Annotated in this window: 97 protein-coding genes and 1 pseudogene (2 of these 98 only partly in view); 43 read left to right on the forward strand and 55 right to left on the reverse strand. The window is 69.9% G+C overall.

The features are described 5' to 3' along the window. Together D3869_RS30530 and D3869_RS30535 are read left to right on the forward strand one after the other, a co-directional pair. Window positions 1-456 carry the 3' end of an AAA family ATPase gene (locus D3869_RS30530; protein WP_247896111.1) on the forward strand. The gene continues 576 nt to the left of window position 1, outside the view, so 456 of the gene's 1,032 nt are visible here — the last part of the coding sequence; its start codon lies off the left edge, out of view; the stop codon is at window positions 454-456. Beyond that, window positions 443-1,399, forward strand: coding sequence for a ParB/RepB/Spo0J family partition protein (locus tag D3869_RS30535; RefSeq protein WP_137143373.1), 957 nt, complete (start codon window positions 443-445; stop codon window positions 1,397-1,399). The genes D3869_RS30530 and D3869_RS30535 overlap by 14 nt, the downstream gene beginning before the upstream one ends. Before the next feature lie 148 nt (window positions 1,400-1,547). Here the strand turns inward: D3869_RS30535 and D3869_RS30540 are convergent, their stop codons facing one another. Together D3869_RS30540 and D3869_RS30545 are read right to left on the reverse strand one after the other, a co-directional pair. Then, window positions 1,548-2,228, reverse strand: coding sequence for a DUF6064 family protein (locus tag D3869_RS30540; RefSeq protein ID WP_137143374.1), 681 nt, complete (start codon window positions 2,226-2,228; stop codon window positions 1,548-1,550). After that, window positions 2,228-3,142: an aldo/keto reductase gene (locus tag D3869_RS30545; RefSeq protein ID WP_137143375.1), complete on the reverse strand. Its 915-nt coding sequence runs from the start codon at window positions 3,140-3,142 to the stop codon at window positions 2,228-2,230. The genes D3869_RS30540 and D3869_RS30545 overlap by 1 nt, the downstream gene beginning before the upstream one ends. 409 nt (window positions 3,143-3,551) lie before the next feature. On the opposite strand from D3869_RS30545, the pseudogene D3869_RS34825 reads away from it, so the two are divergent. Next, window positions 3,552-3,917, forward strand: a pseudogene (locus tag D3869_RS34825) (transposase); the annotation flags it as partial. Window positions 3,918-4,056: 139 nt separating this feature from the next. On the opposite strand, the gene D3869_RS30555 reads toward D3869_RS34825, so the two are convergent. From D3869_RS30555 to D3869_RS30580, 6 genes are all read right to left on the reverse strand, one after another. Continuing rightward, window positions 4,057-5,595, reverse strand: a complete 1,539-nt coding sequence (locus D3869_RS30555) for an AMP-binding protein (RefSeq protein ID WP_137143377.1) — start codon at window positions 5,593-5,595, stop codon at window positions 4,057-4,059. 60 nt (window positions 5,596-5,655) lie between these two features. Beyond that, the gene (locus D3869_RS30560; protein WP_175426688.1) at window positions 5,656-6,636 is read right to left on the reverse strand and encodes a quinone oxidoreductase family protein; all 981 of its coding nucleotides are present in this window, start codon (window positions 6,634-6,636) and stop codon (window positions 5,656-5,658) included. A gap of 14 nt (window positions 6,637-6,650) precedes the next feature. After that, window positions 6,651-7,562, reverse strand: a complete 912-nt coding sequence (mmsB, locus tag D3869_RS30565) for a 3-hydroxyisobutyrate dehydrogenase (protein WP_137143378.1) — start codon at window positions 7,560-7,562, stop codon at window positions 6,651-6,653. A 30-nt stretch (window positions 7,563-7,592) separates the two neighbouring features. Continuing rightward, complete coding sequence (locus D3869_RS30570) at window positions 7,593-8,792, reverse strand: ABC transporter substrate-binding protein (protein ID WP_137143379.1); 1,200 nt, start codon at window positions 8,790-8,792, stop codon at window positions 7,593-7,595. A 32-nt stretch (window positions 8,793-8,824) separates the two neighbouring features. Then, a complete protein-coding gene (locus D3869_RS30575) occupies window positions 8,825-10,324 on the reverse strand; it encodes an aldehyde dehydrogenase family protein (RefSeq protein WP_137143380.1) in 1,500 nt (499 codons plus the stop codon). 64 nt (window positions 10,325-10,388) lie between these two features. Beyond that, a complete protein-coding gene (locus D3869_RS30580) occupies window positions 10,389-11,183 on the reverse strand; it encodes an enoyl-CoA hydratase/isomerase family protein (RefSeq protein WP_137143381.1) in 795 nt (264 codons plus the stop codon). A 370-nt stretch (window positions 11,184-11,553) separates the two neighbouring features. Between D3869_RS30580 and D3869_RS30585 the strand changes: the two genes are divergently transcribed. The 4 genes from D3869_RS30585 (at window position 11,554) to D3869_RS30600 (ending at window position 18,491) form a co-directional block, all read left to right on the forward strand. After that, window positions 11,554-12,225, forward strand: a complete 672-nt coding sequence (locus D3869_RS30585) for a GntR family transcriptional regulator (protein WP_137143382.1) — start codon at window positions 11,554-11,556, stop codon at window positions 12,223-12,225. A 457-nt stretch (window positions 12,226-12,682) separates the two neighbouring features. Then, window positions 12,683-14,329 (forward strand): ABC transporter substrate-binding protein, encoded by a 1,647-nt coding sequence (locus tag D3869_RS30590; RefSeq protein ID WP_247896112.1) that lies wholly within the window; start codon window positions 12,683-12,685, stop codon window positions 14,327-14,329. Window positions 14,330-14,345: 16 nt separating this feature from the next. After that, entirely contained in the window at window positions 14,346-18,041 is a 3,696-nt protein-coding gene (locus D3869_RS30595) for a hybrid sensor histidine kinase/response regulator (RefSeq protein ID WP_137143383.1), read from the forward strand. 30 nt (window positions 18,042-18,071) lie between these two features. Further along, window positions 18,072-18,491 carry a response regulator gene (locus D3869_RS30600; protein ID WP_137143384.1) on the forward strand — a complete coding sequence of 140 codons (420 nt, stop codon included), beginning with the start codon at window positions 18,072-18,074 and terminating at the stop codon, window positions 18,489-18,491. Between the two features lie 65 nt (window positions 18,492-18,556). Here the strand turns inward: D3869_RS30600 and D3869_RS30605 are convergent, their stop codons facing one another. The 13 genes from D3869_RS30605 to dapA form a co-directional block, all read right to left on the reverse strand. Further along, window positions 18,557-18,964 carry a type II toxin-antitoxin system VapC family toxin gene (locus D3869_RS30605; protein ID WP_137143385.1) on the reverse strand — a complete coding sequence of 136 codons (408 nt, stop codon included), beginning with the start codon at window positions 18,962-18,964 and terminating at the stop codon, window positions 18,557-18,559. A gap of 6 nt (window positions 18,965-18,970) precedes the next feature. Beyond that, a complete protein-coding gene (locus D3869_RS30610; protein WP_109068956.1) occupies window positions 18,971-19,207 on the reverse strand; it encodes an AbrB/MazE/SpoVT family DNA-binding domain-containing protein in 237 nt (78 codons plus the stop codon). A 34-nt stretch (window positions 19,208-19,241) separates the two neighbouring features. Then, entirely contained in the window at window positions 19,242-20,798 is a 1,557-nt protein-coding gene (locus D3869_RS30615) for a PepSY-associated TM helix domain-containing protein (protein ID WP_247896113.1), read from the reverse strand. After that, on the reverse strand, window positions 20,795-21,085 hold the full coding sequence (locus D3869_RS30620) for a hypothetical protein (RefSeq protein ID WP_137143386.1): 291 nt from the start codon (window positions 21,083-21,085) through the stop codon (window positions 20,795-20,797). The genes D3869_RS30615 and D3869_RS30620 overlap by 4 nt, the downstream gene beginning before the upstream one ends. Then, complete coding sequence (locus tag D3869_RS30625) at window positions 21,082-23,529, reverse strand: TonB-dependent siderophore receptor (protein WP_247896114.1); 2,448 nt, start codon at window positions 23,527-23,529, stop codon at window positions 21,082-21,084. Before D3869_RS30625 ends, D3869_RS30620 begins: the two co-directional genes overlap by 4 nt. A gap of 217 nt (window positions 23,530-23,746) precedes the next feature. Next, window positions 23,747-24,775 (reverse strand): FecR family protein, encoded by a 1,029-nt coding sequence (locus tag D3869_RS30630; RefSeq protein ID WP_247896115.1) that lies wholly within the window; start codon window positions 24,773-24,775, stop codon window positions 23,747-23,749. Window positions 24,776-24,795: 20 nt separating this feature from the next. Continuing rightward, complete coding sequence (locus D3869_RS30635) at window positions 24,796-25,371, reverse strand: RNA polymerase sigma factor (RefSeq protein ID WP_137143388.1); 576 nt, start codon at window positions 25,369-25,371, stop codon at window positions 24,796-24,798. Window positions 25,372-25,590: 219 nt separating this feature from the next. After that, window positions 25,591-26,007 carry a DUF3830 family protein gene (locus D3869_RS30640; protein WP_040137713.1) on the reverse strand — a complete coding sequence of 139 codons (417 nt, stop codon included), beginning with the start codon at window positions 26,005-26,007 and terminating at the stop codon, window positions 25,591-25,593. Between the two features lie 144 nt (window positions 26,008-26,151). Continuing rightward, the gene (gene hydA / locus D3869_RS30645) at window positions 26,152-27,576 is read right to left on the reverse strand and encodes a dihydropyrimidinase (RefSeq protein WP_137143389.1); all 1,425 of its coding nucleotides are present in this window, start codon (window positions 27,574-27,576) and stop codon (window positions 26,152-26,154) included. 61 nt (window positions 27,577-27,637) lie between these two features. Beyond that, window positions 27,638-28,321, reverse strand: coding sequence for a GntR family transcriptional regulator (locus tag D3869_RS30650; RefSeq protein WP_137143390.1), 684 nt, complete (start codon window positions 28,319-28,321; stop codon window positions 27,638-27,640). A gap of 10 nt (window positions 28,322-28,331) precedes the next feature. Then, window positions 28,332-29,027, reverse strand: a complete 696-nt coding sequence (locus D3869_RS30655) for an amino acid ABC transporter permease (RefSeq protein ID WP_094305872.1) — start codon at window positions 29,025-29,027, stop codon at window positions 28,332-28,334. Between the two features lie 72 nt (window positions 29,028-29,099). Then, a complete protein-coding gene (locus D3869_RS30660) occupies window positions 29,100-29,930 on the reverse strand; it encodes an ABC transporter substrate-binding protein (RefSeq protein ID WP_094305871.1) in 831 nt (276 codons plus the stop codon). A 47-nt stretch (window positions 29,931-29,977) separates the two neighbouring features. Further along, window positions 29,978-30,898: a 4-hydroxy-tetrahydrodipicolinate synthase gene (gene dapA, locus D3869_RS30665; protein WP_137143391.1), complete on the reverse strand. Its 921-nt coding sequence runs from the start codon at window positions 30,896-30,898 to the stop codon at window positions 29,978-29,980. Window positions 30,899-31,037: 139 nt separating this feature from the next. Here dapA and D3869_RS30670 point away from each other — a divergent pair, with 139 nt between their 5' ends. From D3869_RS30670 to D3869_RS30680, 3 genes are all read left to right on the forward strand, one after another. Then, window positions 31,038-33,992, forward strand: coding sequence for an FAD-dependent oxidoreductase (locus tag D3869_RS30670; RefSeq protein ID WP_137143392.1), 2,955 nt, complete (start codon window positions 31,038-31,040; stop codon window positions 33,990-33,992). 74 nt (window positions 33,993-34,066) lie between these two features. After that, the gene (locus D3869_RS30675; protein WP_137118344.1) at window positions 34,067-34,795 is read left to right on the forward strand and encodes an amino acid ABC transporter ATP-binding protein; all 729 of its coding nucleotides are present in this window, start codon (window positions 34,067-34,069) and stop codon (window positions 34,793-34,795) included. A 148-nt stretch (window positions 34,796-34,943) separates the two neighbouring features. Continuing rightward, window positions 34,944-35,621 carry a GntR family transcriptional regulator gene (locus tag D3869_RS30680; RefSeq protein ID WP_094305867.1) on the forward strand — a complete coding sequence of 226 codons (678 nt, stop codon included), beginning with the start codon at window positions 34,944-34,946 and terminating at the stop codon, window positions 35,619-35,621. A 6-nt stretch (window positions 35,622-35,627) separates the two neighbouring features. Here the strand turns inward: D3869_RS30680 and xylB are convergent, their stop codons facing one another. From xylB to D3869_RS30715, 7 genes are all read right to left on the reverse strand, one after another. Continuing rightward, a complete protein-coding gene (gene xylB / locus D3869_RS30685; RefSeq protein ID WP_137143393.1) occupies window positions 35,628-37,103 on the reverse strand; it encodes a xylulokinase in 1,476 nt (491 codons plus the stop codon). Window positions 37,104-37,131: 28 nt separating this feature from the next. Then, window positions 37,132-38,439 carry a xylose isomerase gene (gene xylA, locus D3869_RS30690; RefSeq protein ID WP_137143394.1) on the reverse strand — a complete coding sequence of 436 codons (1,308 nt, stop codon included), beginning with the start codon at window positions 38,437-38,439 and terminating at the stop codon, window positions 37,132-37,134. Window positions 38,440-38,450: 11 nt separating this feature from the next. Continuing rightward, window positions 38,451-39,626: a Gfo/Idh/MocA family protein gene (locus D3869_RS30695; protein WP_137143395.1), complete on the reverse strand. Its 1,176-nt coding sequence runs from the start codon at window positions 39,624-39,626 to the stop codon at window positions 38,451-38,453. 13 nt (window positions 39,627-39,639) lie between these two features. Beyond that, on the reverse strand, window positions 39,640-40,695 hold the full coding sequence (locus D3869_RS30700) for a sugar phosphate isomerase/epimerase family protein (RefSeq protein ID WP_137143396.1): 1,056 nt from the start codon (window positions 40,693-40,695) through the stop codon (window positions 39,640-39,642). Between the two features lie 78 nt (window positions 40,696-40,773). Further along, entirely contained in the window at window positions 40,774-41,727 is a 954-nt protein-coding gene (locus D3869_RS30705) for a substrate-binding domain-containing protein (RefSeq protein ID WP_137143397.1), read from the reverse strand. A 27-nt stretch (window positions 41,728-41,754) separates the two neighbouring features. Then, window positions 41,755-42,759 carry an ABC transporter permease gene (locus tag D3869_RS30710; protein ID WP_175426689.1) on the reverse strand — a complete coding sequence of 335 codons (1,005 nt, stop codon included), beginning with the start codon at window positions 42,757-42,759 and terminating at the stop codon, window positions 41,755-41,757. Next, on the reverse strand, window positions 42,737-44,320 hold the full coding sequence (locus tag D3869_RS30715) for a sugar ABC transporter ATP-binding protein (protein ID WP_137143398.1): 1,584 nt from the start codon (window positions 44,318-44,320) through the stop codon (window positions 42,737-42,739). Before D3869_RS30715 ends, D3869_RS30710 begins: the two co-directional genes overlap by 23 nt. Before the next feature lie 189 nt (window positions 44,321-44,509). Here D3869_RS30715 and D3869_RS30720 point away from each other — a divergent pair, with 189 nt between their 5' ends. Further along, complete coding sequence (locus D3869_RS30720; protein ID WP_137143399.1) at window positions 44,510-45,688, forward strand: ROK family transcriptional regulator; 1,179 nt, start codon at window positions 44,510-44,512, stop codon at window positions 45,686-45,688. Window positions 45,689-45,764: 76 nt separating this feature from the next. On the opposite strand, the gene D3869_RS30725 is transcribed toward D3869_RS30720, so the two are convergent. Next, window positions 45,765-46,163 carry a RidA family protein gene (locus D3869_RS30725; protein WP_137143400.1) on the reverse strand — a complete coding sequence of 133 codons (399 nt, stop codon included), beginning with the start codon at window positions 46,161-46,163 and terminating at the stop codon, window positions 45,765-45,767. A gap of 102 nt (window positions 46,164-46,265) precedes the next feature. Between D3869_RS30725 and D3869_RS30730 the strand changes: the two genes are divergently transcribed. The 4 genes from D3869_RS30730 (at window position 46,266) to D3869_RS30745 (ending at window position 50,948) form a co-directional block, all read left to right on the forward strand. Next, window positions 46,266-47,180, forward strand: a complete 915-nt coding sequence (locus D3869_RS30730; RefSeq protein ID WP_137143401.1) for a LysR family transcriptional regulator — start codon at window positions 46,266-46,268, stop codon at window positions 47,178-47,180. Between the two features lie 207 nt (window positions 47,181-47,387). After that, a complete protein-coding gene (locus tag D3869_RS30735; RefSeq protein ID WP_137143402.1) occupies window positions 47,388-48,992 on the forward strand; it encodes a rhodanese-like domain-containing protein in 1,605 nt (534 codons plus the stop codon). A gap of 23 nt (window positions 48,993-49,015) precedes the next feature. Beyond that, the gene (locus tag D3869_RS30740) at window positions 49,016-50,059 is read left to right on the forward strand and encodes an ABC transporter substrate-binding protein (RefSeq protein ID WP_137143403.1); all 1,044 of its coding nucleotides are present in this window, start codon (window positions 49,016-49,018) and stop codon (window positions 50,057-50,059) included. Window positions 50,060-50,069: 10 nt separating this feature from the next. Continuing rightward, on the forward strand, window positions 50,070-50,948 hold the full coding sequence (locus tag D3869_RS30745; protein ID WP_137143404.1) for a TauD/TfdA dioxygenase family protein: 879 nt from the start codon (window positions 50,070-50,072) through the stop codon (window positions 50,946-50,948). A gap of 23 nt (window positions 50,949-50,971) precedes the next feature. Here D3869_RS30745 and D3869_RS30750 read toward each other — a convergent pair whose 3' ends face one another. Next, a complete protein-coding gene (locus tag D3869_RS30750; RefSeq protein ID WP_137143405.1) occupies window positions 50,972-51,889 on the reverse strand; it encodes a LysR family transcriptional regulator in 918 nt (305 codons plus the stop codon). Between the two features lie 165 nt (window positions 51,890-52,054). Here D3869_RS30750 and D3869_RS30755 point away from each other — a divergent pair, with 165 nt between their 5' ends. Genes D3869_RS30755 through D3869_RS30785 form a run of 7 tightly spaced genes read left to right on the forward strand, consistent with a single transcriptional unit; the run spans window position 52,055 to window position 59,164 of the window. Further along, the gene (locus D3869_RS30755; RefSeq protein WP_137143406.1) at window positions 52,055-53,095 is read left to right on the forward strand and encodes an ABC transporter substrate-binding protein; all 1,041 of its coding nucleotides are present in this window, start codon (window positions 52,055-52,057) and stop codon (window positions 53,093-53,095) included. 34 nt (window positions 53,096-53,129) lie between these two features. Next, a complete protein-coding gene (locus tag D3869_RS30760; RefSeq protein ID WP_137143407.1) occupies window positions 53,130-53,921 on the forward strand; it encodes an SDR family NAD(P)-dependent oxidoreductase in 792 nt (263 codons plus the stop codon). Window positions 53,922-53,959: 38 nt separating this feature from the next. After that, window positions 53,960-54,841 carry an ABC transporter ATP-binding protein gene (locus tag D3869_RS30765; protein ID WP_137143408.1) on the forward strand — a complete coding sequence of 294 codons (882 nt, stop codon included), beginning with the start codon at window positions 53,960-53,962 and terminating at the stop codon, window positions 54,839-54,841. Next, a complete protein-coding gene (locus D3869_RS30770) occupies window positions 54,838-55,611 on the forward strand; it encodes an ABC transporter permease (protein ID WP_094302818.1) in 774 nt (257 codons plus the stop codon). Before D3869_RS30765 ends, D3869_RS30770 begins: the two co-directional genes overlap by 4 nt. Before the next feature lie 55 nt (window positions 55,612-55,666). Then, a complete protein-coding gene (locus D3869_RS30775; RefSeq protein WP_137143409.1) occupies window positions 55,667-56,713 on the forward strand; it encodes an ABC transporter substrate-binding protein in 1,047 nt (348 codons plus the stop codon). 7 nt (window positions 56,714-56,720) lie between these two features. After that, a complete protein-coding gene (locus tag D3869_RS30780; RefSeq protein ID WP_137143410.1) occupies window positions 56,721-58,187 on the forward strand; it encodes an amidohydrolase family protein in 1,467 nt (488 codons plus the stop codon). A gap of 29 nt (window positions 58,188-58,216) precedes the next feature. Further along, complete coding sequence (locus D3869_RS30785) at window positions 58,217-59,164, forward strand: acetamidase/formamidase family protein (RefSeq protein WP_137143411.1); 948 nt, start codon at window positions 58,217-58,219, stop codon at window positions 59,162-59,164. Window positions 59,165-59,212: 48 nt separating this feature from the next. Here the strand turns inward: D3869_RS30785 and D3869_RS30790 are convergent, their stop codons facing one another. The 3 genes from D3869_RS30790 to D3869_RS30800 form a co-directional block, all read right to left on the reverse strand. Then, window positions 59,213-59,626: a DUF3830 family protein gene (locus D3869_RS30790; protein ID WP_094302861.1), complete on the reverse strand. Its 414-nt coding sequence runs from the start codon at window positions 59,624-59,626 to the stop codon at window positions 59,213-59,215. A gap of 14 nt (window positions 59,627-59,640) precedes the next feature. Next, window positions 59,641-61,080: a dihydroorotase gene (locus D3869_RS30795; protein ID WP_247896070.1), complete on the reverse strand. Its 1,440-nt coding sequence runs from the start codon at window positions 61,078-61,080 to the stop codon at window positions 59,641-59,643. Between the two features lie 192 nt (window positions 61,081-61,272). Further along, complete coding sequence (locus D3869_RS30800; protein WP_137143412.1) at window positions 61,273-61,776, reverse strand: hypothetical protein; 504 nt, start codon at window positions 61,774-61,776, stop codon at window positions 61,273-61,275. Between the two features lie 398 nt (window positions 61,777-62,174). Here D3869_RS30800 and D3869_RS30805 point away from each other — a divergent pair, with 398 nt between their 5' ends. From D3869_RS30805 to D3869_RS30825, 5 genes are all read left to right on the forward strand, one after another. Next, window positions 62,175-63,332 (forward strand): efflux RND transporter periplasmic adaptor subunit, encoded by a 1,158-nt coding sequence (locus D3869_RS30805; protein ID WP_247896071.1) that lies wholly within the window; start codon window positions 62,175-62,177, stop codon window positions 63,330-63,332. Between the two features lie 14 nt (window positions 63,333-63,346). After that, window positions 63,347-66,598, forward strand: a complete 3,252-nt coding sequence (locus tag D3869_RS30810; protein WP_137143414.1) for an efflux RND transporter permease subunit — start codon at window positions 63,347-63,349, stop codon at window positions 66,596-66,598. A gap of 128 nt (window positions 66,599-66,726) precedes the next feature. After that, a complete protein-coding gene (locus D3869_RS30815; protein WP_137143415.1) occupies window positions 66,727-67,797 on the forward strand; it encodes an HlyD family secretion protein in 1,071 nt (356 codons plus the stop codon). Beyond that, complete coding sequence (gene rbbA, locus D3869_RS30820; RefSeq protein WP_137143416.1) at window positions 67,794-70,547, forward strand: ribosome-associated ATPase/putative transporter RbbA; 2,754 nt, start codon at window positions 67,794-67,796, stop codon at window positions 70,545-70,547. The genes D3869_RS30815 and rbbA overlap by 4 nt, the downstream gene beginning before the upstream one ends. Window positions 70,548-70,550: 3 nt before the next feature. Beyond that, window positions 70,551-71,672: an ABC transporter permease gene (locus tag D3869_RS30825; RefSeq protein WP_137143417.1), complete on the forward strand. Its 1,122-nt coding sequence runs from the start codon at window positions 70,551-70,553 to the stop codon at window positions 71,670-71,672. A gap of 48 nt (window positions 71,673-71,720) precedes the next feature. On the opposite strand, the gene D3869_RS30830 is transcribed toward D3869_RS30825, so the two are convergent. The 13 genes from D3869_RS30830 to D3869_RS30890 form a co-directional block, all read right to left on the reverse strand. After that, complete coding sequence (locus D3869_RS30830) at window positions 71,721-74,051, reverse strand: TonB-dependent hemoglobin/transferrin/lactoferrin family receptor (protein ID WP_137143418.1); 2,331 nt, start codon at window positions 74,049-74,051, stop codon at window positions 71,721-71,723. Between the two features lie 108 nt (window positions 74,052-74,159). Continuing rightward, complete coding sequence (hutX, locus tag D3869_RS30835) at window positions 74,160-74,708, reverse strand: heme utilization cystosolic carrier protein HutX (protein WP_175426691.1); 549 nt, start codon at window positions 74,706-74,708, stop codon at window positions 74,160-74,162. Window positions 74,709-74,795: 87 nt separating this feature from the next. After that, window positions 74,796-76,262 carry a sensor histidine kinase gene (locus D3869_RS30840; RefSeq protein ID WP_137143419.1) on the reverse strand — a complete coding sequence of 489 codons (1,467 nt, stop codon included), beginning with the start codon at window positions 76,260-76,262 and terminating at the stop codon, window positions 74,796-74,798. After that, on the reverse strand, window positions 76,249-76,917 hold the full coding sequence (locus D3869_RS30845) for a response regulator transcription factor (protein WP_137106813.1): 669 nt from the start codon (window positions 76,915-76,917) through the stop codon (window positions 76,249-76,251). The genes D3869_RS30840 and D3869_RS30845 overlap by 14 nt, the downstream gene beginning before the upstream one ends. A gap of 62 nt (window positions 76,918-76,979) precedes the next feature. Continuing rightward, window positions 76,980-77,801: an ATP-binding cassette domain-containing protein gene (locus tag D3869_RS30850; RefSeq protein ID WP_137143420.1), complete on the reverse strand. Its 822-nt coding sequence runs from the start codon at window positions 77,799-77,801 to the stop codon at window positions 76,980-76,982. A gap of 2 nt (window positions 77,802-77,803) precedes the next feature. Then, window positions 77,804-78,913 carry a FecCD family ABC transporter permease gene (locus tag D3869_RS30855; RefSeq protein WP_137143421.1) on the reverse strand — a complete coding sequence of 370 codons (1,110 nt, stop codon included), beginning with the start codon at window positions 78,911-78,913 and terminating at the stop codon, window positions 77,804-77,806. Continuing rightward, the gene (locus D3869_RS30860) at window positions 78,910-79,797 is read right to left on the reverse strand and encodes a heme/hemin ABC transporter substrate-binding protein (RefSeq protein ID WP_137143422.1); all 888 of its coding nucleotides are present in this window, start codon (window positions 79,795-79,797) and stop codon (window positions 78,910-78,912) included. The genes D3869_RS30855 and D3869_RS30860 overlap by 4 nt, the downstream gene beginning before the upstream one ends. 17 nt (window positions 79,798-79,814) lie before the next feature. Further along, on the reverse strand, window positions 79,815-80,789 hold the full coding sequence (locus D3869_RS30865; protein WP_137143423.1) for a ChuX/HutX family heme-like substrate-binding protein: 975 nt from the start codon (window positions 80,787-80,789) through the stop codon (window positions 79,815-79,817). Window positions 80,790-81,035: 246 nt separating this feature from the next. After that, window positions 81,036-82,007 (reverse strand): carbon-nitrogen hydrolase family protein, encoded by a 972-nt coding sequence (locus D3869_RS30870; RefSeq protein WP_137143424.1) that lies wholly within the window; start codon window positions 82,005-82,007, stop codon window positions 81,036-81,038. Further along, on the reverse strand, window positions 82,004-82,765 hold the full coding sequence (locus D3869_RS30875; RefSeq protein WP_432613447.1) for a flavin reductase family protein: 762 nt from the start codon (window positions 82,763-82,765) through the stop codon (window positions 82,004-82,006). Before D3869_RS30875 ends, D3869_RS30870 begins: the two co-directional genes overlap by 4 nt. Window positions 82,766-82,836: 71 nt before the next feature. Continuing rightward, on the reverse strand, window positions 82,837-83,895 hold the full coding sequence (locus tag D3869_RS30880) for an ABC transporter substrate-binding protein (RefSeq protein WP_247889034.1): 1,059 nt from the start codon (window positions 83,893-83,895) through the stop codon (window positions 82,837-82,839). Further along, a complete protein-coding gene (locus tag D3869_RS30885) occupies window positions 83,892-84,734 on the reverse strand; it encodes an ABC transporter ATP-binding protein (RefSeq protein ID WP_137143426.1) in 843 nt (280 codons plus the stop codon). Before D3869_RS30885 ends, D3869_RS30880 begins: the two co-directional genes overlap by 4 nt. A gap of 17 nt (window positions 84,735-84,751) precedes the next feature. Then, complete coding sequence (locus tag D3869_RS30890) at window positions 84,752-85,591, reverse strand: ABC transporter permease (protein WP_137143427.1); 840 nt, start codon at window positions 85,589-85,591, stop codon at window positions 84,752-84,754. Window positions 85,592-85,886: 295 nt separating this feature from the next. Between D3869_RS30890 and D3869_RS30895 the strand changes: the two genes are divergently transcribed. Then, the gene (locus D3869_RS30895; protein ID WP_199230067.1) at window positions 85,887-86,636 is read left to right on the forward strand and encodes a TrmB family transcriptional regulator; all 750 of its coding nucleotides are present in this window, start codon (window positions 85,887-85,889) and stop codon (window positions 86,634-86,636) included. A gap of 6 nt (window positions 86,637-86,642) precedes the next feature. Here D3869_RS30895 and D3869_RS30900 read toward each other — a convergent pair whose 3' ends face one another. The 4 genes from D3869_RS30900 to D3869_RS30915 all read right to left on the reverse strand — a co-directional run bounded on the left by D3869_RS30900 (window position 86,643) and on the right by D3869_RS30915 (window position 90,931). Then, complete coding sequence (locus D3869_RS30900) at window positions 86,643-87,533, reverse strand: LysR substrate-binding domain-containing protein (RefSeq protein WP_137143428.1); 891 nt, start codon at window positions 87,531-87,533, stop codon at window positions 86,643-86,645. Between the two features lie 113 nt (window positions 87,534-87,646). Further along, window positions 87,647-88,111: a DUF1348 family protein gene (locus D3869_RS30905; RefSeq protein ID WP_137143429.1), complete on the reverse strand. Its 465-nt coding sequence runs from the start codon at window positions 88,109-88,111 to the stop codon at window positions 87,647-87,649. Between the two features lie 54 nt (window positions 88,112-88,165). Continuing rightward, window positions 88,166-90,244, reverse strand: a complete 2,079-nt coding sequence (locus D3869_RS30910; protein WP_137143430.1) for a pyridoxamine 5'-phosphate oxidase family protein — start codon at window positions 90,242-90,244, stop codon at window positions 88,166-88,168. A gap of 72 nt (window positions 90,245-90,316) precedes the next feature. Beyond that, the gene (locus D3869_RS30915; RefSeq protein ID WP_137143431.1) at window positions 90,317-90,931 is read right to left on the reverse strand and encodes a glutathione S-transferase family protein; all 615 of its coding nucleotides are present in this window, start codon (window positions 90,929-90,931) and stop codon (window positions 90,317-90,319) included. A 418-nt stretch (window positions 90,932-91,349) separates the two neighbouring features. Here D3869_RS30915 and D3869_RS30920 point away from each other — a divergent pair, with 418 nt between their 5' ends. The 3 genes from D3869_RS30920 (at window position 91,350) to D3869_RS30930 (ending at window position 94,500) form a co-directional block, all read left to right on the forward strand. Then, window positions 91,350-92,033 carry a GntR family transcriptional regulator gene (locus D3869_RS30920; RefSeq protein WP_175426692.1) on the forward strand — a complete coding sequence of 228 codons (684 nt, stop codon included), beginning with the start codon at window positions 91,350-91,352 and terminating at the stop codon, window positions 92,031-92,033. 94 nt (window positions 92,034-92,127) lie between these two features. Further along, on the forward strand, window positions 92,128-93,177 hold the full coding sequence (locus tag D3869_RS30925) for a phosphotransferase (protein ID WP_137143432.1): 1,050 nt from the start codon (window positions 92,128-92,130) through the stop codon (window positions 93,175-93,177). 6 nt (window positions 93,178-93,183) lie between these two features. Further along, the gene (locus D3869_RS30930) at window positions 93,184-94,500 is read left to right on the forward strand and encodes an aspartate aminotransferase family protein (RefSeq protein WP_137143433.1); all 1,317 of its coding nucleotides are present in this window, start codon (window positions 93,184-93,186) and stop codon (window positions 94,498-94,500) included. Between the two features lie 134 nt (window positions 94,501-94,634). On the opposite strand, the gene D3869_RS30935 is transcribed toward D3869_RS30930, so the two are convergent. Both D3869_RS30935 and D3869_RS30940 read right to left on the reverse strand, forming a co-directional pair. Beyond that, the gene (locus D3869_RS30935) at window positions 94,635-95,255 is read right to left on the reverse strand and encodes a pentapeptide repeat-containing protein (protein WP_137143434.1); all 621 of its coding nucleotides are present in this window, start codon (window positions 95,253-95,255) and stop codon (window positions 94,635-94,637) included. 99 nt (window positions 95,256-95,354) lie between these two features. Beyond that, window positions 95,355-97,265, reverse strand: coding sequence for a methanol/ethanol family PQQ-dependent dehydrogenase (locus D3869_RS30940; RefSeq protein ID WP_137143435.1), 1,911 nt, complete (start codon window positions 97,263-97,265; stop codon window positions 95,355-95,357). Window positions 97,266-97,579: 314 nt separating this feature from the next. On the opposite strand from D3869_RS30940, the gene D3869_RS30945 reads away from it, so the two are divergent. Continuing rightward, window positions 97,580-98,956 carry an ATP-binding protein gene (locus tag D3869_RS30945; protein WP_247896072.1) on the forward strand — a complete coding sequence of 459 codons (1,377 nt, stop codon included), beginning with the start codon at window positions 97,580-97,582 and terminating at the stop codon, window positions 98,954-98,956. Next, on the forward strand, window positions 98,953-99,600 hold the full coding sequence (locus D3869_RS30950) for a response regulator (RefSeq protein ID WP_137143436.1): 648 nt from the start codon (window positions 98,953-98,955) through the stop codon (window positions 99,598-99,600). Before D3869_RS30945 ends, D3869_RS30950 begins: the two co-directional genes overlap by 4 nt. A gap of 61 nt (window positions 99,601-99,661) precedes the next feature. Here D3869_RS30950 and D3869_RS30955 read toward each other — a convergent pair whose 3' ends face one another. Both D3869_RS30955 and D3869_RS30960 read right to left on the reverse strand, forming a co-directional pair. Beyond that, window positions 99,662-101,725, reverse strand: a complete 2,064-nt coding sequence (locus D3869_RS30955) for a methyl-accepting chemotaxis protein (RefSeq protein ID WP_137143437.1) — start codon at window positions 101,723-101,725, stop codon at window positions 99,662-99,664. A 185-nt stretch (window positions 101,726-101,910) separates the two neighbouring features. Continuing rightward, on the reverse strand, window positions 101,911-102,918 hold the full coding sequence (locus tag D3869_RS30960; protein WP_137143650.1) for a GlxA family transcriptional regulator: 1,008 nt from the start codon (window positions 102,916-102,918) through the stop codon (window positions 101,911-101,913). Window positions 102,919-103,058: 140 nt separating this feature from the next. Here D3869_RS30960 and D3869_RS30965 point away from each other — a divergent pair, with 140 nt between their 5' ends. From D3869_RS30965 to D3869_RS30985, 5 genes are all read left to right on the forward strand, one after another. Further along, window positions 103,059-104,129 carry an ABC transporter substrate-binding protein gene (locus D3869_RS30965; RefSeq protein WP_137143438.1) on the forward strand — a complete coding sequence of 357 codons (1,071 nt, stop codon included), beginning with the start codon at window positions 103,059-103,061 and terminating at the stop codon, window positions 104,127-104,129. Window positions 104,130-104,155: 26 nt separating this feature from the next. Beyond that, the gene (locus tag D3869_RS30970; RefSeq protein ID WP_137143439.1) at window positions 104,156-105,253 is read left to right on the forward strand and encodes an ABC transporter ATP-binding protein; all 1,098 of its coding nucleotides are present in this window, start codon (window positions 104,156-104,158) and stop codon (window positions 105,251-105,253) included. Between the two features lie 8 nt (window positions 105,254-105,261). Then, window positions 105,262-106,113 (forward strand): ABC transporter permease, encoded by an 852-nt coding sequence (locus D3869_RS30975; protein WP_174449641.1) that lies wholly within the window; start codon window positions 105,262-105,264, stop codon window positions 106,111-106,113. Further along, entirely contained in the window at window positions 106,110-106,898 is a 789-nt protein-coding gene (locus D3869_RS30980) for an ABC transporter permease (protein ID WP_035681830.1), read from the forward strand. Before D3869_RS30975 ends, D3869_RS30980 begins: the two co-directional genes overlap by 4 nt. Before the next feature lie 68 nt (window positions 106,899-106,966). Beyond that, entirely contained in the window at window positions 106,967-107,980 is a 1,014-nt protein-coding gene (locus D3869_RS30985) for a proline racemase family protein (RefSeq protein ID WP_035681829.1), read from the forward strand. A gap of 128 nt (window positions 107,981-108,108) precedes the next feature. On the opposite strand, the gene D3869_RS30990 is transcribed toward D3869_RS30985, so the two are convergent. Continuing rightward, a complete protein-coding gene (locus D3869_RS30990) occupies window positions 108,109-108,810 on the reverse strand; it encodes a GntR family transcriptional regulator (protein WP_137143440.1) in 702 nt (233 codons plus the stop codon). Between the two features lie 159 nt (window positions 108,811-108,969). On the opposite strand from D3869_RS30990, the gene D3869_RS30995 reads away from it, so the two are divergent. The 5 genes in view from D3869_RS30995 to D3869_RS31015 are tightly spaced (at most 57 nt apart) and all read left to right on the forward strand, a layout consistent with a single transcriptional unit that may run on beyond the window. Beyond that, window positions 108,970-109,842 (forward strand): isocitrate lyase/PEP mutase family protein, encoded by an 873-nt coding sequence (locus tag D3869_RS30995; protein ID WP_137143441.1) that lies wholly within the window; start codon window positions 108,970-108,972, stop codon window positions 109,840-109,842. Between the two features lie 26 nt (window positions 109,843-109,868). Further along, window positions 109,869-111,284, forward strand: a complete 1,416-nt coding sequence (gene leuC, locus D3869_RS31000; RefSeq protein WP_137143442.1) for a 3-isopropylmalate dehydratase large subunit — start codon at window positions 109,869-109,871, stop codon at window positions 111,282-111,284. A 1-nt stretch (window position 111,285) separates the two neighbouring features. Next, window positions 111,286-111,912 (forward strand): 3-isopropylmalate dehydratase small subunit, encoded by a 627-nt coding sequence (gene leuD / locus D3869_RS31005; RefSeq protein WP_137143443.1) that lies wholly within the window; start codon window positions 111,286-111,288, stop codon window positions 111,910-111,912. A gap of 57 nt (window positions 111,913-111,969) precedes the next feature. Continuing rightward, window positions 111,970-112,929, forward strand: a complete 960-nt coding sequence (locus D3869_RS31010; RefSeq protein ID WP_137143444.1) for an ABC transporter substrate-binding protein — start codon at window positions 111,970-111,972, stop codon at window positions 112,927-112,929. Between the two features lie 54 nt (window positions 112,930-112,983). Beyond that, a protein-coding gene (locus tag D3869_RS31015; protein ID WP_137143445.1) for an ABC transporter ATP-binding protein crosses the window boundary here: on the forward strand, window positions 112,984-113,478 show its 5' portion. The gene runs 366 nt beyond the window's last position; only the first 495 of its 861 coding nucleotides appear in the window; the start codon lies at window positions 112,984-112,986; its stop codon lies off the right edge, out of view.

Here is a 113,478-nt window from a genome sequence, read left to right on the forward strand (position 1 = left end):
ATCAGTGCGCGCTACGATTTCATCGTCATCGACTGCCCCCCAAATCGGGGCCCGTTGACGATCGCGGCCCTTACGGCCGCCCAATATGTCATCATCCCCTGCCAGACCGAGATGCTGGCGCTGGTGGGCGTGCCGCAGCTGCTCACCACCATCACCCAAGTGCGTCGCAGCGTGAACCCGCATCTGACCGTTTTCGGTGTCTTGCCCACCATGCATTCACAAACACTGCAGGATTCAGAGAGCCTGCGCCTGCTGCGCGAGCAGTTCGGCGAGCACACCCGGATCTTCTCGCCGATTTCGCGCTCCACGGTCTTCGCCCGAGCGGTGTTCGAAGGCAGGTCGGCCTTCGAGCATGAGCCCAAGATGGTCGGCGGCGACGGATACCGTGAGATCGCCGCCAGCCTGATGGACCTTCGTCAACCGCCGGCCGCCGGAGGTGCCCATGCCGCCGCGTAAGAAGTTCGGCGCGCCGAACGCCGCGCTTTTCCGGAGCGCTGCCGGAGCGGTCCCAAACGTCGCGGCCCTGTTCGGCCAACCGTCGGAATTTCCCGAGGTTCGGGAACTGCCTCTGGAGCAGGTGCATCCGAACCCTGACCAGCCGCGCAAGCAGTTCGACGAAGAAGGTCTTCGGCTGCTTGCGGACAGCATCGGCGCCAAGGGTCAGCTGCAGCCCATACTGGTCCGGGAAGGAGAGGGGGCGGAACAATACATCATCGTGGCGGGTGAGCGCCGTTGGCGGGCCTGCCTGCTCGCCGGACGGGCGTCGGTCTATGCGGTGATCACGAAGGGCGATCCGGATGAGATCGCGCTGATCGAGAACACCCAACGTCAGGATCTCAATCCCTTCGAACTGGCGGACGGAATAGCGAAACTGCTGGACAAGGATGGCGCCACGCAAACCGATGTCGCAAGGCTGATCGGCCGCTCGAAGGCCGAGATCAGCCGTCTGATGGCGGTGCACGCCTTGCCGACGGAGGTCCGCAGCGGCTTCATGCAAGGCGGTCGTGCCGTGTCGCGGTCGGTCCTGTTTGAAATCGCGGACGCTCCGACGGAGCAGCAGATGGCGTTGTGGCAGCTTGCCCAGGAGGGAGCCACTGTACGCGAACTGCGGGCAGCCAAGCTGGAACTCGAGGTTGCCACGACGCCTCATCACAAACAAGGCGGCGCGGGGAAACCCCCCGCTGATGCACAGGCCGGTGGAAACGACCGATCGAAGCCCGCTTCACCGGCCGTCACGCGCGACGCCGATGCCGGGGGATCATCCGTACGGCGCTTCTCGCAGATGGTCGGCCGGTTCGAGCAGCAGGTCGAGCGTTTCCGAGAGGTGCCCTTGGAAAAGGAGCAGATGGAACGCCTGCGGCGCCTTCACCGCCTGATTGGCGAGGTTTTGGAACGCTGACCGGAAAGGCTGAGTTGCGACGTCGCAACGTGCCACGCCCTTCATGATGTTTGGTCGTGGCACGTTGTTGGAAGGGGGCTGCCAGGCTGGTGGGGGCTATGGCCTCCGCCGTCGGGCGCAAGCCGGAGTTTTCGCTCGACGGCGTCCGTCATGGATGCTCCTCCGACGCCGGTTGGGCTTTTCGCCGACGTGCGACCGGAATCAGGGCCAGCAGTGTCGCCCCGAGAAGCACCCATTGTTCCGGCGAGCCCATGCTGTTCAATGTCGCCCAACTGGCGAGGCACCATGCCGTCGGCACGACGAGCAGCAACCACGACCATCGCCCGTCGGCCATCATGACAAGGCCGATGGTGGCGATCGCGGTCGGGTCCGGTGTCATGCCGAAGACCTCGGCTCCGCCCAGGGTCCGTCCGGCGAGGAGCGCTGCCAGTGGATGCAGGACAAGCGCATAGAGGAACAGGGCAAACCCTATGGGTGCCCGCCCGGCTCGGGAGAGCGACCAGCGGAGCCGGCCACCGACCACGGCCAGCAGGACAGCCTGAAGCGCGAAAAGCGGGGCCACGTAGGATGCTGCCCAGTTGATGGTGGCGTAACGCTCCCATAGGAAGCTCCAGGCCAACCAGGACCACAGGACTGTCAGGATTCCTGCGATCACAGGATCCGACCATGGGCGGGGCCGGATGAGCCACAGCAAAATGGCGGCGCCGAGCAGCAGCATCAGGACATGCGCGGGCCAGAGCGCCTCGTTGTGCCGTTCGATCAGCCGCCAGTAGGTGCGGGGGCTGAAGAGCAAAAAGTCTTCGGTCGAATAGGTCCACCAGTCCGCCATCAGAGGTCCCTTACATGATCAGCCATGCGCCGCCGCATCGCGGCATCAGGCATCGGCCCCGCCATCGCAGCCATGTTTTCGCGCACATGGGCGACTTGGCTGGTTGCGGGGATGGCCACGGTGACGGCGGGATGAGAGATGATGAACTTCAGGACGAACTGCGCCCAGTTGGACACGCCGATGTCGGCGGCCCAGGAGGGCAGGGGATGGCCCGACAGCCGGCGGAGCAGCACGCCCTGCTGAAACGGGCGGTTGACGATGACGCCCATCCCGCGGTCCGCCGCCAGCGGCAGGATGCGTTGCTCCACGTCGCGGTCGACGATGTTGTAGGTAAGCTGCACGAAATCGAGAGGCTGCCGGCGCATGATGTCTTCGAACAGGTCGTGGCGCCGCCCTTCCGACGTCGTGATGCCGACGTAGCGGAGTTGACCCGCCGTCTTCATGGCGAACAGCGTCTTGAGATGCTCGTCCCAGGACAGCAGGTTGTGCACCTGAAGCAGGTCGAAGCGCGGCACGCCCCACAGGCGGCGCGACTCTTCGATCTGCGACGGCCCGCGTGTGCCCGAAGAAATCCAGACCTTGTCCGCCGCGAACAGGGCAGGGGAGTGCCCCAGCTTGCGCAGCCCATCTCCGACCACCGCCTGGGAGGAGCCGTACATGGGGGAGGAGTCGATCATCCGTCCCCCCATCTCGAAGAAGGCCTGCATGACCGCCGCGCATTCTCCGCGCAGTTCGGGGTCATCACCGACATTGAAGGTGATCCAGGTTCCCAAGCCAACGGGCGGGATGACCTCTCCCGAGGATGGAATGCGTCGAACCGGCACCTCACCGGCCTTTGCCTGGACGCGCAGCGGCATCATCAGGGCGGCCCCGGCCAGAACACCGTGTAGAACGGCGCGTCGTGTCGCACTCATGCTGTCACCCTTTCGTCTCTGTGTCGCGGCGTCCCTCGACGGCTTCGGCTTCGGCTCCGGTGTTCGGCGAGGTCGTACCCCATTGCGTGGTGTTGGAGCTGTGGGCAACCGGCCCGCCGCAGGGCTCCCGACGCTGGCGTAGGGGGCGGGTTGTTTACAGCGGGACGGTCATCGTCGTTCTTCCTCGCCCGAGGGTGACCGCGAAGACCGACAAAATGATGGCGCCTCGCGCGCCGCTGGAGAAGAGCCCTGACGGCGATGTGCCGTGCGAGATGATCGGTTTCACGGCCGAGCGGCTGATGGAACCGGAGGGGCAGGCCTGAGGACCGGTGACGGCCTTGGCGAACGCTCCGCCGGGCGAAGGGTCCAGCGCAACGGCTGTCGGGATCGCGACTGGGAGACCCGCACGTCATGGCGCCGTTGCCGGGTGCGCTTCATGCGCAAGGCCCCGGCGCGTGATGTCGGCCTTCATCGCCACCGCCGTCGCCCACACCGCCGTCGCCCAGGACGCTGCCGACGCCGCCAAGGCGCAGTGGCGCAGGGACTCCGAACAGGTCCGCCCTGCTCAACGAGGCCGAGGGAGACACGCTGGCCTTCCGGGCTTTCCCAAGGAACACCGGGCCAAGATCCACAGCACGCTCCCGCTGGAGCGGCTGAACGGCAAGATCAAGCGGCGCGCCGAAGGTGGTCGGCATCCTCCCCAACGAGGCGGCGATCACCCCGCCTGATCGGCGCCATCCTGCTCGAACAGAACGATGAGTGGGCGGTCCGGCGGCCGCATGATGATCCCGGCGAGATCCGCTGGAGACCAGAAGAGCGCCTCGGTTCTTACACCACCCGTTGGGACTGATCTTGCGGTTGCTTCAGTTCAACCCGGCGAGCCCGACAGCCTTTTGCCTTCGTGCACCGACGCCTCAGCCGGTTGCGTTCCGCGTCTTGAACACATCCTTGTGCAGCGAGCTGAGTTCGTTCTTTAATATCTTTCCCATGGCATTCCGGGGCAGCGCATCCAGGACGATCACGGCCTTGGGCAGCTTGTAGCCGGCGAGTTCGCGTGCCGCCCGTGCGAGAATGGCGGCCGGATCGAGCGACTCGCAGCCTGGCTGGCGTTCGACGGCGGCGACCACGCCCTCACCGAAATCGGGGTGGGGAACGCCGAAGACCGCGGTCTCGCCCACCCCCTCGATGCGGTTGAGCACGATCTCGACCTCGCGCGGATAAACATTGTAGCCGCCGGAAATGATGATGTCCTTCGCGCGGCTGACCAGTGTGAGACGGCCATCCGGGGCGGCGCGCGCCAGATCCCCCGTCATGAAGAAGCCGTCCGGCCGGAATTCCGCCGCCGTTTTCTCCGGCATCCGCCAATAGCCTTTGAAGACATTCGGACCACGCAGTTCGAGACCGCCGACCGTGCCCGCGGGCTGCGGCTGTCCGGCGGCGTCCACAACCCGGACCTCCAGCCCTGGCAGCGGGTAGCCGACCGTGCCGGGCAGACGCTCGCCGTCGAGGGGATTGGAGGCGATGATCGTGGTTTCCGTCATGCCGTAGCGTTCGAGAATCCGATGCCCCGTGCGGGCCTCGAACGCCTCGAAGAGGTCCGGTGACAGGGGAGCCGAGCCGCAGGTGAACAGGCGCATGCTCCCGCACCGCTCCCGGTCGAGCCGCGGGTCGGCAAGGAGGCGCGTGTAGAGCGTCGGGACGCCCATGAACAGGGTGCTGTGCGGCAGATGCCCGATCACGGCGTCCGCCGTGAATTTGGGAAGGAAAACAGAGGACGCGCCCGCATACAGCATCGAGTTCAGGGCGATGAACAGGCCGTGTGCGTGGAAGATGGGCAGGGCGTGCAACAGCACATCGGCGTCGGAGATGCCCCAGAGCGCGTTCAGCGTGCGGGTGCCAAAGGCCAGATTGCCGTGTGAGATCATGGCGCCCTTGGGGCGGCCCGTCGTACCGGAGGTGTAGAGGATCGCCGCCACGTCGTCCGGCCCCACCTCGGCGACGTGTTCCCGTGGTGGCCGTCCGCGGCACGCCGCCGTCACGCTTCCTTCGCCGTCCGGGTCGAGCGTGAAGGTTCGGCACCCGGCCGGCGGCACCAGATCGCCGACGACCGCGGTCTGCCCGACGAACACCGTAGGTTCCGCGTCGTCGAGGAAGTAGCGCAGTTCGGCCAGCGTGTAGGCCGTGTTGAGTGGCAGGTAGATCGCCCCGAGCTGCAGGACGGCGAGGTAAAGACACACCGCCTCGGGCGACTTCGCCACCTGCACGGCGACCCGGTTTCCCGGACCGACGCCGGCCTCGTGAAGGACGTGCGCCATGCGTCCGGCGGTCCGCCGCAGGTCCGCGTAGGTCCATGTCCGTTCCGTGTCGGTTCGCCCCGTGTCGGTTCGCAGGGCCACCCGCGCATCGGACGAAGCGCCGGGCTTCAGAAGCAGGCTGTAAAGATTGTGCGTCATTCCGGTGTTCCTGTCGCCGCGATGCGGGTCATGTCATTCCGAAGCGAAGGCCGGTTCGCTTCAGGGAATGAGCACGATCGGTCCCGTCGTGCGACGGGCTTCCAGGTCGCGGTGCACCGATGCGGCCTCGGTGAGCGGCGCCCGATGGGCGATGCCGACCTGGACCCGGCCCGAGGCCAGGGCTTCGAACAACCCGCCGGCCAGGGTCTCGATGTCGTCGCGGCTGCGGGTGACCGTGGCCAGCGTCGGCTTGGCGAGGAAGATCGAGCCCTTCTGCGCCAGCACGCTGATATCCACGGGTGCCACCGGGCCGCTCGCCTGTCCAAAGCTGACCATCAGGCCGAAGGGCTTCAGACAGTCCAGCGACGCCATGAAGGTGTCCTGCCCGACGGAATCATAGACCACGTCGACACCGCGGCCGCCGGTGATGTCGCGGACGCGCGCGGCGAAATCCTCCTCGCGGTAGAGGATGACGTGATCGCAGCCGGCGCCCTGGGCGACGGCCGCCTTTTCCGGCGAGCCGACCGTGCCGATCACCGTCGCCCCCAGAGCGTGCGCCCACTGGCACAGCATCTGGCCGACACCGCCCGCCGCGGCATGAACGAGAAGGTTTTCCCCCGCCTTAACCGGATGGACGCGGTGCAGCAGATACTGCGCCGTCGTTCCCTTGACCATCGCGGCGGCGGCCACCTCGTCCGACACCGTGTCCGGCAGCTTCACCAGGCGGTGCGTGGGAACGATGCGCCGCTCGGCGTAGGCGCCGAGCAGCATCCAGTAGGCGACACGGTCGCCGGGCGCCACATCGGTGACGCCGGGGCCGACCGCCTCGACGACGCCGGCGCCCTCCACGCCCAGCACGGCCGGGCGTGGGATCGCGTACTGCCCGGAGAGGGCCGAGCGGTGATAGGTGTCGATGAGGTTGACGCCGATCGCCGTGTGGCGGACCAGGGCCTCCCCCGGGCCGGGCGGCGGCACGGCCACCTCCTCCCAGACCAGGGCTTCGGGACCGCCGGGCTGGTGGACGCGGATCGCATGAACCATGATCGGTTTCCCTTTCACGCCGATGTCAGCCGTCCGGTGATCAGGGCGAAGACGGCGCTGAAATCCTTGTTCCCGTGACCGTGCTCCACGAGCATCTGGTAGAGCGCGGCGGCGCTGCCGGCGAGCGGCGTGGCGGCGCCGCTGGTGGCGGCCGCGTTCTGCGACAGGCGCATGTCCTTCAGCATCATCGCCGCCGCGAAGCCCGGCTGGTAGTCGCGGTTGGCCGGCGATGCCGGGACCGGCCCGGGAACCGGGCAATAGCTCTGCAAGGCCCAGCAATTGCCCGAGGACACGGTCATGACGTCGTAGACCGTCTGGTGGTCGAGCCCGAGCTTCTCGGCCAGGGCGAACACCTCGCTGATGGCGACCATGCTCATGCCCGCCATCATGTTGTTGCAGATCTTCAGGGCCACGCCGTTCCCGGATGCGCCGACATGGAAGATTTTGGGACCCATGGCGGCCAGCACCGGGCGGGCGCGCTCGAAGCCCTCGGCGGTGCCGCCGACCATGAAGGTCAGGGTCCCGGCCTGGGCCGCCGGGACCGCGCCGGACACCGGGGCGTCCACCATGACGAAACCGGCCTCGGCCGCCGCCTTGCTGACCGCCCGCGCGCTCTCCACGTCGATGGTGGAGCAGTCGATCAGCATCGCGCCCGGACGGGCGTGCGCCAGCACGCCGCCCTCGTCCTCGCTTCCACCTTCGTAGGCGGCCCGAACATGCTTTCCCGTCGGGATCATGCTGATGACGGTGTCGGCATCGGCCAGCGCGTCGGCCAATGTGGCCGCCACGCGGCCACCGGCGGCGGCGTAGGCGTCGCGCGCCGCGGCCACCACGTCGTACCCGACGACGTCATGCCCGGCCTTGGTCAGGTTGTCGCACATGGGACGGCCCATGTTGCCGAGTCCGATGAAAGCAATCCGCGCCATGATGTTCCTCCGGAAGGGTCTCTCAGTGGGTCACTTCTTGACCAGGGAGCACTTGCTTTCGCTCAAGGGGATCGCCGCCTGGTCGCCGGGGATGGTGCGTTGAACCTTGTAGTAATCCCAGGGGCCCTTGGACTCGGCCGGTGTCTTGACCTCGATCAGGTACATGTCGCGGATGACCCGGCCGTCCTCGCGGACCTTGCCGCCCTTGGTGATGAGATCGTCGACCGGAAGTTCCCGCATCTTTTCGGCGACCACGGTGCCGTCGTCGGTGCCGGCCGCCTGCATCGCCTTGAGATAGTGCGTCACCGCCGAGTACACGCCGGCCTGGACCATGTTGGGCTTGCGCTTCATGCGCGCCTCGAAGCGCTCGCCCAGCTTGCGGCTGCCCTCGTCGCGATCCCAGTAGTAGGCCGTGGTCGCGATGAGGCCCTTGGCGTTTTCCAGGCCGAGCGCGTGCACGTCGCTGATCAGGACGGCCAGCCCGACCAGCTTCTGGCCGCCGCTGGTGATGCCGAACTCCGCCGCTTGCTTGACCGCGTTGGTGGTGTCCGTCCCGCCGTTGGCGAGCCCGATGATCGCGGCCTTGGACGCCTGCGCCTGGAGAAGGAAGGAGGAGAAATCGGCGTTGCCGAGCGGGTGCCTGACCTGCCCCAGCACCTTGCCGCCGTTCTCCTTGACCGTCTTGTCGATGTCGGCGGCCATCTGATGACCGAAGGCATAGTCGGCGGTCAGCATGAACCAGTCCTTGCCGCCGTCCTGGACGACGGCACGGGCGGTTCCGACCGCCTGGGAATAGGTGTCCCACATCCAGTGGAAGCCGTTGGGCGAGCAGTCTTCGTTGGTAAGGCGCGTCGTCCCCGGACCGGTGGCCAGGGTGATCTTCCCGCGTTCGCGGGCGAGGTTCTGGACCCCGATGGCGATGGCCGAATTGGTCAGGTCGGCGATGGCATGGACGCCCTGGGTGTCGAACCACTCGCGGGCCTTCGCCAGCCCGATGTCGGGCTTGTTCTGGTGGTCCGCCGACAGGATCTCGATCTTCTTGCCCAGAACCTGGCCGCCGAAATCCTCGACGGCCAGCCGCGCCGCCTCGACCGAACCGGCGCCGCCGAATTCGCTGTACAGGCCCGACTGGTCGTTCAGAACGCCGATCCGGATAACGTCGGCGGCCTGGGCCGTTCCGGCCGCCAAAGTCGTCGTGGCCAGAAGCGCGGCGATGAAGGACGTACGCATTCTTGTTTCCTCCCTTTTTTGTGAACTCTTGATCAGTCCATGTTGATGATGACCGTCTTCTTGTGCGTGAAGTGATCGAGCATCGCTTCGAGGGATGCTTCTTTTCCAAGGCCGGACTGCTTGAAGCCGCCGTAGGACAAGCCCGGCTGAACCACGAGATTCTGGTTGACCTGCACGAAGCCGGCCTGGAGCCGCCGGGTCGCGTCGAGGGCGGTGCGCAGGTCGCGCGTCCAGATGGTCGCGGCGAGGCCGAAATCGCTGTCGTTGGCCATGGCCAATGCGTCCTCGTAGTCGCGGAAGGCGATCACGCAGGTGACCGGTCCGAAGATTTCCTCGCGGGCCAGCCGGTGATCGTTGGGCAGGCCGGTGAAGAGGACGGGCTGCACGAACAGGCCGCGCGCCAGCCGCTCGTCAGTCGGCAGGGCCGAGCACCGGTGCGCCACCGCGCCCGCCGTCGCCTCGCCGAGCGCGATGTAGGACCGCACCCGGTCGAACTGCTGCGGCGAGATGATGGTGCCGATGTCCGTCGCCTCGTCCAGCGGGTCGCCCATGGTCATGGCGTCGACCTTCGCCTTCAGCTTGTCGATGAAGGCGTCGTGAAGGCTCTCATGGACGAAGATGCGCGAGGAGGCGGTGCAGCTCTGGCCTTGCCGCGTGAAGCGCATGCCCGCCACGGCGCCGTCGATGGCCTTGTCGAGATCGGCGTCGCCCATCACGATCATCGGGCTTTTGCCGCCCAGCTCGAGGGTGACGGGGATCAGCTTGTCGGCCGCCAGATGCGAAATGATCTTGCCCGTCTCCACCGAGCCGGTGAAGGTCACCTTGCCGACCCCCGGATGGCTGACCAGGGGCGCGCCGCATCCGGGGCCGTCACCCGACAGGATGTTGAGGACGCCCGCCGGCAGAAGCTGGTTCATGACCTGGATGACACGCAGGGCCGCCAGCGGCGCCTCCTCGGCGGATTTGACGATGACGGCGTTTCCGGCGACCAGCGCCGGCGCGATCTTGAGCGCCATCAGGTACAGCGGCACGTTCCAAGGAATGATGGCGCCGACGACGCCGATCGGTTCGCGCTGGGTGAAGGTCAGCATCTTCGGGTGGAACGGGACGGTTTCGCCCTTCAGCTCGGACGCGAGCCCGCCATAGAAGGTCAGGGTGTCCGCCACCAGCGACGCCTCGACCCGGCTTTCGGTCCGAATGGCCTTGCCCGTCTCCAAGGCGAGGAGGCGCCCGATCTCCTCGGCATGGCCGACCAGACGGCGCCCGCATTCGACCAGCAGCCGGCCCCGCTCGCGCGCCGAAAGGCGAGCCCAGGCGCCTTGCGCCGCGCCCGCCGCGCGGACGGCGTCGTCTACGTCGCGCTCGCCGCCGTCCGCGGCCGTGGCGATCACGTCGCCCGTCGCGGGGTTCACGACATCGAAGGTCTTTCCCGTGGCCGCCGGCCGGAGTTCGCCGCCGATCAGCAGCAAACCCGACAGCTCGCGCGCGAGGGCATGGGGGGTCGTGTTCAGAACCAGGTTCTGGTCGGTCATGGACGGTCTCTGTTCAAGATGGGGACTGGTGTGCCGATCCGGCGCGCGCCGGGGGCGGAGGCGGTCAGGATGCCCGGCGCTGCGACCAGACCTTCAGGGCGTCGGCGAACTCGTCCGACCGCAGGCTCGCGGCAAAGGCCGCCTCCGCCGCCCGATCGTCCAGTTCGCCGCGGGCGATGTCGTTGAGCGCGCGTTTCATGCCGGCGATGGCTTGCGGCGCGCAGGCCGTGATGCGTCCGGCCAACTCGTCCACGGTGGCCTGGAGATCGCCGGGAGCGACGATACGGTCCAGGAAGCCGATGCTCAGCAGGTCGTCGCCGGCGATCGTTTCCGCCGTGAGGAACAGGCGCTTGGCCGCGTTGAGGCCAAGCCGCGACACGTAGCGGCGAAGGCCGCCGGGGTAGAAATGTATGCCGAGCTGTCCGGCCGGCATGCGCATGCGCATCCCGGTCACGCCGATGCGGAAGTCGCAGGCGAGCGCCAGATCGGTGGAGCCGCCATAGACGCTGCCGTTGAGGGCGCAGATCGTCGGGACACGGACGGCTTCGATGCGATCGCACAAGCGCGCGAAGGCGTTCTCCCCGTCCTGGCCGCCCGCCGCGCCGCGCTGGGATGACTGGGCCGCGCTCAGGTCGTAGCCGGAGGAGAAGCTCGGCCCCGTCGCGGTCAGCACCAGCACGCGAACGGACGGGTTCGCTTCGGCGGCCGCGATTTTCTCCTGCAAAATGGCGATGTCCGCCACGTCGATCCGATTGTGCTGAAGCGGGCGGTTGAGCCGGATGGTGCCCACCGCGTCCTTCACGGTCAGTTGGGGGGCTGTCGCCGGCCCGTCCGATTGACCCCGTGGCGTCCCGTTCATTGCTTCCTCCCAGGCGCCGTCATTGGCAACGGCACGGCTCTATGGATACCGTCTTTGTTTTCTTAAAGAACCATGAGCGACGTTATGCATACCAGAGAGCGATAATGGAATGCAACGTGGAAAGTTTGGCACGCTTATGGTTTGGGTGTTCCGCAATGAATGGCAGCGGCTTTCTGGTATGCCGTTGTGCGTTGGAGGCTGCTGGTAATCCTTGCCGCGCGAGCGTGCGCCGCGGTCTGTCAGAGCTTGGCTTCTCCACCGCCTGCAGCGGTTCGGTCGACCAAAATCGGGTTTTGGCATACCAAAACATTGACGCCGACCGGTGGGCGCGATAGTGTCGGCCGATCCCGATTTGCCAACGGATCATGCCATGCAGGCGGAAAAGCCAAGCCGCGTAACGGAAATGCGGCAGGTGCTCGAACAGGAAATCCTGGGCGGGATCATCGCACCCGGCGAGCGCCTGGACGAGCGCGCTCTGGCCGAACGGTTCGGCGTGTCGCGGACGCCGGTGCGCGAGGTGCTGTCCCAGCTTGGTTCGAGCGGCCTGGTCACGATAAAGCCGGGAGCCGGCGCCTCCGTGTTGCGGATGTCCGCCAAGCAACTCGTCGGCATGATGGAGGTTCTGGTCGAGCTGGAATCGCTGGCCGCCAGCCTGGCCGCCCGCCGCATGGGACTCGCCGGGCGCAAGCGTCTCGTGGAGGTGCACGAGGCGAGCCGCGCCGCCGCCGAGGCCAGCGACATCGAGGCCTACGACAATCTCAATCGCGAACTGCATGAGCTGATTTACGCCGGAAGCCGGAACGAGCATCTGGAGCACCAGGCGAAACTCATTCGCAGTCGCCTGCGCATCTACCGCCAGTATCCGTTCCAGCACACCGCGCGCCCTTTGAAGTCCTACACGGAGCACGACCTTTTCGTGAAAGCGATCCTGGAAGGGGATGGCGAGGCCGCGCGCCGGCACATGCACGACCACATGACCACGGGTGGAAGCATTTGGGTCGATATGGTGGTTTCCATGCCGCCGGTCGGTGACCACGAGTAGCGGCTGTTTTTTGAACATGCGTGCTGCGCGGATTGGCGGGGCGGCGGCGTCCACCGCGCGGCAGCGGTGATCTAGTCCAACGGCATTGTTGAGATGCTTGACGTGCCGTGGCTTGGCACAGCGCCAAAACACGCCGTCCCTCTTCATCACCTTGGCCGCGCTCGGGCAGGCGGCGTTCTTATCCCCCGTGTGGGTGCACGGGTGTGAGCGGAGGCGCGCGGCCTTGGCAACCTCCCGCGCCGACGCGTGTCCGACCGCCCGGGAAAGCACCTTTCCACCCTCTCATCGCGTTTGGGTTGTTACAGAAGATTTCGTCCGGGAAGTATTATTTCCCAGAAGAAACTTAAAGATTGTCTTATGAAAGATAACGTCAATTGCAAGTAGGCGCCTCTTGGCTTTAATCTCCGCAAACCAATTGGGGGCTCGGACAGGTGACCGGTTGAAGGAGTGCGGTGCAGTGAAGGCAGGTTTGTTGAAGAATGGGCTGGCCCGGCTGGGCGGGGCGTTCCCGATCGCGGCCCTGATCGCGGTGGCGGCTCTGGCGGGCGCCGGAGCGCTGCAGAAGGCCGAGGCGGCGTCGACGCTGGTCTTCTGTTCGGAAGGCAACCCGGACAATCTGGCCCCGGCGTTGGCCCGCACCAACACCAGCTTCGACGCGATCCTGCACGTCTACGACACGCTCGTGCGCTTCGATGCGGAGTCGAAGAGCATCGTGCCCGCGCTTGCGGAATCCTGGACCATCTCGCCGGACGGCACCGTCTACACCTTCAAGCTGCGGCCCGCTGTGCGCTTCCACGACACGCCGGGCTACACGCCGACGCGCACGCTGACCTCCGCCGACGTGCTGTTCAGCTTCTTCCGGCAATGGCACAAGGACCACCCGTACCATTCGGTCGGAAACGGGGCCTACAACTACTTCAACGACCTCTCCATGGGGGCGATCCTCAGGTCGATCGAGGCGGTGGACGACCTGACGGTGCGCTTCACCCTCAACCGGCCGCAGGCGCCCTTCCTGGCCAACCTGTCGATGGTCTTCGCCGCCATCACCTCGGCGGAATACGCCGACACCATGGCCAGGCGCGGCACGCCGGAGCTGTTCGACCTGGAGCCGGTGGGGACCGGCGCCTTCCAGCTCCTCTCCTATCAGAAGGACAACCTGCTTCAGTACAAGGCGTTCGAGGGGCACTGGGCCGGGCGCCCGCCGCTCGACAATCTGGTCTTCGCCATCACCCCCAACGCCACGGTCCGGCTGAACCGGCTGCAGGCCGGCGAATGCCACGTCATGCCCTATCCCAACCTGACCGACCTGCCGAAGATCCGGAACAGCCCGTCGCTGACCCTGCTGCGGCAGGAGGGCTACAACGTCGCCTTCCTCACCTTCAACGTGGAACGGAAGCCGCTGGACGACGTGCGGGTGCGCCGGGCGATCAGCATGGCCATCGACAAGGAAACGCTGGTGGACGCCCTCTACGGCGACACCGGGCGCACGGCGAAGAATCCCTTGCCGCCGACGAGCTGGGGCTACAACGACGCCATCACCGACATCCCCTACGACCCCAAGGGCGCGAGCCAGCTCCTGGCCGAGGCGGGCTACGCCAACGGCTTCGAGATCGAGCTGTGGCACATGCCGGTGGCCCGGCCCTACATGCCCGCCGGCAAGCGGGCGGCGGAGATGATGGCGAACGATCTGGCCCAGGTCGGCGTCAAGGCCACGCTGGTGACCGACGACTGGTCGGTCTACATGAAGCGGCTGATGAACGGCGACCACCAGCTGGGCATGATCGGCTGGACCGGCGACAACAGCGACCCTGACAATTTCCTCTACACGCTGCTGAGCTGCGAGGGAGCGCGCAAGGGCGGCGGCAACATGGGCAAATGGTGCGACCGCAGCTTCGACGACGTCATCATCGAGGCCAAGCAGACCACCGACGTCGCCAAGCGCACCGCCCTCTACCATCGGGCGCAGGAAATCTTCAAGGATCAGGCGCCGTGGCTGCCGCTGGCCCATTCCATGGTGTTCATGGTGCTGCGCGAGGAGGTGACGGGCTATCGGATGAATCCCTTCGGCCTGCACCTGTTCCACCACGTCGATCTCGCCCAGTGAGCGGCGGCGCGCGGTGATGATCCGCACCAACATCGCCCAGCGGATCGCCGCGGTCGGCGGCATGCCCGTGCTGGTGGCGGCGGCCATCGCCATCGTCGCGTGGTTCCTGCTGCAGCAGTCCGACCGCGCCAACGGTTCGGTGGTCATCGCCGGCACGATCTACCGCGAACTGCTGGGGGCGGAGGCGGCGCGCTCCGACTATCTGAACACCGCGGCCAGCCGGCGGGCGGCCCAGGCCGTCCGTTTCGACGCCCACACCGGCGAGGCGCGCCGTCAGCTGGACGCCCTGGCCGACGCCACCGAGGACGATGCGCTGGAAAGCGCCGTCAGCGAGACGCGGCGGGTTCTGGACCGCTACGCCACGCAGATGGAGGAGCTGAAGGCGGTCACCGAGCGGAACGACGCCCTGATCGGCGCCATGGCCCAGCAGGCGGCCCGGCTGATCGACATCACCGACGCCGCCCGCCAGCGCCAGAACCTCGCCAACCTCGGCTATGCCGAGACGGTGGCGGACTCCGACCGGCGCCTGAGCCTGCACCGCGACGTGCTGGACAACGCCCGCAGCATCTACGCCGCGCTGGCCGGTCTGTGGCGGCACGAGGCGGCCCGGCTGTCCCGCGAACACGGTCAGGCTCAAGGCGGTGCCACGCCCGGCAACTCCGGCGCGCACGACACCGGGGTGCTGATGCTGCGCCTGAGCAACAGCGCGGAAGCGCTCGAGGAGGCGCTGGAGCGGGCCGCCGCCGCGGAAGGGCGCAGCGGGCGGGGGCAAAAGCGCATCGTCGCGGCGGTCTCGCAGGTGTCCAGCGCGCTGATGGACGGCGGCGACATCCGGGACAGCGCGCAGGAACTGGAAAAGCGCATCGACCAGATCCTGAACGTCTACGGCACGGCCTACGCCGCCACGCTGAACGAGGTCACCGAACTCACCGCCCACGCCGTGTCGGCCAACGAGACCGAGCAGCAGGCGCAGGGCGTGACCATCGCCGTGCTGAAGCTGGCGCACGCCACCGCCGACGCGGTGAGCCACCGGGACATCGGCGCGACCATCGCGCTGATCGCGGACGGCGCGGCGGTGGAGGAGCAGATCGAGCGGATCGCGCTGCCCCCGCTGGTGCGCGGCGGCATGATGTCCGCCGTGGCCGGCTGGCGGGACAGCCTGGACAAGGTGCGCGAGGGGCTGAGCGTCCAGGACCTGATGATCGCCCAGATGGACGCGGACGCGAAGGAGATGGCGTCGGGCGCCAGCGCGCTGAACGACACCTTCCGCAGCAACGCCGAAACCATCGGGGCCTTCCTGCGCTCCGCCCTCGTGCTCGGGGCCACCGCCGGCCTGCTGCTGGCCATCGCCGGGGCCTTCTACGCCGCCCGCTCGATCACCCGCCCGCTGGACCGCCTGCAAAGGCAGATGGTCCATCTGGCCGGAAACCCGCTGACCGGCGCCATCGTGGACACCGGACGCCGGGACGAGGTCGGGGCCATGGCCCGCTCGGTGCAGCATTTCGTCACCGAGATCGCCCAGCGGGAGACCGCCCTGCACGAGGCCAAGAACCAGGCGGAGGAGGCGACGCGGGCGAAGTCCTCCTTCCTGGCGGTGATGAGCCACGAGATCCGCACGCCGATGAACGGCGTGACGGCGATGGCCGAGATGCTGGACCAGACCGACCTGACCGAGGAGCAGCACGGCATGCTGGGGGTCATCCGGTCGTCGGCCCAGGCGCTTCTCATCATCATCAACGACATCCTCGACTTCTCCAAGATCGAGGCGGGGAAGATGGAGATCGAATCCGTCCCCTTCTCCCCCCTGGAGGTGGTCGAGGAGTCGGCGGAGCTGGTGGCCGGGCGCATCGAGGAAAAGGGGCTTCAGCTGTCCGTCGACGTCGGGCCGGGTGTTCCCGACCGGCTGACCGGCGATCCGACGCGCGTGCGCCAGATCCTGATCAATCTGATGGGCAACGCCGTCAAGTTCACCGAGAAGGGCAGCGTCGCCGTGACGGTCAGCGCCGAACCGCGTTCCGGCGCGGATGGCGCCGCGGATGGCGGCGTGATGCTGCGCTTCGCCGTGACCGACAGCGGGATCGGCCTGACCGAGGAGCAGCGGGCCAAGCTGTTCCAGCCTTTCCAGCAGGCCGACAGCTCCACCTCGCGCCGCTTCGGCGGCACCGGGCTGGGGCTGACGATCTGCCACAAGCTGTGCAGCATGATGGGGGGCGGCATCGGGGTGGACTCGGTGTTCGGCGAGGGCTCCACCTTCTGGTTCGAGCTGCCCTTCGCGGTGGCCGCCCCGACCGCCGACTGCCCGCAGCCCCGAACGCCGGCGGCCCCGGCGGTGGCGGTGGACGACGCCCGCGTGGTGGCTGTCGGCTTCGAGGGCGCCGGCCGCCGGGCGCTCCAGGGCATCCTGGCCGCCGCCGGCATCGTTCCGCTGGGCTGGTACGATCTGACCGGCGGCCTCGAGGCGGTGACCGACACCCAGGGCGGCCCGGCGGCGGACTCCGCCTCAGACGGCGAGGCCGGGCGGCTGGTGGTTCTGGTCAACGGCGGGGTGCAATCCGAAGCGGCCATCGCCTGCTGCCGCGCCATCGTGCAGTCCCCAGCCTTCGCCGACGGCCCCGTGCCCGCGGTCATCCTGGCCGTGCCGCGGGCGCTGGCCTCCACCATGTCGGAAGCCGACCGCATCGGGCTGCTGTGCGCCGTCAATCTGCCTCTGCGGCGGCGGCGGGTCTGGCTGACCATCGCGGCGGCGCTGGGCCGGGCCAGCCTGGAACGGCGGTCGGAACCGCGGGAGCATGACGCCACCGGCTGGGAGCCGCCGCCCATCGAATCCGCCATCGCGGCCGGGGCGCTGATCCTGGTGGCGGAGGACAACCCGATCAACCAGACGGTGATCCGCCGCATGCTGAACAAGCGCGGCTACGCCATCGAAATGGCCGACAACGGCGCCCGCGCCCTGGAGATGCTGCAGCCGGGCCGCTATGGCCTGCTCCTGACCGACTTCCACATGCCGGAGATGGACGGCTTCGGCCTGACCCACGCCATCCGCGCCCGCGAGCGGGAGCTGGCGGAGGCGTTGGGCGGGACGGGGGCGGGCGCCGGTGCGGTGACCCGGCTGCCCATCGTCGCCCTGACCGCCGATGCCCTGCCGGGCACGCAGCAGCGCTGCCTGGAGGCGGGGATGGACGGCTATCTGACGAAGCCCATCGAATCCCGGCTGCTGGCCGAAACGCTGGACCGCTTCCTGCCGCAGGCCCGCTCGCTGCGCCTGCCGGCCCGCCGGACGCCCGCCAAGCCGGAGCCGGCGGCCGTCGCCGAAGCGCCCCCCGTGCCGAGCTGGGCGGACGCCGACATCGACCCGCAGATTTTCGACCTCGGCCAGCTGAGCCAGAATTTCGGCCGCGACGACCCGGACGCCATGGTCTTCCTTGGCGATTTCCTGGGCATGGCGCCGGGGCTGATCCAGGCCGCGGTGACGGCGCTGGAGGCCGGGGCCGCCAGCGAGGCCCGCGACGCGGTCCACACGCTGAAGGGGGCGGCCCTGTCGATCGGAGCGGCCCGGCTGGGCCGGCTGGCCGCCGACACCCAGGACCTGCTGGATTCCGGGGACGCGGAGACCGCCGCGCTTCTCGCCAGCATGCTGGACGCCACCCTGGACGAGCTGATCACCGCGACCGCCGCGATGCGGGCGTCGCACAGTCCCGCACCGACGTGTTGAAACCGACGTCTTGAACAAGGGCAGCCCATTATGGCGGTAGATTACGCGAAGCTGAGCATCCTGATCGTCGAGGACGACAACTTCACCCGCGGCCTGATCCGCAAGGTGCTGAAGGAGATCGGCGTCCGCTCGATCCTGGAATCCTCCAACGGCAAGGACGGGCTGATGGAGGTTGTGCGCACACGCCCGGACATCGTCTTCTGCGACATCCACATGGCGCCGATGAACGGCAAGCAGTTCCTCCAGGGCTTGCGGGGGATCAAGGTGAAGGACGTGGACAAGACCCCCGTGATCTTCCTGACCGGCGACGCCGACCTCAGCACCGTGCGCTTCGCCAAGGAGCACAACGTCAACGGCTATCTGGTGAAACCCATCAGCCTCGCCAAGCTGCGCGACAGCATCGACGCGGTGGTGTCCAGCAACGTCGGAATGACGCAGTGGCTGACCTGAAACCAGCCGGAACCCGCCGTTGCAAGCGTGAGGCGGGCCTGCGGGAAACCCGGCGTCGTCCGCTCCTACGGCGACTCCGGCGTCATGAGATGCACGGACGGAAAGTACGAACGGTAGCGTTTGGCGTCGCGGGTCAGCAGCGGCAGACCGAGCACGGCGGCGTGAGCGCCGATGAAGAAATCCGGAAGCACCCCCGGGCGGGCGCCGCCCGCGGACCGGTAGCGCCGGAACGCCTTGCCGGCCAGAAACAGGGCGTCGCGGGGGATCTCCTCCATGGCGATGCCGGCCTCGTCGAGCAGGGCGTCCAGCTCCTCGATCCGCTCGAAACCCACCGACAGCTCGGCATAGACGACGCCGTTGACGATCAAAGGTCCCGTCGCGGCGGCCCTGTCCAACTGCCGGACCGACCAATCCGCCCACACCGGATCATTCGTGGTCAGATCGAGGAGCACGTTGGTGTCGACCAGCGTCATCGGCGCTCAATCCTCGCCGCGCGTCAGCGCCATGATCTGGTCCGTGCTCAAGCCGGCGGTGGCTCGGCCCCGCAGGCGCTCGAAACGGCTTCTCGCCGCCACCGCCCGATCCGCCCTGCTCAGGACGACGCGCCCGTCCTCGGCGATCTCGAACTCCACGGCGCTGCCGGGACCGAGTCCCAGCCGGTCGCGGATCGGCTTCGGAATGGTCACCTGTCCCTTTGTGGTGAGTGTCGTGGCCATGGGCGCCTCGGTAATACCGGAGTGATGTCCGGTATTACTTAACGCGCGCGGCGGCGTCCTGCAAGGGTCCCCGCGCGGCCGCGTTCCGCCACCCCCCTGCACGCACGCGGCGCCAGGCCAGCAGACCGAACAGGGCGCCCGTCGCCAGAGCGGTCAGGTCGATGCCGGCGACTCCCCACAGCCCGCGCGCCAGCGTCACCCCGAGATGGGCCTCGCTGGTCAGGGCGTTCAACACTGGCAGGGCGGTCCACAGCAGCGCCGCCGCCGCCAGCTGCTCGCCCCAGGCCCGCTGGACGCCGCGCAGCGCCGGGTGCAGGGCTGTCAGAAACCACGCGGCGAAGAAGGTGAGGGCCTCGAAGGTCTCCCGCCCGGCCAGCCCGGCGGGCAGCAGGCGGTTGGCCCAGAAATAGGCAGCGATGGCGATGGGAAGCCCGACCATCACCGCCAGATTGGCGCCGTCGGCCAGACGCAGCCCGAAGGACGGGGTGGCCTCGCGCTTGCGCCGTTTGATGATCCAATAGACCTGACCGGTGCCGATCATCGCGGTGCCGGCGAGCCCGCACAGGATCATCGCCAGCCGCAGCGGTGTGTCGGCGAAGCGCATCATGTGCAGGCCATAGGCGCCGGCCCGCGTCGCCGCCGCTCCGCCTGTCCCCTCCCAGACCTCGCGCACCGCGCCAGTCGTGCCGTCGAACAGGATGGCCTGCGGCGAGATCACCACCCGGTCGGAATCGGTGCGCTTGAGAAGGATGGTGGCGGCGGCGTCGCCCGGGTTGTCGATGATGATCCATCCTGGCCGGCCGCCGTCCCAGCGCCGCGCCGCCTCCGCCAGCAGCGGCTCGATGGCTGTGAGCGGGGCGGGCCGTCCCGCCACCGCCACCGGCGGCGGTTCGGCGTAGACCGCCGTGTTGAAGGTCGCCGGCCGGTCGCCGAAGGCCGCCTGCAGGCCCCAGGGCATGTAGAGCAGCATCAGCGGCACCAGCCCGGTCACGGTGATCAGCGCGTGGTAGGGCAGCACGATGATGCCCAGAGCGTTGTGCACGTCCATCCACAGCCGCGTGCGCGAGCGGTTGGGCCGGAAGGTGAAGAAGTCCCAGAAGACCCGCCGGTGGATGACGAAGCCGGTGATCAGCGCCACCAGCAGGGCCACCCCGGCGGCGCCGATCAGATAGCGCCCCACCAAGCCGGGAACGCGCAGGTCGAAGTGGAAGTAGTAGAGGAAGTCGCCGCCGAAGGTCGCCCGCGCCTGCACCGGGCGGCCGTCCGCCGGCTCCAGCGCCAGCTTGCGGAAGGCGGGCTGTATCCCCGGCGGGTTGTAGACGTAGACCTGGGTCGCGGTCCGCCGCTCGTCGGGCATGGTGATCAGCCAGCGGCGCGCCTGCGGCGCCTCGCGCGACAGGCTGGCGATCGCCGCCGCCGCCGCGGCGGGGCTGTTGGTCGCTGCGATCCGCTCGGGCTGCATCCAGCGGGTGATCTCGAAGCGGGCGTAGGCGGTGGTGCCGGTCAGGAAGACGCAGAACAGCAGCCAGCCGACCACCAGCCCGCCCCAATTGTGCAGCCACGTCATCGACAGGCGGAAACTGCCGTTCATACCCCGGTTCCCGTCATGCTTTTCAACAGTGAGACCGCCGCCCAGACCGCCGCCGTCAGGCCGGCGGTCCAGGCCAGGGCGCGCAGGGCGCTGGCCGCGGCGAACACCATCACCACGGTCAGGACGCAGGGCAGCAGCGCCGCCATGGTGGCGGTCAGCACCGCCTCCGCGCGGTCCTGCACGGCCGGCAGCGCCAGGGCCAGCGCCGCCGCCGTTCCCGCCGCCAGGGCGTAGCCGCCGCCGACGGCGGTCACGACCCGCAGCGCGATCTCGGTTTTTCGCTTCACCAGGAATACTTCAGTGAGCCGATGACGGTGCGGCGCAGGCCGTAATAGCAGTTGGTCGCCCGTGAGCAGGCCGCGACATACTCCTTGTCGAAGAGGTTGCTGGCGTTGACCGCCGCCTGCACGCCCTGGAGCTGCGGGCTCAGATAGGACAGGTCGTAGCGCAGCGCGGCGTCGACCAGCGTGTGGGACGGCACCTTGAAGCTGTTGGCCGGGTCGCCGTAGGTGAAGCCGACGTAGCGCAGGCCGAGCCCGCCGCCCAGGCCGGCCAGCGGGCCGTCCTGCACCGTGTAGTCGCCCCAGGCCGAGGCCGAATGGGTCGGCACGGCGACCGGCCGCTTGCCGCGGTCGGCGCCGTTGCTCTTAGTCACCTCGGCGTCGAGGAAGGTGTAGCTGGCCACCGCGTTCAGCCCGGCGGCGAGGCTCACACGCGCCTCCGCCTCGAAGCCGCGCGAGCGGACCTCGCCGGTCTGGATGTTGTAGTTGGTGTGCAGCGGGTCGGCGGTGGTGACGTTCTGCTGGGTGATGGTGAAGGCCGACAGGGTGAACAGGCTGCCGGAGCCCGGCGGCTCGTACTTCAGCCCGGCCTCGTACTGCTGGCCGGTGGTCGGCTCGAACGGGTTGCCGTAGAAGTCGCTGCCGGACGTCGGCTCGAAGGATTCCGAATAGCTGGCGTAGGGCGCCAGACCGTTGTCGAACAGGTAGAGCGCCCCGACGCGGCCGGTGAAGGCGTCGTCCTGCTGCGACGCCCGTGCCTGGTTCAGCCGGTTGCGCTGCTGCGTCTCGGCCCAGTCCTTGCGCCCGCCCAGCAGCACGGCGAGGCCGCCCCACTTGATCTGGTCCTGGGCGTAGACGCCGGTCTGGGTGATGCGGGTGGCGGTGCTCTGGTAGATCGGCGGGGTGGCGATCGGCAGCCCGTAGACCGGGTTGAACAGGTCGAGGTTCGGCGCCGCCGCCTGCCCGCGCAGCGTGTCGCTCCTCAGCCGCTGATGGTCGACGCCGGCCAGCACGGTGTGGCGCAGCGGACCGGTGTGGACGGTCACCTGGACCTGGTTGTCAACGGTCAGGTCGTAGGCGCGCTCGCGGGCCGAGAAGGTGGTGCGCCGCGTGGTGCGCTGGTCGGGCAGCAGGCCGGACGCGTAGACCTGCTTGAGGTCGAGGTCGTTGTGCAGGTAGCGGGCGTTCTGCCGCACCGTCCAGCGCTCGTCGAACCGGTGTTCGAAGCGATAGCCGACGCTCATGGTCTTGCGGTCCCAGTCGTTGAAGTTGGGATCGCCCGCGAAGAGCTTGGTCGGCAGCGTGCCGTTGGGGTTGGGAAGCACGGTGCCCTGGGCCGGCAGGTAGTTCAGCGGCGAATCGTCGTAATTGTCGCGCTGGTAGAGGCCGATCAGCGTCAGGCTGGTGTCGTCGGTCGGCCGGATGGTCACGGTCGGGGCGGCGGCGAGCCGGCGGCGCTCGGCGATGTCGGTCTGGGTGTCGGTGTCCAGCGCGACGCCGGCGAACCGGTAGGAGAGCCGACCGTCGCCGGTCACGTCGCCGCCGATGTCCAGCGCGGCCTGCTTGCGGCCCTGGTTGCCGGTTTGCAGCAGGATTTCATGCCGGGCGTCGGGGGAGGGCTGCTTGGTCACCATGTTGACCAGACCGCCGGGGCTGGTCTGACCGAACAGCACCGAGGCCGGGCCCTTCAGCACCTCGACCCGCTCGAACAGGTACGGGTCGATACCGGAGGTCAGGAAGCCGCTGCCCTTCAGCCGCAGCCCGTCGAGATATTCGTTGAAGGACACGCCGGTGGTGCCGTTGCCGCCGAAGCCGCGCACCGAGATGCCGTCGCCGCCGAAGGAGGAGGACCCGCCGTTGCGGGCGGTCGTGACGCCGGAGGTGTAGTTCAGGACGTCGGCCAGACTGCGCGCCGCCTGGGCGTCCATCTGGTCGCGGGTGACGACGGAGATCGACTGCGGCGTTTCCAGGATCGGCGTGTCGGTCTTGGTGGCTGTGGCGCTCTGGCGGGCGGCGTAGCCCATGACCGGGCCGGTCGCCCGCTCGCGCGTGCCTTCGACGGTCACCGGGTCCAGCACCGTCTCGCCGGCCTGCGGCCGTGACAGCACGGCGCGACCGGGGCCGGTCATCTGGTACGACACGCCGGTGCCGGACAGCAGGCGGCGCAGCGCCTCGTCGGCGCTCATGGTGCCCGACACGCCGGGCGAGGTCAGGCCGCGCGCCACCTCCGCCGGGAAGCCGACCTCCCAGCCGCTGGCCGCGCTGAAGGCGTTGAGGGCCGTCACCAGCCCCTGCGGGGCAATGTCGAAGCGCTGCCCCGCCGTTTGTCCGCCCATCTGTCCGGAAGCCTGGGCCACCTGCCCGCCGGTCTTCGCCGGTGCCGCCAGGGCGTAGCCCCCCGCCGCCACACCGATGCCGGCCACCGCCGATGACAGCAGCGCCGCCCGCAACAGGGCCGTCCCCCGACATCCCCGCGCACCCCGATCCATCATCCCCGCACCCATCGTAACGCTTTCCCCATGATCGCGACGTATCGACCGGCCGGACCGCGTCGCTTGTTGCGATTGCGACGCATTCCTAATAGCCGTGCCGACCTGACGTTTTGGGATCGTGAAAAGCGGAAATTTTTTTTGAGGGACGGCGCGCGGGCAGGGAAAGCCGGCGGCGTCAGGGACGCGGGCGCAGGATCAGCAGGGCGTCGGACACCCGCAGCGTCTCGGCCCGCACCAGACCGGCCAGGGCCGTCGCCGTCCGCACCGGATCGTCCAGCCGGTAATTGCCGGTGATCCGCCGGTCGGCGAGGGAATCGGGAACCACGATCAGCCCCGGGTAGTAGCGGTCCAGCTCATCCAGAACCTCGCCCAGGGGGCGGTCCTCGAAGACCAGCCGGCCATCGACCCAGCCGAGCGCCGCGGACAGGTCGGCGGGGTGCTCCGCGCCGACGCCCGACGCCGTGACCACCACCTCCTCGCCCGCGCGCAGCCGCACGGCGGGGCCGCCGGACCGGGCCACATCCACGGTGCCGTGGCGCACCGTCACCGTCACCCGGTCGTCCAGGTAGCGGACGGCGAAGGCGGTGCCGACCACGGTCACCACGGCGGGGCCGGCCGCGACCCGGAAGGGACGGGCGGGGTCGGGCGTCACCTCGAAGAAGGCGGCCCCGCGCAGCAGCCGGGTCCGCCGCTCCTCCCCCTCGACGTCGGTGGCGAGCGCCGTCCCGGTGTCCATCAGCACCCGCGATCCATCGGCCAGCTGCAGGCGCTCCTGCACGCCGGTCGCGGTGCGGTGGTCGGCCTGCAGGCGCAGCGGCAGGTCGGCGGCCAGGCCAAGTCCGACCGCCACCAGCACCGCCGCCGCCCACGCCATCGCCCGGCGCCCCAGCGGCCGGGAGCGGCGCGACGGTCGGAGGGGAAGCGCTGGCGCGGCGTCACGCGGCGCCGTGTCCGGAACCGCCGTGTCCGGAGCCGCTGTGGCCGAAACCGCTGTGGCCTCCAGCGCTTCGGTGAGGATGGGCGAGGCCCACATGTCCTGCGCCAAGGCCCAGGCGCGGGCGTTGCGGGGATCGGCGGCGCACCAGGCGGCGCAGGCCTGCCGGCACTCCTCTCCCGCATCCTCCGCCTGCAGACGGATGAACCAGTCGAGCGCCTGCTCCAGCGGTAAGGAGGGGTCGGTGTCGTCAGGCATGGGATCGGGCATGGGAGTCGCGTGTGGTGCCGTCACGGTCTTTCTCTTTGTAAGACGTTCGGGCCGGCGGAAACCCGCAATCCTTCCCGGTCGAGCCGGGCGAACACCTCCAGGCAGGCCAGCAGGGCGGCCTTCAGATCCTTTTGCACGGTGCTGACCGAGACGTCGAGCCGCTCGGCGATCTCCGCGTGGGACAGCCCCTCCATCCGGTTCAGCAGAAGAATGCGGCGCTGCCGCTCGGACAGGGTCGCCAGCGCGGCGTTCATCCGGGCCAGCCGCTGGCGGTCGCCGGCCTGGGTTTCCGGAGAGGGCAGGGGGGCGGCGACCTCCTCCATCCCTTCGGCGGTCACGTCCTGCACCACCACCACGGCGAGCCGGCGCTCCCGCCGCAGATGGTCGAAGGCCAGGTTGCGCGCCGTCTGGAACAGGAAGGGCAGGGGATGATCCACCGGCCGGTCGCGTTCCGCCGCCCTTACCTTGAGATAGGCCTCGTGCGCCAGATCCTCGGCGGTGGCGGCGCTGCCGACCATGCGGGACAGCAGGCGGACCAGCGTGCTCCGGTGTCCCATGAAAAGAGCGTCGAGCGACGGCTTGGCGGTGTCAGCCATGGGCCACCGGACGAGGAACCGGCGCCTTCACGCGATGCGGATCGGGCATGCGGTGCAGATCGGGCATGGCGTCGCCCCGTTTCTCCACAGAAAAGCGGCGTCGCCGCGCCATGACCGGTGCATGACGGGGGCAATATACTTAGAATGCGTATCATTCTCAACCGTATGTTCCGCCTGAGGAACCGCCGTGCCCCGGGGCACGGCGGCGCCTCGCGCGGATCAGCGGGCCAGCTCGAAGCGGATCGGCTGCGCGCCCTGCCACAGGGTCCGCTTGCCGAGTTCGGCCAGATTCTCCAGCCCTTCGGTGATGGTGATGAAGTGGTTGCCGGCGAGCTGGCCCATCTTGCTGGAGAACTGCACGCCGCCATAGGCCAGCAGGATCTCGGTCTCGCTGATGCCGCCCGGATAGAGGATGATCTGGCCCGGCGCCGGGTGGCTGGTGTGGTTCTCGTAGCCGAGGCCGAAATCGGTGTCGCCCAGCGGAATCCACACGCCTTCGCCGCTCCAGCGGACATGGACGATCTGGCCCTCGTAGGGCAGCAGGCTGCGGAACTTGGCGCAGGTCTTCGGCGCGGCGGCCGATTCAAAGCGGGCGCCGAAGGTGAAGGGGCCGGCGGTGATGGTCAGGGCGTCCATGGTGTCGTGGTCCTCGTGTCCTGGGTTCTTATGGCCCCACCCGAACCCTCTCCGGCCCGGCGGGGGAGGGCCAAGGTGGGGGAAGGTGCTTTGTGGGGGAAGGTGCTTTGTGGGGGAAGGTGTTTTGTGGGGGAATGCGCTTTCTCAGACCGCCGCCACCTTCGGCCGCGCCAGATCCGGCGTGTCGCAGCGCAGGAAGGCGCCGCGGCCGGGCTGCGCCACGCAGGCGCCGCCCTCCACCACGACCTCGCCGCGCGACAGCACGGTCTCCGGCCAGCCGGTCACCTCCAGCCCCTCGTACGGGGTGTAGTCGACGTTGTGGTGCAGCATGGCGTTGGTGATCGTGACCTTGCGGTCGGGGTCGTAGATCACGATGTCGGCGTCGGCGCCGATGGCCAGGCTGCCCTTGCGCGGGTGCAGGCCGTACATCTTGGCCGGGTTGGTCGAGGACAGCTCGACGAAGCGCTGCAGGCTGATGCGGCCCTTCTTGACGCCTTCCGAGAACAGGATGGGCAACCGCGTCTCGATGCCCGGCACGCCGTTGGGAATCCAGTTGAAGGGCGTGTTGGCGCCGTGCAGCATCTTGCCCTTGGGGTCCTGGTAGCGGAACGGCGCGTGGTCGGACGACACGATGTGGAAGGTGCCGCCGGCCAGCGCGTCCCAGACGGCCGCCTGGTTGGCCTTGTCGCGCGGCGGCGGGCTGCAGATGCACTTGGCCCCTTCCATGCCGTGGCCGTGCAGGTCGTGCTCGGTCAGCACCATGTATTGCGGGCAGGTCTCGGCGTAGATGCGCATGCCGCGGCCCTGCGCCCAGTGGATCTGCTCGATCGCCTCGCGGCCCGAGACGTGGACGATCAGGATCGGCACGTCGGCGAGTTCCGCCATGGCGATGGCGCGGTGGGTCGCCTCGCGCTCCACCAGCATCGGCCGGGAATCGGCGTGGTAGCGCGGCGCGGTGTGGCCGGCGGCGAGCAGCTTGTCGGTCAGCCAGCCGATGAAATCGGCGTTCTCGGCGTGGATCATCGCCATGGCGCCGTCGCGCCGGGCGACGCTCAGCAGCTCCAGCACCTGCCGGTCGTTCAGCTTCATGTCGTCGTAGGTCATGTAGATCTTGAACGACGTGTAGCCGTCATGAATCAGCGCCGGCAGGTCCTGGCCGAGGAGCTGGTCGGTCGGGTCGCTGACGATGAGGTGGAAGGCGTAGTCGATCACCGCCTTGCCGTCGGCCCGCCGGTGGTAGTCGGTCACCGCGTCGCGCAGCGACTGGCCCTTGAACTGGCAGGCGAAGGGAATGACCGTCGTTGTCCCGCCGTAGGCCGCCGAGCGCGTGCCCGTCTCGAAATCGTCGGCCGACTGCGAGCCGTCGCTGGTCGGCTGGTCGAGGTGGCAATGGCCGTCGACGCCGCCGGGCATCACCAGCTTGCCGGTCGCGTCGATCTCGCGGGCGCCCGGCCCCAGCCCGGTGCCGATGGCGGCGATGCGGCCGCCGATCACGCCGAGGTCGGCGGCGAACACGTCGGACGCGGTGGCCAGCGTGCCATGGCGGATCACGGTGTCGAACTGCGGCATGGAACTCTCCTTGGTCCTTGAAGGGCGGTCCCTTAGGGGACGGTTCTTGCGGTGACCGGAATCACAGGAAATAGCCGCCCGGATTGGCCTCGGCGGCGATGGCGCGGCGGGCGTCGTCCTGGAGGTTGCGCAGATGCGCCAGCATGGCGGCCTTGGCCGCGGCCACGTCGCGCCGCTCGACCGCCTCCAGCACCGCCCGGTGCTCCGTGTCGATCTCGCCCTTGCGGTGGAAGCTGCTGGAGATGCGGAACAGACGGGCGACCACCCGCATGCGCGTGATCGTCTCGGCCAGCGTCGCGTTGCCGCTGACGCGGGCGAAGAAGCTGTGGAAATGGTTGTCGTAGAGCCAGTGCTGCATGTCGTCCTCGCCGCCGTCCAGCGATTCGAGCCCGCGCCGCAGCTCGGCGAGGTCGGCGTCGCCGACCAGCGGCACCGCCGTCTCGATGGCGTGGCACTCCAGCAACTCGCGCATCTGCATGCACTCGAAGAACTCGCGGGCCGAGACGATGCGGACGCGGTAGCTGCGCTCGCTGGTGCGCTCCAGAAGCCCTTCGCCGACCAGCCGGACCAGCGCCTCGCGCATCGGCGTGCGCGACACGCTCAGCCGCTCGGCGAGCCGCCCCTCCGGCACCTCGGCGCCGCCGGGAATCTGGCGGCTGAGGATCAGCTCGCGCAGATGCCCGTAGGTCTGGTCGCCGAGGTTGGCGGGCCGGGGGAACAGCGGGTCGGCCGGGGGAGGGGTCATGACCGGAGCCTCACTGGCCGTCGACGATCGCGATGTTGCGGTAGGCGCGGCCGAAATGGCGCTCGATGCGGCGCTGGACGATGTCCCACAGCGAGGTCATCAGCAGATAGTAGAGGGCGGCCACCGTGAACAGCTCCAGCACCATGAAGCGCTCCTGGATGAGAAGCTGGGTGCTGCGCAGCAGCTCCTCCATCGAGATGACGGAGGTGACCGAGGTCGTCTTCAGCAGCCCGTTCACGCTGTTGCCGAGCGCCGGGATGATGATGCGGATGGCCTGCGGCAGCACGATGTAGACCATCACCTGGGCCGAGTTCAGGCCGAGCGCGCGGCCGGCGTTGCTCTGCCCGGCGGCGACGCCGAGGATGCCGCCACGGATGATCTCGGCCAGATAGGCGGCCTCGTTGAGGATCAGGCCGATCAGCGCGGATTCCGTCACCGACAGCTTGATGCCGATCTGCGGCAGGCCGGTGTAGATGATGATGAGCTGGACCAGCAGCGGCGTGCCGCGGAACACCCAGATGTAGGCCTGCGCCGCCGCCGATACCCAGCGGTACGGCGACAGCCGCAGCAGCGCCAGCAGGCAGCCGACCACGAGACCGCCGGCGATGCCCGCCAGCGTCAGCCACAGGGTCGTGATCGCTCCGCTGAGCAGGTAACCGTTGAACAGGTAGTCGAAGAAGCCGTCCCAGTTCCAGCCGCTGGTCATTCCGTCAACCTTTCGCTCTTATCCGCCGCGCGGGCGGCGGCCGGGACGCGCCCCGCCGCCGCCCGCACCCACTCACATGCCGGGGCCGTTGACCTTGAAGGCGCCCTCGTTGGGCAGCAGGCCGTACTCCTCCATCAGGGCCTTGTAGGAGCCGTCCTTCTGCATGTCGTTGAGCACGCCGACCACCGCCTCGCTCAGCGCCTTGCTCTTCATCGCGAGGGCGACGGGGGTCGGGAACAGGCCGTGCAGGGCGCGGTCGAAGTCGCCGCGCTTGCTGTATTCGGCCGCCGTCGGGTCGATGGCCACCGACGCCTCGGTCTGGCCGGCGCGCAGCGCCTGATAGGCCGTGGCGAAGTTGTCGAAGGTCTTGATCTCGATCGGCTTCAGCCCCTTGGCGACAATCATCTTGTCGAGCTCGCGCAGCTTGCGCTCCTCGAAGCCGCCCAGCTCGACGCCGACCGGGCGGCCCGACAGATCCTCCGGCTTGGTGATCTTCAGCGGGTTGCCCTTGGACACCGAGACGCTGATCGCCTGCGATTCATAGTTGATCATCGGCATCATCTTGGCCCGCTCCTCGGTCCAGAAGATGCCGGTGTTGATCAGGTCCCAGCGGCCGGCCTGGAGGCCGGGAATCATCGCCGAGAACTCGATGCGGACATATTCCGGGGTCAGGCAGAGGCGCTTGGCGATCTCGTTGCCCAGCGTGATGCGCATGCCCTTCAGCACGCCGTTGGAATCGACGAACTGCATCGGCGGCAGGGTCGGGTTGGTCGACATCACCAGCGTGCCGGGCTTGATCAGCTCGGAGTCGGCGACCGCCGGCTTGCAGCCGGCGGTTTGGGCGGCGGCCGGCAGCGCGAACAGGGTCAGGCCGGCGGCGATCAGCAGCGTACGAATGGTCATCGTGGTCACCTTCTGTCTTGGTTGGACGGTCCAGCACTCACACCTGGTCAGCGCCCGGTCCCGGCAACGGAGGGAGCGCCCAGGGAATTGATCAGCCCGTAAGCCGCCAGATCGGCGCGCAGGGCCTCGGCGTCGCCCGCCGGGAGCGGCAGGCGCGGCGCGCGCGGTTCGCCCACGGCCAGGCCCATCATGCCCAGCCCGGCCTTCGACGCGGCGACGTAGCGGTGGCCGCCGACCCAGCGCACGATCGGCAGCATCTTCTTGTAGAGCGCCAGCGCCTGATCCTTGTCGTTGTGGTCGGCCACCAGCTCGAACAGCCGGGCCGAATCGCGCGGGATCAGGTTGGAGCAGACGGCGACCCAGCCCTGGGCGCCGAGCCAGAAGGATTCGTAGCCGAGGATGCCGGCGAACACCGTCATGCGGTCGCCGCACAGCTCGATGATGTCGCGGACCCGCGTCACCTCCAGCGTCGATTCCTTGATGTAGAGGACGTTGTCGATTTCGCTCAGCCGCGCGACGATCGGCGGGGTGAGGTCGACGTTGGCGGTCGCCGGGTTGTTGTAGATCATCACCGGCAGCGAGATCGCCTCGCCGATGCGGCGGTAATGCTCGAACAGCTCGTCGGGGGTCGGGGAGCTGTAATAGGGCGGGATCACCATGATCCCGTCGGCGCCCATCCGCTCGGCTTCCTTGGCGTGGGCGACCGCGTCGCGGGTCCATTCGGCGCCGGTGCCGATCAGCACGGGCACGCGGCCCGCCGATTCCTGCACGCAGATCTCGATGACCTGGGCCCGCTCCTCAGGGGTCATCGACAGGAACTCGCCGGTGCTGCCGAGCGGGATCAGGCCGTGGATGCCCTGCTCGATCTGCCAGTTCACCAGCTTCTTGAGGGCCGGAACGTCCACTGCACCACCGTCGGCGGTGAAGGGGGTGATGAGAACCGTGTAGGTGCCGCGCAATGCCGTCATGGGTTCCCCCAAGCTCCTGCCTAATTTTTGACCTTGCCTAAATACTACTCGTATACTATCTGTATACAGGAATCCAGCGCATTTTGACGCACCCTCAAAAAGCCGCTTCCCACCGCAATCCGGACACAGCCGCCCGCCCATGCGCCTCGAACATCCCAACGTCCGCCGCGACGGCGCCCTCATCGAGATCACCTACGACGGCGAGCGGATTCCCGCGCTGGCCGGGGAGACCGTGGCGGCCGCCCTGGCGGCGCACGGCGTCGCGGCCTACCGCCACACCCGCGACGGCGGGCGTCGCGGCCTCTATTGCGGAATGGGCGCCTGCTTCGAGTGTCTGGTGACGGTGGACGGCAGGGCGAGCCAGCGCGCCTGCCTGACCAAGGTGGCCGAGGGGCAGGTCGTCCGTTCGCAGCCGCCGGCGGGCACCGCCGCCGATCCGCTGGCCCCGCTGGTGCCGCCGCCGCAGGGCGCGGCGCCGGAGGAGCGGACGCCGGACCTGCTGGTGCTCGGCGCCGGCCCGGCCGGTCTGGCGGCGGCGGAGGCCGCGGCGCGGCGCGGCGCCGAGGTGGTCGTGCTCGACGAGCGGCCGCAGAGCGGCGGCCAGTATTTCAAGCCGCTGGCCCCGTCGCACCGCGCCGACCGGCCGACCGACCGCCAGTTCCGCGCCGGCCGCGCCCTGGTCGATGCGGCGCGGCTGGCCGGTGCGACGATCATCCAGGAGGCGACGGTGTGGGGCGCCCATGCCCCCGACGAGGTCGTCGCCGTCGTCGCCGGGCGCGAGACCGTCTACCGGCCGCGCCGGCTGGTGATCGCCAGCGGCGCCTACGAACGGCCGGCGCCCTTCGCTGGTTGGACGCTGCCCGGCGTGATGACGACCGGGGCGGGGCAGACCCTGGCGCGCGCCTACCGGGTGGCGCCCGGCCGCCGGGTGGTGATCGCCGGCAACGGCCCGCTCAACCTGCAACTGGCCTGCGAGCTGGTGGAGGGCGGCGTCACGGTGGCCGCCGTGCTGGAAAGCGCGCCGCGCCCGTCGCCCGCCCAGTGGCGCGCCCTGTGGACGGCTGTGCGCTCGGCCCCCGGCCTGATCGGCGACGGCGCCCGCTATCTGCTGCGGCTGCGGCGCGCCGGGGTGCCGGTGCTGTGGTCGCACGGGGTCGTTGCGGCAGAGGGCGCGGAGCGTCTGGAGCGTGTGCGCTACGCCCCGCTCGGCGCCGACGGCGCGCCCCGGCTGGCCGAGGCCGTCACCGTCCCCGCCGACGCGCTGTGCCTGGGCTACGGCTTCATCCCCTCCACCGAGATCGCCCGCGCGCTCGGCTGCGCCCACCGGCTGGTCGACCGCCATCTCGGCTACCTCGCCACCGAGACGGCGGAGGACGGCGCCACCAGCCTGCCCGGAGTCTTCGCGGTCGGCGACGGCGTCGATCTCGGCGGGTCGAAGGTGGCGCAGGCGCGCGGAACCCTTGCCGGGATCGCCGCCGCCGCCCAGCTCGGCTTTGCCGACACCAACCCGGAGCAGGGCCGGCGGGCACGGACCGACCTGCGGCGGGCCGAAGGCTTCCAGGCCGCGCTGTGGTCGATCTACCAGGCGCCGCCGCCGCGCCTCGACGCCGTGCCGGACGAGGCGATGCTGTGCCGCTGCGAGGAGGTCACCTTCGGCCAGGTCCGCGCCGAGATCGCCGCCGGCCATGACAGCCTCGCCGCGCTGAAGCGCAACACCCGGCTTGGCATGGGGCGCTGCCAGGGCCGCTACTGCGCTGCAACCGCCGCCCTGCTGCTGGAGCAGGCCACCGGCCGGCCGCGCGCCGCCGAGCAGTATCTGGCGCCGCGCCTGCCGGCCAAGCCGACCCCGGCCGGCGCCTTCGCCTTCGAGAAGCCGGAATGGGGCGGCCACCAGCGCGCCATCACCCCCAACCTCGCCCGCCCGCTGGAGGACGGCCCGCTGCCCGACCAGGAGGCCGAGATCCTGATCGTCGGCGGCGGCGTGGTCGGCGCCTGCCTCGCCTACTATCTGACCCAGGCCGGCCGCGACGTGCTGGTGGTCGAGCGCGGCGACACCAACCTGCAGGCGTCCGGGGCCAACGCCGGCAGCCTGCACGTCCAGCTCCTGTCCTTCGACTTCGGCGCCAAGGCCGAGGCGGGTGGCGGCCCGGCGGCGGCGACGCTGGCGCTCGGACCGCGCTCCATCGCGCTGTGGCGCGACCTGGAGCGCGCCTGCGGCGTCGATTTCGAGCTGGCCGTCACCGGCGGCCTGATGGTCGCCGACAGCCCGGCCGGCATGGACTTCCTGCGCGCCAAGGCGGCGCTGGAGCGGCGGTACGGCGTCGAGAACGCCATCATCGACGCGGCCGAGCTGCGCCGCCTCGCCCCCGCCTTGTCGGAGGAGCTGGTCGGCGCCGAATACGCCCCGCAGGAGGGCAAGATCAACCCGCTGCGCGCCACCTATGCCGTGCTGGAGCAGGCGCGCCGCCACGGCGCCCGCTTCCTGCGCGGGGTCAACGTCACCGGCATCGCCGCGGCCCCGGCGGTCGAGGGCGGCGGCTGGCGGGTGGAGACCCCGCGCTGCCGCATCCGCGCCAAGCAGATCATCAACGCCAGCGGCCCCTGGGCGCGCGAAACCGGGCGGCTGGTCGGCATCGACGTGCCGGTGCACAGCGCGCCGCTGCAGATGATCGTCACCGAGCCGGCGCCCAAGCTGGTCAGCCAGCTCGTCGCCCACGCCGACCGCCATCTCAGCCTGAAGCAGGCGGTCACCGGCGGGCTGATCATCGGCGGCGCCTGGACCGCCGTCTTCGACCCGGCGCGCCGCTTCAACACGGTGTCACGCTCCAGCATCGAGGGCAACCTGTGGGTCGCCCGCCATGTGCTGCCGCAGATCGCCGGGCTGCATGTCGTGCGCGCCTGGGCGGCAATGAACATCAACATCGACGGCGCGCCGATCATCGGCCCGGTGCCCGGCCTGCCCGGATTCTTCAACACGGTGACGTCGAACGGCTACACGCTGGCCCCGGTCGTCGCCCGCATGACCGCCGACCTGCTGCTGGACGGCCGCACCGACATCGACCCGACGCCCTTCCTGCTCGACCGGTTCCGCTGACGCGTCCGCCGAACCGCCCCCGTCCTTCAACGCCCGGCGCCGCAGCGGCGCCGCCCATCCGCAAGAGAAGCCGCATGATCGCCATCGAGAACGTCAGCAAGCACTACGGCACCTTCCAGGTCCTGAAGAACTGCACGACCACCGTGCGGAAGGGAGAGGTCGTGGTGGTCTGCGGCCCCTCCGGCTCGGGCAAGTCGACGCTGATCAAGTGCGTCAACGGGCTGGAGCCCTTCCAGTCCGGCCGCATCCAGGTGGACGGCATCGACGTCGGCGGGCGGGGCACCAACATGACGGCGCTGCGCGCCCGCGTCGGCATGGTGTTCCAGAACTTCGAGCTGTTCCCCCACCTGACCATCATGCAGAACCTGACCCTGTCGCAGCGCAAGGTGCTGGGCCGCGCGACGGCGGAGGCCGAGGCCAAGGGCGAGGCGCTGCTGACGCGGGTCGGTCTGGCCAGTCAGGCGCACAAGTACCCCGGCCAGCTCTCCGGCGGGCAGCAGCAGCGCGTCGCCATCGCCCGCGCCCTGGCGATGGACCCGATCGCCATCCTGTTCGACGAGCCGACCTCGGCGCTCGACCCGGAAATGATCAACGAGGTGCTCGACGTGATGGTCGAGCTGGCCAACGAGGGCATGACGATGATCTGCGTCACCCACGAGATGGGCTTCGCCCGCAAGGTCGCCCACCGGGTGATCTTCATGGACCATGGCAGCATCATCGAGGACTGCACCAAGACCGAATTCTTCGAAACCCAGCGCTCGGAGCGCGCCACCCAGTTCCTTGCCAAGATCCTCCAGCACTGAGGCCGGCAATGGGGCCAACACTGGGGCCAGCACGGAGGAGGGCACAGCGCCGCATCCCGCCATCCGGACGGATCGCTCAGAACCTTTGCAGGACAACGATTCGTCTGCTTTGTTAGGAAGAAATCAGCGTCAGGTGGCAGGACTTGGTATGAGCACGGACATGGACGGCCCGAAAACCGCGAGCCCGGCAACCGCCGGCGTGAATCTGGCGAGCATGGCCTACCGGACCATCCTGGAGATGATCCTCGACCGCCGCATCCCCAGCGGGGAGGTGATCGTCGAGGACCGGCTGGCCACCGCGCTCAGCATCTCGCGCACGCCGATCCGCGAGGCGCTGGTCCGGCTGGCCAGCGAGGGGCTGATCCGCAAGGAGTTCAACCGCCCCTACCGGGTGCGCGAGGTCTCCAACCGCGAGTATTTCCAGAGCATGCGCCTGCGCGAGATCCTGGAGGGGGAGGCGATCGCCGCCGCCGCGTCGCGGGTCGACCCGGCCCGCCTGCAGGCGATCAAGGCCGAGATGCTGCGGCTGCGCGACGAGCCCAAGATCCGCTTCGAGGACCATTGGGCGGCCGACGAGGAACTGCACACCCTGATCGCCGAGGCGTCCGGCAACGCGGTGCTGGCGCAGATCATCCGCGACCTGCGGGTGACCACGCGCCTGTTCGAGCTGTCGGGCCTGCCGTCGCGCATCCGCCCCGACTGCGACGAGCATCTCGACGTCATCGCCGCCCTTGAAACCGGCGACCCGGCGCAGGCGCGCGCCGCCATGGAGGGGCACATCCGCAGCCTCGCCAAGGACGTGCTGGGCGAGATCGCCAAGAGCTGAGACGCCTCATACCCCATCGGCCTCGCGGAAGGCGGCGCTGAGGTCACCGTAGAGGCGGCGGAACAGGCGGCGGCGCGGCGCCAGGGCGGCGGCCAGGGCCGGGTCCGGCTCCACGGTGTGACGGATCTCCAAGGGCCGGCACACGGTTTCCGGCTCCTCGCCCGTCACCGCGAGGCGCGCCAGACGGGCCGCCCCGAAGGCCGGGCCGACCTCGCCCCCCGCCGGGTAGTCGAGCGGCCGGCCAAGCGCGCTCGCCAGGATGCGGCCCCACAGGGCGCTGCGCGCGCCACCGCCGATCACCAGGAAGCGTTCGACGCGTCCGCCGGCCTCCTCCAGGGCGTCCAGCCCGTCGGCGAAGGCGAAGGCCACCCCCTCCAGCACGGCGCGGGCGAGCGCCCCGCGGTCGGTGTCGTGGGTCAGGCCGAAGAGGACGCCCTTGGCGTGCGGGTCGTTGTGCGGCGTGCGCTCCCCCGACAGATAGGGCAGGAAGACCAGCGCGCCGGGATCGCCCCCGTGAGATTCCGCCTCGCGCAGCAGCGCCGCCTCGTCCGCGGCGCCGGTCAGGCGGGCGGCGAAGGACAGGCAGCTCGCCGCGCTCAGCATCACCGACATCTGGTGCCAACGGTTGGGCAAGGCATGGCAGAAGGCATGCACGCCGCGTTCGGGGTTGGGCGCGAAGCGGTCGCCGCTGACGAACAGCACGCCCGAGGTGCCCAGCGACAGGAAGGCGCTGCCCGGCGCCACCACACCGACTCCCACCGCACCGGCCGCGTTGTCGCCGGCCCCCGCCGCCACCACGGTTCCCAGCGGAACGCCCCACTCGGCGGCGACCTCCGCCCTTAAGGCGCCGGAGGGCTGACACCCTTCGTACAGCGTCGGCATGTGCGCCTCGCCGAGCCCCGTGGCGGCCAGAAGCTCGTCCGACCACGCGCGCCGGCCGACGTCCAGCCACAGCGTGCCGGCGGAGTCCGACAGGTCCGAGGCGTGGTCGCCGGTCATGCGCAGGCGCAGCCAGTCCTTGGGCAGCAGCACCTTGGCGGTCGCTTTGAACCGGTCCGGCTCGTGCGCCGCGACCCACAGCAGCTTGGGCGCGGTGAAGCCGGGCATGGCGCGGTTCCCGGCGATGGCGCGCAGGTTGGGCGCACGGCGCTCCAGCTCCGCGCATTCCGCACCGCTGCGCCCGTCGTTCCATAGGATGGCCGGGCGCAGCACGCGGTCCTGCCGGTCGAGCAGGGTCGCCCCGTGCATCTGCCCCGACAGCCCTATCCCCCGCACCGCCGCCATCGCGTCGGGATGGGCGGCGCGCAGTCCGGCGACGGCGCGTCCGGTGGCGGCCCACCAGTCCTCCGGGTCCTGCTCCGACCACAGCGGGTGCGGGCGGCTGACCTCCAGCGGGGCGGTGGACTGGCCGACGAGGCGTTGCGCCGCGTCGACCAGCACCGCCTTGACGCCGGACGTTCCCAGGTCGATGCCGAGATACATGGACCTTCCCCTCAATCAGCCGGCGGCCTCAGACGAGGCGGTTCACCAGATTCTCCAGCATCTCCTGCCGGCCCGAGCGCGGCCGGGGATCGAGGCCGAGGCCGGCGTCGGCCGCGCCGGCCAGATCTAGCCCGCCGAGCAGCTTTTGGCCGAGATCGCCGCTCCAGCCGGCGTAGCGCTCCGCGCGCAAGTCTCGCAGCCGGCCGTCCTCGACGAGCCGCGCCCCGGCGAGCAGCGCGCGGGCCAGCGTGTCGATGCCGCCGACATGGGCGTGCAGGAGGTCGTCCGGCTCGACGCTCTGGCGCCGGATCTTGGCGTCGAAGTTGAAGCCGCCGGTGGTGAAGCCGCCGCCCTCCAGGATGCGCGCCATGGGCAGCGCCAGCTCCACATGGTCGTTGGGGAACTGGTCGGTGTCCCAGCCGTTCTGCGGGTCGCCCCGGTTCATGTCGATGGAGCCGAAGACGCCCAGCGCCAGCGCCGTCGCCACCTCGTGCTCGAAGCTGTGGCCGGCCAGCGTGGCGTGGTTCACCTCGATGTTGACGGCGACCTCTTTCTCCAACCCGTAGCGCTTCAGGAAGCCGTAGACCGTCGCCACGTCGTGGTCGTACTGGTGCTTGGTCGGCTCCATCGGCTTGGGCTCGATCAGGATGGTGCCGGTGAAGCCGATCTTGTGCTTGTGCTCGACCACCATCGTCAGGAAGCGGCCGAGCTGGTCCAGCTCGCGCGCCATGTCGGTGTTGAGCAGCGTGTCGTAGCCCTCGCGCCCGCCCCACAGCACGTAGTTGACGCCGCCCAGCCGCTGCGTCGCCTCCAGCGCGTCGCGCACCTGCGCCGCCGCGCAGGCGAAGACCTCCGGGTCCGGGTTGGTGGCCGCGCCGGCCATGTAGCGGGGGTGCGAGAACAGGTTGGCGGTGCCCCACAGCAGCTTGACGCCGCTGCGCTCGATGCAGCCCTGCAGCCGCTCGGTCAGGCGGGCGAAGACCGCCTGCGTCTCCCGCAGGGAGCCCATCTCGGGCGCCACGTCGCGGTCATGGAAGGTGAAGAAGGGCGCGCCGAGCTTTTCGAACAGCTCGAACGCCACGTCCATCTTCGCCTCGGCCAGCGCCACCGGATCGCCGGCGCGCATCCAGGGCCGGTCCAGCGTGCCGCCGCCGAAGGGATCGGAGCCGGGCCAGCAGAAGCTGTGCCAGTAGCAGACGGCGACGCGCAGATGGTCGGCCATGCGCCGGCCCAGGACCATGCGGTCGGGGTCGTACCAGCGGTAGGCGAGCGGGGTGTCGCTGTCCGGCCCCTCGTAGCGGATGCGCTCGACGCCGGTGAAATAGGCTTCGGTCATGGCAAATCCTTTCAAATCTCGACCCAGGCGGCGTCCCGGCGGCTCGATTCCACGGCGGCGTGGATGAAGCGCACGCCGCGCACGCCGTCCTGGACGGTGGGGACGAGGGCCGCTTGCTCACCGGCGGCGGCACCGCCCATGCGGGCGACGATCAGGTCGGCGGCGTCGCGGTAGATCTGGGCGAAGCCTTCCAGATAGCCTTCGGGATGGCCCGACGGGATGCGCGTGGCGTGCGCGGCGGCCCCGTCGGACCCGGGGCCGCCGCGGGTGATGGTGCGCGGCGGCTCGCCGAGCGGGCTGAAGCGCAGGTGGTTCGGCTGCTCCTGGAACCACTCCAGCCCGCCCTTGTCGCCGTAGACGCGCAGGCGCAGCCCGTTCTCGTGGCCAGGCGCCACCTGACTGGCCCACAGCATGCCGCGCGCGCCGTTGCCGAAGCGCAGCATCATGTGCGCGTTGTCGTCGAGCCGGCGCCCCTCCACGAAGGCGGTCAGATCGGCGGCGACCCGCGTGCAGCGCAGGCCGGTGACGAACTCCGCCAGCTGGAAGGCGTGGGTGCCGATGTCGCCGACGCAGCCGGCGATGCCGCTGCGCGCCGGGTCGGTCCGCCATTCCGCCTGCTTCTGCCCGCTCTCCTCCAGCCGGGTGCTCAGCCAGTCCTGCGGGTATTCGACCTGAACGACGCGGAGGGCGCCCAGGTCACCGGCCGCCACCATGGCGCGGGCCTGCCGCACCATCGGATAGCCGGTGTAGTTGTGGGTCAGCGCGAAGACGAGGCCGCTGCGCTCCACCGCCGCCGCCAGATCCTCCGCGTCCTCCACCGTGGTGGTCAGCGGCTTGTCGCAGATGACGTGGATGCCCGCCTCCAGGAACGCCTTGGCGGCGTCGTGGTGCAGGTGGTTGGGCGTGACGATGCTGACCACGTCGATGCCGTCGTCGCGCGCCGCCTCGGCCCGCGCCATCTCCGCGAAGCTGGCGTAGCAGCGCTCCGGCGGCAGGAACAGGTCGGCGCCGCTGGCTTGGCAGCGCTCCGGATCGGAGGACAGCGCCCCGGCCCGCAGTTCGTAACGGTCGTCGAGGCGCGCGGCGATGCGGTGCACCGCCCCGATGAAGGCGCCCCGCCCGCCGCCGACCATGCCCAGGCGCAGCCGGCGGTTCGGCCCGGAGGCCGTTTTCCCTTCGATGGTCATGTCTTCCTCCCGCTCAGCCGATGCCGAGCATGCGCCGGTTGGCCGAATCGTCGGTTCCGGCCCCGGCGAAGTCATCGAAAGCCTTCTCGGTCACCCGGATGATGTGCGCGTCGATGAACCGCGCGCCTTCGGCGGCCCCCTGCTCGGGGTGCTTCATGGCGCATTCCCACTCCAGCACCGCCCAGCCGTCGAAGCCGTACTGGGTCAGCTTGGAAAAGATGCCGCCGAAATCGACCTGCCCGTCGCCCAGCGAGCGGAAGCGCCCGGCCCGGCCGATCCAGGGCTGGTAGCCGGAATAGACGCCCTGGCGCGGGGACGGGTTGAACTCCGCGTCCTTGACGTGGAACATCTTGATCCGTTCGTGATAGACGTCGATGTAGCCGAGATAGTCGAGCTGCTGCAGCACGAAGTGGCTGGGATCGTAGAGGATGTTGCAGCGCGGGTGGTTGCCGACGCGCTCCAAGAACATCTCGAAGGTCGCTCCGTCGAACAGGTCCTCGCCGGGATGGATCTCATAGCAGAGGTCCACCCCCGCCGCGTCGAAGGCGTCGAGGATCGGCCGCCAGCGCCGCGCCAGTTCGTCGAAAGCCGTTTCGATCAGCCCCGCCGGGCGCTGCGGCCAGGGATAGACGTAGGGCCAGGCCAGAGCGCCGGAGAAGGTGACGTGCGCCGTCAGCCCCAGGTTGGCCGAGGCCTTGGCCGCCATCAGCAGCTGGTTGACCGCCCATTCCTGGCGGGCCTTCGGGTTGCCGCGCACCTCCGGTGCGGCGAAGCCGTCGAACGCCTCGTCATAGGCCGGGTGCACGGCGACGAGCTGCCCCTGGAGATGGGTGGACAGCTCGGTGATCTGCACGCCGGCCTCAGCCAGCACGCCCTTCACCTCGTCGCAGTAGCCCTTGCTCTCGGCGGCCCGGGCGAGGTCGAACAGGCGGCCGTCCCAGGACGGGATCTGCACGCCCTTGAAGCCCAGCCCGGCGGCCCAGGCGCCGATGGCCGGAAGGCTGTTGAACGGCGCCGCGTCCCCCGCGAACTGCGCGAGGAAGATCGCCGGCCCCTTGATCGTTTTCATGATGGGTCTCCCCATGAGTGTGCTGGTGTCCCCTCCACCGCCAGAGGCGGGGGAGGGCCAGGGAGGGGGCAGAGGTTCTTAGAACGGCGAGTCCGGGTAGTAGTATTTCGCGGCGTTCTCCGGGGTCACCAGCGTCGCCTCGATGATGTATTCCTTCTGGATCGGCGCCTTCTCCACCAGATGCTTGGCGGTGATCTCCATGGCCTCGGCGATCATCGCGGGCGGGTAGAGGACGTCGGCGGGGACCAGCACGTCCTTGTCCATGACGCGCTTGATCATGTCCTTCATGCCGGCGCCGCCGAGGATGAACATCTCCTTCTCGCGGCCGGCCTGCTTGACGGCCTCGATGACGCCGAGCGCGATGTCGTCGTCCTGCGCCCACACCGCGTCGATCTTCGGGAAGCGGGACAGGAAGTCCTGCATCACCTTGAAGCCGTCATCGCGGTTCCAGTTGGCGTACTGCATTCCCAGCACCTTGATCTGGGTGCCCTCGATCTCCTTCATGAAGGCGTCGACGCGCTGGTTGTCGATCACGGTGGGGATGCCGCGCAGCACCACGATGTCGCCCTTGCCGCCCATCTTCTCCTTCATGAACCGGGCGGAGACCTCGCCCATCTGCGGGTTGTTGCCGGCAACGTAAAGGTCCTGGATGGACGGGTCGGTCAGGCCGCGGTCCACCACCGTGACGAACTTGCCGGCCTGCTTGACCGCGCGCACGGGGTCGGTCATCGGCGCGGATTCGAAGGGCAGGATGACCAGCGCGTCGATCCGCTGCACCGAGACCAGATCCTCCAGGTCGTTGGCCTGACGCCCGACGTCGCGGGCGGTGACGATCACCACGTCGAGGTTCGGGTACTGCTTCTCCAGCCGCTTCTCGGCCTGCTGGGCGTGCCAGTTGAGGCCGCCGGCCCAGCCGTGCGTCGCGGCGGGGATGGACACGCCCATCTTGATCTTCTGCTGCGCCCAGCCGGCGACCGGCGCTACCATCAGGCCCGCGGCCAGCGCCGCGGCCAGAGCGAAACGGAACGTCATGGTCGATTCCTCCCTCTTCGTATTATTTCAGCGACGCGCCACGGTCCCCCGTTGCAGGAGCACCGCGACGATGATGATCACCCCCTGGATGGTGCCGTTCAGGTAGACGCTGATGGCGCCGGTCAGGTTGAGGATGTTGTCGATCAGCGTGAGCATGACGGCGCCCACCACCGTGCCCCAGATGCGGCCGTAGCCGCCCTTCAGCATGGTGCCGCCGATGATGACGGCGGCGATGGCCTCCAGCTCCCACAGCAGGCCCGTGGTGGCCGAGGCCGAGCCCAGCCGCGGCACGTAGATCACCACGGCGATGGCGACGCACAGGCCCTGAAGCACGAAGGCCAGCAGCTTGACCCGGTCCACGTTGATCGCCGAATAGCGCGCCACGTCCTCGCTGGAGCCGATGGCGGCGCAGTAGCGGCCGAAGCGCGTGCGGTACATGATCAGCGCGCCGATCAGCGCCACCACCGCGAAGGCCAGGATCGGGTAGGAGATGCCGAAGACGCCGCCGTAATAGACGGGCCGGTAGATCGTGCGGATCTCCGAATTCAGGGACAGCGTGCCGCCGTCGGCGATGTAGGTGACCAGGGACCGGAAGATGCCCATGGTCCCCAGCGTGACGATGAACGCCTCCATCCTCCCCTTGGTCACCAGCAGCCCGTTGACCAGCCCCGCCGCCAGCCCGAGCCCCAGCGCCACCAGGACGCCGATCAGGATGACCGGCAGCCCGGCGCCCATGGAGCCGACCAGGGCGTTCATCACCACGATCGTCACGCCCGACGCGAAGGCGGCCAGGGAGCCGACCGACAGGTCGATCCCGCCGGTGGTGATGACGAAGGTGGCCCCGACCGCGATGATGCCGATGAAGGCGGTGCGGGTCAGCACGTTGCCGATGTTGCCCGGGCTGAGGAACACCGGGTTGACGATGGTGCCCAGCACGATCAGCGCGGCCAGCGCCAGGAACGGCCCGTAGAGTTTCAGATCGAAGCCGGAGGAGGGCTTCCGCGCGGCCTCAGGCATGACCGACGGCGTCATGCGCGTCTCCTTCTGATGTGCGGCTTGATGAGCGGAGCGATGTGCGGCCCTTCAGGCCATCGACCATGCGGCCTTTCAGGCCGGTGGCGTAGCGGACGATCTCGCCCTCCTCGACGTCGGCCCCCTCCAGGATGCCGGTCACCACGCCGGAGCGCATGACCACCACCCGGTGCGACAGCCCGATGATCTCGGGCATTTCCGAGGAGATGAGGATCACCGACCCGCCCCGGCGGGCGAAGTCGTGCAGGAACTGGTAGATCTGCTGCTTGGTCCCGATGTCGATGCCGCGCGTCGGCTCGTCGACGATCAGGATGTCGGGATCGACCTGCATGGTCTTGGCGAGCAGCAGCTTCTGCTGGTTGCCGCCGCTGAGGCTTCCGACCGGCACGTCCAGCGTCCGGACGCGGATGTCGAACTCCGTCACCGCGCGCTCCAGCGCCGCGGCCTCCCGCCGCTCGTCGACGAAGATCCGGCCGTAGCGGTCCAGCGCCAGCAGCGTCAGGTTCGGCTGCAAACCCTTGGCAAGCAGCAGGCCCTTGCCCTTGCGGTCCTCGGTCAGATAGGCGATGCCGGCGGCCACCGCGTCCTCCAGGCGGCGGACGCGCAACGGCTCCCCGTTGCGGGACAGCGTGCCGGCGGTGCGACGTCGCAATCCGAGCAGCCCCTCGGCCAGCTCCGTCCGCCCGGCGCCGATCAGCCCGGCGAAGCCCAGGATCTCGCCGCGGCGCAGGTCGAAGCCGGCACCCCGCACCCAGCCGGGAACGTCGATCCCCCGCGCCTCCAGCACCACGGGCGCGTCCGGCGCCGGCGGTGTCTTGGCCGGGAACAGGTCGCTGATCGCCCGCCCGACCATGAGCTGGGCGATGCCGTCCTCCGTCAGTTCGGCGGTCGGGCGGGTGGCGATGTGGTGGCCGTCGCGCAGAACCGTGACCCGGTCGGTGATGGCCCGCACCTCGTCCAGCTTGTGGGAGGTGTAGACGATCCCCACCCCCTGGTCGCGCAGCCGGCGGATCAGCCCGAACAGCACGGCGGACTCGGTGCCGGTCAGCACCGCCGTGGGTTCGTCCATGATGAGGACGCGGACCTCGCGCGACATCGCCTTGGCGATCTCGACCATCTGCCGCTCCGACACGGCGAGGTCGCGCACCCGCGCACGCGGGTCCACCGGGCATTCCAGCTCGGCCAGGACGGCGCGGGACCGCTCGCGCATGGCGCGCTTGTCGAGGAAGGGGCCGCGCCGCAGCTCGCGCCCGAGAAAGATGTTCTCCTCGACCGTCAGGTGTTCGGCGAGGTTGAATTCCTGGTGGATCAGCACGACGCCCGCCGCCTCGGCGGCGCCGATGCCGGAGAAGCTCACCGGCCGCCCATCCACGCGCACGGCGCCCGAGGTCGGCTGGTGAAAGCCGGACAGGATCTTCATCAGCGTCGATTTGCCGGCCCCGTTCTCGCCGACCAGGGCGTGCACCTCACCGCGCAGGACGGTGAAATCCACCCCATGGAGGACCTCGACGGGCCCAAAGCTCTTCGTGACGCCGAACGCTGCCAAAAGCGGCTCGGCCATGGGGTCGCCCCCTCCCTGGATTGCGGCTTCTCGTGTGGCCGCGAATTAGATAGACGGTCTAACAAATGGGAGCGTATGATTCGAATCAGCCCGCGTCAAGCCATGTCGGGGCGACATCCCCCACCTTTTCGGTGTATGCCCCGCCCGGCGCCCAACGATTGCCGCCCGACGCGCGAGACAGGAATCCGCATGCTGCCAAGGGTCAACTCGGCCGCGATCCGCCGCCTCAACATGGTCCGCGTCTTCCACGCGCTGCGGGAGAACCCGCGCTGCGCGCAGCGCGACCTCAGCCGGCTGACCGGCCTGGACAAAGCGACGACCTCGGCCATCGTGGCGCAGATGATCGAGGAGGGGCTGGTCGAGCGGAGCGAGGCGCCGCGCGCCCGCCGTATCGGCCGGCCGGAAACCGCGCTCGGCATCGCGCCGTCGGCCGGCCTGCTGGTCGGCGCCCGGCTGGAGCCGGGAACGATCCGCATCGTCTCCACCACGCTGGCCGGCACGGTGGTGGAGCAGTCGCAGATCCCCGGCAGCACCGACCTCGCCACGGCGCTGCGCCGGCTGCACGAGGGGATCGACGCGATCGTCGCGGTGAGCCGGCCGGAGGGCGGAGCGGCACCGCCGCCCCTGCGCGGCATCGGCATCGGCATCCCGGCGCTGATGGACCGCGCGGGCCGGCTCGTGCTGGCGCCCAATCTGGGCTGGCGCGACACGCCGATCCGCCCGCTGCTGGAGGAGGCGCTGGGCGCACCGGTCCATGTCGACAACGACACCAAGGCCGCCGCCATGGCCGAGCGGCTGTTCGGCGCCTGCCGGGGGGTGGAGGATTTCGTTTATCTGACCGGCCATTCGGGCGTCGGCGGCGGGCTGTTCTTCGGCGGGCGGCTCTACCGCGGCGCGCAGGGCTTCGCCGGGGAGATCGGCCACCTGACCGTGGTGCGGGGCGGCCGTCCCTGCGGCTGCGGCAAGCGGGGCTGCCTGGAAACCTACGTCTCCGAGACGTCGATCCTCGCCCAGGCCGGCGAGCGGGGGCGCGCCCTGCCCGATCTCTGGGCGGCGGCGGCGGCGGCGCGCGACGGCGACCCGGTGGTGCGGACCCTGCTGGAAGACGCCGGCTCGCACCTCGGCTTCGCGCTGTCGCATCTGGTCAATTTGGCGAATCCGGGTCTGGTGGTGCTGGGCGGCAACCTGTCGATCGTCGCGGAGTTCGTTCTGCCGTCGCTGAACGCCGCCCTTGACGAGCACGCGCTCGAACCGCTGCGCCGCGACCTGCGGCTTCTCGTTTCGCCGCTCGGCCCGGACGCCGTTCCCATGGGGGGAATCGCGCTGGCCATGGATGGCTTCCTGTCGGTGCCCGGCCCGATCCTGTAAGCTTGGTCCCCCTCTGGAGCGCGCCTCATCCCGTCACGCACGGCGGCCGCGCCGCCGTGGCGTGGTCGTGGTCGGTTCAAGGGGCTTGCGGGACCCGCGCGATCACCTTGATCTCGAAATCGAAGCCGGCGAGCCAGTTCACGCCGACCGCGGTCCAGTTGGGATAGGGCTGATGGGGAAACATCCGGTTTTTGACGGACAGGACGGTTTCGAACTGGGCCTCCGGATCGGTGTGGAACGTCGTGACGTCCACGATGTCGTCGAACGTGCCGCCGGCCGCTTTCAGGACCGCGCCAAGATTGTCGAACGCCAGTTGAACCTGCGTCGCGAAATCGGGCTCGGGCGAGCCGTCCTCGCGGCTGCCGACCTGACCCGACACGAAAAGCAGGTCGCCGGATCGGATGGCGGCGGAGTAGCGGTGGATCTCATAGAGCGCCTGCCGGCCGGCAGGAAGGATGGCGTCGCGTTTGGGCATCGGGGTCTCCCGTTCGGGTTGGAACTGAAGCAGGAGATGGCGGCCCGGGACGTGCGCGATTAGACGTTGAAATCGACACGGGCTGATGCAAGATCGCCATCAATGACGCGCCCCTCCCTCAATGATCTCACCGCCTTCGTGGCCGTCGCGACCCATCGCAGCTTTCGCCGCGCGGCGGTTGAGCTTGGAACGGCACCCTCCACGCTGAGCCACGCGATGCGGGGTCTGGAGGAACGGCTGGGCGTCCGCCTCCTCAACCGCACCACCCGCAGCGTTTCGCCGACCGAAGCGGGGCTTGAGCTGCTCGGCCGCCTGCAGCTTGCCTTGACCTCCCTGGACGAGGCGCTGGACGCCGCCACCGCCTTTCGCGGCCATGTGGCGGGCCGGGTTCGGGTCAACGCGCCGCGGGTGGCCGCGACCGTGCTCGTCCGCGACGTCCTCCCGCGCATGGCGGACCGGTTTCCCGACGTGACGGTGGATCTGGTCGTCGACGGACGGCTGGTCGACATCGTGTCCGGCGGCTTCGATGCCGGCGTCCGTCTGGTTGACTCCATTCCGAAGGACATGATCGCGGTGCCCTTCCCGGTGCCGATCGGGTTCGTCTGCGTCGCGTCCCCCGCCTATCTCGACCGCGCCGGCGAACCGGAGACGCCCGACGATCTCCGGCGCCATCGCTGCATCGGCCACCGCCTGCCGGGTGGCCGGCTTTACCGGTGGGAGTTCGAGCGGGCCGGGCGGGAGCTGACCGTCGACATCAACGGACCGGTGGTTCTCGACGACGAGGAGCTGATGGTGGAGGCCGCCTTGCGGGGCCTGGGGATCGCCTATGTGGCGAGCTGGGCCGCCGAAGCCGCCCTCGCGGAGGGGCGGTTGCGGAGCGTGCTGCCGGGCTGGATGCACAAGCCGGAAAGGGCGGCGGTCTATTACCCCGGGCATCGCAGCGTGCCGCCGGCCCTGCGGGCGTTCCTCGACGTCGTCAAGGACGTGCTGGCCCCGCCGGCGTCCGAGCGGCCATGACCCCTGACGGCGGCCAGGCCGCCGCACCCTGAGGGGAGCAACGAGCGCCGCCGACGGAAAATCCCCGCCCGCAGCGAAGCGCGCGCTTGACGCCGACGATAAATCCTATTTTCCTATATGAAATAAGATTGTTTATACACAACGCGGACGTTGTTGATGCGCCGCAACCGGCCTCGGCCGCACCTCACTCCCGGACGGAGGCCCACCATGACCGACACCGCACCGCTCGCCACCCGCACAGCCGCGGACATCCGCCGCGACTGGATCGACCGCAGGGAGGTCGCTCTTCTCGACGCGCGGGAGGAGGGGCCCTATTCGCTGGCCCACCCGCTGTTTGCGGTGTCGGTGCCGCTCAGCCGGTTGGAACTCCTGGTCCATAACCTGCTGCCGCGCCACAGCGTGCCGATCACCGTCTACGACAACGGCGAAGGCTACGCCGAGCCCGCGGCGCGGCGGCTCCAGGCGCTGGGCTACCGCGACGTGACGCTGCTGGAGGGCGGGCTGGCGGGCTGGACCGCCGCCGGGTTCGAGGTCTACCGGGACGTCAACGTGCCCAGCAAGGCGTTCGGCGAGTGGGTGGAGCACCACCGCCACACCCCGTCGCTGTCCGCCGACGAGGTGAAGACGCTGATCGACGCCGGGGCCGATCTGGTCATCCTCGACGCCCGCCGGTACGAGGAGTTCCAAACCATGGCGATTCCCGGCGGCATCAGCGTGCCGGGGGCGGAGCTGGTCAAGCGCGTCCGCGACATCGCGCCCAAGCCGGAGACGCTGGTTATCGTCAACTGCGCCGGACGCACCCGCTCGATCATCGGCACGCAGTCGCTGGTGAACGCCGGCATTCCCAACCGGGTGGCGGCGCTGCGCAACGGCACCATCGGCTGGACGCTGGCCGGGCTGGAGCTGGACCGTGGGCGCGACGGGCGCTTTCCGGCGGTGTCGCCCGAGGGCGACGTCAAGGGCCGCGCGGACGCCCGCGCGGTGGCCGACCGGGCCGGCGTCGGGCGCATCGGCCTCGCCGCGCTGGACGCCGTCCGCGGCGACGAGCGGCGCACCCTGCACCTCTTCGACGTGCGGACGCCGGAGGAGTACGAGGCGGGCCATCTGCCGGGCTTCCGTCACGCGGCGGGCGGCCAGCTCGTCCAGGCGACGGACGAGTATGTCGCGGTGCGCGGTGCCCGCATCGTGCTGGCCGACGACCCGGCGGGCGGCGGCGGGCCGCGCGCCGACATGACCGCCTCCTGGCTGGCGCAGCTCGGCTGGGAGGTGCATGTGCTGGAGGGCGACGTGGCGTCGCTGGGCCGCGAGAGCGGTCCCGACCGCCGCCGCCTGCCCCCGGTACCGGACGCCGGGGCGGAAACCGTGGCGCCGCGCGACCTGCTGGCCCTGCTGGAGAACGGGGAGGCGGCGGTGATCGACATCACCCGCAGCCCGCGCTACCGCGCCGGCCACATTCCGGGGGCGTATTTCTCGACCCGCGCGCGTCTGGGCGGCACCATCGCCCGCCTGCCGAAGGGGGTGCGCCCGGTGCTGACCTGCTGGGACGGCACGCTGACCCGCTACGCCGCCGCCGATTTCCCGCCGGGAGCGGTCCCGCTGCTACTGGAAGGCGGCACGAAGGGCTGGGTGGCGGCCGGGCTGCCGCTCAGCACCGGGCTGGAGCGGCTGGGGCCGGAGCCGGACGACGTCTACAAGCGCCCCTATGAGGGCACGGACAACAGCGCCGCCGCCATGCAGGGCTACATCGACTGGGAGCTTGAGCTGGTGGACCAGCTGAAGCGCGACGGCGCCCACAATTTCCGCGTCATCTGACGATCCTCACCACGGGACAGGCCATGACCATTTCCATGCGCTTCGCCACGCTGGGCCGCCGGACGCTGCTCGGCTCCACGCTTCTGCTCGCCGCCGGCTTCGCCGGCCTGACGCCGGCCCCCGCGCAGGCCGAGGCGACGCAGGTCCGCTTCGCGCGCAACCTCGGCCTCGGCTACCTGCCGCTCTACGTCATGGAGGACAAGGGGCTGGTGGAGAAGCACGCCCGCGCCGCCGGGCTGGGCGCGGTGACGGCCAGCTACACCCCGCTCGGCAACCCGACGACGATCACCGAGGCCACCCTGTCCGGGAACGCCGATTTCGGGGCGGCGGGCGTGCCGGCCTTCATCATCGCCTGGGACAAAACGAAGGGGAACGCCAACCTGCGCGGGCTGGCCGCGCTGAACGCCCAGCCGGCCTACCTCAACACCAACCGGCCCGAGGTGAAGGGCCTGACGGACTTCACCGAGAAGGACCGCATCGTCGTGCCGTCGGTCCGTGCCTCCTATCAGGCCATCGTGCTCCAGATCGCCGCCGAGCAGGTCTTCGGCCCTGGCCAGCACGCGCGGCTGGACCCGCTGACCGTGTCGCTGGCCCATCCCGACGGCACCGCCGCCCTGCTGTCCGGCCGCACGGAGATCACCGCCCATTTCACCAGCCCGCCCTTCCAGGACCAGCAGCTCCGCGACCCGAAGATCCACAAGGTGCTGAGCAGCTACGACGTGCTGGGCGGACCGGCGTCCTTCAGCGCGCTGTGGACCTCCGCCGCCTTCCACGACGCCAACCCGCGGCTGACCAAGGCGGTGCTGGCGGCGCTGGAGGACGCGGTGGCCCTCATCAAGGCCGACCCCAGGGAGGCCGCCCGCGCCTACATCCGCATCGAGACGTCCAAGCTGGGCGAGGAGGAGGTGGCGGCGATGATCGCGCATCCGGAGGTGTCCTACGACCTCGCCCCGCGCGGCATCGGCATCTTCACCGACTTCATGGCGCGCATCGGCTCGATCCGCAACCGGCCCGCCGACTGGCGCGACCTGTTCTTCGCCGACATCCACGACCGCACCGGAAGCTGAGGGCGATCCCATGACCCACCCCGCCTTCACCACCCACCCGGTCACGCCCACCCTGGGGGCCGAGATCCGCGGGATCGACCTCTCGCAGCCCCTCGACGCCGCCGACGCCGACGCGCTGGCCGCGGCGCTGGACCGCCATCTGGTGCTCGTGTTCCGCGGCCAGACCCTGACCGACGCCGACCTCGTCCGGGTGTCCGGCCATTTCGGGCCGCTCGACAAGGCGCCGATCACCGAGCATGGCCGGCTGCACGCGCCGGGTTTCGAGGAGGTCTACGTCATCTCCAACGTGACGGAGCAGGGCCGTCCCATCGGGGCGCTGGGGGCGGGGGAGTCGGTCTGGCACGCCGACATGACCTATCTGGAGACACCGCCCTACGCCAGCAGCCTCTACGCGCTGGAGGTGCCGGAGGACGGCGGTGACACCGGATTCATCAGCATGTTCGCCGCCTACGATGCCTTACCGGAGGATCTGAAGCGGCGGATCGGCGGGCTGTCGATCAAGCACGACAGCACGACCAACAGCGGCGGCTATCTGCGCCAGGGCTTCGCGCCTCCGACCGACCTCGCCACCTCGCCGGGCACGGTCCATCCGCTGGTCATCACCCACCCGGCGACCGGGCGCAAGGCGCTGCTTCTCGGGCGCCGCCCGCACGCCTGCATCCCCGGCCTGCCGCTGGCGGAGAGCGAGGCGCTGCTCGACGCGGTGTGGGCGGCGGCGGTGCGTCCGGAACTGTCCTGGCACCACCGATGGCGGGTCGGCGACCTCGTGATGTGGGACAACCGCTGGACCATGCACCGCCGCGATCCCTTTCCCGAGGACCAGCGCCGCCGCATGCACCGCACCCAGATCGCCGTGCCCGCCGAGGGTCGGCGCCCCAACGGGGCCTGACATCCGGCCGTCCTGCGCCGGGGTCAGGCGAGCTGCGGAGTCCGGCGCATCTCATCGAGGCGGCGGGCGAGCTGCTCGGCGAACTTGGCGGCGGCGACCGGCAGGGTGCGGCCCTTCTGCTGCCCCAGCACCAGCGGGCCATGGGCGAGGTCGACGTCGCTCAAGGGAATCACCGCCAAACCCGGGTCGAGGATCGGCGACGGCGCCCCGATCTCGATCTGGAAGGTCACCACCTGGCTCATGCGGGCGAGGTTGCGCAGCATCTCGAAGGAGTTCGACTCCAGCTCAATCGACAATTTCGTCGAGCTGACCGCCAGCACCTTGTCCAGGATGCTGCGCGTCCCGAAACTGGCGTCCGGCAGGGCGATGGGGTAGGGCGCGCAGTCGCGCAGCCGCAGATTCGGCTGTCCCGCCAGCGGATGGTCGGCGGCCATGATGGCGACGACCCGTTGGCCGAGCGTCATCAGGGGCTGGAACTCCGCGGTCCGGCGCGGGCTGAAGATGATGGCGATGTCGGCCTCGAAGTCGGCGAGCATCTTCAGCGCCGCGCCCTGATCGACGACGAGGATTTCGAAGCTGACCAGCGGGAAGCTCTCGCGGAAGGACGAGATCTCCTCCGCCAGGAAGGAGCTGACCAGCGCCTGGCTGCAGGCGATCCGCACATGGCCGCGCCGCATGCCCGACAGGTCCTCGATCTGCGACCGCACGCGCTCCAGGTCGGCGGCCTGGGCGCGCACCCAGCGGATGAAGCTTTCGCCGGCCGCCGTCAGGCGGATGCCCTGGGCCGAGCGTTCGAAGATCGTCGCCCCCAGATCCTCCTCCACGTCCTGGATGCGCCGCTGCAGGGCGGAGGGCGTGATGTTCAGATGCTCCGCCGCCTTGCGCAGCGACCCGAAGCGGGCCGCCTCGTCCACGTAGCGCCAAATCCGCATGTGCCGCATGCCGGCCGATCCCCCCGTGTATACTTTTCGTCATCACCCTAGCAGAAAAACAGCGTTTGAGGTGCTGTTCGCGCCCGCTTAGCCTCCCCTCGTCTCCAGGAAGCGCCATGCCGGACCGGCGGGAGCGACCGCTTCCTGTCACACCTTACGGGAGTTGACGGCCTCATGGACAAGCGGTTGCACACCTGGTCCGCGGCGTTGGCGGGCGTTCTCCTCAGCGTGGCCGGCGGCTCCACCGCCGCGATGGCCGAAACGCCGGTCAAGCTGGTGCTCAACTGGAAGTACCAGGGGCCCCAGGCGCTGATCCTGCTGGCCGAGGACAACGGCTACTTCAAGGCGGAGGGGCTGAAGGTCACCATCGACCAGGGCGAGGGCTCCGGCGCGTCGATCACCAAGGTGGCGACCGGCTCCTACGACGTCGGCTTCGGGGACATCAACTCCCTGATCACGCTCGCCGCCAAGTCGCCGGACGAGGCGCCGATCGCCGTCTACATGATGTACAACACGCCGCCCTTCACCGTCGCCGTGAAGGCCGACGGGCCGATCCGCACGCCCAAGGACCTGGAGGGCAAAACCATCGGCAGCCCGGCCAGCGACGGCGCCCTGAAGCTGTTTCCCGCCTTCGCCACGATGGCCGGAATCGACGCCGGGAAGGTGACGCTGACCAACATGCAGGCGAACCTGCGCGAGCAGATGCTGATGCGCGGGCAGGTGGACGGCGTGCTCGGCTACGTCAACACCATCACCTTCGGCGCCAAGGCCGCCGGGATGAATCCCGACAAGGATTTCCGCTTCATCAAGTACGGCGACTACGGCATGGACCTCTACTCCAACGCCATCGTCGTCTCGCGCGCCTTCGCGAAGGAGAACGGCGAGGCGGTGAAGGGCCTGCTGCGCGCCATCAACCGCGCCACCAAGGACATGATCGCCGAACCGGCGAAGTCGGTCGGCTCGGTGATGAAGCGCGAACCCCTGCTGAACGAGGCGGTCGAGATCGAGCGCACCGAGGCCACCCTCCGGCAGGAGATGAACCATCCCGAGATCGCGCGGATCGGCCTGGGTGACGTGGACCCGGAGCGCTTCCAGCGCTCCATCGAGATCGTGGTCAAGGCCAACGGGCTGGAGCGGACGCCGAAGGCGTCGGAGGTCTTCACCGACGCCTACCTGCCGCCCCGCGCCGACCGGCCGAGCCGGGTCGTCCCGTAACACCGCCCCAACTGCAAGACGACGAGCAACGACGATGAATCTGGAACTGAAGGGGCGGGTCGTCCTGATCACCGGCCCGGCGAAGGGCATGGGCGAGGCGGTGACGATGGCCTTCGCCGACGAGGGCTGCCGTCTGGCGCTGGTCGGGCGCGACACCACCGCCATCGAACCGGTCGCGGCGCGGGTCCGCGCCGCGGGCGGCGAGGCCATCGTCATCCCCTGCGACATCACCGACGAGCGGCAGTGCCAGGGAGCGGCGGAGCGCACGCTGGCGGCCTACGGCCGCATCGACGTGCTGGTCAACGTCGCCGGCGGCTCCGGCCCCATCGGCAAGACGGGATGGGAGACCAGCCAGGCGGAGTTCGACGAGATCGTCACCCTCAACATGACCGGCTGCTTCAACACGATGCGCGCCGTCATGCCGACCTTCGCCGCCCAGCGCTACGGCAAGATCGTCAACGTCGGCGGCACCTTCGGGATGCGCGGGCGGGCGGGCCGCATGGCCTATTCGGCGTCCAAGTGGGGCTTGCGCGGCATCACCAAATCCTTCGCGCTGGAGGCCGGCCCCTTCAACGTCAATGTCAACTGCGTCGCTCCCGGCATGGTCGAAGGGCCGCGTTTCCGCGGCAAGGTCGTACCGGAGATGGCTCGCCGCCTGGGCATCAGCGAGGAGGCCGCCGCCGAGCGCCACGCCGCCGACTACGCCCTGCGCCGCGTCTCCACGGGCGAGGACGTGGCCAACGCCTGCCTGTTCCTGGCGAGCGACGCCTCGCGGCAGATCACCGGCGTGGACCTTCCGGTCGACGGCGGATGGGCGGCGCTGTGACCGCGCCTCCGGCGGGTCCGAAGACGGAAGGGCACACCATGTTCCTGCAGAACGCCACACCGGCCGAAACGGCCGAACTGACCACGCCGACCGGCCTCAAGCCGCCGGGCGGGGCGCGGCCCATCATCGAGTTCGAGCGCGTCACGGTCTCCTACGGGCGGGACGCCGCGGCGACCCAGGCGCTCGCCGAAAGCACCTTCCGCATCGACCATGGCGACTTCATCGCCCTGGTCGGCCCCTCCGGCTGCGGCAAGTCGACGATCCTGAAGCTGGTGGGCGGGCTGCTGAAGGCGTCCAGCGGCCATGTCTTCGTCGCCCGGCGCGAGGTCGGGGCGGAGGACGTGCGCATCGGCATGGCCTTCCAGAATCCGACGCTGCTGCCCTGGCTCAGCATCCGCGACAACGTGATGCTGCCGCTGAAGATCGCGCGGCCCTTCCGCGAGGAATGGCGGCAGAAGCGCAAGACCGAGTACCGCGACCGCGCCGACGCCCTGCTCGCCAAGGTCGGGCTTCAGGATTTCGCGAACAAGTTCCCCTGGCAACTGTCCGGCGGCATGCAGCAGCGCGCCTCGCTGTGCCGCGCCCTGATCCACGATCCGACGCTGCTCCTGCTCGACGAGCCCTTCGGCGCGCTCGACCAGTTCACGCGCGAGGAGCTGTGGGCCACCCTGCAGACGCTGTGGATGGAGCGCCGGCCGACCGTTCTCCTGGTCACGCACGACCTGCGGGAAAGCGCCTTCCTGGCCAACCGCATCATGGTGATGAGCGCGCGTCCCGGCCGCATCCTGGTGGACGAGCAGGTGGACTTCCCGCGGCCGCGCACGCTCGACACCACCTACCAGCCGGAATTCACCAGCCTGACGCACACGCTGCGCAGCCTCATCGTCGCCGCGCGGAGCGGCGCAGGAGCGCCGTCATGAGAGCCGTGAACCGCGAGAAGCTCGCCTCCGCCGCCCTGATCGTCGGCGTCTTCGTCCTGTGGGAGGTCTCCTGCCTCGTCTTCGGCATCAGCGAGATCATCCTGCCGCGGCCCAGCCAGATCATCGCCACGCTGATCGACCGCTGGCCGGCGCTGATGCCGCACGCGGTGCAGACGCTCTACACCACGCTGGTCGGCTTCGCGCTGGGCGTCGGGGCCGGGGTGGTGATCGGGCTGCTGATCGGCTCCTCCCGCCTCGCCTACAACGTCGCCTTCCCGCTGCTGGTCGGCTTCTCCTCCATCCCCAAGGTGGCGGTGGTGCCGATCTTCGTCCTGTGGTTCGGCTCGGGCACGGTGCCGGCGGTGCTGACCTCGGCGATCATCTGCGTCTTCCCGGTGGTGGTGAACATGGCGACCGGCCTCGCCACGACCGAGCCGGAGCTGGAGGACGTGCTGCGCACCCTGAAGGCGTCGAAGCGCGACATCCTGCTGAACGTCGGGCTGCCCCGCGCGATGCCCTATTTCTTCGCGTCGCTGAAGGTGGCGGTCACCCTGTCCTTCGTCGGGACGGTGATCTCGGAGACGGTGGCCTCCAACCGCGGCGTCGGCAACATGATGCTGATCGCCTCCTCCAACTTCAACGTCCCGCTGGTCTTCGCCGGCCTGTTCATCCTGGCGGGGCTGGGCGTCGCCCTCTACGTGATCTTTTCGCTGATCGAGCGCCGCGTCACCGGCTGGGCCAACCGCAAGTCGGAGTTCGCGGCCGGGTGACCGGTTCAGCCCGCTTCCGGTCATAGCCAAAAACATCCTCGGTATGGAGACAGGCATGTTCACCATCACCCGCCGCACCGCGCTTCTGGCCGGGCTCGGCCTCTCCCTGGCCCTTCCGTTCTCCCCGGCCGTCGCGCAGGAGCGCACGCCGATCCGCTTCACGCTGGACTGGAAGTATCAGGGCATCCACGCCTGGTACTTCGTCGCCCAGGAGAAGGGCTACTTCCGCGAGGAGGGGCTGGACGTCACCATCGACCAGGGCGAAGGCTCCTCCGCCACCGTCACGCGCATCATGTCGGGCGCCTACGACGCCGGCTTCGGCGACATCAACGCGGTGATCCAGCAGGCGGCGCAAAAGCCCGCCGAGGCGCCGGTGATGGTCTACCACATCTACAACAAGCCGCCCTTCGCGGTGCTGACCAAGGCGGACAGCGGCATCACCGGGCTGAAGGACCTCGTCGGCAAGAAAGTCGGCGGTCCGGCCGGCAGCGCCGCCACCCGCCTGCTGCCCGCCCTGCTGGAGCGCAACGGCCTGGACCCGTCCGGCGTCGAGGTGCTGAACATGCAGCCCAACCTGCAGGAGCAGATGCTGATCCGCGGCGAGGTCGCCGCCTCGCTGGTCTTCAACGTCACCAGCTACGTCAACCTGATCCAGCAGGGGCAGAATCCCGACACCGGCTTCCGCTGGATCAGCTACGCCGATCACGGTCTCGACCTCTATTCCAACGGCGTGATGGTGTCCCAGGCGCTGGCGCGCGACAAGCCGCAGGCGGTGAAGGGGCTGGTGCGCGCCATCAACCGCGCCGTCCAGGACGTGATGGCCGATCCGGCCGCCGCCGTGAAGACGCTGGTCAAGGTCGAGCCGCTGATCGACGCCGGCAGCGAGCAGCGCCGCTTGCGGTTCGCCTTCGATGCCATGATGATCACCCCGGAGTCGCGCGAGATCGGGCTGGGCGACCTGTCGGACGACCGGCTGGCGCGTTCCATCGCGGTGATGGCCGCGGCCTACAAGCTGCCGAACCAACCGGCGCCCGGCCGGATCTTCGACCGCTCCTTCCTGCCGCCCCAGACGGAGCGGCGCATCGTTCCCACCGCCGGATGAGGTTGCCATGACGGTCCGTTCCATCGCCTGCACCGCCCTGCTCGACGGGCCCGGCTACGCGCCGCGGGGGCCGGGGCGGCTGACGCTCCGCGACGGGCGGATCGCGGCGGTGGAGGCGCTGGGTGGGGGTGAGGAGGCCGCGGAGCCGCTGTTCGCCCTGCCGGCACCGGTCAACGCGCACGACCACGGGCGGCCGGTCCGCTCCAGCTCCTTCGGGGCGGGGGGCAAGCCGCTGGAGGTCTGGCTGCACTATCTGGCCCTGCTGCCTTCGGTCGATCCCTATCTGGCCGCCGCCGCGTCGCTGGGGCGCAGCGCGCTCGGCGGCGCCGGGGCGGTCATGGTGCATTACACCCGCACCCAGGGGCTGACTCCGTTGCCGGAGGAGGCCGCGGAGGTCGCCCGCGCCGCCTGCGACGTGGGGCTGCGGATCGCCTTCGCGGTGGCGCTGAAGGACCGCAACCCGCTGGTCTATGGTCCGTCCGAGGAGCTTCTGGCCCTGCTGCCCGACGAGGCGCGGCGGGAATTCGCCCGCCGCACCGCCGCGCCGCCGCCATCCCCCGCCGAGCAGATCCGGCTGGTCGAGGAGGTGGCCGCCGCCGCGGCGGGCGAGCTGGTGGACGTGCAGTACGGCCCGACCGGCGTGCAGTGGTGCTCGCCGGAGCTGTTGCAGGAGGTGGCCGACGCCTCCGCCCGCACGGGGCGGCGCGTCCACATGCATTGCCTGGAGACGCGGTACCAGCGCGCCTGGGCGGACCGCCAGTTTCCCGACGGTCTGTTCCCGTATCTGAAGCGGATCGGCCTGCTGTCGCCGCGCCTCACGCTGGCCCACTGCACCTGGATCAGGCCGGAGGAGATGGACATCCTTGCCGAGACGGGCGTGACCGTGTCGGTGAACACCGGCTCCAACCTCGGCCTGCGGTCGGGCATCGCGCCGCTGGCGGAGATGGTGTCGCGGGGCTGCCGGGTGGCGCTCGGCCTCGACGGGCTGGCCTTGAACGAGGACGACGACGCGCTGGGCGAGATGCGGCTCGCCAACGCCCTGCACCGCGGCTGGGGTTTCGAGGGCGCGGTGGAGGAGGCGCAGATGCTGCGCATCGCGCTGGCCAACGGGCGCGCGTCGGTCACCGGACGGGAGGAGGGCGGCGTCATTGCCCCCGGCCAGCCGGCCGACCTGCTTCTGCTGGACGCCGGCGCGCTCGATTCCGACCGGCTGCTCGACCGGCATTTGGGCGGGCTGTGCCTGCGCGACCTGCTGTTCGCCCGCGCCGGGGCCAGCCACATCGCCGAGCTGCTGGTCGCCGGGAGGACCGTCGTGCGGCGGGGCCAGGTCACCGGCATCGACCATCCGGCGGTGCAGGCGGAGTTGCTGGCCCGGCTGCGCCACGGCATGGCCGGCAGTGCCGCGCTCCAGGCCGCCCTGCCGGCGCTGGAGGACGCCATGCGGCGCTACTACGCCGCTGCCCCCTGCTGTTGATTGGGTTCCCGCTTTTTTAGGACCGCTCCATGCCGCTCGACCTTTTTCCGACTCCCGAATGCGTGCATTGGGGCTTCTTCGACGGAACGCTGCCGCCGGTCGCCGAGATCGCCAGCGGCGACGTCGTGACGATCCACACTGTCAGCGGCGGGACGGAGGATCTGCCGCCGGACGGGGGCGGCATGACCGTCCGCCCGGAGCACCGGCGAATCCTCGCCGCCGTGGAGCCGGGGCCGGGACCGCACATCATGACCGGGCCGATCGCCGTCCACGGCGCGGAGCCGGGGGATGCGCTGCGGGTGGAGATCCTGGAGGTGTCGCTGCGCGACGACTGGGGTTTCAACCTGATCCGCCCCGGCGCCGGGGCCCTGCCGGATCTGGTGCCCAAGGGGGGCCGCATCCATCTGCCCATCGACCGGGCGCGCGGCACCGTACGGATGCCCTGGGGGCTGGAGATTCCGGCCCGCCCCTTCTTCGGAGTCATCGGGACGGCGCCGCCGCCCGCCGACGGGCGGCTGACCTCGATCGTGCCCGGCGCCTTCGGCGGCAACATCGACAACAAGGAGCTGACGGCGGGCGCGGTGCTTCACCTGCCGGTGTGGACCGCGGGCGCGCTGCTGTCCGTTGGTGACGGCCACGCCGCCCAGGGCGACGGCGAGGTCTGCCTGACCGCGGTCGAAACCGGCCTGACCGGGCGTTTCCGCATTGAACTCGTGAAGGGAGCCGGACTGGCCGGCCCGTGGGCGGAGACGGCGGACCACGTCATCACCATGGGGTTCGACCCGGACCTCGACGAGGCGGCGCGGATCGCGCTCCGCGCCATGATCGCGCTGATTTCCGGCCGCACCGGCCTGTCCGCCGAGGAGGCCTACCGCCTGTGCAGCGTCGCCGCCGACCTGCGGGTGACGCAATTGGTGAACCGGCACAAGGGCATTCACGCCCTGCTGCCGCGCTGGGCGCTGCAAGGCGCGTCCTGAGCCCGCCGGCGCGCCCTCTCCCCGTCGGCGGAGGAGGGGGCGGCGCGGTCAGCGCAGGGCGATCTCAAAATCCTTGGCCCCTTCCCACAGGACCAAGCGGCCCAGCTCCGGCAGGTTCTCCAGCCCGGACGTCAGGGTGATGACGTGGTTGCCGGCGAGCTGGCCGACCTTGCTGGAGAAGCTGACGCCGCCGTAGGCGAGCAGGATTTCCGTCTCGCTGAGCCCGCCGGGGTAGAGGATGATCTGCCCCGGCGCCGGATGGCTGGTGTGGTTCTCGTAGGGGACGGCGAAATCCGTCTCCCCCAGCGGCACCCACACGCCCTCGCCGCTCCAGCGGACATGGACGATGCGGCTGCGGAAGGGAAGCCGCGCGCGGAGCGCGGCCACCGTCTTCGGGGCCCCGTCCGTCTCGAAGCGCGCTTCGAAACGGAAGGGGCCGGCGGTGATGAGGAGGTCGCTCACGGCCGGCGTCCCCGTCACGCCGTGGGCGTTGCAGCGGTGACCGCCGCGATGGTCTTGTGGGTGTTGCGCGGCTCGGCCGGCGGCATGCGCTGGATGGTGTGGACGGAGCGGCCGTGGCCCCTCATGGTCTCGACCAGAGCGCCGTCGCGCACCACGAAGGCCCCGCGGACCAGCGTGTGCTTGAGCTTTCCCTTCACCTTGCGCCCGTGCCAGGGGGAGATGCGCGACAGCGAGTGCAGCTTGAAGTCGTCGATCACCCACTCCTCGGACAGGTCGAAGAGCGCGAGGTCGGCGTCGGCGCCGGGCAGGATGGCGCCCTTCTGCGGGTAGAGGCCGAAGCTCTTCGCCGGGGCTTCCGAACTGGCGCGGACATAGTCGCGGATGTCCATGCGGCCTTCCGCGACGGCGGTCAGCATCAGCGGCATCTGCGTCTCGACGCCGGGGAAGCCGCAGTCGCAGTTCCAGATCACCGAGCGGGTCTTCTCCTCCGGCGTGTGGGGCGCGTGGTCGGTGGCGATCATGTCGATCGTGCCGTCCTTCAGCGCGTTCCACAGCGGCTCGTGGCAGTCGGCCTCGCGCACCGGCGGGTTGACGCGGATGACGCCCTTGCAGCGCGCGTAGTCGTCGGTGCTCAGCATCAGGTAGTGCGGGCCGGTCTCGCCGGTGATGTCCACGCCGCGGGCCTTCGCCTCGGCGAGCGGGCGGAGTTCCTCCTTGGAGGAGATGTGCAGGATGTGGATGCGCGCGCCGGTCCATTCGGCCAGGGTCGCGGCGCGCTCCACCGCCTCCACCGCCACGACGGCCGGGCGGGAGTCGAGGTGGGCGAGCGGATCGTTGCGGCCGGCCTCGCGCAGGCGCTTCTCCCGCCGCTCCATGATGGTGTTGGTTTCGGCGTGCAGGCTGACGCGCTTGCCGGTGGGCGCGACGCGCTCGAACAGTTCGAGCATGGCGCCGGTGTCCGGCGACGGAATGCGGCCGAAGGTGTTGCCCATGTAGAGCTTGAAGCCGATGACGCCGCCCTCGGCCAGCGCTTCGACATGGTCGAGCGACTCCTCGCCCAGCACCGCGTAGAGGCCGTAATCGACGAAGGCCTTCTCGTCCGCGATGGCGTGCTTGGCGGCCAGGATCTCCGGCGTGGCCACGGTCGGGATGGTGTTGGGCATGTCGAAGACGGTGGTCACGCCGCCGAAGGCCGCGGCGCTGGTGCCGCTGGCCCAGTCCTCCTTGTGGGTGTAGCCGGGATCGCGGAAATGCACATGGACGTCGATCCCGCCGGGCAGGATGGCGAGGCCGGTCGCGTCCAGCGTCTCGGCCGCCGGCGGCATCGTCTCCGGCGCGCCGATGGCGGCGATCCGGCCGTTGCTGATGGCGATGCTGGCCGGGAAACGCGCCGCGGAGGTGACGATTTCACCCCCGTGGATCACGAGATCGGCGATCGAATCGGTGCCTGCCACCGGATGTTCCTTCATCATTCAAGCCCGCAATGTGGTGTGGAGCGGTCACGTCGCGTCGTGGACAGGTGGCAGGCTAGGCAGCGTCGCGATTCACCTCAAACGCCAATTTCCGGCAAGGGCGTCGACAAAAAGTACAAGCCCACAGGCGGCTTGGGGGCGTGACGCCGCCCGCGCCGCCATGGGATGTCTTGGTCAGGACAGCGCCTTTTGCAGCTCCTCCTTGCTCATGCGGGAGCGGCCGGGCAGGTTCTGCTGCCTGGCCTTCTCGTAAAGGGCCGCGCGGGTCAATTCCCCGCCGTCCTGGTGCCGGAAGGGAGCCGTCTTGCGGGCCACGTCGTCCGGCTGCCTGGAGAACTGCCGGCCCTTTTTCGTGTCGGCGCGTTTCTTGTCGCTGGTGCGCTGGTAGTCGGTCTTGGACAGGTGCTGGCGGGCTTGCCGGGGCAGGTAGCGTTCCCCGGTTTCCGCGCTCGGCTTGCCGGAGCGGGTGCCCCACTCCTCCTCGGTCCATTGCGTCAGGCTGTTGTCGGCGCTCTTCGGCCCTTCGTAGCCGCCGCCGCGCCGCTTGTACTCCTGGACGGCCAACTGGGCCTTGCGGGCCGACCATTGGCCGGGCTCGCCGCCTTTGTCGCCCTGTTGAATGCTTGCCTTGACCTTTTCCCACAAACCGGGGTCGGAGCGCTCGGCGCGCGATGCCATGGTGGCCTCCTGCCTTCGGTTCAAACCCGACAGCACATGGCGCAGCCATGTGCGAAAGGGTCATACGGCCGGCCGATCATGGAACCGTTGATGCGCCGGCCGTATGACACAGTGCAGGAACAGGTCGACGTCGGGAGTGGTGCCGCGCCCAGGACCGAATCCGCCGTTCCGCGGTCATGCCGCACCATCCGTCCTCGCCTCGCCTCGCCAAATTTGCGAACGGATTTGGTGATGCTCCCCCTTTGCAAGGGGTAGCGATTGCAACCTTCGCGTCCTGTGGTACTTTGGTGATCCATGCAACCATCCTTGCTCCGGAGACGGGAACGGAGGTGGTCATGACGGCGATTGGGACAGGAAGGGCTGCATCCGTTCGTCGGGTGATGGCCGGATTGGCGCTGTTGCTCGCCGCCCTCGCGGCGATCGCCATCCTGTCGATGGCCAGTCCGCCCGGCAAAGCCGCCCGCGCCGCTGAGACCGCCCAGAACGCTCCGCCGCCGGTGACGGTCAGCCCGCCGCTGCGCAAGGAGATTGTCGAGTGGGACGAGTTCACCGGCCAGTTCCAGGCGGTGGACTTCGTTGAGATCCGGGCGCGGGTCAGCGGCTATCTCGACTCCATCGCCTTCCAGGACGGCCAGCTCGTCAAGCAGGGCGACCCTCTGTTCGTCATCGATCCGCGCCCCTTCGAGGCGGCGCTGGCCTCGGCGCGGGCGGAGCAGCAGCAGGCCGAAGCCAAGCTGGACCTGTCGAACCGCCAGCTCGCCCGCGCGTCGGAACTGCGGCGCAGCGACAACGTCGCGGCCAGCGTGTTCGACGAGCGCCAGCAGCAGGTCCGCGTCGACGCCGCCGGGGTGGAGGTGGCGAAGGCCGCCGTCCGGACGGCGGAGCTGAACCTGAACTTCACCCGCATCACCGCCCCGATCGCCGGCCGCATCAGCCGGCGCGAGGTCAGTGTCGGCAACCTCATCGTCGGCGGCGACACCAGCACGACGACCCTGCTGACCACCATCGTCTCGCTCGACCCGATCTACTTCACCTTCGACATGAGCGAAGCCGACTACCTCGCCTACCAGCGGGCGGCGGCGCGCGGCGCGTTGAAGTCGCAGCGCGACGGCGGCATCGAGGTCGAAGGCCGCCTGTTCGACGAGCAGAACTGGCCCCTGAAGGGCACGCTCAACTTCATCGACAATCAGGTGAGCCCCGGCGCCGGCACCATCCGCGCCCGCGCCGTCTTTCCCAACCCGTCGCTGCTGCTGACGCCCGGCCAGTTCGGGCGGCTGCGCCTGCCGGGGTCCGACCGCTACACCGCCACGCTGATTCCCGATCAGGCGGTGGTCAGCGACCAGGCCAACAAGATCGTCCTGACGGTCGGCAACGACGGGACCGTGGTGCCGAAGCCGGTGCGCCTCGGCCCCATCGAGGACGGGTTGCGCGTCGTGCGCTCCGGGCTGGAGGAGACCGACAAGGTCATCATCAACGGCCTCGTCCGGGCCCGGCCGGGCGCCAAGGTGACGCCGCAGGACGGACGGATTGAGCCACCGAAGCCTCCGGCCGGTTGAGCGGAGCCGGGGCCATGAACATTTCGCACTTCTTCATCAACCGGCCGATCTTCGCGGCGGTCCTGTCCATCTTCATCACGCTCATCGGGATCTTCGCCTATCTGACCCTGCCGGTCGCTCAGTATCCGGAGATCGCGCCGCCGACCATCGTGGTCAACGCGACCTACCCCGGCGCGTCGGCGCAGGTGGTCGCCGACACCGTGTCCGCCCCCATCGAGCAGGAGGTCAACGGCGTCGAGGAGATGCTCTACATGTCCTCGCAGGCGACCAGCGACGGGCGCCTCCAGCTCACCATCACCTTCAAGCTGGGCACCGACCTGGACACCGCGCAGGTGCTGGTCCAGAACCGCCTCGCCGTGGCCGAGCCCCGCCTGCCGGAGGACGTGCGGCGCATCGGCGTGACCGTGCGCAAGAACTCGCCCGACATGCTGATGGTGATCCATCTGAACTCGCCGGACGGGACGCGCGACCAGCTCTACATGTCCAACTACGCGCTGCTGCAGATCAAGGACGTGCTGGCGCGGCTGGACGGGGTGGGCGACATCCAGGTGTTCGGCGCCCGCGACTACGCCATGCGCGTCTGGCTCGACCCCGACCGGGTGGCGGCGCGCGGCCTGACCGCCGGCGACGTGGTGCGGGCGATCCAGGCACAGAATGTCCAGGTGTCGGGCGGCGTCATCAACCAGCCGCCGGTGCCGACGCCCGGCGCCTTCCAGCTCAACGTCGAGACGCTGGGCCGCCTGACCGACCCGCGCGAGTTCGGCAACATCATCGTCAAGACCGACGGGGCCGCGGTCACCCGCCTGCGCGACGTGGCGCGGGTCGAGCTGGGGGCGCAGGACTACAATCTGAACGCCTATCTGGACCGCCAGCAGGCGGTGCCTCTGGTCATCTTCCAGAGGCCGGGATCCAACGCGCTGGAAACCGCCGACCGCATCCTGGCGACCATGGCGGACCTGTCCAAGGGCTTCCCCAGCGGCATGCGCTACGACGTGGTCTACAACCCGACGGAGTTCATCGCGCAGTCCGTGGAGGAGGTCTACAAGACGATCTTCGAGGCCGTGGCGCTCGTGGTCGTCGTCGTCATCCTGTTCCTTCAGACGTGGCGCGCCTCCATCGTGCCGATTGCCGCGATCCCGGTCTCGCTGATCGGCACCTTCACGGTGCTGGCGGCGCTGGGCTACTCGCTGAACACGCTGTCGCTGTTCGGGCTGGTGCTGGCCATCGGCATCGTCGTGGACGACGCCATCGTCGTCGTGGAGAATGTTGAGCGGTTCATCCGCCAGGGCATGAAGCCCAAGGACGCCGCGCACGAGACGATGAACGAGGTCGGCGGCGCGCTGATCGCCATCGCCCTGGTGCTCACCGCCGTGTTCATCCCGGCGGCCCTGGTCAGCGGCATCTCCGGCCAGTTCTTCCGCCAGTTCGCCGTGACCATCGCGACCGCCACGGTGATCTCCTGTCTGGTGTCGCTGACCCTCAGCCCGGCGCTGTGCGCGCTGCTGTTCAAGCCGCACGAGGAGCACCCGCCCAAGCCGTCGCCTTTGACGCGCCCGGTCCATGCCTTCTTCCGCGGCTTCAACCGCGGCTTCGACCGCCTGTCCAACGGCTACGCCGGATTGACCGGGCGGCTGGTGCGGCTGCCGGTGATCGTGCTGGCGGTCTATGGGGTGCTGCTCGCCCTGACGGCGTGGCAGTTCAGCCGGGCGCCGACGGGATTCATCCCGAACCAGGACCAGGGCTATCTCATCACGGTGGTGCAGTTGCCCCCAGGCTCGTCGCTGGCCCGCACCGACGAGGTGGTGCGCACCGCGGTCGACACGCTGCTGAAGACGCCGGGGGTGATCCACGCCGTGCCCTTCGCCGGCTTCGACGGCGCCACCTTCACCAACGCGCCGAACGCCGGGGCGATCTTCGTGACGCTCGCCCCCTTCGCGGACCGCATCCCGAAGGGCCAGACCGCGGAGTCCGTGCTGGGCGACCTGAGAACCCGGCTGGGCGCCATCGAGGACGCCTTCATCATCACCATCCCGCCGCCGCCGGTGCGCGGCATCGGCAATTCCGGCGGCTTCAAGATGATGATCGAGGACAAGCGGGGCCGCGGCCTGCCCGCGCTGGAGGAGGCGGTGAACGAGCTGTCCGCTGCTGCGAACCGCATCCCGGGCCTCGTCGGGGTGTTCTCTCTGTTCAACACCAAGACGCCGAAGGTCTTTGCCGACATCGACCGCCAACGCGCGGAGATGCTGGGCGTCACCGCCGATCAGGTGTTCGAGGCGCTGCAAATCTATGTCGGCTCCGCCTTCGTCAACGAGTTCAACCTGCTGGGCCGCACCTACCGGGTGACCGCGCAGGCCGACGGGCGGTTCCGCCAGACCCCGCGCGACATCGCCAACCTGAAGACCCGCAACGCGGAGGGCGATATGGTCCCGATCGGCGCGGTGGCGGAGTTCCGGAACATCACCGGCCCCTACCGCGTCGCCCGCTACAACCTCTATCCGGCGGCGGAGCTTCAGGGGAACACGCTGCCCGGCTTCTCCACCGGCTACGCGCTGGCGGCGATGGAGAAGGCGGCGGCCGACACGCTGCCGGACGGCTTCGGCTTCGAATGGACCGAACTGGCCTATCAGGAGAAGGCGGCGGGCAACACCGGCCTGCTGGTGTTCGGGCTGTCCGTCGTCTTCGTCTTCCTGGTGCTGGCGGCGCAGTACGAGAGCTGGGCAATGCCGCTGTCGGTCATCCTGATCGTGCCGATGTGTCTGCTGGCCTCGGTGACCGGCCTGCTGATGCGCGGGCTGGCGGTGGACATCCTGGCGCAGGTGGGGTTCGTCGTGCTGGTCGGTCTGGCCGCCAAGAACGCCATCCTCATCGTCGAGTTCGCCCGCCAGAACGAGCTGTTCGAGGGCAAGGACCGCTTCGAGGCCGCGGTCGCGGCGGCGCGCACCCGGCTCCGCCCGATCCTGATGACGTCCTTCGCCTTCATCCTGGGCGTCGTGCCGCTGATGATCGCGCAGGGCGCGGGGGCGGAGATGCGCCAGTCGCTGGGCACCGCGGTGTTCATGGGAATGCTGGGGGTCACGCTGTTCGGGCTGATCTTCACCCCGGTGTTCTACACGGTGATCCGCGGCCTGTTCAGCGGGCCACTGGCCGTCAACCAGCATCCCAACCCGAACGCCGAGGCGTCCGACCGAGCCCCGGCCGGAGGGGCGTCGTCGGGCGACTGGGGAAATGCCGGGCACATCCGCGGCGTCCCGGCCAAGGAAGATTGAGTGAAGATCCCGATGCGGCGAAAAGCAGCGCTTTCCACGTCAGGCTGCAAAAGCCGGTGGTGCGGCGCGGGTGGCCTGATAGGCTGAATGCCCGTGAAGGCGTTGCCTGCAGGCGAATGGATTGGTGGATGATGACGAAGCCAAGCCGGTGGCTGCTCAAGGCCGCAGCCGCGCTGTCCGTCCTCGTGGTCCTCTATGGGGTGTGGCTGTTTCTGCGACCCGCGGGTCTGCCCGCCGGCCTGGCCAGCGGCAACGGCCGGATCGAGGCGGTCGAGATCGACATCGCCACGAAAACCGCCGGGCGGGTCGAGGACATCCTGGTCGATGAGGGCGATTTCGTCACGGCCGGGCAGGTGCTCGCCCGCATGGACACCGAGGTGCTCCAGGCCCAGGCCAAACAGGCCGAGGCGCAGAAGCAGCAGGCGGTGATCGGCGTCGAGGCCGCCCGCCATCAGGTGCTCCAGCGCCAGGCCGAACGCCAGTCGGCGCTGTCCCTGGTGGCCCAGCGCGAGGCCGAGCGGGACGTCGCCCAGAAGCAGCTCGCCCGGTCGGAGGAGCTGGAGGCGCGCGGCACGACGTCGCGGCAGGTCCTCGACACCGACCGCGCCCGCTTCGAGAGCGCAAACGCCGCGGTCAGCGCGGCCAAGGCTCAGGTCGCCGCGGCCGACGCCGCCATCGCCACCGCCGAGGCCCAGGTCGTCAACGCCGGGGCGGCGGTCGACGCCGCCGCGGCCACCATCGAGCGCATCCAGGCCGACATCCGGGACAGCACGCTCCGCTCGCCGCGCGACGGCCGGGTGCAGTTCCGGGTGGCGCAGCCGGGCGAGGTGCTCGGTGCCGGCGGCCGGGTGCTGAACATGGTCGATCTCAGCGACGTCTACATGACCTTCTTCCTGCCGACGGAGGCCGCCGGGCGGGTGAGGATCGGCACCGAGGTGCGGATCGCCCTCGACGCCTTTCCGCAGTACGTCGTTCCCGCCAAGGCCACCTTCGTCGCCGACGTCGCCCAGTTCACCCCGAAGACGGTGGAGACGGCCAGCGAACGCCAGAAGCTGATGTTCCGGATCAAGGCGCAGATCCCGCCCCCCTTGCTCAAAAAATACATCCGCGACGTGAAGACCGGCTTGCCGGGGGTGGCCTATGTGCGGATCGATCCGGACACCGAATGGCCGGCCAACCTGCAAAACCTCGTGCCATGAGCGGTGCCGCCGACCGCTCCGCCGCATCACCCGTTGCGCGCCTGCGGGACGTCCGTCTGCGGTACGGGTCGGTCCGGGCGATCGACGGGGTCGGCCTGGACGTCCCGGCGGGGTGCGTCGTGGGGCTGATCGGCCCCGACGGCGTCGGCAAGTCCAGCCTGCTGTCGCTGATGTCGGGGGCGCGCGCCCTGCAGGAGGGGACGGTCGAGGTGCTGGGCGGCAGCATGGCCGAGGCGCGTCACCGCCGCGCCGTTTGCCCGCGCATCGCCTACATGCCGCAGGGCCTCGGCAGGAACCTCTACCCAACGCTGTCGGTCGTCGAGAATCTCGACTTCTTCGGGCGGCTGTTCGGCCAGGGCGGGGCCGAGCGCCAGAGGCGCATCGCCGACCTGACGCGGAGCACCGGCCTCGCGCCGTTCCTCGACCGGCCCGCCGGCAAGCTGTCCGGCGGCATGAAGCAGAAGCTCGGCCTGTGCTGCGCGCTCATCCATGACCCGGATCTGCTGATCCTCGACGAGCCGACCACCGGCGTGGACCCGCTGTCGCGGCGGCAGTTCTGGGAGTTGATCGACCGCATAAGGGCGGACCGCCCCGGCATGAGCGTGGTGGTGGCCACCGCCTACATGGAGGAGGCGGCCCGCTTCGACTGGCTCGTCGCCATGGACGGGGGGCGCGTGCTGGCCACCGGCAGCCCGCGGGAGCTGTTGGACCGCACCGCGACCGCGACGCTGGAGGCGGCCTTCGTCGCGCTGATGCCCGAGGAGAAGCGCCGTGGGCACAGGGCGGTGACGATCGTGCCGCGCACGGGGGACGCGGGCGACATCGCCATCGAGGCGAAGGGCCTGACCATGCGCTTCGGCGATTTCGTGGCGGTCGACCATGTCAGCTTCCGCATCCCGCGCGGCGAGATCTTCGGCTTCCTCGGCTCCAACGGCTGCGGCAAGACGACGACGATGAAGATGCTGACCGGCCTGCTCCCGCCGAGCGAGGGCGAGGCCCGGTTGTTCGGGCAGCCGGTGGACGCCGGCAACATCGCGACGCGCCGGCGCGTCGGCTACATGTCGCAGGCCTTCTCGCTCTATTCGGAACTGACCATCCGGCAGAACCTGGAGCTGCACGCCCGCCTGTTCCAGGTGCCCGAGGACGTCCTTCCCGGCCGGGTGGCGGCGGTGGCGGCGCGCTTCGGCCTTACCGACGCCATGGAGGCGCTGCCGGACCGGCTGCCGCTCGGCCAGCGCCAGCGCCTGTCCCTCGCCGTCGCGATGGTCCATGAGCCCGCCCTGCTGATCCTGGACGAGCCGACGTCGGGCGTCGACCCGATCGCGCGCGACGCCTTCTGGGAGATCATGATCGGGCTGGCGCGCCGCGACCGGGTGACGATCTTCATCTCGACGCATTTCATGAACGAGGCCGAGCGCTGCGACCGCATCTCGTTGATGCACGCCGGCCGCGTGCTGGTCAGCGACACGCCGGCGGCGCTCGTCGCGAAGCGCGGCGCCGCGACGCTGGAGGAGGCCTTCATCGGTTATCTGGAGGAGGCCGTGGCGGAGCGCCGGGAAAGCGACGCGGCGGCGGCCCCCGATGATCCCCGGCAGGCCCCGCCGCCCGCCGCCGCTCCCTCCGGCGAGCGCGCGGAAGACCGCGTCTTCAACCCGCGGCGCATGCTCAGCTACTCGCGTCTGGAGGCGCTGGAGTTGCGGCGCGATCCCATCCGGGCGACGCTCGCCCTGCTCGGCAGCCTCCTGCTGATGGTCATCATGGGCTACGGCATCAACATGGATGTCGAGGACCTGTCCTTCGCCGTCCTGGACCGGGACCAGACGACGGTGAGCCGCGACTACACGCTCAACCTCGCCGGCTCCCGCTATTTCATCGAACGGGCGCCGATCGCCGACTACGAGGATCTCGACCGGCGCATGCGGGCGGGCGACCTTTCCCTGGCGCTGGAAATCCCGCCGGGCTTCGGGCGTGACGTTGCCCGCGGGCGTCCGGTCCAGATCGGGGCGTGGATCGACGGTGCCATGCCGACGCGCGCCGAGACGGTCAACGGCTACGTTCAGGGCATGCACAGCCAGTGGCTGGCCTCCCAAACCAGCGCGCCCGGCCTCGCCACCATCGAGACCCGCTTCCGCTACAATCCGGACGTCGAGAGCCTGAAGGCCATCGTGCCGGCGGTCATCCCGATCCTGCTGCTGCTGATCCCGGCGATGCTGGCCGCGCTCAGCGTCGTGCGCGAGAAGGAACTCGGCTCGATCATCAACCTCTACGTCACGCCGGTCACCAGGCTTGAGTTCCTGCTCGGCAAGCAACTGCCCTATGTCGGGCTGGCCATGCTCAACTTCCTTCTCATGGTGGCGCTGGCGGTCACCGTCTTCGGCGTGCCGCTGACCGGGAACATCCTGGCCCTGTCCACCGGCGCCGTGCTCTACACCGTCGCGGCGACGGCCATGGGGTTGCTGATGTCCAGCTTCATGCGCAGCCAGATCGCCGCCATCTTCGGCACCGCCATCGCGACGCTGATCCCGGCGACGCAGTATTCCGGCATGATTGATCCCGTTGCCTCCCTGGGGGGTGCCGCGGCGCTCATCGGGGAGGTCTACCCGACCACCCATTTCCTGACCATGTCCCGGGGCGTCTTCTCGAAGGCCCTGGGTTTCGGGGATTTGCACGCCGCCTTCGTCGCGCTTCTGGTCGCCGTGCCGGTCCTGATCGGGGCGAGCGCGCTGCTGCTGAAGAAGCAGGAGACCTGAGCGATGCAGGCGTCCAACGTCCTGAACCTCGGCGTCAAGGAGCTGCGCAGCCTCGCCCGCGATCCGATGCTTCTGGTTCTCATCGTCTATTCCTTCACGCTGGCGATCTACACGGCGGCGACCGCCATTCCGGAGACGCTCAACAAGGCGGCGATCGCCATCGTCGACGAGGACCGCTCGCCGCTGTCCGCCCGCATCACCGGCGCCTTCTATCCGCCCTATTTCCTCCCGCCGGTCCTGATCACCCCCGCCGAGATGGACGCCCGCATGGACGCCGGGCTCGACACCTTCGCGCTCGACATTCCGCCCAACTTTCAGCGCGACGTCCTCGCCGGGCGCCGGCCGGCGATCCAGCTCAACGTCGACGCGACCCGGATGACCCAGGCCTTTTCCGGGAGCGGCTACATCCAGCAGATCGTCAGCGGGGAGGTCACCGCCTTCATGCAGCGCTACCGGGGTGAACAGGCCCTGCCGGTCGACCTCGCCCTGCGGGTCCGCTTCAATCCAACAATGAACAAGGGCTGGTTCGGTTCGGTGATCGAGGTCATCAACCAAGTGACGATGCTGTCGATCATCCTGACCGGCGCCGCCCTGATCCGGGAGCGCGAGCACGGCACCATTGAGCATCTGCTGGTGATGCCGGTCACGCCCGCCGAGATCATGGTCGGCAAGATCTGGTCGATGGCGCTGGTCGTGCTCGTCGCCTGCGCCGTCTCGCTGGTCTTCGTCGTCCAGGGGCTGCTGGCGGTTCCCATCGGCGGATCGGTCGCCCTGTTCCTGGCCGGTGCCGCCCTGCACCTGTTCGCCACCACCTCGATGGGAATTTTCCTCGGGACGGTGGCGCGCAGCATGCCGCAGTTCGGCATGCTGATGATCCTGGTGATGGTGCCGCTGCAGATGCTGTCGGGGGGCATGACGCCGCGGGAGAGCATGCCCGCCCTCGTCCAGGACGTGATGCTCGCCGCGCCGACGACGCACTTCGTCGCGCTGGCCCAGGCCATCCTGTACCGCGGCGCCGGCCTCGACGTGGTCTGGCCGCAATTCCTCGCGCTGATCGGGATCGGCGCGGCCTTGTTCAGCCTGTCGCTGGCGCGCTTCCGCAAGGCCATCAGCCGGATGTCGTGAGCCGCGCCGACGGTTGCGGCGCGGCTCACCGGGATCAGGAGCGGACCATCACCATTTCAGCGTGGCGTGCACCAGGAAGGAACGGCCGGCTTCCAGATAGCGGCGGCGGTCGGCCGAGGTCTCGCTGACGCCGACGACGTTGACGTAGTTGTAATAGCCCTGGTTGAACAGGTTGTTGACCGAGGTGCCGAGGCTGATGTTTTCCGTCGGGTTGACGTAGGCGGCCAGATCCACCGTGGTGTAGGCCGGGGCCTTCAGGGAGGTCGGGTTGCTCACGTCGTCCGCCTTCTTCGCCATCACATGGGTGGCGGCGACCTGTGCGCCCCAGAAATCGTCGGCCGCGGTGTAGGACAGGCCGGCGTTGACGGTGAAGGGCGCCACCTCGTCGATGGCGGTGCCGGCGTCGATGTCGAAGCCGCGGGCGAAGGCCGCCGCGCCGAACAGCGCCCAGCCCGGCCGGAACCGCCACTCGCCCTTGCCCTCGGCGCCGAAGATTTCGACCTTCGAGACGTTCTGCGCCTGATAGCGCAGGATGCCGCCGGCGCCGGTGCCGACCGCCTTCTGCAGGATGAAGTCGCTGTAGCGGTTGTAGAAGCTGGAGACCTGGAAGCTCGACCCGTCGCTGAACTTGCCGCGCAGGCCGGCCTCGACGCCGTCGCTGCTCTCCGGCTTCAGGTCGGCGTTGGGCAGCACCTCGTAGCCGTAGGTCGGGTTGGAGAAGCCGAGGTTGGCGTCGTCGTAGGGCGGCGCGCGGAAGCCGTGCGCGTACTGGCCGAACAGCGCGTATTCCTTGGTAAGGTCGTAGGTCGCGCCGAACTTCGGCGACAGGGCCAGCTTGTCCAGCTTTTCCGGCTGGGTGGACGGCCGGGCGGCGAAATAGGCGGCGTCCTTGTCCGGGTCCATCCGGTAATAGTCGAGCCGCAGCGCCGGCACCAGCCGCAGCCGGTCGATGGTGATCTCATCCTGCACATAGGCCGAGGCCATGAGCGTGTCGGTGTTGGGGAAGGTGCGGCTGGGGTAGGTGTCGCCGTTGTAGCTCTTCGCGGTGGCCCCGGTCGCGAGGTTGGTCAGCGTCACGTCGCGCATCCGCTCGGTGCGGATGGAATCGACGCCGAAGCCGTAGGAGATGCTGTTGCGCAGCCCGAACAGTTGGGTGTCGGAGCGCAGGTTGACGGCGGCGCCGACGATCGTCTGCTTGGATTCGTTGCTGGTGGATTCCCGCAGGCCGGTGCCGGCGGTGAACAGCGGGCTGGTGGAGGTGGCGACGCGGGCGTTGCGGGTGCGCTTCTCCTCGCGGTCGAACTGGGTGCCGTAGAGCCGCCAGTCGATGTGGTCGATGAAGCCGATGGGCGCGTCGTGCGAATGCTCCAGGCTGACGCGCCAGCGGGTCGCCGTGTCGTCGGCGGTGGAGCCGGTGAAGGCGCCGCGCGTCATCCGCATCGGCACCATGGAGAAGATGTAGCTGGCGCTGCCGCCGACGTCGTTGCGCAGCGTCGTGTCGGTGCTGCGGTGGAAATACTCGCCGGTCAGCGTCACCTTGTCCGGCCCGTGGTCCCAGACCAGCTTGGCGAGGCCGTTGTTGCCCTCATAGTCCTGCGGGTTGCGGTAGGCCTTGTCCTTGGACTTGTACTCCTCCCCGTCGCGGCGCGTGTAGATGCCGAGCAGGGAGAAGTCGCCGGAGCGCAGCACCCCCGTGCCGGTTTCCGACAGGCTGGAATCGACGCTGTCGTAGGTCGTCTTCAGCGAGACGAAGCTGTCGCGGCCGGGCCGCAGATAGTCGGCCGGGTCCTTGGTCACATAGGTCACCACGCCGCCCAGCGCGTCCGAGCCGTAGAGCGCCGAGGCCGGGCCGCGCACGATCTCCACCTGCTTGACCGAGTCCAGATCGACCACGTCGCGGTTGTAGCCGGCGGAGGGGGCGGCGGAGGCCGGTGATTCCGGAAGCCGCGTGCCGTCGACCTGCATCAGGATGCGGTTGTTGCTGATGCCGCGGATGGTGAAGCCGCCGGCCCCGGCGCGGGACGGGGAGTTGCTGACCGTCACGCCGGGCTCGTAGCGCGGCAGGTCCTGGAGGCGATGGACGCCGCGCTTCTCAAGCTCGTAGTCGGGGATGACCGACACCGTGCCCGTGTTCTCGCCCACGCTGCGCATCCCGCGCTCGCCATAGACCGTCACCGCGTCGAGGATGGTCGGGGGCGGCGCGGTGGTCGCCTGCGCGGTCTGGGTGGCGGTCTGACCAGCAGCCTGCTGAGTCTGCTGCTGCGCTTGGGCGGTGGGGGCCAACAGCGTCAGGGCGGAAGCCGACAGCCACAGCGCCGCGCGCAGGCGGGAGCGGGACGGCCGGAGGGGAGGGCGGTGGGACACGGGTGGCTCGATCATCTCTGTCTCTCTGCACGAGGTGTTTCTGGCGCTTTGTTCGTTTTTGAAATGCGATTGCGTCTTATTCGCAAATGGAGAGCCGAAGCCGCCCAGTGGCCCGGCGCCGGCTCAGTCGGTGCGGCGCTCCGCTCCGCACAGGCGGGCCTTCAGCGCCTCGAACCGCTCCACCTGATCGGGCAGAAGCTGGCGCGCGGCGTCGCGGCCGGCGAAGACCTTGAACATCGCTTCCCCGTCGCCGTTGAAGAAGACGACGGAGGCGCTGTCGGCGCTGCCCATGAAGGGCCGGCGGACGAAGCCGACGGTGCGGCAGCGATCCAGCCGGATGTGGCCGCCGATCGGGCTGCCGCCGGCGAGGTTGTAGAAGCCGCGCCCGAACTGCCCGCGCGGCAGCGGCCCCTTGCATTCCAGGACGAGGTCGGCGCTGTGCACCAGCACGGTGACCGTGCCCCACTCCGCCATGTCCAGCATCGCCGCCTCGGCCGTTTCCCCCGGTGCGAAGGCACGGAAGCCGTCCGGCAGGCATTCGGTGACGGCGAGCAGGCTGACGCCCGTCTCGGCCGCGACCGCCTCCAGCACGCCGTTCGGCGCGGCGGCGAGGCGGTCGCGCAGGGCGGCCAGCGTGTCGGGGGATGGGGCGGTGGAACTGCTGTGCGGCATGGAAGCGGTCCGAAGCGTCGGTTGCGAACTCATTTGAGAATAGTTCGCATTCGCAAATTGGCTCAACGGCGCTTCGCTTAATTTCGCTTAATGGAGAAGGCCGGTGATGGCGCCGGGAACGGCGGGGGCAGTCACCGGGCGGCCCCGGCGTTCCAGCCGGACCACCGCGCGCAGGCCCGGCCCGTTGTCCTCCAGCCGCAGGGCGCCGCCGTGCAGCCGGGCGATGGCGTCCACGATGGCGAGGCCGAGCCCATGGCCGGGCACGCGGTCCGACGGGTCGAGCCGGCAGAAGCGCTGCACGGCGAGCGCGCGCTGGCCGGGCGCCAAGCCCCGGCCGCGGTCGGCCACCACGATCTCGTTCCAGCCGTCGCGCCGCCCGGCCGACAGGTGCAGCGCCTCGCCCGGCGCGTATTTCAGGGCGTTGTCCACCAGATTGGCGATGGTCTGGAACAGCAGCGTGCGGTCGCCGCGCAGATCGAGGTCGCGCTCCACGGCGACGGTGATGACGGTGCCGGAGCCCTCGGCCAGCGGCAGGTAGGATTCGGCCACCTCGTCCAGCAGCGCCTTCGCGTCGAGCGGCTCCACCGCCAGGGTGCAGCGCCCGGTCTCGATTTCGCCCAGCCGCATGATGGCGCGGAACAGGTGCTGGATGCGCCGCGTCTCCTCGATCCCCTCCTCCAACTCGCGGCGCAGGGCGTCGTCGGGGCAGTTCTCGGCGATGGTGACCAGCCGGTTGTGCAGGTGGGTCAACGGCGTGCGCATCTCGTGCGCGATGCTGCTCGACACGCTGGAGACCTCCTCGACCAGCCGGGTCACGCGGTCGAGCGTGCGGTTGATCTCGCGGCCGAGCCGCGCGAACTCGTCGTCCGGGCCGGTGATGGCGACGCGGCGGTCGCGGTCGCCCGCCGCGTAGGAGGTCAGCGCCATGGTGATGGCTGACACCCGGCGCAGCGTGCCCGCGCTGAAACGGATGCCGAAGGCGACGCTGGTCAGCAGGAACACCAGCACGCCGCAGCCCGCCGCCAGCGGCACGGCGCGGAGCTGGTCGAGCATGGGTTGGAGGTCGTAGGCGTTGATGTAGCGCCCGCCGTCGCCCAGCCGCACCACCATCCCGCGGACCTTCCAACCGTCGCCGCGCTGGTCGATGCGGCCGGTCTCGCAGGGGGCCGGACCGCCGCAGGCGACGACGGCGAGCAGGCGCCTGGCCATCGCCTCGTCGCCGTAGAGCACGCGCCCGTCGCGGTCGATCACCATGCGCCGCCGTGTGCCTTCCGGCGCGAAGCGCTCGCGGCGGCGCAGTTCGGCGACCAGAGCGGCGGCGTCGCCGAAGCCGCCGTGCAGGCGTTGCGTTTCCTGGTCGCGCTCCAGCAGGTCGCCAACATGCTCGTTGACCAACTCCACCAGCAGATCGCGGCTCCACAGCACGGCGGCGCCGGCCACCACCAGGAAGACCGCGCCGATGGCCATGGCCTGGCGGAAGCTGCGCGTGTCGAGATGGCGGCGGACTCTCTGGACCCAGGATGGGCCAACGTCGCGCGGCTTAGCCCAGGACATAGCCGATGGCCCGCACGGTCTTCAGAAGCGGCGGGTCGAAATCCTTGTCGATCTTCGCCCGCAGCTTGAAGACATGGACCTCCACCAGATTGGTCGGCGGGTTGAAGCCATAGCCCCAGGCCTTCTCCAGCAGCATGCTGCGGGTCACGGTGCGGCCGGGGTTGCTCATCAGGATGTGCAGGAGCTTGAACTCCTTGTCGGTCAGTTCGATGGGCACGCCGCGCCGGGTCACCTGCCGGCGGGTGACGTCCATCACCAGATCGGCGACCTCCAGAACGTCGCCGGCACCGGCCAGGGCGGCGCGGCGGGTCGCCAGATGCTCCAGCCGGACCAGCAGCTCGGCGAAGTCGAAGGGCTTGCCCAGATAATCGTCGGCCCCGGCGCGCAGCCCGGCCACCCGTTCCGTCGTCTCGTCCAGGGCGGACAGGACCAAAACCGGCGGGTGGCGGGTGCCCTGCAGGCGCCTCAGCACCTCCATGCCGTCCAGCTTGGGCAGCATGCGGTCCAGCACCACCACGTCGAACGCCTCCTCGCGCAGCAGGCGCAGCGCGTCCTCGCCGTCGCCGGCGAAGCGGCAGGAATGGCCGGAGCCGCCGAGCTTGGCCCCGATCCAGTAGCTGACCGCCGCGTCGTCCTCAACGATCAGAACACGCACCGTCTCCTCCCTCCGACGCCTCTTTGGAGCGTCCCGTCTCGCTTCCTATTTGCTATTAATAATCATTCGCAATCGATTTTTCCAGACGCCGCGGCGCGTCCGGTGGCGGCGTAGACCACGCCCTCCGCCTCCGGCAGGTCGAGGCGGACGAAGGCCGTGCCGAAGACGCGCTCCAGCACCGGAACCGGCAGGCCGGCCATGGACCCGGCCCAGGCGACGCGCCCGCCGGCCAGCAGCAGCCCGTCGTCGGCGTAGCGCGCCGCCAGCGTCAGGTCGTGCAGGATCACCGCGCAGCCGCCGCCGGTCCGCTCCACCCAGTCGCGCGCCGCCCGCAGCAGATGGTGCTGGTGGGCGGGGTCGAGGCTCGCCGTCGGCTCGTCCAGCAGCAGATAGGACGGCCCCGCCACGTCGCGCCCGTGCCGTCCCGCGGCCAGCTGGGCGAGCGCGCGGGCGAAGGCGACGCGCTGGCGCTCGCCGCCGGAGAGCTGGGGCATCAGCCGGCCAGCCAGCCCTCCGGCCCCGGCCCGGATCAGGCAGTCGGCGATCAGGGCGCGCCGGTCGCCGGGGCGGATCAGCCAGGGCTCGGTCGCCAGCTCCATCACCTCCTCCACCGAGAAGGCGAAGGCGACTTGCTGGTGTTGCGCCACCAGGGCGCGGCGGACGGCCAGCCGCGGCGCCGGGATGGCCGCCATTTCCACCCCGTCGAGCAGGGCGCGCCCGGCGGTCGGCCGCCGCTCCCCGGAGAGGAGGGAGAGCAGGGTGGATTTGCCGGCCCCGTTGGGTCCCAGGATGGCCAGCATCCGGCCCGGCCGCACCGCGGCGGTGACGCCGTCGAGCAGGCGGGCGCGGCCGATGGTCAGGCCGGCGTCGATCGCTTCCAGCATGGTCAGGTCCCTCCCAGCGCGCCGGCGCGGCGGCGCAGAAGCCACAGGAAGAAGGGACCGCCGACGGTGCCCAGCAGCAGGCCGGCCGGCACGTCGGCCGGGGCGGCGATGGTGCGGGCCATCGTGTCGGCCAGGACCAGCAGGACCGCTGCGGCCAGCGCCGTCGCCGGCATCAGCCGGCGGTGCACCGGTCCCAGCAGGATGCGCATGACGTGCGGCACGATCAGCCCGACGAAGCCGATCAGGCCGGACACCGCCACCGCCGCCCCGACGCCCAGCGCCACCAGAAGCACCGTGCGCACGGCGAAGCGGTGCGGGTCGAGGCCCTGGAGGAAGGCCTCCCGCTCGCCCATGGCGAACAGGTCGAGCCGCCGCGCCCCGGCCAGCAGCCCGGCGGTCGCCAGTCCCATCAGCACCATCGCCGGCCCGATCTGCGCCCAGCTCGATCCGCCGAAGCCGCCCATCATCCAGAAGGTCATCTGGCGCAGCGCGAGGTCGTCGCCGAGGTAGCTGAACAGCCCGATGCCGGCCCCGCCCATGGCGTTCACCGCGATGCCGGCCAGCAGCATGGTGGCGGGGGAGTTGCGCCCGTCGCGGCGGGAGATCGCCAGGATCAGCACGGTGGCGGCCAGCGCGCCGAGGAAGGCGGCCAGCGGCAGCACGGTGGCGAGCGACAGGCCGCTGCGCGCCAGCCCCAGCCCCGACACCCCCAGCACCATGGCGGCGGAGCCGGCCAGCGCCGCCCCGCTCGACACGCCGACCAGCCCGGGATCGGCCAGCGGGTTGCGGAACACGGCCTGCAGCGCCACCCCGGCCACGCCCAGCGTCACCCCGACCGCGGCGGCCAGGACGATGCGCGGCAGGCGCAGCATGGTCAGCACCATCCAGTCGCGCTCCGACAGCGGCGTTCCGGGCAGGCCGAGCAGGGCGGCGAGGTGGGACAGGCTGCGGTCGAGCGGGACGGACACGCCGCCCGTCGCGACGGCGGTCAGCACGGCCAGCGCCAGCGCCACGGCCAGTGCCGCCAGCACCGGGACGAGGGGCGGGCGCCGGAAGGACGGCGCCGCCCGGTCCCCTTTCCGGGAGGATGGCATGGACAAGGTCAGGCTCATGGTTGTCCTTGAGGGGAGGTGCCCTGGACGCGGGTGAGTTCGGCGACCGCCTCGGCCGTGCGGGGGCCGAGCCCCATCAGCAGCGCGCCGTCCACCACCGCCACCCGCCGGGCCTTGGCCGCCGGGGTCAGGGCGATCTGCGGCGTCGCCAGGAACGGGTCGAGCCCGCCGGAGCGGTCGACCAGCGACCGGCTGACCAGCAGGATGTCGGGTGCGGCGGCCAGGACGGCCTCCGACGACATCGGCACATAGTCGCGCTCCACCTCCAGGGCGTTGCGCCCCCCGGCCATGGCGATCAGCGCGGCGGGGACGGAGCGGCTGCCCGCCGCCATCAGACCACCGGGCCCGCCGCCGACCACGCCGAGCACGACCGGCGCGCCGTCCTTCGCTCCGGACTTGGCGTCGGACTTGGCGGCGACGGCGGCCAAGGCGGCGAGGTCGCGATTTAGCGAGTCCGCCAGGCGCCGCCCCTCCGCCTCCCGGCCGAGCAGGCGGGCGACCCGCTCCACCTTGTCGAGCAGCCCGGCGAGAGTCGGCGTTTCCGGAACGACCTCCACCGTGACGCCGAGCGCCCGAAGCTGGTCGAGCGTTGTCTCGGGGCCGGCGCCCTGGATCGCCAGGACGTGGGTCGGGGCCAGCGACATCACGCCCTCCGCCGAAAGGGCGCGCATGTAGCCGACGTCGGGCAGGCCGTTCACCGGCTGCGGGTAATGGCTGCTGGTGTCGCGCCCAACGACGGAGCCGCCGTCGCCGAGCGCGTAGACCAGCTCGGTCACCGGCGGGCCGACGGTGACGATCCGCCGCTCCGCCGCCCCGGCCAGGGTGGTGGCGGTGAGCGCGAGGGTGGCGGCGATCGCCGCGGGGAGAAAGCGCAGGCGCCTCATCGGCCGGTCCCCGCCCGTCACAGGGACGCGGCGAGCGCGCGCCACTCCGCCCGTTCCGGCTTGTCCTCGTCGCGCTGGCCGCACAGGATGGCCGCGTTGTCGCCCCGGTCGTCGTACAGCTCGACGGTGGTGATGCCGCCCTTGTCGGTCGGCTTGTGGACGACCCAGGCGCTGGACAGCCGGGCCTGGATGGCGCGCAGGGTGAAGCCGGGGTCGTCGATGCGCAGCAGCCCGTCGGCCGTCGTCGGATGGTCCACCGTACCGGTGTGGATCTGGATGCAGCCGGCGTTGCCGACGAAGATCATGATGTCCAGCCGGCGGTCGCGCGCCGCCTCCAGCAGCGGCAGGAGGGTGGTGGCGGGCAGTTCCCGCGCGAAGCCCGTCCCGGCGAGGCGCAGCGCCTGCCGGCGCCCGACCCCGAAGGTCCTCAGCATGCCGAAGAACTCGTGCACGTCGGTCATCGCGCTCCAGGCGGCGCGCAGCCCCTCCACGTCGATCTCGGCGTCGGGCCGCTCGGCGGCGGGGACGGGCAGAGGTTCCAGGGCCGGCGCGTCCTGGTCGGCGGCGCGGTGCAGGATGAGGAAGGCGTCCCAAGCGGCGGCGTTCGTCTCAGCGGTGCGGTGGATGGCGTGGACGGCGCGGCCGTGCCGGTCGAAGACACGGATGGCCTCGGCCTCGCCGTCCGTCTCCGGCGTGTGGACGGTGATGGCCCAGTGGCGCGGGAAGACGCGCAGGTCGACCTCGCGGTTCAGCACGATCAAGGCCGGGCCGTTGCCGTCGACGTTGCCGAAGCGCCCGGTCTTCTCGTGGGTGATGCTGCGGTTGCCGGTGACGACGCGGACCGTCCCCAGGACGTCCAGCTTCCTCAGGGCGTCGGTCCAATCCACCTCAAGCCGCGTCGGGCGGGCGGAGGCGTCGTTCTCCCAGCCGGGGAGGGTGGACAGGATCGGATCGGCAGTCGGAAGGACGGTCGGCAGGCGGGTGTCGGGCATTGGGGGGCTTCCCTTGACAAGATGCGGGATGGTCGGCCCGTCCGGACAGGGCCAAATCTCTTCCGCAAATGATCATGAGAAGCATTATCAGTTACAAGGCGCCGATCATTAACCGGCATTAATCGCCCGGCGCCCACCGGAACCGGGGGGTTGCGCGTGGCATCACGTCCGGCAAAAGCGCAACCCCCTCACCCTAACCTTCTCCCCAGAGGGGAGAGGGAATTTTAAACGCGATCACCCTGCCGGTCAGGCCGCTTCTTCGATTTTCTCGTTGCGCTCCGGAAGGGCGCCCTCGCGCACCGTGGCGACCGGCGCGCGCGGGGTCTCGTCGACGCGCATGCTGAACAGGTCCGGCCGCGCGTAATGGCCGACCGGATCGAAATCGAGCTTGGCGCCGACCAGATCCTCGACGTCCACCTCGGCGGTCAGGATGCCCTCCGCGTCGACCAGCGGGCCGGCGAGGATCTCGCCGAGCGGCCCGACGATGACCGAGCGGCCGTGCATCATCCATTCGTCCGGCCCGGCGTCGATGCGGCTCGCGTAGTCCGCCGGGAAGTCCGAACGGCGCATCACCTGGCAGGCGCCGATCACGAAGCAGCGCCCCTCCATGGCGACGTGGCGCATGGTGGCGATCCAGCTTTCGCGGTCGTCCGCCGTCGGCGCCGCCCAGAGCTGGACGCCCTTGGCGTAGTAGGCCGCGCGCATCAGCGGCATGTAATGCTCCCAGCAGATGGCGCCGCCGACACGGCCGAACGGCGTGTCCATGACGGTGAGGGTCGAGCCGTCGCCGAACCCCCAGACCAGCCGCTCCGACCCGGTCGGCATCACCTTGCGGTGCTTGCCCATCTGGCCGTCCGGCGACAGGTAGAGCACCGTGCAGTAGAGCGTTCCGCCGTCACGCTCGATGACACCGACGACCGCGTGGATTCCGTGCCGCGCGCAGGCCGCCGACAGCGTCTCGGTCTCCGGTCCCGGCACGGTGATCGCGCCGCGGACGTAGCGGGCGAAGTCGGCGCGGCCCTCCGGCGTGCGCCGGCCGATCGAGCAGCCGAAGTCGAGCCCCTTCGGGTAGCCGCCGATGAAGGCCTCCGGGAAGACGGCGAGCGACGCGCCGGTGGACGCCGCCTCGGCGATCAGGTCGACCGTGCGCGCGGTCGCCGCGGCGGCGTCGAACGGCACCGTCGCCGCCTGCACCGCGGCCACTTTAACCTTGGTCATGCTTGTCGTTCCTTGCAGTGTGTTTCGGTGGATTGGGGCGCGGTGTCGGCCCAGACCGGCCTCACCAGATCGAAGACGTCGCGGGTGCGCAGATAGGCCGAGGGGCCGTGCATGCGGGCGACGAGGTCGAGCGCCTCATGGTCGATGCGGGGGCGTTCGGGATTGCCGGTCAGGACGCGCGTCGCGACATGGGCGTGCAGCACCTCGCCCACGAACAGCCATTGTCCGGGACCGCTTTCGAACTCGTGGATCAGACGGCATTCGAAGGCGACCGGCGAGGCGGCGATGCGCGGCGGCCGGACCGCGACGCTCGGCAGGGTGGCGAGCCCGGCGAGCCGGGTCTCGTCCACCTCGGGCGGCGCCTCGACGCAGGTGAGGTTCATCGCCTCAGCGAGGTCGAAGGGGACGAGGTTGATCACGAACTCGCGCGTCGCCCGGATGTTGACCGCCGTGTCCTTCGGCCGGTCCGGGCGCGCCAGCACGCCGAGACAGACCACCGGCCGGTCGGAGCCGAAGACGTTGAAGAAGGAGTAGGGGGCCGCGTTCACCCGGCCCTCCGCCGAGCGGGTCACCGCCCAGGCGATCGGCCGCGGCAGGACCGCGGCGGTGAGAAGGCGGTAACGGTCGGGCGCCGGAAGCGTCGCGAAGTCGAAATGGCGCATGGCGGGGGCGGAGGCGTCGTCGGTGGCCGGCCGGGCCGCGTCGTGGGACGGCGCCGCGCCACCCCGCGCCGGTGCGTCGTCAAGTCGTAGGGTCATGGAGTCTCCTTCGGCGCGGCCCGGCACGGCCGCCGCCCCGTCCTGCGCGATGCGTCGGGACCGCCGGCCGCTCAGCCGACGATCTTGACCGTCTTCGGATCGAAGCCCTGGGCGGCAAAGGCGGCGTCGGCCTTGCCGGCGATGGTCGTGTCGACGAACTTCGAGACGTCGGGCAGGCGCGGCAGCAGCTTCGCCTCCACGCCCCATTCGGCGAGCTGGTTCAGCTTCCTGATCTGCTCCTCCGACAGCGCCGCCTTGATGTCGGTGGGCGCCTTGGCGTTCCAGGCGGGGTCGTAGCCCGACGCCTTCTCCAGCACGGCCTCCGGGATGTTCTTCGCCGGCTCCAGCGAGCGGAACCAGCCGTTGACGAGGTCGTGGTTCTGGCTGGCGAAATACAGCGCCTGGGAATTGGCGAGCAGGAAGCGCTCCGCCACCTCGGGCCGGTCCTTGAAGAAGCGGTTGTTCGCGGTCAGCACGATGACCGGGGTCAGGTTTTCCGAGACCACCTGGGCGAAGCCGGCGTTCTCGAAGAAGGTCACGAACGGGTCGTAGGTGAAGAAGGCGTCGATCCGCTGCGCGCCCACCGCGTCGGCCAGCTCCGCCGGCCCGACATTGACGAAGGTCATGTCGCGGCCGGGGGTGAGGCCGGCCTTGATCATCGCCTCCTGGGCGTTCTGGAAGGCGGTGATGCCGAAGGTGCCGTAGACCTGCTTGCCCTTCAGCCCGGCGACGTCGGTGATCCCCGACTTCTTGGTCACCAGCACCGCCGAGCGGAAGCGCGCCTGCGAGGCGATGGTGGTGACCGGCGCCCCGACGGCCATGGTGGTGACGGCGGCGAAGTCGGACAGCGTGCCGACGTCGGCCGCGTTCGACACGATCGCCTCGTTCACCGCCGGCGAGGCGTTGAGCTGGATCATGTTCATCCGGAGGCCGTTGCGGGCCGCGATGTCCGTGCGCATCAGCACATGGGCGATCTGGGCCGACACGGTGGTGGTGTTGAACCAGCCCATCTTGACGACGTCCGCGCCCTGCGCGCGGAGGATCGCCGGCTTGGCGAGGGTTGCGGCGGCGGCGATGCCGGCGGCGAGCTGGCCGAAACGACGGCGAGAGAGTGTCGAGGTCACGTTCATTCCCCTTTTTGCCATTCGGGTTTCAGGGTCTCCCACAGGTCGTTGACCGTGGAGACGAACCAGGGATCGGAGCGCATCTCGGCCGTGCGGGGCCGCGGCAGCGGCACGGCGACCTCTTCGCGCACCCGGCCGGGCCGCGGGCTCATCACCACCACGCGGTCGGCCAGGAACACCGCCTCGTCGATGCCGTGGGTGACGAAGATTACCGTCTTGCCGGCCTCGGACGAAATGCGGGCGATCTCCTCCTGCAGCAGCACGCGGGTCTGCGCGTCCAGCGCGCCGAACGGCTCGTCCATCAGCAGGATGTCGGGGTCCGGGGCGAGCGCGCGGGCGATGGCCGCCCGCTGCTTCATGCCGCCGGAGATCTGGTGCGGGTATTTCTCCTCGAAGCCGGTCAGCCGGACCATGTCGATCAGCGAGCGGGCGATCTCCGCGCGCTGCTTCTTCGCCATGCCCTTGGCCTTCAGGCCGAACTCCACGTTCTCCTGCACGGTCATCCAGCCGAACAGCGCGTAGTCCTGGAAGACGACGGTGCGCGACGGGTCCGGCCTGACGATGGGGCGACCGTTCTGCAGGAGCGTCCCGCTCGACGCGGACTGGAAGCCGGCGACGATGCCGAGCAGGGTCGACTTTCCGCAGCCCGAGGGGCCGAGCAGCGAGATGAACTCGCCGCGGCGGATGCGCAGATCGACCCCGTCGAGCGCGACCACCATGTTGTCGGACGAGGTCCCGCCATAGACCTTGCCCAGGTTCCGGATGTCGATCTGGATGTCGGCCGGCTGGGCCTGCGGCGCGCCGGGGGGCGGGGTGGGGGTCTTGAGTGCGGTGTTGGCGGCCATGTTCCTTCGCCTCCTGCTCAATTGCGCTCGGAAGGCGCCCAGGCGTTCACCCGACGCTCGATCCGTTCGAGGACGGCGGACATGGCGAAGCCGACGAGACCGATGGCCACCATGCCCGCAACGACGTTGTTGATCTGGAAAAGCATGCGCGACTGCTGGATCAGGTAGCCGAGGCCGGTCTGCGCCGCGATCAGCTCGGCGGTCACAACGCACATCCAGCCCACGCCCAGCGCGATCCGCAGCCCCGGCAGGATGATCGGCAGGGAGGCGGGGATCAGCACGTCGGTGAAGAGCTGCCAGGGCGTCGCGCCGAGGCAGAGCGCCGCGTTCATCTGGTTCCGGTCGAGTCCGCGCACCGCCGTGTAGGTGGCGACGAAGGCCGGGAAGACGGCGCCGAGGAAGACCAGGAAATAGGACGCGGCGTCACCGAGGCCGAACCACAGGATGGTGATCGGGATCCAGGCGAGCGGGGGAATGGGGCGCAGCGCCTCGACCACCGGCCGCACGAAGTCCGCGATGCCGCGCCACCAGCCGCACATCAGCCCGAGCGCCATGCCGACGACGCAGGCGAGCGCGAAGCCGACGGCCACCCGCTGCAGGCTGGCGCCGAGATGGACCCACAGCGAGCCGTCGAGCGCCATGTCCCAGAGCGCCCCCGCCACCGCGACCGGCGAGGGCAGAAGGAAGGCGTCGATGAGGCCGAGCGAGGTCAGCGCCTGCCAGACGGCGAAGAAGGCGGTGAGGCCCAGCGCCGCGCGGAAGGACCGGTCCGTCAGAATGCGGGGGGCCGCGCGGCGGCGCGGCGCCCTCTGCATGAAGGGCGGCGCAGCCGCATGCGCTTTCGTGTTCGCTTCCATCACCTTCCCTCGTTCCACCGTTCGGCGCCGCCTCGCGGGACGTCAGCGTCCTTGGACAGCGTCAAAACGATGACAGTGTCGGAAAAATCCGTCAATTCGAAAAATACAAATGAATGGGGTTCTGCGGGCCTAAACATGCCGGTTTAACGGGCATTTGGTGAGATAGGAGCCTATTTTATCGCCTCTGTGCCAAAGTAGCGCCGCCAGATGCCGGCATTTTATCGGCAAAAACCGACGATGGACGGGTGGCGCGGAATCGGGCATGTTGCGACGCGATTCAAAAGGGAGCACGTGGGTGAATCTGGAGGAGAAGCTGTCCCGGATCGGCATATCGGGGACGCTCTACAAGCTCTATCTGACGACGATCCGCCTCGGCGGCGGCTCCGTCACGGAGGTGGCCGCGGGTGCCGGCATGGCCCGCACCACGGCGCACGACGCTCTCGCCAAGCTGGAGGCGGAGGGGCTCGTCCGCTTCGTCGATCACGGCAAGCGCCGCTTCGTGGTCGCCCAGGACCCGGGCATCCTGCTGGAGCGCAGCGAGGCCCGGCGACAGATGCTCGAGGACGTGATGCCCGTCCTGCGGTCGATGTACCATCACGAGAACGGCCAGCCGAACGTCCGCTTCCACCCCGGCCCCGAAGGCATCCGCACCGTGCTGTGGGAGACGCTGAGCGGCGACGAGAAGGAACTGCGCGCCACCCTCTCCATGCGGGAGCTGATGGTCGAGCCGGGGCTGGAGGAGATGGAGCGCTACCTGAAGGAGCGGGCGCGGCGCGGCATCTGGCTGCGGGTGATCCGCTCGGAGGAGCGCGACATCGCGCCGATCTGGCCGTCGAGCCAGGAGGAGCGGCGCGAACTGCGCTACGCGCCCGCCACCTACAACCTCGCGATGACCTGCTTCATTCACGGCAGCAAGGTGTCGGTCATCTCGTCGGCGCGCGAGAGCTACGGCCTGATTCTTGACAGCGCCGATTTCGCGGCCTTCCAGGCGTCCATGTTCGACGCCATGTGGAGCCTGAGCACGCCGGCGCCGACGATCCCCTGACCGGGCCTAATTGAGGAAGCGGTTCTCGCGCAGGCGGGTCACGGCCAAGTCCACGAAGGCCCTCACCTTGGCCGGCGCGTGGCGCCCTTCGGGGTGCAGGACGTGGATGGGCAGGGGCGGCTCCTCATGATCGGCGAGCACGATGCGAAGCTCGCCGGCCAGCAAGGCCGGGCCGATCTGGTAATGGAGCACCCGGGTGAGGCCCCAGCCCGCCCTGGCGGTCGCGATCACCGCCTCGTTGGTGTTGCATTGCAGGACCGGGTCGATGGTCACCCGCTGGTCCCCCGCGAACCGCCACTCCGGCGACGCCCAGGCGCCGGTCGACACGGCGACGCGGTGGTGCTTGAGGTCGGCCGGCGTCTGTGGGACGCCGTGGCGCTGGAAATAGGCCGGGGCGCCGCAGACCACGCGCCGGACCGTGCCGACCCGGATGGCGGTGAGCCCGGAATCCGGAAGGTGCCCGATGCGCACGGCGACGTCGATGCCCTCCTCCACGATGTTCACCGGGCGATCGACGAAGAAGGTCTGCGCGCGCATGCCGGGGTAGCGATCGAGATACTCGGTCACGATCGGCAGCACATGCATCGGCCCGAACAGAGCCGAGGCGGTGACGGCGAGCGTCCCGGTCGGGGTGGCGTAGATGCCGCCCGCGGCGGCCTCCGCCTCCGTGATGTCCGAGAGGATGCGGCGGCAGTCCTCGAGGTAGCGCGCCCCGGCTTCGGTGACCTTGACCGAGCGGGTGGTGCGCACGAACAGGCGGGCACCGATCAGCTCCTCAAGGGCCGCCACGGCGCGCGTCGCCGCGGGCGCGCTCAGACGCAGGTGGCGGGCGGCTTCGGCGAAGCTTTCCGCCTCCGCGACCTTCACGAAGATCCGCATCGCCTGCAGCCGGTCCATGCGCGCCCCCGTTTCGCCGCGTCCCAGCCACAGTCTGTGGCCGAAGAGGCTCCGGATAGCAACCTCCGCCTGCGCCGTCGCGTTCGAAGCCTCCCGCGTCAGAAGCCGCCGCGTCAGAAGCCGAAGTGGCTGAGGCCCGGATGGTCGTCCGGACGGCGGCCCAGCGGCCAGCGGAACTTGCGGTCGGCTTCGGTGATCGGGTGCTCGTTGATGCTGGCGTGGCGGACGCGCATCAGCCCGTCCTCGGCGAATTCCCAATTCTCGTTGCCGTAGGCGCGGAACCATTGGCCGCTGTCGTCGTGGTATTCATAGGCGTAGCGCACGGCGATGCGGTTGCCCCCGAACGCCCACAGCTCCTTGATCAGCCGGTAGTCCAGCTCGCGGTTCCATTTGCGGGTCAGGAAGGCCTCGACCTCGGCGCGGCCGCTGGCGAACTCCGCGCGGTTCCGCCAGCGCGTGTCGGTGGTGTAGGCCAGCGCCACCTTGGCGGGGTCGCGGCTGTTCCAGCCGTCTTCCGCCAGACGGACCTTCTCGATGGCGGTTTCCTCGGTGAAGGGGGGCAGGGGAGGGCGGGACATGGCGAACTCCTGTCGATTTGCGGGGGGAAGGGATGGGTAAAGGGCAGTGCGCGGTCAGAGCGCGAGTTGCAGGGGCGCGCTCTCGCCCGTCTCCGCTTCGGCGGGGACGGCGCAGCACAGCAGCACCTCGTCGGCGGCGACCGCGGCGCTCGGCTCCTTGACGTAGGTGACGGCGCCCTTGAGCAGCTTGGTGCGGCAGGTCCCACAGGTGCCCTCGCGGCAACTGAAGGCGGGATCGAGGCCGCGCGCTTCGGCGAGTTCGAGCAGCGTGCCGGAGCCGGGCGTCCAGCGCGCCTCCTTGAGCGCGTTCATGAAGGTGACCGGCACCGGCTTGGTCGCGGGCGGGCGGCGCACCGGTGCGGCGGCGGCCTCCGCGGTCCCGCCCGTCCGCTTCAGGGACGACGGCCCGAACGCCTCGGCGTGAATCCGGTCGTCGGCGATGTTGAGGCCGCGCAGGCCATCGTAGAGCGCCTGGGTGAAGGCGGGCGGTCCGCAGAGGTAGAAGTCGTAATCGTTGAAGCCGAGGATGCGCGTCAGCAGCGCCATGTCGATGCGGCCCACGGCGTCGTAATCGACGCCCGGCACGGCCTCGCCGGGATCGCTGAGGACGCGGACGAGCCGGACGGCGCCGTTCGCCGCCGTCACGAGGTCGGCGATTTCCCGGTCGAACGGTCGTTCCGCCTTGGAGCGCGCGGCGTGGACCAGGATCGTCGGGCGGATGCGCTGCGTGCGCAGTCCCTCGTAGACCACATGGCGCAGCATCGCGAGCAGCGGCGTGATGCCGACGCCGCCGGCCAGCAGCACCGCCGGCCGCGTCGCGCGGGCGTCGATGGTGAAGCCGCCCGCCGGCCCGCGCGCCTCGATGACGTCGCCGACCCGGACGTGGTCGTGCAGGTGCCGCGACACCAGCCCCTCGCGCTTGACGCTGATCCGGTAGATCCCGTCCGACGGGGCGACGGACAGCGTGTAGGTCCGGACGACCGGCTTCTCGGCGCCCGCCGGGGTGACGCGGATGGGCAGATGTTGGCCGGCCAGATGCGGCAGCAGCCCCGCGCCGTCGGTCGGTCGCAGATGGAAGGAGCGGATGGTGGCGCTTTCCTCGACGATGTCCATCACCGTCATCGGCCGCCAGCGCGCTGCCGTTTCCTCCGCGCGCAGCCGGTCGGCGGCTTGGCCCCAGTCGCCGGTCATCAGGGAGCTGGGCGACCAGCCGTCCGCCCGCATCGTCCAGCGCAGGGCCAGGGCGCCGCGCCGGCGGACGACCTTGCGCGCCTTGAACGTCCACAGCCGCTCGGCGCCCTGGAAGGCGGCGATCTCCGGCGAGTCCAGGACCAGCGCGGCGTCGCCGGTCATCTGCAGCAGGTCGCCGCTGGCGAAATCGACGAAGAGCAGCCCCGCCTTCCCATTGAGCAGGATGTTGCCGAGCGTGGCGAAGAAGAGGTTGCCGTCGAAATCGGGAATGGTGAGCGTGCCGTCCCCGGCCACCCGGACGAAGCCGGCCTTGCCGCCGCGATGCGACACGTCGACTTGGCGATGGTCGCCGCGGTCGGCATAGGAGGCGACGAAGAAGGCGTCCGCCGCTTCGATCACCGCCCGCGCCGCCGGGTCGAGGGCCGTCAGCTCCTCGACGGAACCGGCGAAGGGCTGGCCGGGGTCGCGGGCCTGCGTGGCGTCGCGCAACTGGATGTAGCGGGGGCAGTTGCCGAAGCTCTGGTCGACAGTGACGCGGAAGCCCGTGGGCGTCGTCGCGGCGATGCCGTTCATGCGGTTGCGCCGCCGCGTGTTCATCTCGATGCCGAGGAGGCCGACCGGCGCGCCGTCGATCAGGCCGGCCGCCGCGGGATCGCCGGCGTTCGGACGCGCGGCGATGTCGAGAAGGGTCGGCGACGGCGAGGACAGGAAGCCGGGCCGGCCTTCCAGCACGGTCGCCCAGGCATCGCCGTCCGGGTCGGCGCTGCCGATCACGAGGAAGGGGAGTTGGGCGTAGAAGTCGCGGTGCTGGTCGGGCATGAAGTCGCGGATGACCCGCTGCCCCACCATCGCCATCCGTTCGGCGACGCCGGCGCCGACCTTCTGCTGCAGGAACGTTTCGCCCTCATGCCAGATCGGCAGCGTCTTCGTGGTCTCGCCCATATTCCGTCTCCTCGGTACCCGTCTCCCCGGTAGAAGAAGCGGGCGCGCCGGATCGCGCGCCCGGGCAGCGCGTCACGCGGCGGTGAGCCCGGCCGGCGTCTGGGCGAAGGGGACGAAGCCCGGCAGCCCCTCGACCCGGCGGAGGAAGGCGTTGACGGCCGGATAGCCCGACAGATCGACGTTGCCTTCCGGAGCGCGGGCGACGTAGCTGTAGATGGCGACATCGGCGATCGTCGGCTGGACGCCGACCAGCCAGTCGCGGCCGGACAGGTGGCTGTCGAGCCGCTTCAGCAGGGTGTGTGCGCGGCCGATGACCTCGTCGGGGTTGAAGCCCGCGCCGAACACCGTGACCAGCCGCGCCGCCGCCGGGCCGTAGGCGACCTCGCCGGCCGCGACCGACAGCCAGCGCTGGACGGCCGCCGCGTTCCGGGCGTCCTCGGGCAGCCAATCGCTGCGGCCGGCCTTCTTCGCCAGATAGACCAGGATGGCGTTCGAGTCCGAAACGACCACGCCGTCGTCCTCCAGCACGGGCACCTGACCGAACGGGTTCAGCGCCAGGAATTCGGGCGTCTTGTGCGCACCCGCCTTCAGGTCGACCTCGACCAGCTCGTGCGGCAGTCCGAGCAGGGACACGAACAGGCGGGCGCGGTGCGCGTGGCCCGACAGCGGGTGATGATAGAGCTTCATGGCTGACTCCTGCGATGCCGGCCGGGACCGTCCCGATCCGCACACAGAGAGTGCGCCCTTCAGTCGATCATCGGAATGACCCGGTTTGGCAGTTCATCATTACAGCCAGTGCAATAATGCCGGTCGAAGAGGGGCGCTTAGGGTGATTGCGTTTGGCGCTTAATCCCTCTCCCGCCCCGGGAGAGGGTGCCCGCGGAGCGGGCGGATGAGGGTAAAGCCAAGGATCAAGGCGCTTGCCGATTGCCGGGACCCTCGCCCTTCCCGCGCTTCGCGCGGGCCCCTCCTCCTCCCGGGGCGGGAGAGGGGGTGATTGCAACAGTTCCGTTTGACCGCTCAGGCCGCCTTGACCTTCGGCCGCGTCCACGGCATTATGATGCATCATACATCGGATGACCGGCAGCGGCGGGAAGGGCGGAGGATGAGCGGGTTCGATCTCACCCTTCTCGAACACGACAATCTCGGCGGCACGATTTACCAGAAATTGTGCGAGGCCCTGATGAAGGGCGCCTTCAAGCCGAACGACCGCCTCAAGATCCGCGATCTGGCCGACCGGCTGGGGACGAGCGTCACGCCGGTGCGCGACGCCATCCTGCGGCTGGTGCAGGATCAGGCCCTGGTGCTGCGCTCGCCGCGCGACATCCGCGTCCCGATGCTGACCCGGGCCACCTACCTGGAGATCCGCGACATCCGGGTCAATCTGGAGGGGCTGGCCGCCGCCCGCGCCGCCGAACAGGCCACGCCCGTCCAGATCGAAGCCCTGGAATCGCTGCTCAAGCGCAACGAGGAGGCGATGGCCGCCGGCAACACCGCGCTGGCCACCGAGCTCAACCAGATCTTCCATTTCAAGGTGTCCGAGTTCGCGGACATGCCGGTGCTCGGCGACATTCTGCGGCGGCTCTGGCTCCAGATGGGACCGTTGATCGCCGACGTCTACGGCGGCGCCGGGCGCACGATGATCGACCATCACTACCCGCTGATGGACGCCATCCGCGGCCACGACGGTCCCGCCGCCGCCCGCGCCATCCAGGCCGACATCCTGCTGGCCAGCGGCCCGATCCTGGAGAGGATCGACGGCGTGCATCCCGAGCCGCTCGCCGTCTGATTCCCCGCCGATCCCATCCGCTCCCTCAGCCGATCCACCCGCCACTATGATGCATCAAACATTGACCGCTTCGAACCACGAGGAGACACCGGCGATGACACCGGCCCCGACCCAGGGTGACGTTCTGACCACCGCCGCGCCGGCAATCTCCACGGAGGAGGCCGGCGCCATCCTGCAGCGCTGGTTCGGCGTGACCGGCACCGTCCGCGAGCTGAGCAGCGAGCGCGACCGAAATTTCCACATCGCTGCCCCGGATGGGCAGGGCTATGTGCTGAAGTTCACCAACCCGGCGGAGCCTCAACCCGTCACAAGCTTCCAGACCGGGGCCATGCAGCATGTGGCCGTCCGCGACCCCGCCCTGCCGGTGCCGCGGGTCGTGCCGACGCTGGACGGGGAGGTCCAGGCGATCGTCCGGATCGACGGCAGCGCCATGGTCCTTCGGCTGCTGACCTATCTCGAAGGAACGCCGCTCCACGCCGCGCCGCCCTCGCCGGGGCTGATGCGGGCGTTGGGAACGACTCTGGCCCGGCTGGACCGGGCGCTGGCCGACTACGAGCATCCCGGCTCGGAGCGCGACCTGCTGTGGGACATCAGCCGCACCGCCGGCGTCGCCGACCGGCTGCACTATGTGACCGACGACCGGCGGCGCCGGATGGTCGAGCGCTTCGTCGCCCGCTTCACCGACGAGATCGCCCCCCGGCTGCCCGCCCTGCGCCATCAGGTGATCCACAACGACCTGAACCCCCACAACGCGGTGGTCGATCCGGTCGGGCATGAGGCGGTCACCGGGATCATCGATTTCGGCGACGCGCTGCGGGCACCGCTGGTCAACGATCTGGCGACGGCGCTCGCCTACCACGTCACCAGCGGCGAGACGCCCTTCGGCTCGGTGGTCGAGATGACCCGCGCCTACAACGCCGTGCTGCCGCTGACGGCGGACGAGGTGGAGTTGCTGCCCGATCTGGTGGCGGGCCGCCTCGCCCTGACCATCGGCATCACAAGCTGGCGGGCGGCCGAATACCCCGCCAACGCCGCCTACATCCTGCGCAACGCCGAACGCGCCTTCGCCGGCCTGGACCGGCTGACCGGCGACGAGGCCGCCACCGCCCGCCGCCTGCTCCATCTCGCCTGCCAGAAAGTGTGAACCGCCATGACCATGATCAACGCCTACGCGCCCGACTCCGCCGGGACCCTGCCGGAGCGCGAGCGCGCCCTGATCGCCCGCCGCGAGAAGCTGCTCGGCCCGGCCTACCGGCTGTTCTACGCCGACCCGATCCATGTCGTGCGCGGGGAGGGCTCATCCCTCTATGACGCCGAGGGCAACCGCTATCTGGACGCCTACAACAACGTCGCCTCGGTCGGGCATTCGCGGCCGGAGGTGGTGGAGGCGATGGCCCGGCAGGCGGCCGTGCTGAACACCCACACGCGCTACCTGACGGACGGCATCCTCGACTTCGCCGAAGCCTTCCTGGCGGAGTTCCCGGCGGAACTGTCGCACCTGATGCTGACCTGCACCGGCAGCGAGGCCAACGATCTGGCCCTGCGCGTCGCCCGCGTCCACACCGGCGGCACCGGCGTCGTCATCGCGCACAACGCCTACCACGGCGTGACCTCGGCGCTGGCCGAGATGTCGCCCTCGCTGGGGGCTGCCGTGAAGTTGGGCGACCATGTCCGCGTGGTGCCGGCGCCCGACGGTTACCGCATGCCGGAGACCGAGGTCGGCGCCGCCTTCGCGCGCTCCGTGGAGGCGGCCATTGCCGACCTGCGCGAGAAGGGGATCGCCCCGGCGGCGCTGCTGGTCGACACCATCTTCTCCAGCAGCGGCGTCTTCACCGATCCGGCCGGCTTCCTCGCCCCGGCGGTGGAGGTGATGCGCAAGGCCGGCGGCCTCTTCATCGCCGACGAGGTGCAGCCGGGCTTCGGCCGGCTCGGCACCCACATGTGGGGCTTCGCGCGCCACGGGCTGGTGCCCGACATCGTGACGGTCGGCAAGCCGATGGGCAACGGCCACCCGGTGGCGGGCGCGGTGTTCCGGCCGGAGGTGATCGAGGCGTTCGGCAAGAGCCAGCGCTATTTCAACACCTTCGGTGGCAACCCGGTGTCCTGCGCGGTGGCGCTCGCGGTGCTGCGCGTGATCAAGGCGGACCGCCTGCAGGAGAACGCCCTGACCGTCGGCACGGAAATGATCGACGGCCTGCGCGGGCTCGCCGCCAAGCACGAGCTGATCGGCGACGTGCGCGGCAGCGGTCTGTTCATCGGCGTCGAGATGGTGCGCGACCGCAAGCTGAAGACCCCGGCGTCGGAGGAAACGGCCCGCGTGGTGAACGGGATGCGCCGGCGCCGGGTGCTGATCAGCGCGACCGGACAGGAGGGGCACATCCTGAAGATCCGCCCGCCGCTGGTCTTCTCGTCCGAGGACGCGAAGCTGTTCCTCGCCACGCTCGACGACGTGCTGACGACGCTGTGAGTGACGGCGCTTTAAGCCGCGCCGCCCCGCTGAGCCCCTTCAGCCGAGCGGTGTCCGTCCGGTAAGGGTCCCCGGCCTCCTCCCTCGGGCGGACGTCGCCCGAACAGGCGAAGCTCCGCCCGCCGGCCTTGCCGTCACCAGTCGGTCGGGCAGGAACGGCAGTCGGTCATCAGCGCATCCTGGAAGATGGCAAAGCGGATCTTCGCGCCCTCCAGGTTGGCCTGCGACAGGTTGGTCAGGGACAGCTTGGCTTCCTGGAGGTTGGCGCCCTCCAGGTTGGCGCCGGTGAGGTCGGCCTTGTCGGCGCGCAGCGCCTCAAGATTGGCGGCGGTCAGGTCGGCCTGCCGCAGGTCGGCGCCGTTGGCGCGGGCGAATTCCAGGTTGGCGCCGCGCAGGCGGGCGCCGGACAGGCGCGTGCCCTGGAGGAAGGCGGTGCGCAGATCGGCGCCGTCGAGGATCGCCCCGCTGAGGTCGGCCCCGCGCAGATCGGCGTGGCGCAGGTCGGCCCGCATCAGGTTGGCGCCGCGCAGGTCGGCGCCGGCCAGCGACAGGCTGCGCAGGTTGCGATGGCGCAGGTCGATGCCGGGGCAGACGGTCTTGGCCGTGAGGACGCAGCCGGCGACCTCGGTGACGCGCTCCTCCTCGCCGCCGCCGAGGCTGGCGGTTTCCACCTCCGCCGCGAGCGGGGCGGTGAGCGGGCCGGACAGGGACAGCAGGGCGCACAGGGCGAAGGCGGGCCGGAAGAGGCGGTTCATGGGGAGAACTCCCATCGCTGCAAGGCATGAGGGTCGGGGCGGGGAAACGAACCGGTCGAGCCCGCTTCCCCGCCCCGCCGGGCGTTCATTTGGTGGCGGTCACTTGGCGCTGGAGACCTTCACGTCGGCCAGCTTGAACACCCAGAAGGAGCCGCCCTGGGTCACGCGGGTGGTCAGGTCGGCGAGGTCGCCACCCCACAGCGGCACGGCGCCGCCATAGCCGGTGGTGATGCCGACATACTGCACCCCGTCCAGCTCCCAGGTGACCGGGGAGGAGATGATGCCGGAGCCGGTCTGGAACTTCCAAAGCTCCGCCCCGGACTTGGCGTCGAACGCCTTGACGTAGCCGTCGCCGGTCCCGGTGAAGACCAGCCCGCCGGCGGTCGCCAGCGTGCCGGACCACAGCGGCAGCTCCTCCTTGTGCTCCCAGGCGACCTTGCCGGTCGTCGGGTCGATGGCGCGCAGGACGCCGACATGGTCCTCGAACATCTTGTGGATGCGGAAGCCCATGCCGAGATAGGCGGAGCCGGGGTTGTAGCCGACATGCTCCGTCCAATAGTCCTCCTTCCAGTGGTTGGCGGCGATGTAGAACAGGCCGGTGTCCTCGCTGTAGGACATCGGGTTCCAGTTCTTGCCGCCGAGGAAGGGCGGGGAGACCTCGACCGCCTTGCCGCGCTTCTCGCCCTCGGCGGGGGGCGGCGGGCGCTGGCCCTCGACCTCGATGGGGCGGCCGGTCTTCAGGTCGATGCCCTTGGCCCAGGTGATGCCGTCCACGAAGGGGAAGGCCGCCAGCACGCTGTTCGGCTTGTTCGCTTCGCCGCCCGCCGTCGCCAGCTTCGTCCGGTCGGTGACGTAGAAGAAGCCGTTGCGGTCGGCGTGGGCGGTCGCCTTCACCGTCTTGCCCGACGCGTCCTTGTAGTCGAACAGCACCAGCTCGTTGTTGCCGGAGAAGTCCCAGGTGTCGTTGGGGGTGTGCTGGTAGAAGCCCTTCAGCTCGCCCGTGGTCGGATCGACGTAGGCCTGGCCGGAGGTGTAGAGGCTGTCGCCGGGCCAGCGCGCCCAGCCGTTCCACGGCGCCGGGTTGCCGGTGCCGATGACGATGGTGTTGGTCTCCACGTCGAAGGTGGCGCTCTGCCAGGGCGCGCCGCCGCCGTGGTTCCAGGCCTCGACGAGCTGCCCGTCCTTGTCGCGCGGCCAGGACGGCGCCTTGGCGTTGCCGGTCGGGGTGCTGTCCTTGCCGTCGAGCCGGCCCATGTGGCCCTCGACCAGCGGCCGCATCCAGATCTCCTCGCCGGTGTCGGGGTCGCGGGCGAACAGGCGCCCGACCACGCCGAACTCGTCGCCCGACGAGCCGTGGATCAGCAGCATGCGCCCGGTCTTCTGGTCCTTCACGACGGTCGGCGCGCCGGTCATGGTGTAGCCGACCTTGTGATCGGCGAACTTCTTGCGCCAGACGACCTTGCCGGTGTCCTTGTTCAGCGCGACGAGGGAAGCGTCGAGCGTGCCGAAGAACACCTTGTCGCCGTAGATCGCCGCCCCGCGGTTGACCACGTCGCAGCAGGGCCGGATGTCGTCGGGCAGGCGGTGGGCGTAGGTCCACAGCCGCTTGCCGGTGCGGGCGTCCAGCGCGAACATCCGCGAGTAGGAGGCGGTGACGTAGATCACCCCGTCATGCACCAGCGCCTGCGTCTCCTGCCCGCGCTGCTTCTCGTCGCCGAAGGAGAAGGACCAGGCGGGGACCAGCCGCGACACGCTGGTGGTGTCGATCTGCTTCAGCGGGCTGAAGCGCTTGCCCTCCACCCCCATGCCGTACATCAGCACGTCGCCGGCCGATTTGGCGTCGTTGGCGATGTCGTCCCAGGTGACGTCCGCCGCCTGGGCGCTTCCCCAGGCCACCGGAGCGGTGGAGGCCAGGAAGCCGGCGACCACCGCGGTGACGATCCGCCGCCGGATTCGTCCGGCCCCGGTGTCCGCCTTGGGTCCCGGCTTGGTGTGCAAGGATGAAGTCATGCGTTTCCCCCGTGAAAGGCCGATTTTTGCCGGGGCGGATCGTCCGCCCGATCCGCCCCGGTTCCGGCACCGCGTCTTACGCCCCCAATGTTCGTCTTGGCGGTTCTTCGGTTCCATTGGACGATACGGGGACGAAACTCTGGCAATGGGCGCGTGACAGTGTCCCGGAGGGGGCGGGAAAAAATCCCGGCGCCGCGGCAAAAGGCCCGGCCGCCCGCCGCGTCTTGGTCGAAGGACGCATGGCGGGGAGACCGGTTGTTTCGCTAACATTCCGCCGATGGTCCTATGGGGCGTGTCGGAAGGATCAGACGGCGATGTCGTTGCGAATGCGCATGCTGGCCCTGATCGGGCTGTTCCTGGCGCTGCTGGCGGTGGCCGGCGCAGCGGTGATGATTGCCAACGCGCGCGACGCCGTCCGGGCGGAAATGGCCTCCGCCCTCGATCTCGGCATCGCTGTCGGGTGGGCGGAGGCCGGGCGCGGGACGAGTCCGGACGCCGTCGCGGCGCTCGACCGGTTGGGGCTGCGCCATCTGCGCTTCATCGCGGGCGCCGCGCCTGCCGGACCGCCCGGTGACCGCGATGCCGGACATGCGTCCGCGCCCGGCTGGTTTGCGGCGCTGATCGGCGTGGCGCCGCAGGCTCATTTGCTGACCGGTGCCGACGGGCGCGTCCTTCTGACGGTGATCGCCGAACCGGAGGACGAGGTGGCCGAGGTCTGGGAGGATATGCGGGACCTCGCCCTGGCGATGCTGGTGGCGGGGCTGCTGCTGCTGGGAGCGGCCTGGGTGGCGGTGGGCCGGGCGCTTGCCCCCCTCGCCCGCATCGAGGCGGCGGTGCAGCGCCTGCGCGAAGGGGTTTACGAACCCGGACCGCGGGACGGGCTTGCCGGAGGCGGCGTGCCGGAACTGGCCCGGCTGGGCACCGGCATCGCCGCCCTGGCCGAGGAGCTGGCGGCGGCGGGACGGGAGAACCGCCGGCTCGGCCAGAGGCTGATCGAGGCGCAGGACCGCGAGCGCCGCGACATCGCCCGCGAAATCCACGATGAGCTGGGGGCGGCGCTGTTCGCCATCAAGGTGGACGCCGGGCGCATCCTGCGCCTGAGCGAGGAACCGAAGCCGGAGGCCACCATCAGCGAGCGGGTGGAGATCGCCGGACGCGCCCGCGCCGTGCTGTCCATGGCCGCGGACGTGCACCGGTTGAGCCGGCGCATCCTGGTCCGCCTGCGCCCGGCCCTGCTCGACCAGTTGCCGCTGGGCGAGGCGCTGTCCGGGCTGATCGACGAATGGGCGCGGCGGGAGCCGGCGGTGCGCTGGTCGCTGGACATCGCCGAGGACGGGGCGCCGGACGGCCTCGACGGGCTGGACGAGGTGCTGAGCCTGACGGTCTTCCGGCTGGCGCAGGAATCGCTGGTCAACGCGCTCCGCCACGCCCGGCCGACCAACGTGTCGGTGACGGTGCGGCGTCTTCCCGACCGGGTGGAGGTTCTGGTGACCGACGATGGGCCGGGGTTCGGGCCGGGGTTCAGGGAAGGGCCGGGCACGGCGGAGCAGGGTGGATTGGGCATCGCCGGGATGGCGGAGCGGGTGAGGGCGCTGGGCGGCACGCTGCGCATCGGATCGGACGGCGGGCAGGGCACCCGCGTGGCCGCCTGCCTTCCCTGTGTCCCGGCCGGGCTGGAAGGCGTGGCATGACCTTGACCATCCTCCTGGTGGACGACCATCCGGTGGTGCGCGCCGGTTGCCAGAGCCTGCTCGCCGAAGCCGGGCTCGGCCGTGTCGTCGAGGCCGCCGACGTGGCGACGGCGCTGGCGCTGTGGCGCTCTGAGCGGCCGGACGTGGTCATTCTCGACCTCAACCTGCCGGGTGGCGCCGGGGGGAGGGATGGCGGCGGGATGGAGGTGCTGCGGGCGATCCGGGCGGAAAACCCGGCGGTGCCGGTGCTGATCTTCAGCATGCACGAGGACCCGGCCATCGCCGCGCGGGCGCTGAAGGCCGGCGCCAAGGGCTACGTCACCAAGAACGATGCGCCCGAGACGCTGGTGACGGCGGTGCGCTGCGTGCTGGCGGGGCGGGTCCATCTCGATCACGCGCTGGCGCGCGAACTGGCGCTGATGGCGCTGACCCCGACCGACGACCCGCTGGCGGTGCTGACCCAGCGCGAGCGGGAAATCCTGGCGCTGGTGGGGCGCGGCCTGACCGCGGCGGCCATCGCCGAGGCGCTGGGCATCAGCCAGAAGACCGTCGCCAACGCCTGCACCCAGATCAAGGACAAGCTGGGCGCCGACAGCACGCGCGCCCTGATCCGCATCGCCATCGACCACGGGCTGGCCGCCTGACGGCGCAAGAGCACACCCCGTCCTGACGACCGGGTGCACCCCGCCGATCAGGCTCCGGCGATCAAGCCTTGTGGACCCCGGCGATGAAGTGGTCGATTTCGCGGGCCAGCTCCTTGGACTGGCTGGCCACCCCGGCGGCGGCGGCGAGGAGCTGGTCGGCGGCGGCGCCCGTGTCGCCCGCCCCGGCCCGGATCTCCCCCATGCCGCCGCTGACCTCGCGGGCGCCGTCGGCGGCCTGCAGGACGCTGCGGGCGATGTCGCGGGTGGCGGAGGACTGCTGGTCCACGGCCGCCGCGATGCCGGACGCGATGCGGCTGACCTGGGCGATCGTCTGGCTGATTCCCCGCACCGCATCGACCGCATCGCCCGTCGCGTCGCGGATGCCGTTGATCTGGCCGACGATGTCCTCGGTCGCGCGGGCGGTCTGATTGGCCAGGCTCTTGACCTCGCCGGCGACCACCGCGAAACCCTTTCCGGCCTCGCCCGCGCGGGCCGCCTCGATGGTGGCGTTCAGCGCCAGCAGGTTGGTCTGGCCGGCGATGTCGCTGATCAGGCCGACGACGGCGCCGATCCGCTCCGCGCTGTCGGCCAGAACGGCGACGGCGGCGTCGGCGCGCTTCACGTCGGCCACCGCCGCCTCGGCGATGCGGGCGGACTCGCCGACCTGCTGCCCGATCTCCTCCACCGAGGCCGACAGCTCCTCGGTCGCGGCGGCGGCGGTCTGCACGTTGTCCGCGGCGGAGTGGGCGGACAGCGTCATCCGCTCCGACCGGCCATGGGTCTGCTCGGCAATGCCGGTGAGGGCGCGGGCGGTGGATTCGAGCTGCTGCGCCGCCGAGGCCAGAGCCCCGGTCAGGCCGCCCGCCCGCCCCTCGAACCCGCGCTGCAGGTCGAGCAGGGCGGCGGTCCGCGCCTCCCTGGCGCGCCATTCCGCCTCCTGCTGGCGGCCCAGATCGCGGGCCTGCACCAGCCCCTGCTTGAACACCCCGACCGCGCGGGCCATGGCGCCCGCCTCGTCCTTGCGGTCGGCGCCGGGAATGGCGGTGTCCAGATCACCGGCGGCCAGCCGGTCCATGGCGACGGTCAGCCCGGCGACCGGCCGGGCGATGCCGTCACCCACCCGCCACGCCACCAGACCGCCGAGCAGGATGCAGCCCACCCCGACCAGAACGGTCAGCAGGGTCAGCCGGTTGGCACCGGCCATCACGCTGGCCTGCGGTGCGGCGACCAGGAACGACCACGCGCCGTCGGCACCGGTGAAGCGCACCGGCGACAGGCGCAGGTAATGAGGGGCGCCGCCGAGCGTGACGACGCCGTCGTACGCCCGCCCCTCGGCGATGGCGCGGCGCGCGTCCGCCGGCAGGTCGTCGGCGGGATGGGAGAGGCGGCCGGCGTCGGGATGGGCCACATAGACCCCGGCGCCGGTGAGCACCGCCGCGTGGCCGTCGCCGTAGGGCTTCACGCGGCGGACCAGATCGGTCAGGCCGCTCAGCGTCAGGTCGACGCCGGCAACGCCGATCACCCGGTCGCCGTCCTTCACCGGTGCGGCGGCGCTGGTCATCAGCGCCTTGGTCAGATCGTCCAGATAGGGTTCGGTCAGCACCGGTTTCCCGGCCGCGGCGGCGGCCCGGTAATATTCCTTCTCCTTCACGTCGGAGAAGGGATAGCCCTCGCTGTCGTCGGCCTTCGGGCCGGGCAGCCACAGCAGGCTCATCCGCCCGGTGCCGGGCAGGCCCAGGATCTCCCCGGCGCGGTCCAGACCGGCGACTTCGCGGTCGCGGCCGTCGAACCCGTCGTCGGCCATGTCCACCCACACGCCGGCGTAGAGCGGACCGACCGCCATGAGGCGGTTGAGGTAACGGTTGACGGTCTCCCGGCGCGGGGAGCCCGTGGAGCGCTCCACCTCCACCAGCGCGGCGGCGGAGCGGGCGTCGGCCAGGGCGGCGGAGATGTCGGCGGCCACACGCGCGCCGTGGTGGTCGGCGGTTTCGGCCACCAGGGTGGTGACCGCACGCTCCGCCGCGTCGCGCGACAGGAGCAGGGAAACGGAGGTGACTGCGGCCGCTCCGACGGCCAGGACGGCGGTCATGCCGATGATGATCTTGGTTCTGAAACGCCCCTTCATGCCCCCACCCTGTCCCCAAGCCGCCGCCCTGGATCAGGGGCGGTTGATCATTTTGGCACAGCGCAAGCCGGACGGCCACTTCTGCCGGGTGCGATCACCCGCCGGTTTCGATGCCGAGCGGGATTTCCCCCGAATCCCGCACAGTCGGGCAAGCGCCCCCACCGGTTCGGGACACCGGGACCGCCTCACGTCACGCCGCCCTTGCCCTTGCGGGCCCGGCTGGGCATCTCGCCGAACTGGGTCTTGAAATCGCGCGAGAAATGGGCGGCGTCGGCGAAGCCGCAGTCGAAGGCGATCTCGGTGATGGTGCGGCGCGTGTGCTCCAGAAGCCAGCGCCCGTAATCCAGCCGCAGCCGGCGCTGGAAGGCCGACGGCGAGATGCCCAGCGCCGCCTGGAAGGAGCGTTCGAGCTGCCGGGCGCTGACCCCGACGTAGCGGGCGATGGCCTCGACGGAGGGCGGGGAGTCCAGCCGCTGCTCGATGAAATGCGTCGCCTGACGGACGCGGGCGTCGGTCACGCCGTCGAGGTTGGCGTAGAAATGCGCCTGCGGCAGCGCGCCGGGGCGGATGTCCTGAAGCATCATGTGGCGGACGGCCTGCCGCGCCTTCTGCCCGCCGCAGTGCCGCGCGACGAGGTAGAGGCCGAGGTCGATGGCCGCCGTCGATCCGGCGCAGGTGATCAGGTCGCCCTCGTCGATGAAGAGATGGTCCACCGAGGCGTTGGCGGCCGGGAAACGCTCGCGGAAGGTGTCCAGAACGTTCCAGTGGACGCAGACGCGGCGCGTGCCGACGAGGCCGGCGCGCGCGATGGCGAAGGTGCCGGTGCAGATGCCGAGAAGCCGCACCCGCTGCGCCGCCACCGTGCGCAGATAGGCGGTCACCGGCCCCGGCACCTCGTTCCGGTAATCGTTGCCCCCGCACACCGCCACGTAATCGAAGGGCGCCGGGGCAAGCAGGTCGCTGTTGGGCGTCACCAGCACGCCGCAGCTCGACCGGCGCGGCTGCGCGCCGACGCTCATCACCGTCCAGCTCGCGTCGATCTGCCGGCTGCGTCCGCCGAGGTCGGCGGCGAGCCGCACGGCGTCGATCAACCCGGAGAAGGCCGTCAGCGTGAACTGGTCGAGAAGCACGAAGCCGATGCGCAACCGGGGATCGGTGGGGGACGAGGCGTCGCGGACGGGGGCGTCCGGCATGTCGGGTCTGGGCGTCGGCATGTCGGAAATATTCAAGGATTCGGCAGCATTCTTCTATCGGAAAATACGTCGGAACAATTAGCTTTCGAACGAACCACGGCTCTGACGCCCGCTGGACCGACACCACGAAGGAACCGGTCATGACCCATACGCGCGCCGCCACCCGCACCGTCTCACGCTTTGCCGCCCTGACCGCCGTCCTGGCGGCCGGGGTCTCCCTGTACGCCCTGCCGGCCGCGGCCCAGGGCGAGATCCGCGTCGCCTGGTACGGCGGCAACTGGGGCGAGGCGTTCCGCACCTGCGTCGCGGAGCCCTTCACCAAGGCGACCGGCGTCCGCGTCGTGCCGGAGATCGGCACCTCGACCGTGACCTTCGCCAAGCTGCAGCAGCAGAAGGACGCGCCGACGCTCGACGTCGCCTACATGGACGGCGGCATCAGCGAGATGGCGCAGGCGGCGGGCGTGCTGGACGCCATCGACCCGACGGGCGTGCCGAACCTGGCGAAGGCGTTGCCGGAGGCGATCTACAAGGCGGACGGGTCGATCTTCGCCGCCGGTTCCGGCTACTACTCGCTGGGCCTGACCTACAACACCAAGGAGATCAAGACCCCGCCGACCTCGTGGAACGACCTGTGGAAGCCGGAGTTCGCGGACACGGTGACGATCCCGTCGCCGGCCAACTCCTCCGGCGTGCCCTTTGTCATGTTCCTGAACCGCATGTGGGGCAACCCGCCGGGCGACCTGTCGAAGACCTTCGAGAAGCTGAAGACGCTGAAGGCGGCGCTCTACTTCGACAGCTCGGGGGCGGCGAGCAACGCCTACCAGAGCGGCGAGGCGATCATCGGCGCGCATTTCAACGTCGGCGCCTGGGATCTGGCCGACAAGGGCCTGCCCATCGGCTTCGTCGTTCCGAAGGAAGGCGTCTGGGCCACCGACGCGCGCCTGCATCTGGTCAAGAACGCGCCGCACAAGGCCGACGCCCAGCGCTTCATCGACACCGCGCTGACCCCGGAGGCGTCGGCCTGTCTGGCGGAGAAGCTCTATCTCGGCCCGGCGGTGCAGAACGTGTCGGTGTCGCCGGACGTCGAGCGCAAGCTGCCCTGGGGCGTCGGCGGGTCGGTCAAGAACCTCAAGCTCTTCAACTGGGCGGACATCAACCGGGACCGCGCGGCGATCACCGACGCCTGGAACCGCGAACTCGCCCGCCAGTGAACCGCAGCCAGCCGGGGAGCCCCTCCATGTCCGCGACGCCCAAGCCCGACGCCCTGCTCTCCATCCGCTCCATCGACAAGCATTTCGGCACATACCATGCGCTGAGGGACGTGTCGCTGGATGTGGCCCATGGCGAGTTCGTCGCCCTGCTGGGGCCGAGCGGCTGCGGCAAGACGACCCTGCTGCGCTGCATCGCCGGCTTCCTCTCCCCCGATTCCGGGACCATCCGGATCGGCGGGGAGGACGTGACGCGGCTGCCGCCGCACCGGCGCCCGCTGAACACGGTGTTCCAGCATTACGCCTTGTTCCCGCATCTGAGCATCCTCGACAACGTGGCCTACGGGCCGCGCCGTCACGGGGTGCCGCGGGGCGAGGCGGTGGAGCGCGCCCGCGAGGCGCTGGAGCTGGTCGGGCTGGACTCCGCGGCGGGCCGCTACCCGCGGGAGCTGTCGGGCGGCCAGCAGCAGCGCGTCGCCCTGGCGCGGGCCTTCGTCAACCGCCCGAAGCTCCTCCTGCTCGACGAGCCGCTGAGCGCGCTCGACCTGAAGCTGCGCAAGCGGATGCAGATCGAGCTGAAGCATCTCCAGGAGAAGCTCGGCATCGCCTTCGTGTTCGTGACCCACGACCAGGAGGAGGCGATGAGCATGGCGAACCGCATCGTCGTCATGAACCGCGGCGTGATCGAGCAGGTGGGCGACGGGCGGGCCATCTACACCCGCCCGGCCAGCCGCTTCGTCGCCGACTTCATCGGCGAGGCCAACCTGCTGCCGGGAACGGCGGAGGGCGACGCCGGGGTGCGTCTGGCGGTGGGGTCGGCGCTGCTGCCCCACCTCGGCGCCGACACGCGGCAACAATACACCGCGGTGCTGCGGCCCGAGCATGTCGAGCTGCTGAACCAGCCGGAGGCGCCGGGCCTGATCACCGACCAGGGCTTCGTCGAGGACGTCATCGACACCGGCGGGCAGACCGTCGTGACGGTGCGCGTCGGCGAGCATCTGCTGGCCAGCCGCCGGCTGGGCATGGCGGGGGAGGGGCTGAATCCGGGGGCGCCGGTCTTCGTCGGCTTCCGTCCGGGGCACGTCCACATCATCGCCGAGCCGGCCACCCACCGGTCCGGACCATGAGCACGACCATGAGCGCCGCCATGAACCGAGCCTTGCCCCTGCTGGCGGCCCCGGTCGCCTTCTTCGCCGCCTTCTTCGCTGTCCCGATGATCGTGGTCGTGTCGTCCAGCCTGATGGCGGGCGGCGTGCCGTCCCTCGGCAACTACGCGCGGGTGCTGTTCGACCAGTATCACTGGGACGTGCTGGCGGCGACCTTCCGCATCGCCGGGCTGACCACGGTGGCCTGCGCGCTGCTCGGCTATCCGCTGGCCTATTATCTGGTGCGGGTGGTCAAGTCGCGGGCGCTGCGGCGGACCTGCGTCATCCTGCTGGTGCTGCCGCTGTTCACCAGCAACATCGTCCGCTCCTTCGGCTGGATGGTGCTGCTGGGACGCAACGGCCTCGTCAACGACGCGCTGGTCGGGGTCGGCATCCTGGACCGCCCGATGCGCTTCCTCGGCACCGAGCTGGGCATCGTGATCGGGCTGGTCTACATCCTGCTGCCCTTCATCGTGCTGGCGGTCGGCAACGCTCTGGCCGCGGTGGACCCGGCGCTGGAGGACGCCTCCTCCGACCTCGGCGCCACGCCCTTCGACACCTTCCGGACGGTCACCTTTCCGCTCTGCCTGCCGGGGCTGATGTCGGGGATCATCATGGTCTTCACCCTGGCGGTCAGCGCCTACGTCACGCCGGCCCTGCTCAGCGGCGGCAAGATCACGGTCTTCCCCATGCTGATCTTCCAGCAGTACAGCACGGTCTTCGACGTGAACTACGGCGGCGCGCTCAGCATGACGCTGCTGGTCATGACGCTGGTCCTGGTCGGTCTGGCCGGCTGGATCGGCAACGCCGGGGCCAGCGCAACGGGGAGGAAAGCCCAATGATCGCACGGCTTCTTCTGCGGGTGGTGTCCTGGTCGGTCATGGCCTACCTGATCCTGCCGCTTCTGGTCATCGTCGGTTCCTCCTTCACCGCCACCAGCTACCTCGCCTTCCCGCCGCAGGGGCTGACGCTCGACTGGTACGGGCGGATGCTCGGCGACACCTCCTATCTGGCGGCTTTCGGCACCAGCACCCTGCTGGCCCTGGTCGCCACGGCGGCGGCCCTGCTGCTCGGCGTTCCGGCGGCGCTGGCCATCGCCCGCTGCGAGTTTCCGGGCAAGAAGTTCCTGCTGTCGCTGCTGATGTCGCCGCTGGTCCTGCCGCACGTCGTGCTGGGTGCCGCCCTGCTGCAATACTGCGCGGCGCTGGGGCTGATGCGAAGCTTCACGGCGCTGCTGGTCGGGCACATCGTCATCATCATGCCCTTCGTCCTGCGCTCCGTCCTGCCGCAGCTGACGCCGGAGCAGCGGGCGCTGGAGGAGGCCTCCGCCGACCTGGGCGCCCGCCCGATGGAGACCTTCTTCCTGGTCACGCTGCCGCAGATCCGCAGCGGCCTGGCGAGCGGCGCGATCTTCGCCTTCATCTCCTCCTGGATCAACGTCGAGCTGAGCATCTTCAACACCACGGCGGAGATGACGACCATCCCGGTCAAGCTCTTCAACTACGTCCAGTACACGATCGACCCGGTCATCGCCGCGGTGTCCTCCATCACCATCGGCGTGGCGGCCCTGGCGATCATCATCCTCGACCTCACCGTCGGGCTGCATCTTCTGTCGGACCGGCGCTGACCGGTCCCGACACCCCCCGCTTCATCCCCCGATCCAACACTGAATCCGATCCACGAAAGGGTCCTTCCATGCGCATGCAAGACGCATTCGATGTCCTGTACACCCACACCGAGGGCGAGCCGCTCTGCATCATCCACAGCGGCATCCCCTATCCGGCCGGTTCCAGCATCCTGGAGAAGCGCCAGTTCCTGGAAACCCATTACGACTGGCTGCGCGAAGCCCTGATGCGCGAGCCGCGCGGCCACAAGGACATGTTCGGCGTCTTCCTGACCCCGCCGTCCGGCCCGGACTACGACGCCGGCCTGATCTACATCGACGGCACCCAGTATTCGCACATGTGCGGCCACGGCACGATCGCCGTCGCCATGGCGATGGTCGCCAACGGCCTCGTCCGCCGCGGCGAGAACGGACGCACCACCATCCGCTTCGAGACCACCGCCGGCCTCGTCGTCGCCGAGGTGGCCCATGAGGGCGACCGGGTGCTGTGGACCAAGTTCGAGAACGTCCCGGCCTACGTCGCCGCGCAGGACGTGGAGTTCGAGCTGCCGGAGATCGGCCCGCTGAAGGCCGACATCGTGTGGGGCGGCAACTACTTCGGCATCATCGACCTGACCGGCACCTCGCTGCGCATCGGGGCGGAGAACGGCACCGCCCTGTCGCATTACGGCATCCTGGCGCGCGAGCAGCTCCGCCAGAAGGTGGCGATCCAGCACCCGGCGTCGGCGCACATCAACAACTTCAACTTCGTGACCTTCTGGCACGAGCCGACCATCGAGGGCGCCTTCTACAAGAACGTCCACGTCTTCAGCGCCGGCCAGCTCGACCGTTCGCCGGGCGGCACCGGCACCAGCGCGATGATGGCGATGTTCGAGGCGCGCGGGAAGATGGCGATCGGCGACACCATCCGCTCCGAGGGCCTGCTCGGCACCGGCACCTTCGAGGGCAGCCTGCTCGGCGAGACCCGCCTGAACGGCGTGCGCGCCGTGCGCCCGACCGTCAAGGGCACGGCCAGCATTCTCGGCACCGCCCGCTGGGTCATCGACCGCAACGATCCGGTCGGCGCCGGCTTCCTGGTCGCCTGATCGGTCCTTAGCGGCAGCGTCCTGAACTTTGTCCCGGCGTCCCCTCAGGGCGCCGGGACCATTGTGCTGCGCCGATCAGGGCGATCCACCTGCCCATACCGGCGCGCCATCGTTGTATACAATGATGCTCACTCGGTTTTCGGGACCGTGAAGACGGCCCGCCCGGCGCGCACATGGGCGCGCATCACCGACGACGCCCATTCCCCGTCGCGGGCGGTCAGGGCTTCGACGATCTCGCGGTGGTGGTTCATGCTGCGGGCGAGGTCGCGCCGGCTGTAGCGGGCGAAGGTCCGCAGAACCAGCGGCATCTCCACCACCTGCCGGATCATCTGGCCCAGGCGCCGATCCCCGGCGATGTCGATCAGCAGGCCGTGGAAGCGGTCGTTCAGCGGCGTGATGCGTGAGAAATCCACCGCCTCGCCGTCCCCCACCACCGCCTCCATCGCGTCGCACAGCGCCCCCAGCTCGACAAGATGGTGCGGCTCCGCGCGGCTGGCGGCGAGGCCGGCCACCTGGCTTTCCAGCGTCGCGCGCAGCCCGAAAATCTCGTCGAGGTCCTGAATCGTCCAGGCGTTCACCTTGGCGCCGAGGTTGGGGACGAGCTGCAGCAGCCCGTCGGCGGACAGGCGGCGCAGGGCCTCCCGCACCGGGGTGCGGCTGACCCCGGTCAGCTCGGCCAGCTCCTGCTCGCGCAGATGGGCGCCCGGCGGCCAGCGGCTGGCCAGGATGCCTTCCCGAATGAAGCGATAAGCGCGGTCGGCGGCGCGGTTCGAGCCGCCACCAAGGCCGTTGTCCCATTGGGGCGCCAGAGCCCCGGCGCTCTCCGCCATGCTGACCTCCCTTGCGCTTCGCCCGACGCCTGAACTTTTCGGGTTGCGTTGTATACAATGACGCATTATGTTCGTGGGCACAACAAATCAATCGCCCGCTTCCGGTGCGCCCTGTTGGATGCCGCCGGCGGACGCGGCGGCGAGGGAGGGATACAACCGGTGACGACACCCGCACAACGCCTGAAAACGGCGCTAGAGGCTCCCGGCCTTCACCTGATGCCCTGCTGTTTCGACGCGCTGTCGGCACGGCTGATCGAGCAGGCCGGTTTCCGCGTCAGCCTGATGAGCGGCTTCGCCGTCTCGGCCACCCGGCTGGGGATGCCGGACACCGGGCTGATCTCCTTCGCCGAGATGCTGGACCAGCTCCGCAACGTCTGTCAGGCGGCCCCCGGCCTGCTGGTGATCGGCGACGGCGATACCGGCTACGGCAACGCCATGAACGTGCAGCGCACCGTGCGCGACTACGCCCGCGCCGGGGCCGCCGCCGTCCTGATCGAGGATCAGGTCAGCCCCAAGCGTTGCGGCCACACCAAGGGCAAGCAGGTCGTCGGGCGGGCCGAGGCGCGCATGAAGATCCGCGCCGCCGTCGACGCCGCCCGGTCGGGCTCCGACGACATCCTGATCCTGGCGCGGACGGACGCGCGCGCCGTGCACGGCTTCGACGCGGCGCTGGAGCGCTGCCAGGATTTCGTGGAGGAGGGCGCCGACATCATCTTCATGGAGGCCCCCTACGACGCGGCGGAGATGGCCGCCTTCTGCGCCGGGATCGACCGGCCGGCCATGGCGAACATGGTGCGCGGCGGCCAGACGCCGATTCTGCCGCCGCGCGAGCTGGAGGCGCTCGGCTTCAAGCTCGCCGCCTATCCGCTGACCCTGATGTCGGCGGCCATCGACGCTATGCGCACCGCCCTGGCCGCGGTGGCGGACGGGCGGGAGAGCCAGGTGGCCCAGGCCGATTTCGAGGCGCTGAAGTCCCTTGTCGGCTTCCCCGACTATTACGAGCGGGAACAGGCCTACCGGGCCGCCGAATGATGGGCCGAGTAAGGGGAGGCAACGCCATGACCACGCCGCGTTCCATCATCGACAAGATCTGGGACCAGCACGTCGTCGCCGATCTGGGCGACGGGCGGGTGCTGCTCCACATCGACCGCCACATGCTGCACGAGGTCACCAGCCCGCAGGCTTACGCCGGGCTGGCCGCCGCCGGGCGCCGGCTGCGCCGCCCCGACCTGACCTTCGCAACGGCGGACCACATCGTCTCCACCGAGAACGGCCGCACCGACGACACGGTGCCCGGCGGGCCGGAAATGATCCGCGCCCTGCGCGCCAACGCCGAATCCACCGGCGTCGCGCTGTTCGACCTGGGCGACATCCGCCAGGGCATCGTGCATGTGATCGCGCCGGAACTGGGGATCGCCCTGCCGGGCGCCACCCTGGTCTGCGGCGACAGCCACACCAGCACGGTCGGCGCTCTGGGCGCCATGGCCTGGGGCATCGGCACGTCGGAGGTCGAGCATGTCATGGCGACGCAGACCGCCATCCTGCGCCGCCCGCCGACCATGCGCATCACCTTCACCGGCACCCGCCCGGCGGGCGTGTCGGCCAAGGACATGGTGCTGAAGCTGATCGCCACCATCGGCACCGCCGGGGCGACGGGCTACGGCGTCGAATACGCCGGACCGGCCATCCGCGCGCTCTCCATGGAGGAGCGGATGACCGTCTGCAACATGTCGGTGGAGCTGGGCGCGCGCTTCGGCCTGATCGCGCCCGACGCGGTGACCTTCGCCTATCTCCAGGGGCGACCCTTCGCCCCGGCGGGCGACCTGTGGGAGCGGGCGGTTGAGGCGTGGCGCGCCCTGGCGAGCGATCCCGGCGCCCGCTTCGACGCCGAGATCGAACTGGACGTCTCTAGCCTCACGCCGCAGGTGTCCTGGGGCACCAGCCCGCAGGACTGCATCGGCGTCGGCGAGACCGTTCCCGATCCGGAGCGCGAGGCCGACCCCAAGCGCCGGCAGGCGATGCGCCGGGCGCTCGACTACATCGGGCTGGAGCCGGGAACGCCGATCCGCGATCTGCCGGTGGACATGGTCTTCATCGGCTCCTGCACCAACAGCCGCATCGAGGATTTGCGGGCCGCCGCCGCCGTGCTGAAGGGCCGGCGGGTCGCCGCCGGCCTGCGCGCGCTGGTCGTGCCGGGCTCGGGCCAAGTGCGCCGGCAGGCCGAGGCGGAGGGGCTGGACCGCGTGTTCACCGCCGCCGGCTTCGAATGGCGGGAGCCGGGCTGTTCCATGTGCGCCGGAATGAACGCCGACCGGGTGCCGCCGGGCAAGCGCTGCGTCGCCACCTCGAACCGCAATTTCGAAGGCCGCCAGGGGCCGGGCGCGCGCACCCACCTCGCCAGCCCGGCCACCGCCGCCGCGGCCGCCGTGGCCGGCCGCATCGTCGATGTCCGCAGCTTCGAAGGAGGCGCCTGACATGCCGGAACCCGTTAACCGCATCACCGGAATCGCCGCACCGCTGCCGCGCGCCAACGTCGACACCGACGCGATCATCCCCAAGGCGCATCTGCTGACCATTCACCGCAGCGGGCTGGGCGCCGGCCTCTTCTCCGAATGGCGGTTCGACGACGACGGCCGGGAACGGCCGGACTCCGTCCTCAACCAAGTCCCCTGGCGGGAGGCGAAGATCCTGCTGGCCGGCGAGAATTTCGGCTGCGGCTCGTCGCGCGAGCACGCGGTGTGGAGCCTGATGGACTTCGGCATCCGCTGCGTCATCGCGCCGAGCTTCGCCAGCATCTTCCACGAGAATTGCCAGAAGAACGGTCTGGCCGCGGTGACTCTGGACGAGGCCGTGCTCGCCCATCTCGTCGCCGTCGTCCAGGCAACGCCGGCCGCCACCATGACGGTGGACATCGAGGCTTGCCGCGTCACCGCCCCGGACGGGCGGGAGTTTCCCTTCACGATGGACGCGGCGCGGCGGCAGGCGCTTCTGGAGGGGCTGGACGAGATCGGGGCTAGCCTGCGCCACGACGCCGCCATGGCGGCGTTCGAGGCGCGCGACCGGGCGCAGCGCCCGTGGATTCACGCCCTGCCCACTGCCTGACGGGTCCGGATCAACGCGCATGGCCGGAAAGGCCAGCGGCTATTGGGAGGAACAGCGATGTCGTTCATGACCACGATGAAGCGCAAGGCGGTCCTTGGGGCGGCGGCCATGGGAGTGGCGCTCGCCACCCTGGTCCCGGCGCAGGCCGAGGAGATCACCGTCACCCACTGGGGTGTGCTGATGTACGGCGCTCCCTACGCCGTCGCCATGGAGAAGGGCTACTACAAGGAGCAGGGGCTGGACATCACCGGCGTCCTGACCTCCAAGGGCGGCGGCACGACCATGCGCAACGTCATGGCGGCGCCAATGCCCTACGGCGAGGTCGCCCTGTCGGCGGCGGTGGCGGCGATCAACCAGGGGCTGGACGTGAAGATCATCCACACCGGCGTCCGTACGGCGGGCGAGATCCTGTGGGTGACCAAGCCGGACTCCCCGGTGAAGACCGCCAAGGACCTGGACGGCAAGAAGGTCGCCTTCACCAGCCCGAAGTCGGTCACCGACATGCTGCTGACCATGGTGAAGGACAAGCACGGCATCACGGTGGACGGCGTGTCGGCGGGCGGCATCGGCGGCGGCCTGACCATGCTGGAGCAGGGCGCAGTGGCCGCCGCCCCGGTGATGGACCCGATCTGGGCGCGTGTGCAGAACAAGTACCGCATGGTCTTCGCGGTCGAGACCGAGCTGCCGACCATGGTTCAGACCGTGGGGGTCACCACCTCGGAGTTCGCCGCGAAGAACGGCGACAAGCTGAGGAAGCTGATCGAGGCGCGGCGCAAGGGGGTGGACTTCGTCTACGCCAACCCCGAGGAGACCGCCAAGATCATGACCAAATACTACGACATCGACGAGGCGGTGGCGCTGCAGGCGCTGAAGAATCTGGCGACGATCAAGTACTGGAGCGCCGGCGACTTCGAATATGACGGGATGAACAGTCTGATCAAAGGCCTGCAGATCATCGGCGAGGTCAAGGGCGAGGTCGACTGGTCGAAGCACTCTGACGCCTCGTTTCTGAAATAACCGCTCCGAAGAAAATCCGTCTGAAGACATCCGATGACCGGGAGGAAGCCCCCGATGAAAGCCAACGTCGCCGCCAAGCGCGACCTGCACGAGGAGGCGGGGGCATACCCCGCCCCGGCCGCCCATGCCGAACTGAAGGGGGTCAGCCGCATCTACGGCGTTCCCGGCCACGGCGGGGTGCACGCGCTGGGACCCGTCGACCTGACCTTGCGGCAGGGGGAGTTCTTCTCCGTCGTCGGGCCGTCGGGCTGCGGCAAGTCCACGCTGCTCGACGTGCTGTCCGGCCTGTCCGTGCCGACCGAGGGGTCGGTGAGCTTCGAAGGCAAGCCGGTGGCCGGCAAGGTCCCGGACGGCGTCGGGGTGGTGTTTCAGGAGGACGCCACCTTCCCCTGGCTGACCGTGTGGGACAACATCGCCTTCGGCCTGCGCCGGGCGGGCGTCGATCCGGCGGAGATCGAGCGCCGGGTCACCTACGCCGTCGGCTTCGTTGGGCTGAAGGACTTCGCCAAGGCCTATCCGGTGCAACTGTCCGGCGGCATGCGCCAGCGC

Origin of the sequence: Azospirillum brasilense (genome assembly GCF_005222205.1) — a bacterium.
Lineage (GTDB): Bacteria > Pseudomonadota > Alphaproteobacteria > Azospirillales > Azospirillaceae > Azospirillum > Azospirillum brasilense_G.

Excerpts from the sequence above, each read along its gene's own strand:
- D3869_RS30535 (WP_137143373.1), top strand. The coding sequence starts at position 443 with ATGCCGCCGCGTAAGAAGTTCGGCGCGCCGAACGCCGCGCTTTTCCGG.
- D3869_RS30540 (WP_137143374.1), bottom strand. The coding sequence starts at position 2,228 with ATGGCGGACTGGTGGACCTATTCGACCGAAGACTTTTTGCTCTTCAGC.
- D3869_RS30545 (WP_137143375.1), bottom strand. The coding sequence starts at position 3,142 with ATGAGTGCGACACGACGCGCCGTTCTACACGGTGTTCTGGCCGGGGCC.
- D3869_RS30555 (WP_137143377.1), bottom strand. The coding sequence starts at position 5,595 with ATGACGCACAATCTTTACAGCCTGCTTCTGAAGCCCGGCGCTTCGTCC.
- D3869_RS30560 (WP_175426688.1), bottom strand. The coding sequence starts at position 6,636 with ATGGTTCATGCGATCCGCGTCCACCAGCCCGGCGGTCCCGAAGCCCTG.
- mmsB (WP_137143378.1), bottom strand. The coding sequence starts at position 7,562 with ATGGCGCGGATTGCTTTCATCGGACTCGGCAACATGGGCCGTCCCATG.
- D3869_RS30570 (WP_137143379.1), bottom strand. The coding sequence starts at position 8,792 with ATGCGTACGTCCTTCATCGCCGCGCTTCTGGCCACGACGACTTTGGCG.
- D3869_RS30575 (WP_137143380.1), bottom strand. The coding sequence starts at position 10,324 with ATGACCGACCAGAACCTGGTTCTGAACACGACCCCCCATGCCCTCGCG.
- D3869_RS30580 (WP_137143381.1), bottom strand. The coding sequence starts at position 11,183 with ATGAACGGGACGCCACGGGGTCAATCGGACGGGCCGGCGACAGCCCCC.
- D3869_RS30585 (WP_137143382.1), top strand. The coding sequence starts at position 11,554 with ATGCAGGCGGAAAAGCCAAGCCGCGTAACGGAAATGCGGCAGGTGCTC.
- D3869_RS30595 (WP_137143383.1), top strand. The coding sequence starts at position 14,346 with ATGATCCGCACCAACATCGCCCAGCGGATCGCCGCGGTCGGCGGCATG.
- D3869_RS30600 (WP_137143384.1), top strand. The coding sequence starts at position 18,072 with ATGGCGGTAGATTACGCGAAGCTGAGCATCCTGATCGTCGAGGACGAC.
- D3869_RS30605 (WP_137143385.1), bottom strand. The coding sequence starts at position 18,964 with ATGACGCTGGTCGACACCAACGTGCTCCTCGATCTGACCACGAATGAT.
- D3869_RS30610 (WP_109068956.1), bottom strand. The coding sequence starts at position 19,207 with ATGGCCACGACACTCACCACAAAGGGACAGGTGACCATTCCGAAGCCG.
- D3869_RS30615 (WP_247896113.1), bottom strand. The coding sequence starts at position 20,798 with ATGAACGGCAGTTTCCGCCTGTCGATGACGTGGCTGCACAATTGGGGC.
- D3869_RS30630 (WP_247896115.1), bottom strand. The coding sequence starts at position 24,775 with ATGCCCGATCCCATGCCTGACGACACCGACCCCTCCTTACCGCTGGAG.
- D3869_RS30635 (WP_137143388.1), bottom strand. The coding sequence starts at position 25,371 with ATGGCTGACACCGCCAAGCCGTCGCTCGACGCTCTTTTCATGGGACAC.
- D3869_RS30640 (WP_040137713.1), bottom strand. The coding sequence starts at position 26,007 with ATGGACGCCCTGACCATCACCGCCGGCCCCTTCACCTTCGGCGCCCGC.
- hydA (WP_137143389.1), bottom strand. The coding sequence starts at position 27,576 with ATGCCGCAGTTCGACACCGTGATCCGCCATGGCACGCTGGCCACCGCG.
- D3869_RS30650 (WP_137143390.1), bottom strand. The coding sequence starts at position 28,321 with ATGACCCCTCCCCCGGCCGACCCGCTGTTCCCCCGGCCCGCCAACCTC.
- D3869_RS30655 (WP_094305872.1), bottom strand. The coding sequence starts at position 29,027 with ATGACCAGCGGCTGGAACTGGGACGGCTTCTTCGACTACCTGTTCAAC.
- D3869_RS30660 (WP_094305871.1), bottom strand. The coding sequence starts at position 29,930 with ATGACCATTCGTACGCTGCTGATCGCCGCCGGCCTGACCCTGTTCGCG.
- dapA (WP_137143391.1), bottom strand. The coding sequence starts at position 30,898 with ATGACGGCATTGCGCGGCACCTACACGGTTCTCATCACCCCCTTCACC.
- D3869_RS30670 (WP_137143392.1), top strand. The coding sequence starts at position 31,038 with ATGCGCCTCGAACATCCCAACGTCCGCCGCGACGGCGCCCTCATCGAG.
- D3869_RS30675 (WP_137118344.1), top strand. The coding sequence starts at position 34,067 with ATGATCGCCATCGAGAACGTCAGCAAGCACTACGGCACCTTCCAGGTC.
- D3869_RS30680 (WP_094305867.1), top strand. The coding sequence starts at position 34,944 with ATGAGCACGGACATGGACGGCCCGAAAACCGCGAGCCCGGCAACCGCC.
- xylB (WP_137143393.1), bottom strand. The coding sequence starts at position 37,103 with ATGTATCTCGGCATCGACCTGGGAACGTCCGGCGTCAAGGCGGTGCTG.
- xylA (WP_137143394.1), bottom strand. The coding sequence starts at position 38,439 with ATGACCGAAGCCTATTTCACCGGCGTCGAGCGCATCCGCTACGAGGGG.
- D3869_RS30695 (WP_137143395.1), bottom strand. The coding sequence starts at position 39,626 with ATGACCATCGAAGGGAAAACGGCCTCCGGGCCGAACCGCCGGCTGCGC.
- D3869_RS30700 (WP_137143396.1), bottom strand. The coding sequence starts at position 40,695 with ATGAAAACGATCAAGGGGCCGGCGATCTTCCTCGCGCAGTTCGCGGGG.
- D3869_RS30705 (WP_137143397.1), bottom strand. The coding sequence starts at position 41,727 with ATGACGTTCCGTTTCGCTCTGGCCGCGGCGCTGGCCGCGGGCCTGATG.
- D3869_RS30710 (WP_175426689.1), bottom strand. The coding sequence starts at position 42,759 with ATGACGCCGTCGGTCATGCCTGAGGCCGCGCGGAAGCCCTCCTCCGGC.
- D3869_RS30715 (WP_137143398.1), bottom strand. The coding sequence starts at position 44,320 with ATGGCCGAGCCGCTTTTGGCAGCGTTCGGCGTCACGAAGAGCTTTGGG.
- D3869_RS30720 (WP_137143399.1), top strand. The coding sequence starts at position 44,510 with ATGCTGCCAAGGGTCAACTCGGCCGCGATCCGCCGCCTCAACATGGTC.
- D3869_RS30725 (WP_137143400.1), bottom strand. The coding sequence starts at position 46,163 with ATGCCCAAACGCGACGCCATCCTTCCTGCCGGCCGGCAGGCGCTCTAT.
- D3869_RS30730 (WP_137143401.1), top strand. The coding sequence starts at position 46,266 with ATGACGCGCCCCTCCCTCAATGATCTCACCGCCTTCGTGGCCGTCGCG.
- D3869_RS30735 (WP_137143402.1), top strand. The coding sequence starts at position 47,388 with ATGACCGACACCGCACCGCTCGCCACCCGCACAGCCGCGGACATCCGC.
- D3869_RS30740 (WP_137143403.1), top strand. The coding sequence starts at position 49,016 with ATGACCATTTCCATGCGCTTCGCCACGCTGGGCCGCCGGACGCTGCTC.
- D3869_RS30745 (WP_137143404.1), top strand. The coding sequence starts at position 50,070 with ATGACCCACCCCGCCTTCACCACCCACCCGGTCACGCCCACCCTGGGG.
- D3869_RS30750 (WP_137143405.1), bottom strand. The coding sequence starts at position 51,889 with ATGCGGCACATGCGGATTTGGCGCTACGTGGACGAGGCGGCCCGCTTC.
- D3869_RS30755 (WP_137143406.1), top strand. The coding sequence starts at position 52,055 with ATGGACAAGCGGTTGCACACCTGGTCCGCGGCGTTGGCGGGCGTTCTC.
- D3869_RS30760 (WP_137143407.1), top strand. The coding sequence starts at position 53,130 with ATGAATCTGGAACTGAAGGGGCGGGTCGTCCTGATCACCGGCCCGGCG.
- D3869_RS30765 (WP_137143408.1), top strand. The coding sequence starts at position 53,960 with ATGTTCCTGCAGAACGCCACACCGGCCGAAACGGCCGAACTGACCACG.
- D3869_RS30770 (WP_094302818.1), top strand. The coding sequence starts at position 54,838 with ATGAGAGCCGTGAACCGCGAGAAGCTCGCCTCCGCCGCCCTGATCGTC.
- D3869_RS30775 (WP_137143409.1), top strand. The coding sequence starts at position 55,667 with ATGTTCACCATCACCCGCCGCACCGCGCTTCTGGCCGGGCTCGGCCTC.
- D3869_RS30780 (WP_137143410.1), top strand. The coding sequence starts at position 56,721 with ATGACGGTCCGTTCCATCGCCTGCACCGCCCTGCTCGACGGGCCCGGC.
- D3869_RS30785 (WP_137143411.1), top strand. The coding sequence starts at position 58,217 with ATGCCGCTCGACCTTTTTCCGACTCCCGAATGCGTGCATTGGGGCTTC.
- D3869_RS30800 (WP_137143412.1), bottom strand. The coding sequence starts at position 61,776 with ATGGCATCGCGCGCCGAGCGCTCCGACCCCGGTTTGTGGGAAAAGGTC.
- D3869_RS30810 (WP_137143414.1), top strand. The coding sequence starts at position 63,347 with ATGAACATTTCGCACTTCTTCATCAACCGGCCGATCTTCGCGGCGGTC.
- D3869_RS30815 (WP_137143415.1), top strand. The coding sequence starts at position 66,727 with ATGATGACGAAGCCAAGCCGGTGGCTGCTCAAGGCCGCAGCCGCGCTG.
- rbbA (WP_137143416.1), top strand. The coding sequence starts at position 67,794 with ATGAGCGGTGCCGCCGACCGCTCCGCCGCATCACCCGTTGCGCGCCTG.
- D3869_RS30825 (WP_137143417.1), top strand. The coding sequence starts at position 70,551 with ATGCAGGCGTCCAACGTCCTGAACCTCGGCGTCAAGGAGCTGCGCAGC.
- D3869_RS30830 (WP_137143418.1), bottom strand. The coding sequence starts at position 74,051 with ATGATCGAGCCACCCGTGTCCCACCGCCCTCCCCTCCGGCCGTCCCGC.
- hutX (WP_175426691.1), bottom strand. The coding sequence starts at position 74,708 with ATGCCGCACAGCAGTTCCACCGCCCCATCCCCCGACACGCTGGCCGCC.
- D3869_RS30840 (WP_137143419.1), bottom strand. The coding sequence starts at position 76,262 with ATGTCCTGGGCTAAGCCGCGCGACGTTGGCCCATCCTGGGTCCAGAGA.
- D3869_RS30850 (WP_137143420.1), bottom strand. The coding sequence starts at position 77,801 with ATGCTGGAAGCGATCGACGCCGGCCTGACCATCGGCCGCGCCCGCCTG.
- D3869_RS30855 (WP_137143421.1), bottom strand. The coding sequence starts at position 78,913 with ATGAGCCTGACCTTGTCCATGCCATCCTCCCGGAAAGGGGACCGGGCG.
- D3869_RS30860 (WP_137143422.1), bottom strand. The coding sequence starts at position 79,797 with ATGAGGCGCCTGCGCTTTCTCCCCGCGGCGATCGCCGCCACCCTCGCG.
- D3869_RS30865 (WP_137143423.1), bottom strand. The coding sequence starts at position 80,789 with ATGCCCGACACCCGCCTGCCGACCGTCCTTCCGACTGCCGATCCGATC.
- D3869_RS30870 (WP_137143424.1), bottom strand. The coding sequence starts at position 82,007 with ATGACCAAGGTTAAAGTGGCCGCGGTGCAGGCGGCGACGGTGCCGTTC.
- D3869_RS30875 (WP_432613447.1), bottom strand. The coding sequence starts at position 82,765 with ATGACCCTACGACTTGACGACGCACCGGCGCGGGGTGGCGCGGCGCCG.
- D3869_RS30880 (WP_247889034.1), bottom strand. The coding sequence starts at position 83,895 with ATGAACGTGACCTCGACACTCTCTCGCCGTCGTTTCGGCCAGCTCGCC.
- D3869_RS30885 (WP_137143426.1), bottom strand. The coding sequence starts at position 84,734 with ATGGCCGCCAACACCGCACTCAAGACCCCCACCCCGCCCCCCGGCGCG.
- D3869_RS30890 (WP_137143427.1), bottom strand. The coding sequence starts at position 85,591 with ATGGAAGCGAACACGAAAGCGCATGCGGCTGCGCCGCCCTTCATGCAG.
- D3869_RS30900 (WP_137143428.1), bottom strand. The coding sequence starts at position 87,533 with ATGGACCGGCTGCAGGCGATGCGGATCTTCGTGAAGGTCGCGGAGGCG.
- D3869_RS30905 (WP_137143429.1), bottom strand. The coding sequence starts at position 88,111 with ATGTCCCGCCCTCCCCTGCCCCCCTTCACCGAGGAAACCGCCATCGAG.
- D3869_RS30910 (WP_137143430.1), bottom strand. The coding sequence starts at position 90,244 with ATGGGCGAGACCACGAAGACGCTGCCGATCTGGCATGAGGGCGAAACG.
- D3869_RS30915 (WP_137143431.1), bottom strand. The coding sequence starts at position 90,931 with ATGAAGCTCTATCATCACCCGCTGTCGGGCCACGCGCACCGCGCCCGC.
- D3869_RS30920 (WP_175426692.1), top strand. The coding sequence starts at position 91,350 with ATGAGCGGGTTCGATCTCACCCTTCTCGAACACGACAATCTCGGCGGC.
- D3869_RS30925 (WP_137143432.1), top strand. The coding sequence starts at position 92,128 with ATGACACCGGCCCCGACCCAGGGTGACGTTCTGACCACCGCCGCGCCG.
- D3869_RS30930 (WP_137143433.1), top strand. The coding sequence starts at position 93,184 with ATGACCATGATCAACGCCTACGCGCCCGACTCCGCCGGGACCCTGCCG.
- D3869_RS30935 (WP_137143434.1), bottom strand. The coding sequence starts at position 95,255 with ATGAACCGCCTCTTCCGGCCCGCCTTCGCCCTGTGCGCCCTGCTGTCC.
- D3869_RS30940 (WP_137143435.1), bottom strand. The coding sequence starts at position 97,265 with ATGACTTCATCCTTGCACACCAAGCCGGGACCCAAGGCGGACACCGGG.
- D3869_RS30945 (WP_247896072.1), top strand. The coding sequence starts at position 97,580 with ATGTCGTTGCGAATGCGCATGCTGGCCCTGATCGGGCTGTTCCTGGCG.
- D3869_RS30950 (WP_137143436.1), top strand. The coding sequence starts at position 98,953 with ATGACCTTGACCATCCTCCTGGTGGACGACCATCCGGTGGTGCGCGCC.
- D3869_RS30955 (WP_137143437.1), bottom strand. The coding sequence starts at position 101,725 with ATGAAGGGGCGTTTCAGAACCAAGATCATCATCGGCATGACCGCCGTC.
- D3869_RS30960 (WP_137143650.1), bottom strand. The coding sequence starts at position 102,918 with ATGCCGGACGCCCCCGTCCGCGACGCCTCGTCCCCCACCGATCCCCGG.
- D3869_RS30965 (WP_137143438.1), top strand. The coding sequence starts at position 103,059 with ATGACCCATACGCGCGCCGCCACCCGCACCGTCTCACGCTTTGCCGCC.
- D3869_RS30970 (WP_137143439.1), top strand. The coding sequence starts at position 104,156 with ATGTCCGCGACGCCCAAGCCCGACGCCCTGCTCTCCATCCGCTCCATC.
- D3869_RS30975 (WP_174449641.1), top strand. The coding sequence starts at position 105,262 with ATGAGCGCCGCCATGAACCGAGCCTTGCCCCTGCTGGCGGCCCCGGTC.
- D3869_RS30980 (WP_035681830.1), top strand. The coding sequence starts at position 106,110 with ATGATCGCACGGCTTCTTCTGCGGGTGGTGTCCTGGTCGGTCATGGCC.
- D3869_RS30985 (WP_035681829.1), top strand. The coding sequence starts at position 106,967 with ATGCGCATGCAAGACGCATTCGATGTCCTGTACACCCACACCGAGGGC.
- D3869_RS30990 (WP_137143440.1), bottom strand. The coding sequence starts at position 108,810 with ATGGCGGAGAGCGCCGGGGCTCTGGCGCCCCAATGGGACAACGGCCTT.
- leuC (WP_137143442.1), top strand. The coding sequence starts at position 109,869 with ATGACCACGCCGCGTTCCATCATCGACAAGATCTGGGACCAGCACGTC.
- leuD (WP_137143443.1), top strand. The coding sequence starts at position 111,286 with ATGCCGGAACCCGTTAACCGCATCACCGGAATCGCCGCACCGCTGCCG.
- D3869_RS31010 (WP_137143444.1), top strand. The coding sequence starts at position 111,970 with ATGTCGTTCATGACCACGATGAAGCGCAAGGCGGTCCTTGGGGCGGCG.